General features: G+C 68.5%; 66 protein-coding genes and 2 pseudogenes. 35 read left to right on the forward strand and 33 right to left on the reverse strand.

What is annotated here, in order from left to right:
• The first annotated feature begins 446 nt into the window (after positions 1-446).
• Together QHF85_RS33230 and QHF85_RS33235 are read left to right on the forward strand one after the other, a co-directional pair.
• Entirely contained in the window at positions 447-2,543 is a 2,097-nt protein-coding gene (locus tag QHF85_RS33230) for an AAA family ATPase (RefSeq protein ID WP_281331412.1), read from the forward strand.
• The gene (locus tag QHF85_RS33235) at positions 2,533-3,612 is read left to right on the forward strand and encodes a hypothetical protein (protein ID WP_281331413.1); all 1,080 of its coding nucleotides are present in this window, start codon (positions 2,533-2,535) and stop codon (positions 3,610-3,612) included. Before QHF85_RS33230 ends, QHF85_RS33235 begins: the two co-directional genes overlap by 11 nt.
• A 97-nt stretch (positions 3,613-3,709) precedes the next feature.
• On the opposite strand, the gene QHF85_RS33240 is transcribed toward QHF85_RS33235, so the two are convergent.
• Both QHF85_RS33240 and QHF85_RS33245 read right to left on the reverse strand, forming a co-directional pair.
• The gene (locus tag QHF85_RS33240) at positions 3,710-4,414 is read right to left on the reverse strand and encodes a hypothetical protein (protein WP_281331414.1); all 705 of its coding nucleotides are present in this window, start codon (positions 4,412-4,414) and stop codon (positions 3,710-3,712) included.
• A gap of 596 nt (positions 4,415-5,010) precedes the next feature.
• Positions 5,011-8,031, reverse strand: coding sequence for a DUF4215 domain-containing protein (locus QHF85_RS33245; RefSeq protein WP_281331415.1), 3,021 nt, complete (start codon positions 8,029-8,031; stop codon positions 5,011-5,013).
• Positions 8,032-8,366: 335 nt separating this feature from the next.
• Between QHF85_RS33245 and QHF85_RS33250 the strand changes: the two genes are divergently transcribed.
• Positions 8,367-9,218 (forward strand): 2-dehydropantoate 2-reductase N-terminal domain-containing protein, encoded by an 852-nt coding sequence (locus tag QHF85_RS33250; protein ID WP_281331416.1) that lies wholly within the window; start codon positions 8,367-8,369, stop codon positions 9,216-9,218.
• Positions 9,219-9,365: 147 nt separating this feature from the next.
• A complete protein-coding gene (locus QHF85_RS33255) occupies positions 9,366-9,767 on the forward strand; it encodes a DoxX family protein (RefSeq protein ID WP_281331417.1) in 402 nt (133 codons plus the stop codon).
• Positions 9,768-10,083: 316 nt separating this feature from the next.
• On the opposite strand, the gene QHF85_RS33260 is transcribed toward QHF85_RS33255, so the two are convergent.
• A complete protein-coding gene (locus tag QHF85_RS33260) occupies positions 10,084-10,959 on the reverse strand; it encodes an alpha/beta hydrolase (RefSeq protein ID WP_281331418.1) in 876 nt (291 codons plus the stop codon).
• An 18-nt stretch (positions 10,960-10,977) separates the two neighbouring features.
• Entirely contained in the window at positions 10,978-13,680 is a 2,703-nt protein-coding gene (locus QHF85_RS33265; protein ID WP_348652779.1) for a non-ribosomal peptide synthetase, read from the reverse strand.
• A gap of 438 nt (positions 13,681-14,118) precedes the next feature.
• Between QHF85_RS33265 and QHF85_RS33270 the strand changes: the two genes are divergently transcribed.
• From QHF85_RS33270 to QHF85_RS33290, 5 genes are all read left to right on the forward strand, one after another.
• The gene (locus tag QHF85_RS33270) at positions 14,119-14,574 is read left to right on the forward strand and encodes a hypothetical protein (protein WP_281331420.1); all 456 of its coding nucleotides are present in this window, start codon (positions 14,119-14,121) and stop codon (positions 14,572-14,574) included.
• Between the two features lie 111 nt (positions 14,575-14,685).
• Positions 14,686-18,582, forward strand: a complete 3,897-nt coding sequence (locus QHF85_RS33275; RefSeq protein ID WP_281331421.1) for a serine/threonine-protein kinase — start codon at positions 14,686-14,688, stop codon at positions 18,580-18,582.
• Positions 18,579-20,195 carry an SIR2 family protein gene (locus QHF85_RS33280; RefSeq protein WP_281331422.1) on the forward strand — a complete coding sequence of 539 codons (1,617 nt, stop codon included), beginning with the start codon at positions 18,579-18,581 and terminating at the stop codon, positions 20,193-20,195. The genes QHF85_RS33275 and QHF85_RS33280 overlap by 4 nt, the downstream gene beginning before the upstream one ends.
• 12 nt (positions 20,196-20,207) lie before the next feature.
• Positions 20,208-22,472 (forward strand): patatin-like phospholipase family protein, encoded by a 2,265-nt coding sequence (locus QHF85_RS33285; protein ID WP_281331423.1) that lies wholly within the window; start codon positions 20,208-20,210, stop codon positions 22,470-22,472.
• A gap of 146 nt (positions 22,473-22,618) precedes the next feature.
• Positions 22,619-23,536 (forward strand): hypothetical protein, encoded by a 918-nt coding sequence (locus QHF85_RS33290; protein WP_281331424.1) that lies wholly within the window; start codon positions 22,619-22,621, stop codon positions 23,534-23,536.
• 10 nt (positions 23,537-23,546) lie between these two features.
• Here QHF85_RS33290 and QHF85_RS33295 read toward each other — a convergent pair whose 3' ends face one another.
• The 7 genes from QHF85_RS33295 to QHF85_RS33325 all read right to left on the reverse strand — a co-directional run bounded on the left by QHF85_RS33295 (position 23,547) and on the right by QHF85_RS33325 (position 31,116).
• Positions 23,547-25,367, reverse strand: coding sequence for a hypothetical protein (locus QHF85_RS33295; RefSeq protein WP_281331425.1), 1,821 nt, complete (start codon positions 25,365-25,367; stop codon positions 23,547-23,549).
• Between the two features lie 81 nt (positions 25,368-25,448).
• Positions 25,449-26,891: a cysteine--tRNA ligase gene (cysS, locus tag QHF85_RS33300; RefSeq protein ID WP_281331426.1), complete on the reverse strand. Its 1,443-nt coding sequence runs from the start codon at positions 26,889-26,891 to the stop codon at positions 25,449-25,451.
• Positions 26,892-27,216: 325 nt separating this feature from the next.
• The gene (locus QHF85_RS33305; protein WP_281331427.1) at positions 27,217-28,602 is read right to left on the reverse strand and encodes a cytochrome P450; all 1,386 of its coding nucleotides are present in this window, start codon (positions 28,600-28,602) and stop codon (positions 27,217-27,219) included.
• A gap of 42 nt (positions 28,603-28,644) precedes the next feature.
• Positions 28,645-29,478 carry a nucleotidyltransferase domain-containing protein gene (locus tag QHF85_RS33310; RefSeq protein ID WP_281331428.1) on the reverse strand — a complete coding sequence of 278 codons (834 nt, stop codon included), beginning with the start codon at positions 29,476-29,478 and terminating at the stop codon, positions 28,645-28,647.
• On the reverse strand, positions 29,475-29,843 hold the full coding sequence (locus QHF85_RS33315) for a sigma-70 family RNA polymerase sigma factor (RefSeq protein ID WP_281331429.1): 369 nt from the start codon (positions 29,841-29,843) through the stop codon (positions 29,475-29,477). Before QHF85_RS33315 ends, QHF85_RS33310 begins: the two co-directional genes overlap by 4 nt.
• On the reverse strand, positions 29,818-30,351 hold the full coding sequence (locus QHF85_RS33320) for an HD domain-containing protein (RefSeq protein ID WP_281331430.1): 534 nt from the start codon (positions 30,349-30,351) through the stop codon (positions 29,818-29,820). The genes QHF85_RS33315 and QHF85_RS33320 overlap by 26 nt, the downstream gene beginning before the upstream one ends.
• A gap of 9 nt (positions 30,352-30,360) precedes the next feature.
• Entirely contained in the window at positions 30,361-31,116 is a 756-nt protein-coding gene (locus QHF85_RS33325) for a glutathione S-transferase family protein (protein WP_281331431.1), read from the reverse strand.
• 100 nt (positions 31,117-31,216) lie between these two features.
• On the opposite strand from QHF85_RS33325, the gene QHF85_RS33330 reads away from it, so the two are divergent.
• From QHF85_RS33330 to QHF85_RS33345, 4 genes are all read left to right on the forward strand, one after another.
• A complete protein-coding gene (locus QHF85_RS33330; protein ID WP_281331432.1) occupies positions 31,217-31,726 on the forward strand; it encodes a hypothetical protein in 510 nt (169 codons plus the stop codon).
• 158 nt (positions 31,727-31,884) lie between these two features.
• The gene (locus QHF85_RS33335; protein ID WP_281331433.1) at positions 31,885-32,352 is read left to right on the forward strand and encodes a DUF1579 domain-containing protein; all 468 of its coding nucleotides are present in this window, start codon (positions 31,885-31,887) and stop codon (positions 32,350-32,352) included.
• A 58-nt stretch (positions 32,353-32,410) separates the two neighbouring features.
• Positions 32,411-33,772, forward strand: coding sequence for a hypothetical protein (locus QHF85_RS33340; protein WP_281331434.1), 1,362 nt, complete (start codon positions 32,411-32,413; stop codon positions 33,770-33,772).
• 10 nt (positions 33,773-33,782) lie between these two features.
• Complete coding sequence (locus QHF85_RS33345) at positions 33,783-34,637, forward strand: hypothetical protein (protein ID WP_281331435.1); 855 nt, start codon at positions 33,783-33,785, stop codon at positions 34,635-34,637.
• A 3-nt stretch (positions 34,638-34,640) separates the two neighbouring features.
• Here QHF85_RS33345 and QHF85_RS33350 read toward each other — a convergent pair whose 3' ends face one another.
• Positions 34,641-36,257, reverse strand: coding sequence for a hypothetical protein (locus tag QHF85_RS33350; protein ID WP_281331436.1), 1,617 nt, complete (start codon positions 36,255-36,257; stop codon positions 34,641-34,643).
• 117 nt (positions 36,258-36,374) lie between these two features.
• On the opposite strand from QHF85_RS33350, the gene QHF85_RS33355 reads away from it, so the two are divergent.
• A complete protein-coding gene (locus QHF85_RS33355) occupies positions 36,375-36,974 on the forward strand; it encodes a hypothetical protein (RefSeq protein WP_281331437.1) in 600 nt (199 codons plus the stop codon).
• Between the two features lie 10 nt (positions 36,975-36,984).
• On the opposite strand, the gene QHF85_RS33360 is transcribed toward QHF85_RS33355, so the two are convergent.
• Positions 36,985-40,296 carry a serine/threonine-protein kinase gene (locus QHF85_RS33360; protein WP_281331438.1) on the reverse strand — a complete coding sequence of 1,104 codons (3,312 nt, stop codon included), beginning with the start codon at positions 40,294-40,296 and terminating at the stop codon, positions 36,985-36,987.
• 90 nt (positions 40,297-40,386) lie between these two features.
• Here QHF85_RS33360 and QHF85_RS33365 point away from each other — a divergent pair, with 90 nt between their 5' ends.
• Positions 40,387-41,889 (forward strand): ATPase domain-containing protein, encoded by a 1,503-nt coding sequence (locus QHF85_RS33365; protein WP_281331439.1) that lies wholly within the window; start codon positions 40,387-40,389, stop codon positions 41,887-41,889.
• A 22-nt stretch (positions 41,890-41,911) separates the two neighbouring features.
• Positions 41,912-42,268, forward strand: coding sequence for a response regulator (locus QHF85_RS33370; RefSeq protein ID WP_281331440.1), 357 nt, complete (start codon positions 41,912-41,914; stop codon positions 42,266-42,268).
• Here QHF85_RS33370 and QHF85_RS33375 read toward each other — a convergent pair.
• Complete coding sequence (locus QHF85_RS33375) at positions 42,243-43,157, reverse strand: HAMP domain-containing sensor histidine kinase (protein WP_281331441.1); 915 nt, start codon at positions 43,155-43,157, stop codon at positions 42,243-42,245. The two genes, QHF85_RS33370 and QHF85_RS33375, sit on opposite strands and share 26 nt — an antisense overlap.
• 156 nt (positions 43,158-43,313) lie before the next feature.
• On the opposite strand from QHF85_RS33375, the gene QHF85_RS33380 reads away from it, so the two are divergent.
• Complete coding sequence (locus QHF85_RS33380) at positions 43,314-43,997, forward strand: Coq4 family protein (protein ID WP_281331442.1); 684 nt, start codon at positions 43,314-43,316, stop codon at positions 43,995-43,997.
• A 582-nt stretch (positions 43,998-44,579) separates the two neighbouring features.
• The gene (locus QHF85_RS33385; RefSeq protein ID WP_281331443.1) at positions 44,580-45,941 is read left to right on the forward strand and encodes a hypothetical protein; all 1,362 of its coding nucleotides are present in this window, start codon (positions 44,580-44,582) and stop codon (positions 45,939-45,941) included.
• Positions 45,942-45,944: 3 nt separating this feature from the next.
• Here QHF85_RS33385 and QHF85_RS33390 read toward each other — a convergent pair whose 3' ends face one another.
• Complete coding sequence (locus tag QHF85_RS33390; RefSeq protein ID WP_281331444.1) at positions 45,945-46,628, reverse strand: hypothetical protein; 684 nt, start codon at positions 46,626-46,628, stop codon at positions 45,945-45,947.
• A gap of 161 nt (positions 46,629-46,789) precedes the next feature.
• Here QHF85_RS33390 and QHF85_RS33395 point away from each other — a divergent pair, with 161 nt between their 5' ends.
• Complete coding sequence (locus QHF85_RS33395; RefSeq protein WP_281331445.1) at positions 46,790-47,011, forward strand: hypothetical protein; 222 nt, start codon at positions 46,790-46,792, stop codon at positions 47,009-47,011.
• On the opposite strand, the gene QHF85_RS33400 is transcribed toward QHF85_RS33395, so the two are convergent.
• Both QHF85_RS33400 and QHF85_RS33405 read right to left on the reverse strand, forming a co-directional pair.
• Positions 47,002-47,700: a hypothetical protein gene (locus QHF85_RS33400; protein WP_281331446.1), complete on the reverse strand. Its 699-nt coding sequence runs from the start codon at positions 47,698-47,700 to the stop codon at positions 47,002-47,004. The two genes, QHF85_RS33395 and QHF85_RS33400, sit on opposite strands and share 10 nt — an antisense overlap.
• 44 nt (positions 47,701-47,744) lie before the next feature.
• Entirely contained in the window at positions 47,745-51,959 is a 4,215-nt protein-coding gene (locus QHF85_RS33405; RefSeq protein ID WP_281331447.1) for a DUF2339 domain-containing protein, read from the reverse strand.
• A gap of 111 nt (positions 51,960-52,070) precedes the next feature.
• Between QHF85_RS33405 and QHF85_RS33410 the strand changes: the two genes are divergently transcribed.
• From QHF85_RS33410 to QHF85_RS33440, 7 genes are all read left to right on the forward strand, one after another.
• Positions 52,071-55,937: a serine/threonine-protein kinase gene (locus QHF85_RS33410; protein ID WP_281331448.1), complete on the forward strand. Its 3,867-nt coding sequence runs from the start codon at positions 52,071-52,073 to the stop codon at positions 55,935-55,937.
• A gap of 97 nt (positions 55,938-56,034) precedes the next feature.
• The gene (locus QHF85_RS33415; protein WP_281331449.1) at positions 56,035-56,487 is read left to right on the forward strand and encodes a hypothetical protein; all 453 of its coding nucleotides are present in this window, start codon (positions 56,035-56,037) and stop codon (positions 56,485-56,487) included.
• A 347-nt stretch (positions 56,488-56,834) separates the two neighbouring features.
• Positions 56,835-57,275 carry an STAS/SEC14 domain-containing protein gene (locus QHF85_RS33420; RefSeq protein WP_281331450.1) on the forward strand — a complete coding sequence of 147 codons (441 nt, stop codon included), beginning with the start codon at positions 56,835-56,837 and terminating at the stop codon, positions 57,273-57,275.
• An 18-nt stretch (positions 57,276-57,293) separates the two neighbouring features.
• Positions 57,294-58,397 carry a terpene synthase family protein gene (locus QHF85_RS33425; RefSeq protein ID WP_281331451.1) on the forward strand — a complete coding sequence of 368 codons (1,104 nt, stop codon included), beginning with the start codon at positions 57,294-57,296 and terminating at the stop codon, positions 58,395-58,397.
• A 35-nt stretch (positions 58,398-58,432) separates the two neighbouring features.
• Positions 58,433-60,232, forward strand: a complete 1,800-nt coding sequence (locus QHF85_RS33430) for an acyl-CoA dehydrogenase (RefSeq protein WP_348652780.1) — start codon at positions 58,433-58,435, stop codon at positions 60,230-60,232.
• A gap of 196 nt (positions 60,233-60,428) precedes the next feature.
• Complete coding sequence (gene traA / locus QHF85_RS33435; RefSeq protein ID WP_281331453.1) at positions 60,429-62,405, forward strand: outer membrane exchange protein TraA family protein; 1,977 nt, start codon at positions 60,429-60,431, stop codon at positions 62,403-62,405.
• Positions 62,402-64,387 carry an OmpA family protein gene (locus tag QHF85_RS33440; RefSeq protein ID WP_281331454.1) on the forward strand — a complete coding sequence of 662 codons (1,986 nt, stop codon included), beginning with the start codon at positions 62,402-62,404 and terminating at the stop codon, positions 64,385-64,387. Before traA ends, QHF85_RS33440 begins: the two co-directional genes overlap by 4 nt.
• Positions 64,388-64,573: 186 nt before the next feature.
• Here the strand turns inward: QHF85_RS33440 and QHF85_RS33445 are convergent, their stop codons facing one another.
• A complete protein-coding gene (locus tag QHF85_RS33445; protein ID WP_281331455.1) occupies positions 64,574-65,191 on the reverse strand; it encodes a hypothetical protein in 618 nt (205 codons plus the stop codon).
• Positions 65,192-65,345: 154 nt separating this feature from the next.
• On the opposite strand from QHF85_RS33445, the gene serA reads away from it, so the two are divergent.
• The gene (gene serA, locus QHF85_RS33450; protein WP_281331456.1) at positions 65,346-66,590 is read left to right on the forward strand and encodes a phosphoglycerate dehydrogenase; all 1,245 of its coding nucleotides are present in this window, start codon (positions 65,346-65,348) and stop codon (positions 66,588-66,590) included.
• Positions 66,591-66,920: 330 nt separating this feature from the next.
• Here the strand turns inward: serA and QHF85_RS33455 are convergent, their stop codons facing one another.
• Entirely contained in the window at positions 66,921-68,312 is a 1,392-nt protein-coding gene (locus tag QHF85_RS33455) for an FAD-binding oxidoreductase (protein ID WP_281331457.1), read from the reverse strand.
• An 84-nt stretch (positions 68,313-68,396) separates the two neighbouring features.
• Between QHF85_RS33455 and QHF85_RS33460 the strand changes: the two genes are divergently transcribed.
• On the forward strand, positions 68,397-69,728 hold the full coding sequence (locus tag QHF85_RS33460) for a diaminopimelate decarboxylase (RefSeq protein ID WP_281331458.1): 1,332 nt from the start codon (positions 68,397-68,399) through the stop codon (positions 69,726-69,728).
• Positions 69,729-69,732: 4 nt separating this feature from the next.
• Here QHF85_RS33460 and QHF85_RS33465 read toward each other — a convergent pair whose 3' ends face one another.
• From QHF85_RS33465 to QHF85_RS33475, 3 genes are all read right to left on the reverse strand, one after another.
• Complete coding sequence (locus QHF85_RS33465) at positions 69,733-70,431, reverse strand: class I SAM-dependent methyltransferase (RefSeq protein WP_281331459.1); 699 nt, start codon at positions 70,429-70,431, stop codon at positions 69,733-69,735.
• A 63-nt stretch (positions 70,432-70,494) separates the two neighbouring features.
• Entirely contained in the window at positions 70,495-71,412 is a 918-nt protein-coding gene (locus QHF85_RS33470; protein WP_281331460.1) for a DNA adenine methylase, read from the reverse strand.
• 146 nt (positions 71,413-71,558) lie between these two features.
• A complete protein-coding gene (locus QHF85_RS33475; RefSeq protein ID WP_281331461.1) occupies positions 71,559-72,185 on the reverse strand; it encodes a CDP-alcohol phosphatidyltransferase family protein in 627 nt (208 codons plus the stop codon).
• A 146-nt stretch (positions 72,186-72,331) separates the two neighbouring features.
• On the opposite strand from QHF85_RS33475, the gene QHF85_RS33480 reads away from it, so the two are divergent.
• The gene (locus QHF85_RS33480) at positions 72,332-73,543 is read left to right on the forward strand and encodes a hypothetical protein (RefSeq protein ID WP_281331462.1); all 1,212 of its coding nucleotides are present in this window, start codon (positions 72,332-72,334) and stop codon (positions 73,541-73,543) included.
• 3 nt (positions 73,544-73,546) lie between these two features.
• Here the strand turns inward: QHF85_RS33480 and QHF85_RS33485 are convergent, their stop codons facing one another.
• Together QHF85_RS33485 and ggt are read right to left on the reverse strand one after the other, a co-directional pair.
• Complete coding sequence (locus tag QHF85_RS33485) at positions 73,547-73,969, reverse strand: DUF296 domain-containing protein (RefSeq protein WP_281331463.1); 423 nt, start codon at positions 73,967-73,969, stop codon at positions 73,547-73,549.
• Between the two features lies 1 nt (position 73,970).
• Positions 73,971-75,767, reverse strand: a complete 1,797-nt coding sequence (gene ggt / locus QHF85_RS33490) for a gamma-glutamyltransferase (protein WP_281331464.1) — start codon at positions 75,765-75,767, stop codon at positions 73,971-73,973.
• Between the two features lie 107 nt (positions 75,768-75,874).
• On the opposite strand from ggt, the gene QHF85_RS33495 reads away from it, so the two are divergent.
• Positions 75,875-77,587, forward strand: coding sequence for a choice-of-anchor Q domain-containing protein (locus QHF85_RS33495; RefSeq protein ID WP_281331465.1), 1,713 nt, complete (start codon positions 75,875-75,877; stop codon positions 77,585-77,587).
• 256 nt (positions 77,588-77,843) lie between these two features.
• Entirely contained in the window at positions 77,844-80,132 is a 2,289-nt protein-coding gene (gene ppsA, locus QHF85_RS33500) for a phosphoenolpyruvate synthase (RefSeq protein ID WP_281331466.1), read from the forward strand.
• A gap of 58 nt (positions 80,133-80,190) precedes the next feature.
• Here the strand turns inward: ppsA and QHF85_RS33505 are convergent, their stop codons facing one another.
• From QHF85_RS33505 to QHF85_RS33515, 3 genes are read right to left on the reverse strand one after another with little or no spacing between them, the layout of a single operon-like run.
• On the reverse strand, positions 80,191-80,973 hold the full coding sequence (locus QHF85_RS33505) for an amino acid ABC transporter ATP-binding protein (RefSeq protein WP_348652778.1): 783 nt from the start codon (positions 80,971-80,973) through the stop codon (positions 80,191-80,193).
• Positions 80,970-82,043: an amino acid ABC transporter permease gene (locus QHF85_RS33510; protein ID WP_281331468.1), complete on the reverse strand. Its 1,074-nt coding sequence runs from the start codon at positions 82,041-82,043 to the stop codon at positions 80,970-80,972. The genes QHF85_RS33505 and QHF85_RS33510 overlap by 4 nt, the downstream gene beginning before the upstream one ends.
• 6 nt (positions 82,044-82,049) lie before the next feature.
• On the reverse strand, positions 82,050-82,928 hold the full coding sequence (locus QHF85_RS33515; RefSeq protein ID WP_281331469.1) for a transporter substrate-binding domain-containing protein: 879 nt from the start codon (positions 82,926-82,928) through the stop codon (positions 82,050-82,052).
• An 85-nt stretch (positions 82,929-83,013) separates the two neighbouring features.
• Between QHF85_RS33515 and QHF85_RS33520 the strand changes: the two are divergent.
• Positions 83,014-83,343 (forward strand): annotated as a pseudogene (locus tag QHF85_RS33520) (glycine/sarcosine/betaine reductase component B subunit); the annotation flags it as partial.
• Positions 83,301-83,528 (forward strand): annotated as a pseudogene (locus QHF85_RS49840) (hypothetical protein); the annotation flags it as partial. The pseudogenes QHF85_RS33520 and QHF85_RS49840, both read left to right, overlap by 43 nt.
• Positions 83,529-83,615: 87 nt before the next feature.
• Here the strand turns inward: QHF85_RS49840 and QHF85_RS33525 are convergent.
• Positions 83,616-84,629 (reverse strand): proline racemase family protein, encoded by a 1,014-nt coding sequence (locus QHF85_RS33525; protein WP_281331471.1) that lies wholly within the window; start codon positions 84,627-84,629, stop codon positions 83,616-83,618.
• 93 nt (positions 84,630-84,722) lie between these two features.
• On the opposite strand from QHF85_RS33525, the gene QHF85_RS33530 reads away from it, so the two are divergent.
• Positions 84,723-86,138: an amino acid permease gene (locus tag QHF85_RS33530; RefSeq protein ID WP_281331472.1), complete on the forward strand. Its 1,416-nt coding sequence runs from the start codon at positions 84,723-84,725 to the stop codon at positions 86,136-86,138.
• A gap of 19 nt (positions 86,139-86,157) precedes the next feature.
• Here QHF85_RS33530 and QHF85_RS33535 read toward each other — a convergent pair whose 3' ends face one another.
• From QHF85_RS33535 to QHF85_RS33555, 5 genes are all read right to left on the reverse strand, one after another.
• Positions 86,158-88,281: a heavy metal translocating P-type ATPase gene (locus QHF85_RS33535; RefSeq protein WP_281331473.1), complete on the reverse strand. Its 2,124-nt coding sequence runs from the start codon at positions 88,279-88,281 to the stop codon at positions 86,158-86,160.
• A 227-nt stretch (positions 88,282-88,508) separates the two neighbouring features.
• Complete coding sequence (locus QHF85_RS33540) at positions 88,509-89,849, reverse strand: ATP-binding protein (RefSeq protein ID WP_281331474.1); 1,341 nt, start codon at positions 89,847-89,849, stop codon at positions 88,509-88,511.
• Positions 89,850-90,107: 258 nt separating this feature from the next.
• A complete protein-coding gene (locus tag QHF85_RS33545; RefSeq protein ID WP_281331475.1) occupies positions 90,108-91,706 on the reverse strand; it encodes a L,D-transpeptidase in 1,599 nt (532 codons plus the stop codon).
• Complete coding sequence (locus QHF85_RS33550; protein WP_281331476.1) at positions 91,703-92,644, reverse strand: hypothetical protein; 942 nt, start codon at positions 92,642-92,644, stop codon at positions 91,703-91,705. Before QHF85_RS33550 ends, QHF85_RS33545 begins: the two co-directional genes overlap by 4 nt.
• A gap of 62 nt (positions 92,645-92,706) precedes the next feature.
• Positions 92,707-93,291 carry a hypothetical protein gene (locus tag QHF85_RS33555; protein WP_281331477.1) on the reverse strand — a complete coding sequence of 195 codons (585 nt, stop codon included), beginning with the start codon at positions 93,289-93,291 and terminating at the stop codon, positions 92,707-92,709.
• 241 nt (positions 93,292-93,532) lie between these two features.
• Between QHF85_RS33555 and QHF85_RS33560 the strand changes: the two genes are divergently transcribed.
• Positions 93,533-95,731, forward strand: a complete 2,199-nt coding sequence (locus tag QHF85_RS33560; protein WP_281331478.1) for a prolyl oligopeptidase family serine peptidase — start codon at positions 93,533-93,535, stop codon at positions 95,729-95,731.
• Positions 95,732-95,947 lie beyond the last annotated feature (216 nt).

The following is a 95,947-nucleotide window of genomic DNA, read 5'->3' on the forward strand; positions in this document are numbered from 1 at the left end:
AGCTCGAAGAGGCCATCGTCGCCCACATCGAGGCCCACAACACCGCCGGCAAGGCCTTCGTGTGGACCAAGTCGGCGGATGAGATCCTCGAACGGGTAGCGGCTGCTTGTGAACGTATTTCTAACTCGGGACACTAGATGAGGGCCCTCCCACGAGGGCCCCTCGTTCCTCCCACCGCGGGCCCTCGCCAGGACCCTTTCGGGCCTCGCGTAGGCAACAGGTGGGAACCGGACGAGGTCCGTCAGCCGATCCCTCGTGGCACGGGTCCGGGTGGATGCCGCGCTCGCGGAGCTCGAGCAGCTCGAGTTCGCGGCCTTCGCAGCGCTCTCTCTTCCGGCGCTTCCTGTGGACGAGATTGCCGAGCGCGGGCGTGAGCAGCGCAGTACGCTCGAGCGCCTCGAACACGCGTGGGCTTCTTCCTTGCGGAGTTCTCCGAGGGTGACGGAATGACAAAGCTTTCCAGCAGCGCGCTCGCCGCATGGCGGGGGCATCTCGAGCGGGCGCAGCGTGACGAAGCTTGGGTCCGGAGCGTGGCGGATCTCGAGCTCCATCGAAAGGAGGTCTTGCCGCAAGTACGCGCGCTGCTCACCGGATTCCTGGCCGGGGACGTCGAGCTCGAGCGCTTCCGTAGCGAGTTCGATCGCCGCAGCCGCACCGAGTGGAGCACGTTCGGTCTGGGCGGCTTCGGCGGCGGGATGTTCTTGAACAAGCTCTGCAAGTACATCCCCGATCACGCCACGCTCACGGCACGGCTGCGTGAGGTCCTGACTGCGCCGTCCGACGAGGACGCGGCCAGGCGCAAGCTCCGCGAATTCCTCGACTATCTCGGGGCGCTGGTGACCGCCGGTATGGCAACGGCCGCGCAGGTCGACATGCCGCGCGTCACCTTCTTCGTGCCGTTCTGGTGGCATGCGCAGGAGCAAGCCCCGTGGCCCATTTTTTACAAGTCCACGCGTGATGCTCTTGTTGCCACCAACGTGTTCGATGAGGGAACCGAGGGCGCCGAGCGGTACTTGCGGTTCCGGCAGGTCTTCTTGGCGCTCGGCAAGGGGCTCGATCTCGGGCCGTGGCGCCTCGAGCAACTGTGCAAACGCGTGGCCACGGAGCCGGAGGCGGGCGGGACCGAGGAGGTCGTGGTCGCACTACCCGGCATGGAGGAAGAGGGCGGCGAGCGTCGTGTATGGCTCCTGGCGCCCGGGGAAGGAGCTCGCCTCTGGGAGGATTTCAGGAACAATTCGATTGCTGCCATCGGATGGGACCAGCTCGGGGATCTGCGACGATACGATGGTGTCAATGCGATCCGAGCGAAACTCTCGGAGGGGCGCAGCGACGGCAAGCCCCCCAGAAACGACACGCTCGCCTGCTACCAGTTCGCGCACGAGATGCGCCCCGGGGACATCATCTTCGCGAAGCGCGGGATCCATTACATCGTCGGCTACGGAGTTGTCCAATCGGATTACCGGTTCGACCCCAAGCGGGCCGAGTACAGGCACGTGCGCGCCGTGAAGTGGCTCAAATCCGGCGACTGGCGCGTGCGCGACACCCCGCTCATCACGAAGACCCTCACGAACATCACCAGGTACCCGCAGCTCGTCGCGCAGATCGAGGAGACGCTCGGGATCCGTGGCGGCAATGACCCGCCGCCCCCGCCCCCGAGGAAGTCGTACACCCTCGACGACGCGTGCCGCGATGTCTTCCTCGGGCGCGCCCAGGTCGAGCGAATGCTCGGACTCCTGCACCACAAGAAAAACCTGGTGTTGCAAGGGCCGCCCGGCGTAGGGAAGACGTTCGTCGCGAAGCGGCTCGCATACCTGCTCCTCGGCGAGAAGGCGCCCGATCGCGTCGATATGGTGCAGTTCCATCCGTCCTATTCGTACGAGGACTTCGTCCGCGGTTACCGTCCGACCGGTGAGGGGGGATTCGCCCGAGGCGACGGACCTTTCCTCCGGATCTGCAATCGCGCGCTGCAGGACCTGGACAATCCGTACGTGCTCGTCATCGACGAGATCAACCGCGGCAACCTGAGCAAGATCCTGGGCGATCTGATGATGCTCGTCGAGTCCGACAAGCGAGGCGAGGAGTGGGCCACCGTGCTCTCGTACTCGACCGAGGACGAGAAGCCGTTCTACGTGCCGCCGAACCTGCACATCATCGGCACGATGAACACCGCCGATCGATCCCTCGCCCTGGTGGATTATGCGTTGCGGCGCCGCTTCGCGTTCGTCACGCTCACGCCAGGGTTCGAGGCGGACGCGTTCGGGGCCGAGCTCGCCCGTATGCAGGTCCCCTCGGCTCTCGTGGAGCGGATCCGGCGACGCATGAAGCAGCTCAATGAGGCAATACGCACCGATCGGCAGCTCGGGAATGGGTTCTGCATCGGCCACAGCTACTTCTGCCAGGCTCCTGCCGGGCGCGCGCCGGCCGAGGAATGGTACACGCTGATCGTCGAGACCGAGATCCGGCCGCTCCTCGAGGAGTACTGGTTCGACGCACCCGAGCGCGCCGAGGAAGCGATCGCGCACCTCTACGACGATGAGAGCTGAAGGCCCTGCCATCCCGATCCGGAACGTGTACGCGCTCCTCGCGTACGCGTGGGATTTCCTGGATCTTTCGTCGCCCGGGCACGTCGGTGCCATCGAAGCGGACACACCTGCCGATCTCCTTGCGCGCGTGCTCGCCCATGGGCTCCACGAGCTGCTCCGAAGAGGACCCTATCGCGCGTACATCGAGCACGCGGATGACCTCCGACGACCCCGCGGAGCCATCGATGTCACGCGTACGGTCACGGGCGCATTGCGGGCGCGCGGCCGTGTAGGCTGCCGGTACGACGAACTGTCGTATGACGTCCTCGAAAACCGCGTCCTCAAGGCAGCAGCCCGTACCCTCTTTTCCTGCCGGAACATCGATCGGGGGCTCGCATCATCCCTGCGAGAGGCTTACGTCCGGCTGGACGAAGTCGCGGACGTCGAGCTGACGGCCACGTCGCTCCGAAACGCGCGCGTGCCTCGCGGTCATCGCCTGTACGGTGTGCTCCTCGACGTCTGCAGGCTCGTGGCAGCGAACCTCCTTCCGGAGGAGAGTGGGCAGGGCTTTCGCCTTCGCGACTTCACCCGTGACGACGATCAAATGGCGCACCTCTTCGAGGACTTCGTCCGCGGCTTCCTCCAGTACCACTTGAATGACGCCCGCGTCGGACGTGAGCGCCTGGGCTGGGTCGGAGCGTCCGGCGAGCCCGCGGCGCTTGATCTCCTGCCACGGATGACCACGGATGTATCGGTGCGGACGCCGGAGAGCTGCACCATCCTCGAAACGAAGTTCGTGCGGCGGCCGTTTCGCGAGCTCGAGGGTACCGGCCGCCAGAAGCTCCGGTCGGACCACCTGTATCAGCTCTTCGCCTACCTGAAAAACACGCGCGAGCGGGAGCCGTCGTCGGTCACGGTCGATGGGATCCTGCTTTATGCAAGCGTGGGACGTGGGGTTTCGGAGACGCTCACATTGGGGACGAATCGAATCTCCGTGCGAACGCTGGACCTCACGGCGAGCTGGTCCGAGATCCGTGCCGCGCTGCTCACGCTCCCGGTGCGACGGAGCACGATGCTCGCGTCAATGTGATTCAATACGGCTGGCGCTTCAGGAGATGCGGTCGGCAGTCTGACGGCGCCCGTCGGACGCGGACGCGCGCGCAATACGAGCGCGCGTCGATCCCAGCCTAGAAGGGCCAACGTTGCAGCGCCACCCGCACGGGCTTCGGATGGACCTGCAAAGAAGAAAACCCAGCACACGGCCCCTTCCAAGGCGCATCGAGCACATTGTGCGCGCCGGTCACCTCCCATTCGATCTCGCCGTCCCAAGGCGTTCGGATGGAAAACCTCACGTGCCCCGTGTGAATGAAGCCATGCTCTGCTGTCCAGAGGCCGGAGACGAGCTCCATGAGGCCCTCACGAAGCGAGGGCTCGGAGCGAAGGAGGATATCGACGAGCTTCGCCATCGGGTCCTCCAGATACCGTACCGCGGCCGCTTTCCAGGCGATGCGAGCTTGGCCATACGGATACGTCGTCCGCAGGCAAAGCATGCGCTGCCCGCCGGTGGACACGACATGGCCCTCGTCGCCGAGCTCCTCCACCGCCCGGCGAAAGAGGCGATCGTCTCGGCAGCTTGGAGCGAGGAGGTAGTTGAACCCGGCGACGAATGGGTCGCATGCCTCCCCGGCGATGTAATCGTAGGCCGCGCACATCCCGAAGACGCCCCGCCCTGCGAGCCGCTGGCAGCTCCACGTCTCCATCGTCTGCATCAACTGGATGCCCGGCCCGATGACGCCCACGCGCATGGCCCAGCGTTCACGGTCGTACCATGTCGGCGTGGGAATGGGCGCATCGCCAATGATGAAATGGTCCGCGACGCACCAGTCACCCATGGGCGTACGCGTAGCACGGGCCCGGCCCGAGACACATCACCAGCGATCACATGACGTACCGACGACCGTCACGACCCACCGCGACGACGGCTTCGAGCAGGTCGCGGACCGTTGCAACCCACCGCGACGACGGCTTCGAGCAGGTCGCGGACCGTTACGACCCACCGCGACGATGGCTTCAAGCAGGTCGCAGACCGTTGCAACCCACCGCGACGACGGCTCCAAGCAGGTCGCGCACCGTCACGACCCACCGCGACGACGGCTCCAAGCAGCTCCAGGACCGTTGCAACCCACCGCGACGACGGCTCCAAGCAGGTCCAGGACCGTCACGACCCACCCAGCGAGGGTCGCTCCCCTCTTCCAGGAGGGTAACGACTCACCGCGACGACGGCTTCAAGCATGTCGTGGACCGTCACGACCCGCCCGGCGAGGGTCGCTACCCTCTTCCAGGAGGGTAACGACCCACCGCGACGACGGCTTCGAGCGTCCAGCCATGCCCGCATCCGCGGAACCTCGCGCGCAAGGAACGAAAGCCGCGCAGCGCCTCCAGAATCGAGGCGCCGCGCGGCCTTCTTGATGGCGGATGGCTCAGCGCGTCAGGGCGAAACGCAGAGCGCGATCGACCAGTTGTTCACTGTGCCTGAGATGTACTCCTCGTCGTCGCTGGCGACGAGCTTCCACGCTCCCGCGGACGCTTGCCCGTTGAACGTGGCGAGCGGCGCCTCGGGCGAGAAGCAGTTGGTGAAGGGCGCCGTCCCGGAGGTGATCGGGGTCGCGCAGGTGTCGTCGAGGACCGTGCTCACGTAGTTGTCGGAGTCCCCGCCGTTGTCGCTGGTCAGGTCGATGGCCGGACCCGCTGGCGACGCGAGCGTGACGTCGACGTCCTCGATCCAGGTATGGGAGACGTTGATCCGCACCGCCGTGCGCTGGACCGTCCCCGCGACGCCCACGTGGATCGTGCTCGTCGTGCTGCTCAGGTCCGGGATGCTCACGGGCGTGTCCTTCGAGGTGTAGACCACGAGCTGCTCGCCCGCGGCGCACGGCGTCGCGAGGCCGCAGCCGAACGCGCACTCCGTGTCGGCGCAATCGACGTTGCCGTCGCCGTCGTCGTCGATGCCGTCATTGCAAACCGTCTCCGTGAGCAACGCGCAGGTCGCGGTGCAGCCCGGCGTGCCGTCGCACTCCTCGGCGCCCTCCTTGATGCCATTGCCGCAGAGCGCGGTGATCTTCACCTGGAGCTTGTAGCCGGTGATGACGGTGTTGTCCTGGTAGTCGATCACCTTCACGCGGTACGTCCCCGCGGGGAGATTGCGCGCGTAGGTGTTGATGGCCGGGTCGATCCTCGAGCAGTTGCTGATCGCGCCCTGGTCCTGCTCCGGGCCGAGCGGCGTCCCGCAATCGGAGTAGAGCTGGATCACCGTGTCGACCGACGACGAGCACGTGCCGGGGCCGTTCATGTCGAACGTCTCGATGTGCACGGACGCGGTGGCCGGGAGCGTGAAGGAGAACCAGTCGTCATCGCCGATCGGCGTGATCGCGCCGGTGAGGAGCAGGCCGGTCGCGTCCGTGGGCACCGCGAAAGGACCACTCGCCGCAGCGCAGCTGTCGTTCGGCTCGGCCTCGGGCTTCGCCTCGATCATGCAGCTCGACGTGCAGCCGTCGCCGTTCGCCAGGTTGCCGTCGTCGCACTGCTCCGAGCCCTGCTTCACGCCGTCGCCGCAAAGCGCGTTGAATGCGACATCCAGGAGGTAGTTCGGGATCGTGCCGTTGTTCTGGTAGTCCTCCACGCGCACGTAGTACGTGCCCGGGGCGACGCGCCGGAGCGGGGTGTCGACAGTCGAGTCGAGCTTCGAGCAGCTGCCGATGCCGCTCTCGTCGTCGGAGTCGAGCACCGTGGTGCAGTTCGAGCCGCGGAACTCGATGACCGTGTCGGCGGTGGCGCAGGCGCCCGTCGTGCCCTGGAACGTCTCGATCTTGAGATCCGCCGTCACGGGCACGGTGAAGGCGAAGAAGTCCTGATCGCCGATCGGCGTGATCGAGCCCTTGACGGTCGCCGGGGCCGTGAACGGCGCAGGCGCCGCGGCGCAGGTGTTGTTCGGCTCGAGCTCGCAGCCGGCCTCGACCGTGCAGCCCGTGGCGCAGCAGTCGCCGGCGACGGTGTTGCCGTCATCGCACTGCTCGATGCCCGCCTGCTTGTAGCCGTCACCGCAGGCCGCGACCTTGCAGCCCATGACGCAGCCGTCGGTGTTGTCCTGGTTGCCGTCGTCGCATTGCTCGACGCCCGCTTGCACGAAGGAGTCGCCGCAGATGGCGCTCATGCACGTCGACGGGCACGCGTCGGTGTCGACGTCGTTGGCGTCGTCGCACTGCTCGGAGCCGTTCACCACGCCGTCGCCGCAGTCGGGCGACTGGCAGACGTTGGCATTGCAGACGCCGCTCGTGCAGTCGGCGTTGCCATTGCAACCGAGGCCGTCGCCGCAGGGGCCGCACGCAGGGCCGCCGCAGTCCTTGCCGGTCTCGGTGCCGTTCTGCTTGCCGTCGTTGCAAGCAGGCGCGGCGCAGACGCCGTTCAGGCAGACGTCACTGACGCAGTCCGCGTCGACCGAGCAGCTCTTCGTGGCCGCGCACTTGTTGCAGAGCGGGCCGCCGCAGTCGACGTCGGTCTCGTTCGCGTTCTTCACGGCGTCGGTGCAGGTCGGCACGCAGACCGAGCCCGAGCAGGTGCCGCCCACGCAGTCGCCGTCGACGGCGCAGCCCTTGTCGGGGCCGCAGGGCGAGCAGGTCGGGCCGCCGCAGTCGACGTCCGTCTCTTCGCCGTTCTTCACCGCGTCGCCGCAGGCCGGGGCCGCGCAGACGCCGCCCGTGCACACGCCGCTCTTGCAGTCCGACGCCTCGACGCAGCCGCGCGTGTCATCGCAGGGCGTGCAGTCCTTGCCGCCGCAGTCGATGTCCGTCTCGCTCCCGTTCTTCACCGTGTCCATGCAGCTGGGCGGGACACAAGCATTCGACGTGCAGACGCCGCTGTCGCAGTCGGCCGCCGCGTTGCACTCGACGCACGCGCCCTCGCCGTTGCACACCTTGCCGTTGTCGACGTTGCAAGCCGTGCCCGCCGGGGAGTTTGCGTTCTTGGGCGCGTCGCCGTCGCACGTGTCCTCGGTGCAGGGTTTGCCGTCGTCGAGCACATCGGCCGTGTCCACGATGCTCGCGACCTCTCCCATGCCGTTGCAAATGCTCTGCTTGCAGTCGCCGGACGATTGATCGGTCGTCGCGGTGCCCTCGGCCGCGTACTCGACGCCGCAGACGCCGTCTTTGCAGGTGCGGGTCGCGCAGTCGGTGTCGGCCCCGGGACAGTCCTCGGGCAGCGCGCACTCGTTGGTGCTGCCGCCGCTGCCGCCCTGGCCGCCGCTGCCGCCCTGGCCGCCGCTGCCGCCCTGGCCGCCGCTGCCGCCCTGGTTGTTGCCGCCGCCGCCTTGGTTGTTGCCGCCGCCCTGATCGCCGCCGCCGGCGCCCGCCCGGCCTCCCGTGCCATCGGGATCGCCGTCGGAGCAGCCAGACAGCGACCCGAGGCCTGCGGTGAGCACTGCTGCCGTCGCCAGCGATGCCAGGAACCTCGTCAACGATGAATCGAGCCTACCGTGTCTCCTCACCATTCACCTCTTCGGAAAGAAAGGGGGAATCGTAAATTGCGAGGGTATGAGCACGAAGTTTCACGGCGGCGTCAAGAAGTACCGGACGAACGTCAAGGAAAATGACCGACGCCTGACGCAGGGATCGCCCGATGTCGTCGTCCGCCGGGTGGCAACGGACCAGGCTACCCGGGCAAACAGGGGACCCCGGGAACCTGGATGACAGTTTGTGCAGCTACGGTCGGCCCTCGACGTCACCGCCTGCTCGTACGCGCCGAGCACGGTCGTGCCTCGTCCGGGCGCGAAGCACCTGGTAACGTCGCGGCATGAAGATCGCGGTCCTCGGGCCCGGTGGAATCGGCAGCACGTTCGCATTCGAGCTCGCGCGAGCGGGGCACGACGTGACCGTGATCGCGCGTGGCAAGCGCCTCGAACAGCTCGAGCGAGACCCAGCCATCGTGACCGTGTCGGGCGAGCGCGCCCCGGTCGGCGTCCGCGCCGCGCTCGACACGACGACGCAATGGGATCTGGTGCTCGTGACCGTCCTCGTCTCGCAAGTGGACGCAGTGCTCCCCGCGCTCGCCCAGAGCGCAGCGAGGACGGTGATGTTCATGTTCAATACCTTCGAGCCGCTCGATCGACTCCGCGACGCCGTGGGCGCGTCACGTTTCGCATTCGGCTTCCCCGCGATCCTGGCGAGCCTCGACGACGGCAAGCTCTCGTCGAAGATCGTCACGCGAGGCCTGGTGACGACAGTGACGGATGCAGCCTGGGCCAAGGTATTCACGGACGCCCGCATTCCCGCCGTCGTGCACGGGGACATGGAGAGCTGGCTCCGAAGCCACGCAGCCCTGGTCGCGCCCATGATGATCGCCACCGTCACAGCGCACGCGCGCCACGCAGGCGTGTCGTGGAGCGAAGCGACGACGATGGCGCGCGCCATGGACGAGGGACTTCGGCTGGTACGACGGCTCGGAAACACGATCACGCCAGCCCCCGTGGCGACCGTGAGCCGCTTGCCAATCCCCGTGCTCGCCTCGCTGATCTGGACAGCCACCCGAATCGGTCCCATCCGCAAGGCAGGCGCCGCAGGCTACGGCGAGCCCCGCACGCTGATCGACGCAATGGCCGCCGCAGCCCCCGGCGAGACGCCGACGTTGCTCGCAATCCGCCCCTGAACGCATTGCCGCCCTCAAACGAGCGCCGCGGCGCATGGATCCACGGCCTCGGAGCCAACGTGTTCTAGCACGCCAAACGCCCGGAACTCTCGTGCCTCCGTGCTCCCATCTTGACGCGGGCGCGCGTTCGGTCCTTCCATCCGCGCCATGGTCGAAACCTCCGCAGGTTCACGCAAGCTCACGATCGCTGGATGGGTGCTCTCCGGGCTCATCGCCCTCTTCCTGGTCGGCGTCAGCGCAGCCGGCAAATTCATTCAGCCGCCACCACCAGCCGTCCTCGAAGGAGCGCAGCACCTCGGTCTCCCCATCGAAAAGTACCCGGCCATCGGAATCGTGGAAATCGCCTGTGTGATCCTGTTCCTCATCCCCCGCACAGCCCTCGTCGGCGCCATCCTCGTTGCAGCCTACCTCGGCGGCGCCACAGCCATCCACGTCCGCGTAGGCGATCCATGGTTCATGCCCCCCCTCATGGGCGTCCTCGCATGGGTAGGCTACGGCCTGCGTCGCCCCGACGTCATTCGGAGCGCATTCGCGAAAAAAGCGGATTGAGGAGATTCTCAGCTGAGAGGCGCCGCGCCGGGGCGCTGCCCCGGGCCCCGCGGGGGCTATTCGCCCCTCGACCCGAACCAGGGCCAGCCCTGGACCTCTGGGCATCGACTGCGCGAAGCGCAGTCGATGCGGGGAAGGTATTTTAAGCTGTCCGCCACCTCTTTGCAGCGCCAGCCCTGGACCTCTGGGCATCGACTGCGCAAAGCGCAGTCGATGCGGGGAAGGTTTTTTAGCTGTCCGTCCCCCTCTTGGCTGGGCCAGCCCTGGACCCTTTGGGGAAGAACTGCGCGATGCGCAGTTCTTCCCACAGGCTGGTTCAAGTCGACTGCAAGTGCTGCAGCAAGGGCGCGATCAGCTCAGCAGGGGACGTTTCCAGCATGAAATGACCAACGTTCGGGAGATCGCGCTCTCTATAAACGGCGTGAACGTAGTCTTTCGTTGCCTCCAGAGTCGCACGGGAGAGCGCAGGGCCATCACTCCAAAGCAGGAGTGTCGGTACCGTCACCGGCGGCACCTTCAGGAACTCCTCGAGGGAGATCGAGCGCTCCCAGGAGAGCGCGCCCACGAGCGCTCCGGGTTCCTTCATCCGCTCGACATATCGATCCACAAATGGTTGCGGCAAGCCGATGTCCGCCAGAAACCCATGCAAGCGCGCCGCATTGTCGGCAAGCATCGCAGCTGCGCGTTCGTGGACGTCCGGCGCACCGAACTGGTGCTGAAGACGGCGCCATTTCTCCATCTGCTCGGGCTCCGATTGGATACCTCGCGCAAAGGCGGCCGGGTGCGGATATCGCAGCGCGGTCAATGATCGAACCCGCGCCGGTCGATACGCTGTCAGCATCCACGCCTGCATCCCCCCCATGCCGAACCCGGCGACATCGAAGCTCTTCAGTCCGAGGGCATCGGCGATGCCGATCGCATCCTCGATGAACTGCGTGAACGTGCAATTGGGCGGCCCTTCAGGCCGCGTACTGGCAACGTATCCACGTTGATGAGGTGCGAACGCCTGGAAGCCTACCGCGGCCAGAGCCTCGGCGATCGGAGCCCAGGTAGATGGCTCCTGTGGAAACCCATGAAGGAGCAAGATCGGGCGGCCGCCTTCAGGTCCCCAGCTCAGAACGGGGAACGTCAATCCGTTAGATTGCAAGCTTCTCGTCGTCGGAGAAACGCTCGCATCGAAGGAGTTCGTCATGATGCAATTCCTAGGCTCCTACCTGCCACCCATCGCCCGGTCGACTTCCGCGCGCAGCACGGCCTGGAACTCGCCGACGTGTTGTTTGCCCATGAGCGAGTGGTGCTCGCCGGCCACATCGATGTAGCGGTTGGGTCCACGAGAGAAATGATCCCAACGCTTGACGTCCTCCAGCCAGTGACGTTTCGTGCCGTGCAGCGGATGCGCGTAGAACACGGTCATCGATTCCACGGAGCCCGAAGGGACATACGACTGGCCAAGGACCACCAGGGAGCGCGAAAGCGCGGCCCATGCTTTGAACTTGCGCAAGTCCATGTCGAGCTCGGCAAGCCGCCCGGGTGGGGCAATCTGGATGATAGGGTCGCAGGGGTCCTGGTCCGGTGGCGCTCCACGCAACCGAGCGGGCAATTCGTCCAGTTGCTTTCTGTCGATCAGCCCTAGCAAGAAAGCGACGTGGAGCGGCCCCTCGACGCCCTCGAGCTTGGCGCTGGGCTCCGCGAGGAATGGCGTCTCGTCGATGCAGCCAACGAAAGGAACGCGCTCACCTTGCGACTCGAGCACCTTGGCAATCTCGAACGCAACAGGCCCACCGAACGAGTACCCTGCAATGGCGTAGGGACCATGAGGCTGGCGCCTGCGGATGGCATCAACGTACACGCGAACCATCTCGTCGAGCGTCTCGAAGGGCTGTTCACTCTCATTGAATCCGCGGGCCCGCACTGCATAGAAGGGGCGTTCGTTGACGAAGTAACTCGCGAGGCTGACATAGACGAGAATTTCACCGACGCCCGGGTGAACACAGAACAACGGAGTCTTGTCCCCGGTGAGCTGGAGCGGTACGACGGGGTCATAGTGATCCGTCTCGCGGCGCGCGAGCGCGCGCACGGTCGGGTTCTGAAGAATGTGAACGAGCGGAATGTCTGCGAGATCCAGGCGCTGTTCGAGGTGCTGCTTGAGCTTGATGATGTCGAGCGAGGTACCTCCGAGATCGAAGAAGCTCGCGGTGGCGCTCAGGTGTCGAGGATCGAGACCGAGCACATCGGAAAAGATTTCGGCGATTACCTTCTCCTCGGGCCCCTCGGGGGGCGTGTAGCCACCGCTTTGGCGGCTCCTCACCTCTGCGATGTGCGCCTCATGAGCCTCGAACTCGCCGGCCTCGAGGCGTTTGCGCATCAGCGCGCGCTGAATCTTTCCCAGACTCGTCTTCGGAAAGGCCCCCTTCGGTAGGGGCAGCATCAATGCCGGCTTGAAACCCCACAGCAGAACGACCGTGCTGCGGATGGCCATGGTCAACTGATGGAGCCGGGCCTCATCGGCCCACGGGAAGGTCGTAGCGAAAGCGACGACGAGCTGCTCGGTGTCGGCGCCTTTGGCTCGTGTGGGGAAGGCGGCCACGAACGAGCGCTCGATTCCCGAAAGCTGCTCCAAGGCTGTCTCCAGCTCATGGCTGAAGTAGTTTACGCCGTTGACGATGATGCAGTCCTTGCTGCGTCCGACGAGGTTGAGACGTCCGTCTTCGATGCGCCCCAGGTCTCCGGTGCGAAACCAACCATCGGGGGTGAATGCAGCGCGCGTCGCGTCTTCGTCGTTGTGGTAGCGGGTGAAGACCATCGGACCGCGCACCTGCAATTCGCCAGGCTCGCCGGCGGGCAGCGGGGCCCCGTGGTCGCCCACGATACGCATCTGGAACCCAGTGATGGGCAGGCCGACAGAAGCGAACTCACGCTTGGCATCGCCGACCGGAAAGTCGTGCGAATACACGCTTGCTGCGGATGTCTCGGTCATGCCAAACGCCGGGCGCAGTACGTCGCGTGCAAGCCCATAGGGCGCAAGCAGATCGAGAAAACGGCATCCGGTCTCGACGACATTGGCTTCGCCGCCGGTGATGATGTACCGCAGGCAGGACAGATTGAGCTCGAGAGGGAGCGTTGCGAGCCCGAATTTCGGCGACTGCAACGCGGCATTGATCTGCCCCAGGAGAAAATTCGGCGCGAAAGCCATGGAGACTCTGTAGCGGTCGATGAGCCGCAGGAAGAGGAGCGGGTCGGACAAAATTGCCGAGGGCTCGACATGGACCTGCGCAGCGCCGACGTACTGCGATACCATGTGCACTTCCAGGAGCGCAGCGACATGATCGAAGGCGATCCAGTTGAGTGTGACATCGGCGGCCGTAAGCTGCTGCCGCTCGGCCTTGCCTGCCATGGACGCAAGGAGATTGCCATGCGTGAGCACGACTGCTTTCGAGTTGCCGGTCGAGCCGGACGTCAGCATGAGGACGGCCGGGTCGGTGAGCTTTGCCTCGTGGGTCATGTTCTGTGGCTTGGCGGCGCGCAGATCATCTAGGTCCATGGCCATCACTCCGCCCGGCAGGTCCTTTCGCAACGAACCGGTCGTGATCAGGAGTGGACGGTCGAGCAATGCACCGACATGAGCGAGGTGCTTGGCCCAGCGCTCCGGGTCGTTGCGAATCGGCGCCAGCGGACAAGGGACATAGCCTCCCAGCACGCAAGCCCAGAAGGCTGGGATGATATCGCCCGGGTACTCGAGCAGAAGGACGACGCTTGCGCCGGTTGGATACTCGGAGGCCTGCAGGCCTCCGAGTATCCGCCTCGCTTCGGCGAGCAAGGCGGGATAAGTCACGTGTACAGCCTCGTGCTCACGCTCCGAGGAAATCAGCCGCACGCCCAAGGACGGATGCTCTTGCGCCGACCGCAACAGCATCGCGGCGAGGTTTGCGAGAGGCTGGCCCGGACGCGCGGGTAGATCAAAAGAGATCGGGTCGATCGAAACGGTCACAGTAAGACCTCCATGCGTGGCCGCATACTTTCGGCGACATAAAAAGGAAACCACGGCCACTCGTCAAGAAAAATTGTCTCGTGCCAAACATGTGCCATGGACAGCCGAAATGCTGCCGCCCCCGATCCGGATCGCATCCGCCGATCGAGCGACTCCACGTTTCGATCCACCATTTGCGCGAAAACCCCGCGCCGGATCGCCATTGCGCATGTTTCACGGACATGACTCAGCGAGGTGGAGTGCAAACGAGCATGGAGTCCTCGACGCGAGGCAGCCCCGTCGGGGCCTGGGGCAACGCCCCAGCGCAGCGCCCTACGGCGGAACCCGCTCGACAGCGCCGCGGCTGTGGACGAAGATCTCCACGTGCAACGTGAGATCCCGCCGCCCTGCCGGAAGCCAACCTGGAAACCGTCGCGCCTGTCTCTCCTCGTCCTCCTGGGACTCGCGAGTTGCGCAGCCCCGCCCGGGGAGCCGCCGGTCGATGCGCCTTCGAACCTCGCCTCCGCGTGCCCGACGAACGAGATCACATTCACGCGGGAGACCGGGTGCGTGAACGACGGATCGGTGGAGTTTTGCTTGCCGACGGGCAATGAAGCGCTCCTCGCAGAGGTCCGGGAGATCGCGCCGACGATCGAGGCCGGAGCGTCGCGTGGCCGCGCGGGCTGCAATCTGCCGGCCGAGACGCTGTATTTCTTCCCGACGGGTGAGGCCGAGTGCGTCGCGCACCATGGCGCGCTCGTGGATGCGGCGTGGGACAAGATCTGCCGGATCGCGGCGCTGCCCGAGGTGAAGGCCATCGTGCCGACGTGGTACGAATGAGCTCGGCCGACGGGCCTCCTGCGACGACCTCGCAGGAGGCCGGCTCGATCCATGGACACGACCTCTGCGCGTCGGGTAAGCTCGGGGGCTCGTAGGGTCGGAGATCCCCGGATGGAGCGTGTCCTGTCGGCGGGCGAGGTGGTCGCCGGACGCTTCGAGGTCGAGCGCCTCGTCGTGCGGGGCGGAATGGGCACCGTCTACCGGGCGCTCGATCGTTCGGACGGCGCCTGGGTGGCGCTCAAGCTGAGCACGCTGCCCACCACGGACACGGGCACGCGGTCGCGCTTCGAGCGTGAGGCGGCGCTGCTCGAACGGGCCACGCATCCGCGCGTCGTGCGATATGTGGCGCGCGGCCACCTCGACGCCCGGCGCGCTTACCTCGTGATGCAATGGCTCGACGGCGAGGATCTCCGCTGCGTGCTCCAGCGAGGGCCGCTCGCGGCGGTTGACGCGCAGCGCGTGCTCGCGTGCGCGGCCGAGGCGCTCGCGGCGGTGCACGCCGAGGGGATCGTGCACCGCGACGTGAAACCTGCGAATCTGTTTCTGCGCGGCGGGGCGAGCGCCGACGTGGTGCTGCTCGACTTCGGCCTCGCGCGACCGACGAAGGCGGCGAAGCGGCTGACGGCCACGGGGCATTTCGTTGGGACACCGCAATACATGGCGCCCGAGCAGCTCGTCGACGGGGCGAGTCTCGGGCCGGCTACGGACGTGTTTTCCCTCGGCTGCGTTTTTTATGAATGCCTGACGGGTAGACCCGCATTCGCGGCGGAGCATGTGGCCGGCGTGCTCGCGCGCATTCTTTACGACGATCCTGCCCCGGTGCGCTCGGTTCGCCCCGCCATTCCGCAAGAATGGGAGGACCTCCTCGCGCGCATGCTGAGCCGGAACGCCGAGCGGCGCCCGCGGGACGGCGCGGCGCTCCAGAGCCTCGTCTCCATGCTGCCCGCGGTCACGGCAGAGGAACACCTGCCCGCGACCGTGCGCCCCGCGGCCCGCCTGGAGGCCGGCGAGCAGACGCTCATGACGCTCGTGCGCGTGACGTTCGGCCCCTCCGAGGGCGGCGCTCCGGGGGACGTCTTCGCGGCGGCGTCGGACCGCAGGGAGGCGGCGCGGCGGACGCTCCCGCGCATTGGGTTCGACGTGGAGGAGCTCGCGGAGGGCTCGATTCTCGCGTCCGTCGCGCCGCGCGGGATGGTCACGGATCAGGCGCGGATCGCCGCGCGCGGAGCGCTGGTTCTACGCGAGCTCTGGCCCGACGCGCGGATCGGCGTGACGACGGGTCGCGCCTCGATGGGGCAAACGACGCGCACGGGCGAGGCGGCGACGCGCGCGAGGAAGCTGCTCGAAGACCCGAGCCGCGAGGCGCAGGAGGGCGTGTGGCTCGACGCCGTGACGGCCGCGATGCTCGATACGCGTTTCGTCACGCAGAGCCGGGCGAATGCGACGCTCTTGCTCGCGGAACGCCCGGGCGAGAGCGCGGGGCGGCTGCTCCTCGGCAAACCAACGCCCTGCGTGGGGCGCGAGGTCGAGCTGATGGAGCTCGAAGGCCTGCTCGGGCGAGCCATCGAGGACGGCGAGCCCCAGGGCGTCCTCTTGCTTGGACCGCCGGGGACGGGCAAATCGCGGCTCTTCGGGGAGCTCGCGCAGAGGATTCGCAGGACGCACCCCGAGACGTTGCTCCTCGTCGGCCACGGCGATCCGCTGACCGCGGGCTCGCCGTACGGGGTCTTGCGGGATGCATTGCGACGGCACGCGGGCCTCGACGCGATCGAGGAGCCCGCGCGCGCGCGGGAGCTCTTGATCGAGCGGCTCTGCGAGCACGTCGACGCGGAAAAGCGGCGGCGCGTAGGCGAGTTCCTCGGCGAGCTTTGTGGCGTCCCCTTCCCTGCGGAGGCGAGCCCGCCGCTCTTGGCCGCGCGCAATGACGCGCTCGTCATGGAAGAGCAGATCGGGCAGGCGTTCTCGGAGTGGATCGCCGCGGCCTGCACGGCGCGCCCCGTGACCCTGGTCCTCGAGGATCTGCACTGGGGCGACGCGCTCACGGTCAAACTCCTGCGGAGCGTGCTGCGGAGCGCCGGCGACATGCCGCTCTTCGTGTTGTGCCTGGGGCGGCCCGAGACGCGCGAGCTGCTTCCGAACGTCGCCCCCTCGCGGTTTTACGAGATGAGCTTGCGACCGCTCGGTCGGCGCGCGATGGAGCGGCTCATCGACGCCGTGCTCGGCCATGCCGTCGGCCCGGAGACGGTGGCGCGCATGGTAAAACTCTCCGAGGGCAATGCGTTGTTCCTGGAGGAGCTCATCCGGGCCGCGGCGGAGGGGAACATGAGCGAGGCGCCGGAGACGGTCGTGGCCATGCTCCAGGCGCGTTTGTCGAAGCTCTCGGCGCCGGAGCGGCGGCTCTTGCGCGCCGCGAGCGTCGTGGGCGAGACGTTCTGGGTGGGCGCGGCGCGGCAGCTCGTCGCGGCGTGGGGGGCCCGCGACGACGTCGACGCGTGGCTCGCGCGCCTCATCGAGGAGGAGCTCGTCGAGCGGCACAAGGAGAGCCGATTCTCCCGGGAAATCCAGATGGGTTTCCGGCACGCGCTCGTGAAGGACGCGGCGTACGGGCTCCTCACGGAGGCGGATCGGAGAAGCGCGCATCTCGTGGCGGTCGCATGGCTCGAAGGCGCGGGGGAGGCCGATGCCATGGCGCTCGCGGGGCACGCGGAGGAAGGCGGGGACCTCGCGCGGGCGGCGCGGTTTTACGCGAACGCGGCCGCGGAGTCGCTCGGGCGGAACGATCTCCGGGAGGCTTCACAACGCGCGGCGAAGGGGCTCGGCTGCCGGGCGGAGGGCGTGCTGCGCGGTGAGCTCTTCGCGATCCTCTCCCTGGCGAAATACGGCATCGGGGTGTGGGCGGAGTCGACGTCGCTGGGGCTCGAAGCGCTCTCGACGCTACCGAAAGGGAGCTTCTGGTGGTGCCGCACGGCGGAGCGGATGATCCACGCATTGCCGCAGATCGGGGCCCTCGCTCCTTTCCTGGCGCTTGCGGAGGAGGTTTGCCAGGTGGAACCTCACCCCGAGGCGCTCTCCGCGTTCGTCGCTGCGACGGGCAATTTGCTCTACATTGCCACGGCGCTTTTTCCGGTCACGCTCGTCGACATCCGTCGAAAGACCCTCGCGCGCCTCGCAGAACAAACGGCGCTCGACGAACCCCGGGCGCGCGGACTTTCGCTCATGTGGTCGGCGTGGGCCGCGGCGTACGTGGAGCCCTCCCTCGAGCGGAACCGAGCGCTCGCCGCGCGCGCCGTGGAGGTGCTCGCCGAGGGGAACGTCTTTCACGAGCTCTGCCTGGCGCATGTCCTCTGCGGCCTTGCGGAGCGGGAGATCGGCGACATCGACGCCGCCGAGGTGTCCACGCGAAAGGCGCTTTCGATCGCCGAGCGGATCCAGGACGGGTATCAGATCGCGAACGCGGCGTTTTACCTGAGCGAGACCCTGCTCGAATGGAACGACCCGTCGCGCCTCGAAGAGAGCGAATCGAACGCGCGGAGGGCGCTCGATGCCCACGTGGGGGCGTTCTACGAAGCCGCGAGCTTTCGTGTCCTCGCAGAGATCGCGCTCTCTCGTGGCCAGACGTCGCTCGCCGAAAAGCACGCGCGGCGGGCCGTCGACGCCGTGGGAGATACGGGAGGCATGCTCTTGTACTGGCACGCAGCCACCCACCTGCGCGCGCTGCTCGCGTGCGGGCGCGTGGGCGAGGCGCTCGCGGCCGTGGAAAAACGCCTCCCCTCGTTCCTCGCGCTCGACGGCGCCGGTTATTTCGACGTCCCCTTCCGCCTCGCCGTCGCCGAGACGTTTTTCGCGGCGGGCGCGCGCGCGGCCGGCGAGGACGCCCTTTGCGAGACGCTCCGGCAAATCGAGCTCCGCGCCGAGCACGTCCACGACGCCGCGGCCCGCTCGCTTTACCTCGCCCGAAAGGACAACGTCCGCGCCTTCGCGCTCGCCCGCGAATGGAGGCTCCGATGAGTGGTCATCTCTTCATCGTGCACGGCGATCTCACGCTGCTCTCCTGTGACGCGTGGCTCGTGCCCTGCGACATCGACGCGGTGCCGTCGAGGAGCTGGACGCGCTCGTTCGGCCATCTCCAGGGCCGACTCTTCCGCTGGGCCGATCCGACGGAGGAATGGCGGAGCGGCAAGCAGCGCGTGCTGAAGGTGCTCCCATGGGAAGACCACCTGCCGCGCCCCTGGGTCGGCAACGTCGCGGCGGTCCCGAGCACCGAGGTGTCCTGGTTCGTCGCGGGCGCGGAAGAATTCATCGAGCGCGTGACGGACGACCTGCGCGAGCACGGCACCCCCCCACGAAATGGGCGGGCCAAGCACCTGCTCGCCCTGCCGGTCATCGGCACGCGGTACGGCGGAAAGCGCCACTGGACCGGCGACGTGGTGCGCGCGCTCGTCCCTGCCCTGCAGCGCCTGGCGGCCGCGAAGGACGTGGACATCGCCCTCGTGAGCAACGACGAGCTCACGTATGCGTCGGCGCAGGCGCAACGCGGGACGGACCCCTCGGCCTGGCCCGAGCTCGACGAGCACCTGTGGCGCACGGGGGAGCACCTCGCGCACGTCGCCGCGAATGGGGATCTCGTCCTCTTCGTCGGCGCGGGCGTCAGCAAGAATGCCGGTTTGCCGGACTGGGGTGGCCTGCTCCGGAATCTCGCGCGCAATGCCGGGCTGAGCGAGGACGAGCTCGGCGCCTTGAAGGAGCTCGGCCCGCTGGATCAAGCGCGCGCCATCGAGCTGCGCATGGAAAGCGTGCGGCCGCAGGCGAGCAAGCGCATCCTGGGGGAAAAAATCGCGGATGCATTCTCCCGCGTCCACGGGTATGCCTTGTCGCACGCGCTCCTCGCGGCGCTCCCCGTGCGAGAGGTCATCACGACGAACTACGATACGCTGTTCGAGCGCGCCTCGAAGGCGGCCGGGATGGCGGTGTCGGTGCTCCCGCACGAGCCGCGATCCGGGGCGTCGCGATGGGTGCTCAAGATGCACGGGTGCGTCACGGATCCCGACAACATCGTCCTGACCCGCGAGGATTACATGCGATACGACCTCCGCCGGCAAGCGCTCGCGGGGATCGTGCAGGCGCTGCTCCTGATGCGTCACATGCTGTTCATCGGCTTTTCCTTGCGCGACGACAATTTCCACCGGATCGCGGACGCCGTCCGGCGCGCGCGGGTCCCCGCGAAGCCGAACGCAAGCTCGCCGGTCGACCGCTTCGGTACGGCGCTGTCCTTGTTCTCGTCCCCGCTCGAGCAAAGCCTCTGGGGCAATGATCTCGAGTGGGTGAACATGCAATCGACGCCTCCGCCGACCGGGCGAAGCGAGGAGAGCGACAAGGCGTGGGCCGACGCCGCGCGGCGGCTCGAGCTCTTCCTCGACAGCCTGCTCGCCCGGACGGGGACGACCGCGTACCTCTTGCACCCGCGCTTCGAGGGCGCATTGAGCGATCCCGAGCACGCGCTCGCCGACAAGCTGCAGCGATTCCTCGACGAGGTCGATCGGGACCCGACCGTGAAGACGGCGCCGGCGTGGAAACAGCTGGAGGCGCTCCTGCACCGGCTCGGCTGGCCGCGGACCCCCTGACGAAAAGGATTCATGACGGAAGCCTTCTGCCGATTCCTCGCCGCGCCTCCGTGGGTGCTCCGCGTCGTCTTCGATTTTTCGCGGCACCTGCTCCTCCTCGGGCCCCTGATCGTGGTCCTCGGGATGCTCTTTTACGATCTCGGGCGCGCGTTTGGCCTGCCGTACCTGTTCCGGGGGCAATCACGCAAGGCGCAGTTCGCCATCGGGCTCGCCATGGCCCTCCTCGCGAGCGAGATCTTTTATGTGAGCTACCTCGTCTCGCCCGACGAGCTCCATCGGTGCCGAGGGCAAGGCAACCCGTTCGACGTCCTGAATTACCTCGGCGCGCTCTGGGGCGTGCTGATGGCGGTCGTCGTCGTTTCGCTCGCGCCTCACGTCTTCCGCAAGATGGGCAGCCGCGCGAGCGATTCGAGGCCGATCCTCTCGGATCTCGGGACCTCCGTGTACACGCTCCTCGGAGCGGAGAGCGGCGTCGTCTTGACGCTGGGGTTCATTTTTGGCGGAACGAACGACGCGATCCTGGCGCGCGTCCAGAGCATCGGTGAGCGGATCCGCCCGTACATCCAATGGATCGGGAGCTGCCTTTCGCTGGAATGGAAAGCGGACGCGCCGCCGGAGATGCTCCACGAGCACGTGTACGCGGCGGCGTTTTTCGCGCTGCTGGCCGCGATGTACGGCGTGGCGAGCTGCTTCCGGGCGAGGAAGATCCCAGCGGCGGCCGGGCTTTGTGTGCTGCTCGCGCTCCTCGGCGCGATCGACGGCTTTTTCGTGTACTGGCTCGAAAAGTGGCATTCCTTGCTCCTCATCGGCGCGGCCCTCCTGGCGCTCTACGTGCTCGGCCGGAACAGCTTCCGGGCCAGGTTCGCCGATTTGCTGGACGCCTATCGACACGTCGAGAAGGGACCTTGTCGGGACGGGTGCAAGGAGGCCGGGCACCTCGCGGCCTACGAGACGCGCGGCATGAACGGCTGGGGCCTTTTGCCGCGGCCCCTCGAGGAGTTCCGCTGGACGGCCCCGGACGGTCGGAAGCGGCCCCTCGTGCTGGTTTGCACGAGCGGCGGCGGGATCCGCGCGTCGGTCTGGACCGCGGCCGTCCTGCGCGAGCTCGAAAAACAGCTCGACGAGCCCCTGCGCCGAGAATTCCCTTATCACGTCCGCATGATCAGCGGCGCCTCCGGCGGGATGGTGGGCGCGGCGTACTGGGTGGCGACGCTCGAAGATCGGGAGGCCACGGCAGGTTCGTCCGACTATCACAAAGAAGCGACGGCCGCCGAGGGCGCGACGGCCGCCGAGGGTTCGGATTGGCTCGTGGCGAACGTGGCCAAGGAGTGCTTGTCGCGCGTGGCCGCGGCGCTCGTGTTCAGCGACGTGCCCGCGCGCGTCTGGGCGTGGGCGAAGCCCGCCGCGAACCGGGAGCTCTACGACCGCGGGACGGCGCTGGAGAATGCGTTCGTGGAGAACATGCCGTCCCTCGGCACGAAGCTCTCGCGGCTCGGGCCGGACGAGAGCGCCGGATGGCGCCCCTCGCTCGTATGGAGCCCGATGCTCGTCGAGGACGGCAAACGCCTGCTCGTCTCGAATCTTTGCCTCGACGCGCTGCTCGTCCAGCACGGGCCGTCGATCGGAGAGGAGGACCCGCGTTTCGTCTATTCCCGCTCCGGCTACGAGCTCGGGCGCCTCTTTCCGGTGGAATCGAGAGACACGCTCCGCCTCGTTACGGCGGCCCGGATGAGCGCGTCCTTCCCGTTCGTGTCCCCCGCCGCCGCCCTGCCGACCGTGCCCCGCAGGCGCGTCGTGGACGCCGGGTACTGGGACAACTACGGCGTGAACGTCGCGTGTGGTTGGCTGGACGAACTTCTCCGGACGAGCTGGCTCGAACAGAACGTGAGCGGCATCCTGCTCGTGCAGATCCGCGACGGCATCGAGCGGCCCGAGCCCGCGAATAACCATTTCGGCGACCGGATCGCGCGGGCCCTCGAAGGCCTCACCTCCCCCATTTCCGCCGTGCTCTCGGCGCGGGAGAGCGTGATGCGCTTCCGCAACGACGAGCAGGTGGAGGCCCTCGCCCGGCGGTTCCACCTCGACAAACGGTTCGGCGAGAGCTTCTTCCAGCAGGTGACGTTCGAATTCCCCGGCGACGCGGCCCTGAGCTGGTACCTGACGCCCGAGGAGCAGAAGAGCCTCGAAGACGAGGCGAAGGCGACGGTCGGCGCGAAGGCCCTCGCGCTCGGGGCGTGGTGGGACGAGCGGCGGAATGCGGCGTCACAGGCGGCGTGAGGTCGCAGGCTCCTCGTGAGCCGCACAGGGAGCGCGAGCTGGATCCGTGAAGACCGGTTCGGCTTCACGACGGGAGGCATCTGTTTGCGTGCCTACGTCGATTACCTGCTAGCCACGAAGGTCGCCTTCGGGATACGTTGGGGACGATGGCGACCCTCGATGATCTTCTCGAGCGTCTTCGTATCGTGGCCGGCGCGGAGTTCGCTTTTGCACTGACACGTGAAGGTGCGCTCGTGACGCGGGACGCGCCCCGAGAGATGCCCGAGGTCGGGCGAAACAAGCTCGTGCGCTTGGCGGACGCCGTGGGCGATGCGCGTGGAGTCGCAGCGACGAGGTTGCCCCGCGGCGAGCTCGTTCCTTATGGCGGGCAGCAGCCGATCGATATCTGCCTCGCCGTGGCTGCATCGAGGCTCATCATTTGCCTTGCCATGGCCTCCGCCGAGGGGCGCCCCGTCGCGCGCGCGGCGTTCGAGGCCGAGCTCGGCGTGATTGAAGCGCACCTCGCGCCGCGCGAGGCGCGGGGGGCCGGCCCCTCGATCGAGGTACGTGGGCCCGCTGTGCTCGGGCAGGAGTCGATCGCGGCGATCCGGCGCGATGAGCTCGTGCGCGACGCACCGCAGATCACGATCGGGCCCGCCATGCTCGGGCAGGAATCGATCGCGGCGATCCGGCGCGATGAGCTCGTGCGTGACGCACCGCAGATCACGATCGGGCCCGCCATGCTCGGGCAGGAGTCGATCGCGGCGATCAGGCTCGACGAGCTCGTACGCGACGCGCCGCAGATCACGATCGGGCCCACGCCGACGCTCGGGCGGGAGACGCTCGCGGCGATCGAGATCGAGAGCGGCCGACACGATGCGCCGCACATCACGGTCGAGCCGGCGCGAAAGCTCGGCCGGGAGACCTTGGCTGCGATCGAGAAGGATATCGTGGTATCGGGCCCTCCGGCCGTGCCGCCGCCCATTCCGGCGGCGATCCTGAGGCAAACATTGCCGTGGATCGACCCGGCGATCGCGGAGAAGTCGCGCGACGCGCGATCAGACACCCCCGAAGAGAAGACGTGAGCGCCGCGCTTCATTGAGCACGCGATCGGAGCCGATAGGCGACCAGCTTGAAGGCGTTGGTGGCGAAGATCCGACGGGAATCCTTCGACGCCGCGGCCTCCTCCACCATTCGTTCGAGCGCTGCGGCGATGGCAACGTCTCCGTCCGGTGACTTGCGATCGATCACCTGCACCGCGACGAACACGGCGGCGGCGTTCATCATCCCCGGCAGGAGCTCGACGAGCTTCGCCCGCACCTCGGGCCCGCCCAGCACGCCGACCATGTAGGCGCTCTTGATGGCGACGAACTGGCGAGCCTCCACGTGCGAGCTCGGATCCCTCAGCTTGCCGAACCAGCAATCGAGCGAGTCGCCGCACTCTTTCAACAGATCGGTCGCGATCTTGTATTCCTTCTCGTAGCCCTTGCCGAGCGTGGAACGCTTGCCGTCGGGGCCCGCGATCCAGGATTTGTAGAGCTTGTCGACCTCGGGGACCTGCGAGGCCTTCATGGTCTTCATGGCGGTGAAGAGCGCCGCCGCGCGCACCGGCTCGACGTCGGCGTCCTCTCCCTTCGCGCCGATCGCCGTCTTCACGATCCAGGGTACGAGGCCCGGGTCGAGGACGAAGGTCATGGATTCGAGGAGCGATTCCCGCGCGCTCATGCCGGGCGGGATCGTCATCGAGATCGGGGTCCTCTCGAAGACGCGCTGCACGGCTTCGAGGCTCGCCTTCGAAACGGGCAGCTTGAGGAGCTCGCGGGCGATGACGACCTTGTTCACGTCGTCGGCTTTCGCAAGGGCGTCGATCATGGGCTGCACGGCCTCTCTTCGGCCGATGCTGCCGAGGAGCAGGGCGGCGGGCGCGACGTAGGACGTCTTCGCCTGCTTGTTGGCCGCGTCGGGCACATCGCCCTCGTCGCCGGTGTTCGCCTTCAGATACTCGGTCTTCGCGTATTCCACGAGGTCGGCGCGTCCGCCCTGGAGGAGCTTGATCGTCGGCTCGATCGCGGGCTTGCCAATCTTGACGAGCCCGTAGATCGCGGTCGCCTGCGCGTCGGCTTTCACCGGCGATAGCAGAATTTTGATCAGGGGATCGACGGCGTTCGTGCTCCCGATCCGGCCGAGGATCTCGGAGCAGGTGATCTGCCAGTAGAGCTCGTCCTTCAGGACGTTGATGTCCTTGCGATTGGCGAGCGGCCTGCCGATCATCGTGATGCACGGAGCCTCCCACGAGGGGTCCGTGAACACGAGCAGGGCGTCGTGGACGTCACGCGTGACGAGCGATGCCTTGGCGCTCGAGTGGCGCAGCTTCGTGAAGACCTCGAAGAGCGGCCCCGCCACACCCTTGGGCTTCATCTCCGCGACGGCGCGCGCCGCGGCGCGGACGTCCTCCTCGTTCTCGCTCGGCGTGTAGCCTTTCAGCGCCTCGATGAGGCACGGCGCGCCGCGCGGATCGCGGGCATCGGCGAGGACCCGGACGACCTTCGAGCGCATCGTCCCGTCGAGATCGCCACCCGCGCAAATCCGCGACATCGGCTCGATGATCACGTCGCGCAGCGGCTTGACGTTCGGGCCGTTCGGATCCTTGTCGTCCTTCGACATCGCGTCGTCGAAAAGCTGAACGAGGCGGTGCACGGCGAGGTCGCGCGCGGCCGGATCGGCGAGCTTCTCGGCCTGGACCCGCGGATCATTGGCGCCGCTGTCGGGCGCGGCCGCAGCGGGAGGCGCGGCGACGGGCGGAGACGGGGCCGGAGGGGTGACCGGGGCCGAAGAGGCGCAGCCTGCCGCCGCGGCGAGCGCGCCGAGCAGCAAGGGAACGAACGTAGACGTGAGGCTCGTGGTTCGGCTCGGCATGCCGAGCAGACTAACGTGGGGGGCGCACGATGACAATCGAGCCTGTCCGCCGCGCGCCGACGAGGTGAGCGCCGCACGTTTTCATCCCGATAGGGTCCACCGCGCCCCCTCGGGCCCGTCCTCGATTTCGATCCCCGCGGCCGCGAGCCCCGCGCGCAGCGCGTCGGCGCGCGCATAATCGCGCCCCGCGCGGTGCCGCGCCCGCTCCGCGAGGAGGAGGGCCATCACCCGATCGAAGCGCTCCGCGTCCGGCGCGTCCCGCTCCTCGGGCAAGAGCCCGAGCACGCCCTCGCCGAGCGACGACACGAGCTCGAGCGCGTGGAGAATCGTGCCCTGCGGCACGGGCCCCGCGAGCGCCGCCTGGAGATCACGCGCCAGCACGAAGAGGGTCGCGAGGGCGGTGGGCGTGTCGAAATCGTCGTCCATGGCTGTCTCGAAGGCGGCACGCGCCGATGCAAGCCGCGCTTCGAGCGCCTCGGCATGGCCGGGAGGCCCTCCGCCCGCGCGCCGCGCGAGCTCGCGCCGGAGCTCCCGCAATCGACGGAGCCCCGAGGTCGCCGCGCACAACGTCTCCGGGGAAACCTCCGCCGTCGCCCGGTAATGGCTCTGCACGAAGAGAAACCGCAAGAGGAGCGGATCGTGCTTCGCGTAAAAGTCCTCGAGCGTGATGAAATTGCCCTTCGAGCGGGACATCTTTTCTCCGTTCACGGTCAACATGTTCCCGTGCATCCAGAGCCGCGCGAAGCGCCGGCCCGCGCCCTCGGCCTGGGCGATCTCCGCCTCGTGGTGCGGGAACTGGAGGTCGAGCCCGCCCGCGTGGATGTCGAAGCCCTCGCCGAGGTATTGCAAGCTCATCGCCGAGCATTCGAGGTGCCAGCCTGGAAACCCCTCGCCCCAGGGCGATCTCCAGCGCTGCACGTGGGACGGCTCGGCCTTCTTCCACAAGGCGAAATCCCGCGGGTCCGATTTGCTCCCCCGCACGAGATCCCGTGTCCCGATGGCCAGCTCGTCGATCACCCGCCGCGAGAGCTTTCCATACCCGGGAAACGCCGCGACCCGGAAGTACACCGACCCGTCCGCCACGTAGGCGAGGCCGCGCGCGAGGAGCTCTTCGACGAGCTCGATCTGCTGCGGGATGTGGCCGCTCGCGCGTGGCGTGACGTCCGGCCTCCGCACGTTGAGCCGGCCCATTTCGTCGAAGTACTTCCAGAAATACCGATCCGCGATCTCCATCGGCTCCACGCGCTCGAGCGCCGCGCGCTCGGCGATACGATCACGGCCTTCGTCGAGCGCGTCCTCGGTGATATGTCCGACGTCGGTCACGTTCGACACGAATCGCACGTGGTGTCCGCGGTATTCGAGCCATCGCCGGACCACGTCGAACGCGACGGCGGTCTTCGCATTGCCGAGGTGCGCGTCGCCGTACACGGTGGGGCCGCACAGGTACATGCCGACGCGCTGCTCACCGCCCGGGAACGCTGCCTGTTTCTGTCGTGAGAGCGTATCGAAAATCTGGATCGCCATGGAACATCCTCCTTGGTCGTCGACGTACGAAACCAAAGCGGAAGCGCCCCGCGCGACATACGACGAAATGGCCCGCATGCATGGCGCCTCATCGGCGCGCGTGCCTCGGCGTGCTGTCCTCGCGCGGCGCTCCCGCGGCCACGAAAGCGCAGAGGCGCGCCGGATCAACGGGCGAACGTATGCCCGACGCGGCGGCGCGCGCGTGCCTCTCGCAGGCCTCTTCTTTCAGGAACGCTTCTCAGCGACGACAACAGCGGCCGTCGCAACGGAGCGCGAGGGCAGCGTGGAGGTACGTTCGCCGAGAGGTTCGCATGAGGACTCTACCTTATCGCGGAAACGCGGGCGATGCAAGCCCCTGCTGCGAGCTGGCATTCTCGGCCCGCCGTTCGATCCGGCGTCCTTCCAGGATCATGGGCACACGGCCCCGCGGCCCCATCGTGATGCCCCGCGACACGTGCTCGACCGGGGCCGTGCTCGTGAGCCGCAGCTGATACTCCCGCAAAAGAACGGCGAGCGTGATTTTCATCTCCACCATCGCGAGTGTCGCCCCCAGGCAGCGGCGGGATCCGCCACCGAAAGGAATGAACTCGAACGGGGAGAAGTCCCGCTCCAGAAACCGCGTGGGTCGGAATCGATCGGGCTCGGGATAAAGGTCCTCGCGCGCGTGCACGAGGAGCGGTGTTGCGACGAGAGGCTCCCCCGGCGGAATGGTGTAATCGAGGAACGCGAAGGTTTTTCGTGGAACGCGCCCGACGCTGACCACGGGCGGGACGATGCGCAGCGTCTCCAGGCAGACGGCCTCCAGATAAGGCAAGCCGAGGAGTTTTTCAGGAGGGGCCTCGGGCCCGAGGGCGTCGATCTCGGCGAGCAGCCGCGCGAGCGTGTCGGGCTCGCGGTGGAGCCAATAAAAAGCCCAGGCCAGCGTGACGGCCGTGGTCTCGTGGCCCGCGAAGAGCAAGGCGCGGAGCTGATCGAGGATTTCCTGATCGCCGAGCGGCTCGCCATCTTCGCAACGCGCCTTCAGCATGAGCCCGAGCACGTCGGCGCGCTCCTCGCCCGAGGCGCGCAGGGCGCGAACCTCTCCGGTCAGGAGCGCGTCGAGCGCCGCCGTGGCCCGGAGCATCCGCGCCCAGGGGCCGAATCCGCCGAAGGGGCGCCGGATCGCCGGCATGACCAGAACGAGCGGATGGAGCGCGTGAATGAGATCCAGCACGGCCGCGCGGACGTCACGGATCCGCGCCTCGCCTTTCACCCCGAACACCACGCGAATGACGACGTCGAGCGCGATGGATTGCGTGGTCTCCAGCATCGAGAAGGGCTGGCACGGCATCCACCGCGAGGCCGCCTCGCGCGCGACCTCCGCCACGACGGCCGCATATGCTTTCGCGGCGGCCGGCGCGAACGGGGGCGCGAGCAGCTTGCGATCGCGGCGGTGGCGCGGCCCGGTCGAGACCACCACCGACGTCCGCCCGAAGATGGGCTCGGTCACCTCGACCGCGAACGGCTCGAACGTCTCGGGATCGGCCGTATAAATGGCGCGGATCCCCTCCGGATTGCCGATGAACGTGATCGGACCATTGAAGGTGCGGACGCGGAACGGATCGCCGTGCTGCGCGGCGAGGCGGCGAATGACGGGGGCCGGGGACCCGAACGTGCAGCGGAGGGTGTCGATCCAGCCGAGGTGCTCGGGTCCAGGCGGTAGCATATGCATGCACTCCCCTCGCCCAAGCCATAACCGGGTCGTAGCGCGGTGTCAATCGGAGTACGCTTCGAAACCCGGGAGAGGCTCGTAAGCCTCGTCCGGCTCGTCCTCCGCTCCGCTCGGCCACGCCTCCTCGACGGGGTCCTCGGCGAGGAGGCCGTCGAAAGGCCCCGGCCGCGGCGCGTCGTCGTCGTCTTCCTCGGCGAGGATCTCGTCCAGATGCGCGATGATCCCCTCGGCCTCGTATTGCGCCCACGCCTCGGGGTGCTCCTCGACGAGGAGCGCTTCGAGCGCCGTCACCTTCACCCGCTGGATCGGCTTCCCGTCGGTGCTGCTGCGGGGCCGGAAGCGCAACTCGCGCCGCTCGTAGACCGTGAGCTCCACCGGAAACACCTCCGCGACGTGGTAATGCACGTATTCGCGGATCTGACCGAATTTGAAGATGCTCACCCGCTCCTGGTCGAAGGACCAGCCGAGGCCCACGAGGTGGCGCTCGAGCGCGTCCTCGTCATCGGTGAAGACCTGGATGTCGATATCGCTGCCGCGACGGATGTGCCCCGTGCTCACGGATCCGATGAGGCGCGGCTCGAACGGGCCGAGGGCGCGCATCACGCGGAGGGCGACGACGCGCATGGCAAAGAGGCGGCGCGTGCGCCGTTCACCCTCGGCGAGCTCGGCCATCGCGAGCAAGGCCTCGCGGATCTCGCCGTTCGAGGGCAGATCCTGCGGCCGATATCGCAGATTCTTGCCGCCCGCGCGGCCGAGCAGGCGCCTCGCCGCCATTCGTTTCGCGGTGAAGTATTGCTTGACCCCCTCCTCGTACATGAGGCGCGCGGCTTCCGCGGCGATCCTGCCGCGGAGCCCTCCGGCTCGTTCGCTGCTCATGAGGAAAACGAGGGCGCCACGAGCGGCGCGAGGGCGTCCCGGAGCTTGCGGAGCGCGCCGCCGACGGTGCGACCGTCGCGCCCGGCTCCATAGATGCGTTTTTGCACCACCTGCTGCGTGACGCCGAGGCGGCGCGCGATCTCGCCCTGGGAGAGGCCTTCGAAAAAATAAGCCTCGACGACCTCGCGCTGTTTGTCCGTCAAGACCGTCGCGACGGCGTCGCGCACGGCGTCCTGCAGGCGAAGGCGCGCCTCGGAGGCCTCGTCGTCGTGATAGAGGTGGCGCGACGCGTCGATGTGGTCGAGGTCCGCGACGAGGCGGGCGCGGCGCCTCTTGCCGTCAGAAGAGCTCCTTTCGTGGGTCATGGATGGGGGCGGGCTCGCCGCCGGGGTCGAGGAGGGAGAGGTCTGCGCCCTCGAAAAGAATCGAGAGCGCGTCTTCGGGAGACATCACGGTGGCGTGAGGAGAGCGACCGAGGACGTCCCAGCGGCGCAGGCGCTGGAGGTCGGCGAGCGCGGCGGTCCCGCGCAGGCGGCGCTTGGTGGGCCCAGGGTCGTGCAAAAGGTCGAGGTGGTGGCGCACGAGCCAGACGATGCGGGGCGAGACGAGGCCGTCGAGCAGATCGGCGCCCAGCGCGTCGTGGTCCTGCGAGGATATCGCCTTTCCCACGTCATGCAAGAGCGCCGCGGCCCAGAGCGCGCGGTCGGCGCACGCGGCGCGCGCGAGATCGAAGACCTGGAGGGAATGGTAGAGCGCGCAGCCCTCGGGGTGATACGCGGGGTTCTGGCGTATTCCGTCGAGGGCGAGCAGCAAAGGGAGGAGCTCGTCGTACATCACCGGGGCGCGGCGCAGGTGATCACGCCGCTCACCCACGGGGCACGTTCACACCCACCGGCGGTGTTTTTCGTAGAGCTCGTCGCGCCACGCGACGAGGCGCGCATACCGCGCCGCGAGCTCCGGATTCGTCCAGCCCGCGCGACCGCCGGGGCCCGTCGGCATGAATCGCTTGTCGACTGGGCTCACGCCCTGGAGCGCGAGGGCCATCGCGATGTCGGCATACGAGAACGCGGCGCCGAGCAGATACTTCTGCCCCTCGGGCAGCGCCTTGTCGAGCGCCTCGAGCCCCTCCTCGGCCACAGCGCGGTGGGTCTCTGCGCCCTCGCGCATTCGATACTTCGTGACGAAGAACTGGATGGCGCGACGACCGATCGGCAGGAGCAGCGGCACGATCGCCTTCGGGGTCGTGCGCGGCAGGGCCGCCTTGGCGAACGTCGGATCGTCGACGAGCCTCAACATCAACATGGCCCGGAGCGCCGCGAGCGTCGCCTCGCTGCGACGGTTCCAGGCCTCGATCTCGGCTTCCCGGCCCGCGGGGAAGAGCTTCGGCCCCGCGCCGACGTCGTCCGCGTGGCGGGCGATGTCGAACGAGTCGGTGAAGAGGACGCCGTGATCGGCGAGGATGGGGACGGTGACGCGCCCCGTGGGTTTGCGGAGGAGGATGCGCAGCCGAAGCTCGCCCGCGATCGGGTAGTGCTCGACTTCCTCGTACGCGATGCGGTGATGGTCGAGCGCCCAGCGGGCCTTCTCGGACCAGGGGGAGAACGGGATGCCGTAGAGCCGGGGTTTTTGGGCTTGCATTGCGACCCAAGCATCCTACGGGCCGGGCCGCTCGTCGAGCGAAGGAATTGCGGGGATCGTGCGGATTGACAGTCCCCCCCTCTTCTTGTTTCTTGCCCCCATGCACACGAGTCCCACGACGGAAGGCCCCATCGTCCTCACGGGCCTCACCTCCCGCGGCGGCCTGTCGAACTGGGTCTTTTTCTTTTTCCGTGCGGAGATCGTGCAGTGCGACCTCGGCATGCTCCCCGCCGTGAAGGCCGGCGCCGAGGCGGGGATCCGCGCCAATCTCGACGTCGTCGGCGAGATCGGCGAGCAGGTGGTCGGGCCTCGTCGGCCGAAAGGCGGAACGGCCGAAGCGTGGTATGACGAGCTCGTGGCGAAGGCAAAACGCGTCGAGCGGGTCCCTTGCGACCGCGTCCGCGGCATACGCCTGCACCTCACGGCGATGGCGCACGAGCTCTTGCTCGTGACCGACGAGGGCCAAACCTCCAAATTCAGCCTCATGAACCGCAAGGAAGCCGCGCACGTCGCGGCTCCGCTCCACGCCCTGTTCGGGGAACGATTCACCGTGACGAAGTCGACCGTCTTTGCTTTTTTCGAGCGTCATGCGCCTCTCTTGATGAAATGATCGTCCCCGCGGACACTCCTGGGTCCGTTCGTGAGTCTGCTCTGTCGCGGCTCCGCGCCGTGGAGTTTGGCCGGGATGATGCTCGGCGCATTTCCCCTATTGACGGCCGGGACGTCTCATGGTTTGACCACGAACCATCGTCTCCAAGGGAGGTAGGGATGAAGGTCGAACCGCAGAAAGAGCATCGCTGGCTGCAAAAGCTCGTGGGCGAGTGGACGTACGAGAACAACGCGGAGATGGAGCCCGGCAAGTTCCACAAGTTCACCGGGACCGAGATCGTGCGCCCGATGGGCGACATCTGGGTGCTCTGCGAGGCGCGCGGCGAAATGGGCCACATGATGTGGACGTTCGGCTACGACCCCGCGAAGAAGGCGTTCGTCGGGACGTTCGTCGGCTCGATGATGGAATACCTGTGGGTCTATCACGACGGCTCGCTGGACGCGGACGAGAAGGTGCTGACGCTCCACGCCGAGGGCCCGGACTTCTCCACGCCGGGCAAGATGACGCCGTACAAGGACATCATCGAGATCACGAGCGCCGACGAGCGCGTCCTGCGGTCGGAGATGCAGGGCCAGGACGGGACGTGGACCGAGTTCATGCGGCAGACCTATCGACGGACGAAGTGAGAGAAGGCGCGGTCGTCCCTTACGGGCGACCGCGCCTTCTGGTATCGTCCGCCGCGCCGTGATGTTTCGTTTTTCGTTTGCCGCGCTCATCGGCTTGCCCCTCGTCGCGTGCACGCCCCGAGGCACGAACCATGAAGACCAGGCCGCCCCGCAGGGCTCTGCGGCGGCCCCGACGGCCAGCGCCGCCGCGCCTTCGCCGAGCACCGCCGCCGTCGTCGGCTCGGCGACCCCAGAGCCCACGACGGCCCCGTATTTGCCGCCGCCCGAGTCATCCGCCGCCGCGGCGCCTCCCGAGACGCCGCGCAAGGCGATCGGCACGTTCGACGACTGGGTGAAGGCGTATGAGGGGCTCGGCGCGCCCGAGGCCCACAAGAAGCCGCCGCGGCTCGGGCTCGCCAAGGACCTCGGGCTCTCGTCCGGGCGCATCGCGTTCACGCGCTCGGGGGATATTTTCACGTATGATTTCGCGAAGGGGGCGGAGTCGCAGCTCACGCAGAAGGCGCAGCGCAACATCGCGCCCGTGTTCCTCGGCGACGGGAAGCGCATCGCATTCCTCAGCAACCGCGACGGAATGGTCTGGCGCGTGTTCCTGATGAACGCGGATGGGACGGAGCAGCGGCCGATCACCCGCAAATTCACGGGCGTGTTCGGCATCGTGCCGCCGTTCGTGATCACGCCCGACGGCAGCCGCGTCGCGTACATCGCGAAGAGCGGGTCGTCCGACGAGTCGTCGCAGGAGCTGCACCTCGTCGACGTGGCGAGCGGCGAGGATCATCGCGTGGGCGAGCCGGACTATTTCGATCATCCGGCGTTCTCGCCCAAAGGCGACACGCTCTATCTCGTCGCGGGCTGGTTCGAAGCGGAGCACCTCGCCTCCGTGGACGTCGCCACGCGGCGGATCCGGCATTGGCCCGACGCGGGCAATCACATGTTCAGCGGCGCCCGGTCGCTCGGCGATCGATTGCTGTTCTCGGCGAGCCCGGCGGGTGCGTTCTGCTGCCAGCGCTCCTCGCTCTACACGATGACGCCCGACGGCAGCGGCATTCGCGGGTTCGGCTCGTTCTGGGTCGCAGGCGTCCTGCAGCCGGAGGTCTCTCCGAAAGGAACGAAGGTCGCCGCCGCGTGGTCCGTGCGCGAAGGCGGGTTCGGCGCCGATTATCGGAACGAGATCTCCTTGCTCGACGCGAACGGCAACGGCGAGCGCCCGCTCACCGACGCCTTCCCGCGGCCGTTCTACAGCGCGTTCGAGCCCGCGTGGGCGCCCGACGATCACCACCTCGCCTTCACGCTGTCGTTGTGCCCCTATGTCGGCTGCGAGCCGACGATGCGAAGCGTCGTCGTGGTCGACACCCGAGATACGAAGGCCGTCCCTGCATTCATCGCGTACGGCGGCGGCGCCTCGTGGAGCCCCGTTCCCTGACGAGCGGCGCATGGCCGGCGAGACCCTCACGTTTCCGCGTATCTACATCCTGCGCGCCTCGCAGGCGCCGCGCGCGCTCATTTTCGTCACGCACCGCCAGAAGTGCTGGTCGCTCCACCTCTGGGACCTCGAGGCCCAGCGCGTCGAGCCCGGAGGCATGTTCTTCGGGACGCTCTACCCCCGGCGCTGCGATCTCTCGCCGGACGGGCGGTATCTGCTTTATTTCGCGATGAAGGCGCCGGGGGATCCAGACTGGCCCCATCAATTCAGCGGCCTCTCGCGCGCCCCGTGGCTCGCCTGCGTGCTCGCCTGGCGTGAGGCGGGGACCTGGACGCGTGGCATGTTCTTCTCCTCCCGCGCCTCCGGCCGCCCGGAGATCCACGCCCGCGGGTACCTGCATCGCGGCGCCGATGTCGCGGATCTGTGCCCGTGGAACATCGAGAGCACCCCGTCCATCCAGCTCGCGGCGGAGCGGCGGATCGGGTTTGTCGAAGCTGATGATTCTCCGCCGCGGGATCCGGGCGACATCTGGGACGAGCGTCGGCGCGCGGTGCTCGAAAAACCCCGTCCGGGCGGGGGGCGCGAGGCGCTGCGGGTCATGCAGAGCGCCTTTGATCAGGGCGAAGGACGGGTCGAGCGATATCGAAATTATTATCGTCTCGTCGGGAACGACGGGCGGGAGATCCCGCTCCCGGACCACGTATGGCTCGATTGGCTCGATCGAGACCACGTCTACGGCGCAACCCTGGACGGGCGGCTCGTGGTGTGCGCGCTGCGCGGAGGTGAGCTCGTCGAGACGTGGTCCCACATGTTCGAGCGCATGCCGAGGCGAAAGCCCGCGCCGGAATGGGCGCGGCGCTTCTGACCGTCAATCCCAGCGGTCGAGCTTGTACACGACCCGCATGCCGCCCTTCGAGGTCACGCGGAAGCTCAGGTTCCAGGTCGATCCTTTCACCAGGCTGATCCCACAGGCCTCGGCCGTCTCCTTGCCCTCGACGACCGCGCTCTGCGCGTACGCCTCCATCGTGGCGCGAATCTCGTGGTATTCGCTCCGTAGATAACTCGGGAAAAACCCGGCGCCTTGCTTGTAATCCCGATCCCTCGCGTCCTTCAGGAAGAAGACCACGCCCGCGCCGTGGTGCGTGAGGACCTTCGTCGGGTTCCACATCCACGGCTGCAGCGCGATGGCCGTGACCGGATGGTACACGTTCGGCTTCAGGTTCCAGCGCGAAGGCGGCGAGCCGTTGTGGTACACGTACGAGCTGACGCGATTCCGCCGGTCCTCGAAATCCCATTGCAAAAGCGGAGGCGCGTCCGCGTGCTTGGCCGTGACCATCGCGATGTACGATTGGTTCGTCTCCGGGACGAAAAACTCGATGCTCTCCGCCTCCGGAAGCACGGTCCGCGCGAATTTCTCCCAGGTCATCGTGACAGGCGGGACGTCGACGTCGACGGCGACCTTCGCCGCGGGCTTGAGGTGGTCGAAGACGCCCGGCTTTTGCCCCTTTGGCTTTTCGTCCTTCGGGATCCACAAGCTCTCGATGTCGCCGAGCCGGGCGAAGCGCCGCTCCATCGCGCCGGCGCTCTTCAGCGATTCGACGATCTTTTCGGCGCGCGCGAGGTTGCCAGCCGAGGGCGCCGCCGTCGGGCGCTGGTACTGGAGCGGGTGCATCTTCGCGGCGAACCGGCTCTTGACCTCCTGGAACGGCATGCCCGCCGCGAGGTCTTCGAGCAAGGTGCCGATCATGCTGCTGCGCACGTGGCAAAAGCCGGCCGGGGCGCGGGCGACCGCGAGCCAGGTGAGGTTGTCCCGCGTCCGCGGGTTCTTCGCGGCGCGGCGGGCCTCGTGCAGATCGAGCAGCCATTTCGCGACGCCGAGCACGGCCTCCGAGCGATACAGCGACTCGGTGGAGACGAGCTTGTGCGCCTGCTGGACGACGTCGATGGAGAACGCTTCGAGCCCCCGGAGCAGCGTCTCATGATCGTGGCGCTTCTCCGCCATGAGCTGCGGGTTCGTCTTGAGGACGGAGGGCGCGTGGAGGAGGTCTTTCGAAGGCGTGACGGCGATGTGCTCCCAATCGCCCGTCCGCGGCGCGCCCCAGACCTTCTCGTCCGAGAGGAAGACGCCGTCGATCGGCGCCTCGGCCACGGCCTTCGCGAGCGCCCGGATCGCGCTCGTGTACGGCTCGGGCGCCGTCTCCGGATCCCAGAGCGCAGGCCGCGCCTTGCCGTCGGAATCGACGACCACGAGGCCGCCATATCGATTCACGAAGCGCCTGCAAGTCGAGCAGGTGTTGACGGGCCGCAGCTCGTTCGGCACCGCGTCGAGGAAGACCTGGTAAAGCGCCGGGACATGCGTGGTGAACAGGCTCGGCTTGCCCTTCGTGAGCTTTCCGAACCGCGCGCGGATCGACGCGAGCAGCTCGTCGTAGTGGTCGTCGAGCGGAAGGGCCTGGGCCGTCGGAGGCGAAGGAAGATCGGTCATGGGAGCGCTCTCGATGACACCGCGGCGCTCCGCCGATTGCAAGGGGACAAAGCGGGGCGCGCTCGAAAGCGGCCGTCCGGTTGACGCTCCCTCGAAGGCCGCCTACCGTCGTGATCCATGCGGTGGACGCTGCTCGTTGCGCTCTTCCTCGTCGGCTGCGGGCCCTCCCCCGCCGCCTCCGGCGCCGAATCGTACGCGGGATCGATGCCCGCCGCGGGGCGCGTGATGCTGCACGGCGTGACCGTGGCGCCCTGCCGATTCGGCGGCGATCTCTGGGACGGCGTCGGGCAAATCGACGCGAGCCAGATCGACCTCTTCGGCAATCTCCTGCGCGGCCGCGTGCCCTACATGGAGATCGCCAAGGCCCTCGCCGCGCCCGCAAACGAGGCGCTCGACAAACCCGACGTGAAAGGGCGCGCGAAGATCGTCGGGGCCCTGGAAGGCTCGCCCGTCCCGCTGAAGGGCCAGGCCGATAGCTTCACCCCGCAATTCTCGGGGCCGCCCACGTTCGAGAACGTGGCCTTCGACGGGAGCGCGCGCCTCGCCGTGGAGCTCCTCGACGACGACATGGTCGACGACGATCCGATGGGCTCGTTCCAGCTCGGCCCCGACGAAATGCTGGAGGCATTCCGCGCCGGAAACGTGCATCAGGTCCGCGTCGATTCACAGACGAACGGGCAAGTGCTCTTCGCTGCGATCTCCGTCCTCGCCGATTGAACGTCTCCGCTCAGAGCGCCGCCGCGAACTCGCGGCCGAACTCCAGGGGCGACGGGCGCTCGGCCGGCTCCCGCGTGGTCGCGGCCCGCAAGAGCTTCGCGACGGCCGCGGGGAAGCCGCGGAGGCGCTCGGCGTCGTCGAAAGGATCGAGCCGCATGTGCGCGAGGATGCGGTCGCGGCCCGTGAGCTCGTCGAAGAACGAGCGGCCCGTGGTCACGTTGTAAATGGTGCCGGCGAGCGAATAGACGTCCGAGCGCGGATCGAGCTCCACCGGATCGAGCACCTGCTCGGGCGCGATGTAGCCGGGCGTGCCCGCGACAAACCGGCCTCCGACCTCGGGCGGGACGCGGATCGCCCGCACCATCCCGAAATCGATGACCACGGTCGAGAGCGGAGGCACGCGGCCGGGATCGCGGTGTCTCTCCGGGTCGAACCGCTCGCCGCCGGCGAGCGGCAGGCGCAGCCAGAGGTTCGCCGGCTTGATGTCGCGATGCACGAGGCCCGCGCCGTGCAGCGCCGCGAGCCCGGCGCACGCGTCGAGCACGACCTGCCGCAGCTCGAAGAGCGTCATCAGGCGCGGCGTTGCGTATTGCTTGAGATCCGCGCCGATCAGGTATTCGAGCACCAGGAACGGCGCGCCCTCCGAGACGCCCCGATCGATGATGTTCGCGACGTTCGGATGGTACAGCCCCGCGAGCGCATTGGCCTCTTCCACGAACGACGCGAGGATGCCGGCGCGCTCGGTCTCGTTGGCGCTGGCGAGCGCGTCGGCCTTGGGAATCTTGAGCACGAAGAGGCGGTCGGCGCCCGGCTTGCGCACGAGCCACACCGAGCCGATCCCGCCCTCGCCGAGGGGTTTGACCAGCTCGTAGCCCTCGATGAGCTTCGGCTCCTTTTTCTTCGCCGCGGGCGGCGGCGGCGGCGTCCGCCGGATCGCGCCGCGCACCGCGCCTTCGAGGAGCGCTGATGCGACGGGGCCGAGCGAGGCGAACCACACGTCGAGCATGCCGAGCTCGCGCGCGCGGATCGCGCGGGCGACGAGCGCGGCCACGCGCGGGGCGTTCTGCGTCGTGCGCGGCGGGAGCGCGTCCTCGTCATCGTCGCTCGCCGCGTGCAGCGCCTTCACCGGATCCGCGAGGGCGGCCTGCAAGCGATCCCCCGCGAGGACGAGCTTGATGCACAGGATCTCGAGGTCGCTCTTCGGGCCCGCGGCTTCGGAAAAGTCTTCGAGCGCCATCGCGAGCGTCGAGAGCGCCCGCGAGAGCTCCGTGTCCTCGGCGTGCAGCGCGACGAGCGCCTCCTCGGCCTGGAACGGCCAGCCCGCGTCGGTCTCGGCCGACGAGACGGCCGTGCGCAGCGCCTCGGCCTGCTCGCAGCAACGCGCGAGCGCGCTCGGCGCCATCATCGGCAGCGAGGTCGCGAGCTGGCGGAGCATCGTGGGCCGATCGATGACGAGCGCCCACCACGCGGCGAACGGGCCGAGCCAGCGGACGTCGTCGACCTCGCCGAGCGCCGTGCCGCGCGTCGTGTCCACGAGCCGCCAGAGGAGCGCCGAGAGCGCGTTTTTCAGGGCGGGCGGGAGCTCACGCGAGCCCGTGCCGAGCCCTTCGAGCTTGCGGAGCCAGAGGCAGGTGTCGTGCGCGGTCGGGCCCCGGCCCGGTCCGAGCTCGTCGTCCTCCCCGCAAGCGTCGAGCGCGTACCCGCCGAGACGAACCGCCACGACCTCGAGCGCGAGATCCTCGTGCACGTCCGTCCTCTCCCCGCGCCGCCGCTCCGCCACGAGGTCGAGGATCTCCGCGGGCGAGCGGGCCAAGGTCTTCCACGTCTCCTCGAGCTCGGGCTCGTCCACGGGCACGCCCGCGGGCCGCGTCGCGAGCAGCGGGCGCCAGAGTCGAACCGCGAACGCGCGCGCCGAGGATTCGAGCGCATTCAGCGCCGCCGCCCGCTGCCGGAGCCGCCCCCAGCCGAGCGCGATGCGGCGCGCCTCGTGGAACGTCGACGCGAGCGAGGAGGCGAAGCGCGCGGCGCGAGCGTCCGCCTCCTCGTCGTCGTACTGCGCCGCGAGGCGCATCAGGTTCTCCAGGCCGAGCTCGAGGTCGAGCGGATCACGCTCGGCGCGGTCGATCACGTCCGTCACCGCGATGACCTCGATCCACCGGCGCGTCTCGTCGATCGAGGCGGCGCGCACGTACCGCGCCTTCTCGCGCAGCGCGCGGAGCGTGGCTTCGATCTCCGGATCGTCGACGCCGCGACGGAAGAGCGTCGCGAGCCCACGCGCGAGCGCGCGCGCGGCGATCGCGCCCCCGTCGCCTTCGAGCACCCGCCGGGCGAGGCGATCCCAGAGCGTCTTGCGCTCGAAGAACAGGTACGGCGTCGCAGCGGCGACCGCGGCGAGCACCCACGCCTCCTCCTCGCGCGAGTCGAGGATCGCCACGAGCTGGCTCGCGAGGAACGCGAGCCGCTCGGCGGGCAGCGAAGCGAACGCGGTCGTCGCGCGCTGCCGCAGGACGACCGACTCGCCGAACACCCAGTCGAGCAGCGTGCCCTGGAGCTCTTCCATCACGCCCGTGAGGCGCCCGAGCGCGCGCGCCGCGTGCACCCAAACGAGCGGCTCGGGGTGCAGGAGCAAGGGCTGGAGCACCTGCAACGTGCGGCCGATGAGACCCGGATCGGCCATCCGCGGCATGCCGCGCACGCTGATCTCGAGGCACCGCGCGGCGAGGACGCGGCCGCGGAGCGCGCCGTGCGCGGGGCCGCGGACCATGAGCTCGAACGTCTCGGGCGATCCCCAGAGCCAGGGGCCGAGCTCGGGCACTTCGAGCGCGCTCGCGCCCGCCTCCCAGATCAGGATCTCCAGCCGCGCGCGCGCCTCGGCGTTCGCCGCCGACGCGAGCGCCTCGCCGTCGCCGAGCAGCGGCGCGCACGAGAGCGCGTCGAGCAGCGGCCCTTCGACGACCCGCGCGCGCGCGGCCTCGACGATCCGATCGCGGCCGAGCGTCTCGGCGAACGCCACGAGGAGCGGCGCCATGCGCACGTCGCGCCGGAACGCGCTCGCCGTGCAGAACGAGAGCAGGACCTCGCCAGCCGGCTCGCCGTAGAGCGCGGCGAGCGCGGCGATCTCCTCGGCCGAACGCGCGAGCTCCGGCAGCTCGCGCCGGAGCAGCTGCGCGGCGGCGCGGGCGTCCTGGGGAAGCATGCGCCGATCGGCCTCGCTCTCGCCGCCTGCGCGGAAGTGCGCGCGCACCGCCTCTTCGAGCTCGGGGTTCGTCGCGTGGAGGCGCGAAAGGGTCGAGAGCGCGATCTGGATGTCTTCGGAGAGCATCGGCGGCCGGGAGAATACTGCCTCGCGCCGTCCCGTTCCAAATACCACGGCTTGGCAGGGTGAAACTTTGATGCCACGTTTGGGCTTCCGATGATCGAGCCGAAAAGAACCATCTACTCCACCCGGCTCCGCACCGGTGTCGACGGCCTCGATACGATCCTTCAGGGCGGGCTCTTCCAGGGACACATCTATCTCGTCATGGGGCGGCCAGGCGCGGGCAAGACGATCCTGGGCAACCAGATCTGCTTTCATCACGCGTCGAAAGGCGGACGAGCGCTCTACATCACGCTCCTGTCCGAGGCGCACGAAGCGCTGCTCGCCCAGATGCGCGGCATGCAGTTCTTCGATCCCACGCTCGTCGGCACGGCCGTCGTGTACCTCAATGGCTACACGGCGCTGCGCGACGGGGGCCTCGACGCGCTGCTCAAGATGCTACGCGACGCGATCCGCGCCCAGGGCGCCACGTTGCTCGTCGTCGACGGGATGGTCATGGCCGAGCTCGCCGCGCTCCCGAACGTCACGGCCTACAAGCGATTCATCCAGGACCTGCAGGCCTGGGTCGGCCTGATGGGCGTCACCGTCGTGCTCTTGACGAGCACGGAGCCGAACCACGCGATCCGCGCCGAGCACACGATGGTCGACGGAATCGTGGAGCTGCGCAGCGTGACGGTCGGGCCGAGGTCCTTGCGGGAGCTCGCCGTGGCGAAGCTCCGCGGATCGGGCTTCCTCGAGGGTTGTCACACCTATCTCATCTCGAGCGAGGGCCTCGTCGTGTATCCGCGGTTCGAGGCGCTCTTCGGAGCACGCCGCACGGGGAGCCAGGTCGAGCGGCGCGTGACGATCGGGATCGAGGCGCTCGACGAGCTGCTCGGCGGCGGGGTCCTCGAGGGCTCGACGACGCTGCTGCTCGGCCCCACCGGATCGGGGAAAACCGTGCTCGGGATGCATTTCCTCCACGCCGGTGTGCGCGCGGGCGAACCTGCGCTCTGCTTCGGCTTTTTCGAGAACCCGGCGGCGATCCGCGCCAAAATGGCGCGCTTCGGGATGAACACGGAGGGCAGCCGTGGCCCCGGGCTCCTCGTCGAATGGCAGCCGTCGGCGGAGCTCCTGCTCGACGCGATCGGGCACCGGCTCCTCGACCTCGTGCGGACGCACGGCGTGCGCCGCCTCTTCATCGACGGCCTCGCGGGGCTCCGGCGCGCGACCGCCAATCCGGATCGCGTGCCCCCATTTTTCTCGGTCCTCGTGGAGGAGCTCGGCGCGCTCGGCGTCACCACGGTCCTCACCGGGGAGACTCCGGACATCTTCAGCGGCGACATCACGGTGCCCACCGAGGCCGCCTCGGCGCTCTGCCACAACATCCTCACGCTCCGCCAGGTGCAGGTCGAGGCGCAAATCCTGAGGCTGCTCGCCCTCACGAAGACACGCGACAGCGCCCACGCGCGCGGGCTCTACGAATTCGAGGTATCGTCGGCCGGCGTCGTGATCGGCCGGCCCTTCGAGCTCACGCAGGGCGCCGCGAAGGGCGTCCCTGCGCGCGGGAAGAACGCGCCCCAGGCCCCTCGAGCACGGAAAGGAACCAAGCGCAAGTGACGCCGGGGGGAGCCACTTCGCGATGAAGACGATCCTCCTCGTCGACGACGAGCTCTCGATCGTCGAGACGGTCGGCGAGGTCCTCGCCTGGGAGGGCTATCGCGTCGTCACGGCCGCCAACGGAAAAGAAGGGCTCGCGGCGATCGCGAGCGCGCGGCCCGATCTCGCGCTCGTCGATTTCATGATGCCCGTGATGGACGGGGTGCAGATGCTGCGCGCGCTGCGCGCCGACCCGATTTACGCGTCCCTGCCCGTCGTCCTGATCACGGCCGCGCCCATGGCATTGCCCGGGGACATCCGGGCGAGCACGCCCGTCCTGGCCAAGCCCTTCGACGTTCCAGCGCTCCTGCACGTCATTCGAAGCCAGCTCGGACCGTAGCGGGCCCCCGCGGCAAGGACAGGACGAACGTCGCCCCCTCGCCCGGCCGGCTCGCGACGGTCACTGTGCCGTGCATGGCCGCAGCGACCTGCTTGACGATCCAGAGGCCGAGCCCGAACCCGGCCACGTGCGTCATCGTGTGGGCGCGCTCGAAACGCTGGAAGATCCGCGCGTGATCCTCGATCGGGATCCCCAGGCCGTGGTCCTTCACGGTGATCCGGGCCGAGGTCTCGAACCCCTCGACCTCGACGTGCACGGGCTGGCCGGCGCCATATTTCATGGCATTCGAGAGGAGGTTGTGGATCACGAGCTCGAGGAGCGGTCGATCCCATTGGCCGAAGACCTTGCCATGGCTCGAAAACGTGCACGGGCAGCGGGCCCAGGCGAGCTCGTCGCGAGCGGCGGAGAGGACGTCGGCGACGAGCGAGGAAAGATCGAACCGCTCGGGCCGGATCTCGATTCGACCGGCATGAAGGCGCGAGGCGTCGAGGAGCGCGCGCACGAGCCTGGTCATGCGATTCGAGCTGCGTTTCGCCTTCTCCAGGTGGCTCAGCACCCAGGCCTGCGGGACCTCGTCGGCGGCCCCGCGGATCCGCGCATGCAAGAGCTCGAGGCAGATGTGCAGGGCCTGCAGCGGGGTGCGGAGCTCGTGCGAGACGGTGTTCAGCACGCTCTCGAGGCGCTGCTCGGCCTGAAGCGCGTCCGCCCGCGCAGCTTCGAGCTCACACGCGAGGCGGGCGCGCTCCTCTTCGAGCGCCCTCCGCTCGGCGCGCAAGCGCATGATTTCGTCGGATGCGGACGTCTCCGCGGAGGGCTCTTCTTCTTCTCGAGGTGTGTCGTTCGGGACGAGGGGCGACGACGCGAGCGCGGCGGGTGGAGACGGAATCATGCGTGGGTGAACCAGCGATATCCCGGAGCCCCTGGCGCATCAAACCCGCCCTGAGTCAGTGCATGGATGAATTTCGCGTACGGAATTTCATGCACGCGGGTGTGCGAACAAAAAACCGATGTATCCCTGAAAGAAACATCGAAGAGGGAGACTCTCATGGTGAGCTTGAAGCAAGTCGGTGAGGTCTGGCGGGCGTGGCTCGGAGGCGCGAGCCTGGGAGATGTCGCGGTGATGAAGTTCGACATGCTCGGGGGCTCGCCGCCCGAGATCAACGCGCGGCTGCAAGCGCAGGGACGCGCCGCCCTGGAGGTCGACCTGGACGCATTGCGGGCGCTGCCGGACGGCACGGTGGGCCGCGAGTACGCGAGGCTCCTCGATCGGAACGGCCTGCGCCCGCTCACGATGAGCCCCACGATCAAGCAGCGGTTCGCCAAGAACCCCTACGCACTCCGGTACACGACGACGCACGATCTCTTCCACCTGCTCACCGGCTTCCCCACGACACCAGCGGGCGAAATCGGGCTCTACGCGTTCATGATCGCGCAGGGGTTCGGCGACCAGAGCCTCGCCCGGCTCTGGGGAGGCGCAGCGGTGAACGTGCTGCTCATGCCGCTCCACGCGCGAGGAATCCTGCACAACGTGCGCGTCGGTCTTTCGATGGGGAAGAAGGCAAAGATCCTGATCGAAGCGCCATTCGAGGAGATGCTCGCCGAGCCGATCGAGGGAGTCCGGCAGCGCCTCGGTCTGCCCGATCCCGCGAGCGCAGGCATTGCACCGGGAAAAAGGAGCCTGCTCGCCGATTGGTTGATACCAAAGGACCAGGTCGCCTCGATGAGCTGAGGCGTGGGCTAGCTCGAAGCCGCTTCGCTGGGGCTTTGCCCCAGGCCCCACGGGGGCTATCCGCCCCTCGACCCGGACCAGCGCAAGCGCTGGACTCGTGGTCGATGAACTGCGCGATGCGCAGTTCATCGAACGGGCCAGGTCAAGACCAGCAGCCCCGCGCCGACGGTTCGACCGGCAACGCCCGTTGCAGCGTGAGAGGACCTCCACGGTCTTGCCACCGGCCTGTGGGAAGAACTGCGCATTGCGCAGTTCTTCCCCAAAGGGTCCAGGGCTGGCCCTGGTTCGGGTCGAGGGGCGAACAGCCCCCGCGGGGCCCGGGGCAGCGCCCCGGCGCGACGCCCCCCGATGAACCCCATGCCCAGCCCAAGGCGCGCGGGGGCGAGCGCGTCTCACGCGGAGGCCACGGTCTGGCGCTGTCGCCGCGTGGGCAGGATGGAGGAGCGGCACATGCAGAGGGATGCATCGAAGTTGCGCGCCATGGGCGAGAGACGTGGTCTGACGATCGGAGTGGCGTTGCTCGCGGCGCTCGCGCTCACGGGGTGCGGTGCGGGCGTTGCCACGGCCCCTGCGACTCCCGGTATGAATCCCATCGCCTCGCAAGCTTCGAACGAACCGGCCTCCCCTGCGGCGACCCTGCGGTTTCGGGACGGCCTGCTCGCGCTTGCCCGGCAGGATGCCACGCAGAAGCACGACGAGGCGAGCTGCAGGGCCGCGGCTACGCACTTCATGGCTGTCGCGGACGGCCGTGAAGGTGCCTCGATCCGGGCGCGCGCCCATTACAATGCGGGCGTGGCCTATCAGCGATGCGAGCTCGCTCGCGAGGCGCGGGAGCAATTCACGAAGGCGCTCGCGGCGGAGCCCACGTTCCACCGGGCGCGGGCTGAGCTTGCGCTGCTAGATTTTGCGGCGTCGGGCGGGAAGAACTTCGACGCGGCGATTGCCGAGTTGACGCGGGCTGCTGTGGTCGACGCTCAGTTCAAGGACGCGACCTCGCTCGTGCACCTTGGCGTGCTGCACCTGAAACGCGGGCGCGAGACGCCTGACGCGGACGGGCTCACGGATTCGCAGCGCGCGAAGAAATATGCGCAGAGTGCCCTCGCCGTGGATGATCGCGCCTTGCCCGCGTACAACCTCCTCGCGCTGATTCACCTTGGGACGGCGCAGCGAAAAGCCGAGGCGCCCCGGGCGCGCGGATCGCTCGACAAGAAGAGGCTCGACACGCAGGTGCTCGAGCTCGCGGCGCTCGTTTGCTCGCAGGCGATCCGGAAGGATCCACGATATGCACCGATTCACAACACGGCTGGCATGATCCAGGTCGAGCTCGGGGATTTCACGGCGGCCGCGCGCTCGTTCGACGAGGCGCGCAGGATCGATCCGGCGTTCTTCGAGGCGCACATGAATTTCGCCGCCGTGAACTTGCGCTTCCGAGGGTTTGCGCCGGCGGAGGTCGCGTACCGCGCCGCGCTCGCCCTCCAGCCGAACGATTACGACGCGCGCATCGGGCTGGCGCACGCGCTCCGTGGTCAGATTGACGATAGGAACATGACGCAGAAGGTCGCGGAGGTGCAGCGCGAGCTCACGAAGGCGAAGCAAAGCGCGCCCGAGCGGCCGGAGGCCTATTACAATGAGGGGATCTTGACGCAGGAGTACGCGGCGATCGCGGGCGGGCAGCAACCCGAGCACGCGTCACGCAAGGCCAAGGAGCTCTTCGGCGTCTTCCTCCAGAAGGCCGGGGCCGATCCCACCTACGCCGACGCTGCGCGGCGCGCGCGCGAACGAATCGAGGAGATCGAGCAGATCGAGGGATTCATGGGGCACGCCGAGCCCATGACGGAGGCCCAGCGGAAGGCAGAGGAGGCCGAGCGGAAGAATCGAATGGCCGAGGAGGAGGCGCGCGCCGGTGAGGACGAGCAAGCTCCGAAGCCGGCGACGAACCCCTGAGGATCAGCCGGCACGCCAAAGTACGCGGTCGTAAAGGGGCTCCTCCTCGACGTCCATCCATTCGATGTCGTGCACCACGGCGTGCGCGAGGATGCAGAGCCCGAGCAGCGGCAATCCGTCATCTTCCTCGTCCTGCTCGTGGAAATACATGACGAACCCCGTCCCGTCCTCGCGGGCCGGCTCGTCCTCCTCCGGATCGAAGGCGATCATCGCCTCGACGTCGAAGGTTTGGATTTCCTCCACGCGAAGCGCGCCCTCCTCGGGCAGACGCTCGTTCAAGAACGCCAGCATGGCTTCCCAGTCGTCCTGCATGAGCCGGTAGACGACGTTCGCGTGGACCTCGATCTCGACGGGCGAGCGCGCCTCGAAATGGGAACGGAGCAGGCCCACGTGGCGCTTCGTTTCGGTCGCGAAGAGCCTCTCCAGGAGCTCGTCGGGATCCGCGTCGATGCTGTCCGCCTCGTAAAATCCGCGGTCCGGATCCTCGTCGAGCCCGAGCAGACGCTCGAGGCGCTCGAGGTACACCGTCTCGCTCCCGCCGTCCTGGAAGGTGATCTCGTACCGATCGACGACGAAAAAGAGCGTGCCCGCCCGCGAGACCTTCGCGAGGAGCTCGGGCGGGCGTGACGGCCCCACGGAGCGCCGCGCGAACGCAAAATCCTCCGGCCCGGTGAGCTGTACGGCCATGCAGAAGCCCTCCCGCGCGAAGAGGAGCCGAGGGCGTCCCCGCTGTCAAGCGCGGGGCTTTTTCGGCCGGGTCGATACGAACGGGTCGCCGTTCTTGACGCAGACCGGGATCCAGCGGATGCTCCAGAGGCCGCGCACCACGAGCCAAAGCAAAGGCACCGATGAGCACGACCATTCGCCCCGTTCGCAGCGAAAACCCCGGTGGGGGCTCGGAGCTCTCCGTGGAGGAGCAAAAAGAGCGGCTGCGCGGCGAAAACAGGGTCTGGCACATCGGACGCACGGGCCGCGACGACAATGATCCGATGGCCGGCTTGAACGGCAGTCAGGTCGATCTGACGCGCGTGCTGCGCGGTCGCCGCCTTCGCTCCGGCCGTCAGCGATAACCCCCCTCCTGCGCCGCCGCTGCGGCCTCCGTCAGGCGCAGCGCGAGGACCTCGGCGTCGAGGCCGGCCTCGTGCTCGGTCAGGATGAACGTCTCCCCTTCCCGCGTCGTCGCGACCCACGGGAGCTCGTCGCCGCCCACGATGTCGTCGCGGCTTTTCACGAGCACGAACACGCCACGACCATCGAGGTCCCGCGCGAGCGCCACGCCACGCAGGATCGACGTGGGAATGCCGATCTCGCGACCGCGGACCCGCAGCGAGACGAAATCGGCGCTGATGGTTTCCAGGCGAATGGCCTGTCCGTAGCGGATGTCCGCGAGGACGCCCTTGTCGTGCACGAATCCCGTCGTCGCGCCGGCCGCGCCGATGCCGAAGAGGATGCCCCCGAGGACGACGAGCTCCGAGCCGAGCGCGCCCTCTGCGATGGCCCAGGCACAGGCCACGAGGACCAGCAAGAATGCAAAGACGCGAATGCCCGCGCCGAGCCGGATCCGACGCACCGTGCCGGTCTCCTCGATCGAAAGGCCCAGCATGACGAGCGCGAGGCCCGCGAGGGGCAGGCCGGGCGGCGATACCAGGAACGACCAGAACCCGCCCCGAACCGCGGCAAACGCCGTGGTCGCGAGCCCGAAGCACGAAAACGCGTACGAGAGGGCCCGCCCCTGGGAGATGAGGAAAAATCGACGCACGGCGGCGCGAAGGTACCACGGCAAAGGCGCGCCGCGCGCCGGAATCAGCCTGGTTTGCCCTCGTCCGCGGCCCCCGCGTCGCGCAGCAGCCGGATCGCCCAGAGCGAGAGCGCGAGCAGGACGACCGCGAGGGCCACGCCGAGCGCCGTCCGGTGCCGCTCCGTGAACGGCAGCGGCGCCGCGCGATCCGACTCGCCGAAACGAGGGTTTGGCAGGACAGGCCCCATCTTCGCCTCACGCGGCTCCGCAGCCCGATCGGCGCGGTCGAGGATCGCCGCGAGATCGTAATAGGGCGCGGTCGCGGTCCGATCCCCGACGTAGAGCCGGTGTTCGCCGGGCGCCGACGCGCGAAAGACGATCTCGCGGACGGCCACCTCGCCGCGCGCGCCGCGGATCCCGATCGGCGGCGAGTCCTCGTCGTGGATCACGAGCCGGAAATACCGCTTGCGGGTCTCGTCGATTGGCAGCCGCATCGACTCGAGCACCACGCCCGGCCGCGGCGTGCTCCGATAAAGCACGCCGCCGCCCACGGTCGGCCAAACCTCGCGGAAGCTCGTCGCCGTGACGTCGACGCGCCTGCGGAGCTCGGCCGTCCCGACGTCGAGCGTGATCGCCTGGATCGGCACGCCCTCCGCGCCCGCGTCGAGCGTGACGATCGTGGATCGCTCCGCCTCGTCGCGGCGGATCTCCTCGACGGCGAGCGGCACCTCGGAGACCGTGTTCGTCTCGTCGTTCGCGGACGGGCAGCGGAACAAGCCGCCCCGGATCGAGAGCCGCCCGCCGGCCTCGGCCGCGTCCGATGGCAGCAGCGTCACGCGCACGAGCCGCGCTTCGGATCTCGGGTACGGCACGAGGACGTGCTGGACCGTGCCGTGCTCGTGCGGGATCCGATACACGTACGGCCCTTCCGCGACCAGGCCGAGCGCCTCGCGCGTGTCGCCCGTCTCGACGCGCACGCGCCGGAGGAACGTCTCGCCGGCGACGTCGAGCACGACGCGACAATGCACCGTGGATGCCGGCAGTCGGAACGTCGCGACCGCCGCGCCGCTCTCCAGCGATGCGGGATCCAGAATCTCGCCGGACACGTACGGCGCGTGCAGACGGGCCGGGATCTCCGATACCACCCGCGGCACCTCGCGCCCGGCGGCGTCGACGAGCCGCAGGTCGGCGAAGAGCTCCGCGGACGTGCTCGCCCGGTAGAGCGCGTCGTCCACCACGAGCCGATGATCCCCGGCGGCGTCGATGCCCGTCACGGCGCGCATCGACGCGTACTTGCCGACCGGGAGGAGGCGCGGCGCGAGCTCCTGCCCCTCCGCGCGCGTCGCGACGAGCAGGATCACGAGCGCCGTCCCGCCCGTGCGCATGAGCGCGATCAGGCGATCGCTGAAGCGCGCATAGAGGAAGCCGCCGGCGACGAGCAGCGCGCCGACGCCGGTGAGCAAGAGGATCTGGTAGATGCGCTCGACGCTCCACACGTCCCAGACCGCGAGCTTGGCGACGGCGAGGAAAAACAAGGCGAGCCCCAGGTACCGATGAAGCGCGCTCCGGGCTGCGAAGCCGAGCGCGAGCAGCGCCGCGGCCGCGACCGAGAGCACGAGCGTGGTCGTCATGGCGAGCCTGCCCTCCTGCGACGCGAGGAGCTCCGTGAGGCGCGCGGAGAACGCCTCCCATTCGGGCGCGTCGAGCGGCACGGGCGGAGGCGCGGGGAGCGTGGTCACGAAAGAGCGGACTTCCAGCACGGCGAGCGTGATCCAGAGCGTGTGTCCCCCGATCGCGGCGATCCCCGCGGCGATCTCGAGCGACGCGCGCGCCTCGTCCTTCGCAGCCTCCGCGCGCTTCGCCCCCGCGGCGAGCAAGTACGCCGCGACGAGCAGCGAGACGCTCATGCCCGCGAGGCCCGCGGCGCGCGGGCTGCGTAGCAAGGGCACCGAGAGCACCCCTTCCCTGCCCTGCGTCGCGAGAAACCGCTCCACGAGCGCCTGCGTGCCCCACACGTCGATGGCGACGAGGCGAACGAAGGTCGCCGCGAACAGGAGCGACGCGACCACGAGCCACCCGCGCTCCCGCGAGCGCGCCGCGATCGCCGCCGCCACGCAGCCGAGCGCGGCCCAGAGCACCGTGATCGTGGCGCCTTCGAGGCCGAACGCGAGCGCCGCCGCGAAGAGGCCGAGCGCGAGGCCCGCGAGCACGGACAGGCGCGCGCTCGCCTCGGGCCTCTGGCGCATGACGAGCGCGGCGACCGCGAGATCCGCGGCGCCCGCGGCCGCCGTGACCAGCGCGCGGAACGTCGGGACCTCGTCGCTCGTGGAGGCGAGCGCGGCCGCGACGAACGCGAGCGTGGCGAGCGCTCCTGCGAGCACCGCGCTCCAGCGAACGGGCGCAGGCGTCCGGAGCGCGGCGACCGCGACGGCCGCGAGGTGCACGACCCCGAAGACCACGAGCGCGCCGAAGAACGAAGGCGACAAGGGCAACGCAGGCTCCGCATTCCGCACGAAGCCCGCGGCGATCGCGACCATGAGCGACCCGAAGCCCACGGCGACGAGGTGGAGCACGCCGTGGCGTGCGCGGACGGCGAGCGCGGCGGCGAAGGCGCTCGCGATCGAGGTGAGCGCCACGAAGATCGCCGGCCTCGCTGGCAAGAGCTGCACCGCGGCGAGCACGACGAACAGCGCGGCGGCGACGCTGCCCGCGATCGCGGCGCCGGCCGGCAGCGGGTCCCGGCGGAGGACCGTGCGCACGAAGCCCGCGACATACACGGCCGTCCACCCGCCGAAGAGCGTGACGAGCCAGAGCCGTTGATCCTCGGGGACATCGTGGCTCACGACGAGGAAGACCACGAACGCCGCGGCCATCGGCACGGCGAGCAGCTCCGTCCCCCCGAGCGCGCCGAGCAGACCGATCGCCGCGATCCCCAGCAGGATCGCGAGGGCCGAGAGGACCCACACGTGATCGTGGAGCAACATCGCCGCCCCCGCGTGCGAGAGCGTGAGCGCGGCGAGCGCGAAGAGCTTCGCGTCGACCTTCCGAGGCGTGCGCCGATCGAGGTAGAGCGCAACGGCGGACCACTGCGCCGAGGCGAGGCCGACGAAGAGCAGCGGCGCGAGACGCGCGGCAAGATCGTGGTACGGCCCGATGCGCGCTTCGGGCGGCACGTCGCTCCACGCGGGCGCCTGCCCGTGGATGTCGAAGTACTTTGCGTACCAGCCCACGAAGAGCGCGGCCGATCCCGGCACGACGAGGGCGGGGACGAGGCGGAAGCCGGCGCGAAGCGCGACCCCGAGGGCCATGGAGCCGAGGAGGAGCAGGTAGCCGAAGAGCGCGGCGGGTCGGTCCTGTCCGGTCGAGAGCACGACGGGGTTCGCGAGACCGGCGACGAGGACGAGGACGAGCAGGGACTCGGCGCGGTGGCGGAGCGAGAGCGCGGCGCCGAGCGCGAGCACGAGGGCCACGGCGACGAAGGCCACGGCCGGCGGGGCGAGCTGGTAGAGCGCGACGCTCGCCCAGAGCGAAGCGACGAGCGTGGCGAGGCCGATGCCGGAGAGGGCATGCACGAAGGTCGGGCGTGTCTTCGGCCGCAGGAGCTCCGCGGAGGCGAGGAGCGCCGCGCCGAGGACGGCGCCGAGGACGACGCGGCCCGTGGGTCCGATCCAGGCGTTGTCGACCGCGTACTTGAAGAAAAACAGGGCGCCGAGGAGGAAGGCTGCCGCGCCGATGCGCGTGAGCCATGTGAGGCCGAGTTGTTCTTCGAGGGACGGGGCGGGCTCGGTGACGGGAGCGGAAGCGGGAGCGGGAGCGGGAGCGGGAGCGGCCTCGGAAGCCGGCAACGTGTCCGCCAGAGCTGACGGGGGGGCTGCGGCTTCCCGCGAGGCATCCGTCAGAGCTGACGGGGGGGCTGCGGCTTCCCGCGAGGCGTCCGTCAGAGTTGACGGAGGGGCTGCGGCTTCCCGCGAGGCATCCGTCAGAGCTGACGGGGGGGCTGCGGCTTCCCGCGAGGCATCCGTCAGAGCTGACGGGGGGGCTGCGGCTTCCCGCGAGGCATCCGTCAGAGCTGACGGAGGAGCCGCGGCAGCGTGCTCTGCCCGCTCCACCCGCGCGAGCCGCCGCGAAAGCTCCGCGACGAGCGCCTCCCGCGCGTCGAGGCGCGCTTCGAGGTCCTTCACGCGCGCCTTCGCCTGCATGGCCAGGAGCACCGCGACGATCGGTGTGGCCAGGAACAACCCCACCAAGCCCAGGCCGAGCAGGACGAGGAGCGCCTCCATGAAAAATCCCTACCACGCCAAGAGCGCGCGGGTCCTCGGTCACCTTCACCTGCGCTTAACACGCCGCTGCTTGGCTCCCGGAGGCTCCCGGGTCAGAATCCCGGTTCGCGCATGCGCCCTGGGGACATCATCGGTGAGCGCTTCCGTGTCGAGCGCCTGGCCGGCGTGGGCGGCATGGGTGAGGTGTATCGCGCCGAGGATCTCCAGACCGGGAACGTCGTCGCCGTGAAGCTCCTCCGCGCGTCGGAGAGCTCGAACGCCGAGCGGCTCGCGCAGGAAGCCCGCGTCCTCGAGACGCTCGCCCACCCGCACATCGTGCGGTACGAAGGCCACGGCGTCGCCCCCACGGGCGCCCCCTGGCTCGCCATGGAGTGGCTCGAAGGCGAGAGCCTCGCGGCGCGCCTCGGCCGACAAGGCCTGCGCCTCGAAGAGTGCATCACGCTCGCCCTGCGCGTCGCCGACGCCCTCGCCACGGCCCACGCGCGCGGCATCGTCCACCGCGACATCAAGCCGAGCAACCTCTTCCTGGAGCGCGGTGAGATCGACCGCGTCAAAGTGCTCGATTTCGGCGTCGCGCGGGATCGCGGTCGAGGCCGCTTGACCCTCACGGGCACGATCGTGGGCACGCCGGGGTACATGGCGCCCGAGCAAGCGCGCGCCGACAAGGCAGGCGTCGACGCGCGCGCGGACGTCTTCTCGCTCGGCGCCGTGCTCTTCGAGTGCCTCACCGGGCAGCCCGCCTTCGACGGCGAGCACGCGTTCGCGATCCTCGCGAGCCTCCTGCTCGCCGAGGCGCCGCGCGTGCGCGACCTGCGACCCGACGTGCCCGAGGCCCTCGACGATCTCGTGGCCAGCATGCTCTCGAAGGACGTCGCGAGCCGGCCCGCCGACGCCGGCGCGGCCCTGCGCGCGCTCGTCGCGCTCGGCCCCGTCGAGGGCAACGCCATCCAGGTGCACGTGACCTCCGCGGAGGTCATCACCGACAGCGAACGGCAGCTGCTCAGCATCGTCGCCGCGCTCCCGCCCTCGCTCCCCGACGGCAAGGAGGCGCCGTCGCGCTTCTTGTCGCGCGATCGGATCGTGGCCATCGAGCAGGAGATCGCGCCGCTCGGCGCGCGCGTGGAAGAGATCGAGGGCGGCGCGCTGCTCATCGGCCTCGTCGGTCGCGGCAACCCCACCGATCAGGCCGCTCGCGCGGCCCGCGCCGCGCTCCGCCTGCGCGCCCTCGCCCCCGAGGCCCGCATCGTGCTCGTCACCGGGCGCGAGGAGACGTCGCAGAGCCTCGCGCTCGGCTCCATCTCGAAGCGCGCCTGCGCCCTGCTCGACCTCGGCGAAGAGGCGGGCGCCGTGCGGATCGACGCCTCGACGCAGGCCCTGCTCGACGTGCGCTTCGACGTGAGCGCGGGTGCCGACGGCATCTTCCTGCGCGGCGAGCGCGAGGTCGGCTCGGGCACGCGCACGCTGCTCGGCAAGCCGAGCCCTTACCTCGGCCGCGAGCGCGAGCTGCGCAGCGTGCGCGACTTCCTCGAAGAGGGCCTCGACGAGGGCAAGCCGCGCGTCGCCGTCGTGCTCGGCCTCCCCGGCATGGGCAAGTCACGCCTGCGGCACGAGCTCGTCGAGCAGCTCCGCCGCGGCGCCGTCGAGCCTGCGATCGCCATCGGCCGCGGCGATCCGATCGGCGCGGGCTCGGCCTTCTCCATCCTCGGCTCCGCCATCCGCACGATGGCCCAGATCGGCATCGGCGAGCCCGTCGCCTCGCGCAGGCACAAGCTCGAAGCGCTGGTCGCGACGTACATCGAAGGAGACGACCTCGCCCGCGTCACGGCGTTCCTTGGCGAGATGGTCGGCGCGCCCGCGGGCGACGAGCGCCCCGACCTCCGCGCCGCGCGCCAGAACGCCGCGCTCATGGCCGATCGCATCCGCGAGGCGTGGCTCGACTTCGTCGAGGCGCTCTCGGTCGTGCGCCCGCTCGTCGTCGTGCTCGAGGATCTGCACTGGGGTGACCGCGCCTCGATCAAGCTCGTCGACGCGGCCCTCGCGATGCAAGGCGAGCGCCGCTTCGCCGTGCTCGCGCTCGCCCGGCCGGAGCTGCACGATCTCTTCCCGAAGATCTGGGCCGATCGAGAGTTGCTCGAGGTGCGCCTCGGCGAGCTCGGGCGCCGCGCGGCCGAGCGGCTCGTCCGGCATTTCCTGGGCGAGATCATCACCGAGGAGGAGATCCAGCGCCTCGTCGATCGCGCCGCGGGCAACGCCTTCTACCTCGAAGAGCTCATCCGCGCCGTGGCCGAGGGCCGCGGCAGCGATCTGCCCGAGACCGTGCTCGGCATGGTCGAGGCGCGCCTCCTGTCGCTCGAACCCGAGGCGCGGCGCGTCCTGCGCGCGGCGAGCGTCTTCGGCCAGTCGTTCTGGTGGGGCGGCGTCGCCGCGCTCATCGGCGACGCGTCCTTGCCGAACGGCCGCGTCGGCCTGCTCGATCGCCTCTGCGAGCGCGAGCTCATCGTGCGCCGCCGCGAGAGCCGCTTCCTCGGCGAGGAGGAGTATGCCTTCCGCCACGCGCTCGTGCGCGAGGGCTCGTACGCGATGCTGCCCGAGCGCGATCGCCGGCGCGGACATGCGCTCGCGGCCGAGTGGCTGCTCGCGTCGGGCGAGACGGACCCCACGATCCTCGCCGATCACTTCGAGAGCTCGGGCGACACGGAGCGCTCGGCCGAGTACTTCGCGGCCGCGGCCGAGCTCGCGCTCTCGGCCGGTGATTTCTCGGCCGCCGTGAGCTTCACGGAGCGTGGCCTCGTGGCGAGCCCACGCGCCGACGTCGTGGCGGTTCTCCGCGCGATCCGGGCCGACGCGTGGAACTGGACGAGCTCCTCCACGACGGCCTACGAGGCGGCCCTGGAGGCGCTCGAGAGCGCGCGCCCCGGCAGCAAGGAGCACGGCCGCGCGCTCGGCGCCGCCCTCGGCAGCGCCTTGCTCCTGCGCAAGAAGGACGCCCTCGACGCGGCCATGCGCGAGCTCTACCGCACCGAGCCCGCCGAGGACGCCGTCCCTGCGCTCTCGTTCGCCTACAGCTCCGCCGTCATCTCGCAGCTCGTCATGGGCGAGCGCGCCATGGCCGAGCGCTTCTTGCGGCGCATGGAGCAGGTCGTCGGCCCCTACCTCGCCCACGATCCGTCCGTCGCCGGCCGCTTCGGCTACGCCCGCGGCTACTGGTACAGGAACGCCGAGCAGGAGCCGTACACGGCGCTCGGCATCGAGCGCGAGGCCATCGCGAACTTCATGGTCTCGGGCGACAAACGCTTCCTGCCGCTGCTCCGGGCCCACGTGGGCCTCGACCTCGTGCTGCTCGGCGCGTACGACGACGCCGAGCGCGAGTTCGATCTCGCCCTCACGGCCGCGTCGGCCGACAGCGTCGCCGCGCTCCTCGCGAGCTGCTTCCGCGCCGGGCTCCTCGTCGAACGAGGCTTCTTCGAGGAGGCCATCACGCTCGGCACGACCGTCGCGGACGCGGCCTCCGCGCACAGCGAGGGCGTGATCGGCGTGAGCGCGCAGTACTTCGTCCTCGAAGCGCACCTGCGTCGTGGTGACCTCGACGCGGTTCGACGCCTCCTCACGGCCGTCGCGCCCCTGATCGAGATCCTCCCGCTCGGGCGGATCTGGGCGCTCGCGGGCCACGCCGCGCTCGAACTCGCCGAGGGCCGCCTCGCGAGCGCCGTCGAGCTCACCCAGAGCGCGCTCGCGCGGACGGCCGAGATCGGCATGAGGCACACGAGCGCCCACGCGCGCATCGTCCTCACGCGCGCCGAGGCGCTCTGGGCGCTCGGCATGCACGACGAGGCCCGCGCCGTGCTCGAAGACGCCCGCGCCGATCTCCTCGCCCGCGCGGCGCGCATCGGGGATCCGACCTACGCCCGGACCTTCCTCGAAGCGGTCTCGCTGCACGCGCGGCTCCTCGACCTCTGGAAGGCGTGGTGCGGCGTCTAGAAACGGCCCTCGATTGGCCTCCGCGCCCCCGGCCGGTACGCTTGGCCGTATGCGACGAAATCTCTCGCTTCTTTGCCTTGCTTTGGGCCTTGTCTCCTTGACCGCCCCGCCTGCGCGGGCCGACGAACCGCCGGGCTGGGTGCCCAGCGACGAGCCCGAGTCCCTCCCGCCCCCGCCACCTGCGCCGCCGCCCCCGCGCCCGGGGCCCACGACGTACACCATCGAGCAGCGGGAGTTGTCCGAGGGCCCGACGAAAATGGCGAGCCCGGCGGCATTCTACGTCGGCACCATCCTCGCCGGCGTGGGCCTGCTCGGCGTCGTCACGGGCCTCGTGATCCGGGCGGATCTCCCCGAGACCGAGTGCACCGACTGCCCCGCGGCCGAGAAGCGCTCGGCCTCGCTCGGCTTGATCCTCGGCGGCGGCCTCGGCATGTTGATCGGCATCCCCATCGCCGTGGCCGGCGGGCGGAACGTCCCGGATCAACCGTCGTGGGCGCGCCCCACGGTGTTCGTCTCTCCGCGCGGCGGCGCGCTCACGTGGACGTTCTAGACGTCGCTCGCTGCCCACGATTGACGAATTCGTCCTCACGCCCGTCACCGAACGACGAAATGCGGCATGCATCCGGGACGTGGTTCACGACGACGAACCCCAAATGCCCGAAATGGCGCATCTTCGCCGGACGTCGCGGCTGGATGGGGTGTGCATGCCGTACCCACGCTGCGCGGCGGAATCTTGCGCGCATGCAATGCATGCACGGCGTCAATCGAACAGACGCGAATTTCCCGTCCGTCGCTTGATTCCTCGGTGTCCCGATCGACCACGCTTGCCGGCATGACGCGTGCACCCACGGGGGATGGCGACCTAGACGCTTGGCCTGGTTGTCGAAAGGCTCTCACGTGCTTCAAGTCACGCAGGAACAAGGGATTCGATACGAAATTGGTTCGAGCCGGATGTGCTTCGAGCCGCCGGACACCTGCTTCGTGACGTATGTCGGCGACCTCGATGCCGACGTCGTCGTGCGGATGAACGCGGCGCTCGAAGAGACCGTGCGGCATCGCCAGCCTGTCGACTTGCTCGTGGATCTGTCTCGTACGGGACAGGTATCGGAGCTCGTCCGGCGCCACGGCGTCTTCGGCATGCTGGCCCTGAACCCGCGCGCCACCGCCGTGTTCGGCGCCGATTTCCACCTCCGCGTGGTCGTGTCGATGATCACGAAGGCTATTCGATTGCTCCACGTGGGTCTGCGCGGGCAGATCCGGTTCTTCGAGCGTGAAGCGGACGCGCGCGCCTGGCTCGCCGAGGTCAAGCGAAAAGACAAGTTGCAGCGCAGCGCTTGAGCGCTTTGGGGGGCGATCATGCTTTCTGCCACGGAACGGCCCGACGAGACCATCACGGTTTGTCCTGCCAGGGAAATCACGGCGCCTCGCGCGCCCGACCTCGCGCTCGGGATCCCGCGCCACTGGTGGCCGGATCCGCTCGTGAACGTGCACGCGGCGCGGATCGAGGAAGAGACGCTCGCGTGGTTCCGCGAGCTCGGCTTCGGCGAGCGTTCGATCTGGATCGTGCGCACGTTCGCGCCGGCCGATTACGCGGGCATGCCGTTCCCGCTCACGGAGCCGCGCGAGCTCTTGCTGCTCGCCAAATACCTCTCGCTCTGGCTCCTCTGGGACGACGTCGACGTCGAGGGCCGCGAGCGCACGTTCCCCTTCTGCGGCCCGGCCCTCCTCGAGCCGAGCGCCTCTGGCGTCACCACCCTCTTCGGCGCCACCTGGTCGGCCCTGCTCCGCGAGCTCGCCCAGACCATGAGCCCCGCCTGGATGGACACCCTCTGCGAGGCCATGGATACCTGGAGCACGGCGGCGCTCAAGGAAGCGCGCACCTCGAAGCAGCGGCGGGCGGGGCTCGCCCGCGTCTCGTACGAAGAGGCCCTCAGCTCGCGCATCGACACCATTGGAATGGCGGCGACGGGCTACCTCCTCGAATACGCGCGCGGCATCGAGCTCCCGCCGGACTTCCACGCCCACGAGACCGCGCTCGCCTTGAAGACCCTCTCCGGCAAGATCGTCGGCCTCGGCAACGACATCTGGAGCCTCGGCAAGGACTGGGCTTCGGGCTACGTCAACGTCATCCTCGCGCTGCGCGACGAGCGCGGGCTCTCCATGCTGGAGGCCGTGCGCCGCATCATCCGCGAGCACGACGAAGCCATCGCCGAGTTCGACCGCCTCGCCCGCGCGCTCCCGCGCTTCGGCGCGGCGTGGGACGAGCACATCGCGGCCTGGGTGCAGGACCTCCGGCACGCCTCCCTCGGCTTCACGCTCTGGGAGTCGCGCGCCCCGCGTTACGCCGCGTTCAAGATGCTCGTGAATGGCACGCCGATCGACCCCTCCTTCATCGTGCCCACGTCGCTCGCCCCGCGCGCCGCGACGCCCACCGCGTCCGTGTACGCTCCGCACCCTTGACGCGCCTTCGCGGATGGCATCACGTGCGCCGCGCGATGCCCTCCACGAATCCCCTGGTCAGCGATCGATTCGTCGACTTCCTCCTCTTCGAGGTGCTCGACCTCGAAGGCCTGCTCGCCCTGCCCCATTTCGCCGAGCACACGCGCGAGACCGTGGGGATCTACCTCGGCACCGCGCGCAGGCTCGCGCGGGAGCTTCTCTTTCCAGCCTACAAGCCGATGGACGAGGCCCCGCCGCGCCTCGAAAAGGGCCGCGTGCGGGTCCACCGCGCGATGCACGACATCTATCCGCGGCTCGTCGAGCTCGGCGTCCTCTCGGCCACGCGCCCGCCCGAGGCGTACGGCCAGAGTCTCCCGCTCACCGTCGCCTCCCTCGCCGCGAGTTATCTCATGGCGGCGAACCTCTCGGCGTACGGCTATCTCGGCCTCACCACGGGCGCCGCGCGCCTGCTCGAATCCTTCGGCTCGGACGACCTCAAAGAGCGCTTCATGGGCCCGCTCTATCGTGGCGAGTGGACCGGCACCATGGCCCTCACCGAGCCGCAGGCCGGCAGCAGCCTGAGCGACGTCGAGACCCGCGCCACGCCCACGGAGGGCGGCCATTACCTCGTCAAGGGCTCGAAGATCTTCATCTCGGGCGGCGATCACGACCTCACGGAGAACATCGTCCACTTGACGCTCGCCCGCATCGACGGCGCGCCGCCCGGCATCAAGGGCGTGAGCCTCTTTGCCATCCCGAAGCTCCGCCCCGCGCCGGGCGGTCTCGTCCCGAACGACGTCGAGGTCGCGGGCGTCATCCACAAGATCGGCTGGCGCGGCCTGCCGAGCCTCGCGCTCAATTTCGGCGAAGCCGGCGATTGCCACGGGTATCTCGTCGGCGAGCCGCACCGGGGCATTTCGTACATGTTCCAGATGATGAACGAGGCCCGCCTCATGATCGGCATGAATGGCGCCGCCACGGCCTCGGTCGCGTTCCACGAGTCGCTCGAATACGCCAAGACGCGGCCCCAGGGCCGCCGGCACGGCGACAAGGACCCGCGCGCGCCGCAGATCCCCATCGTCGAGCACGCCGACGTCCGGCGCATGCTCCTGCGCCAGAAGGCCATCGCGTGGGGCAGCATCGCCCTCCTCGGCCTTGCGGCGCGCCTCTCGGACCTCGCCGAGCACGGCCGGGAAGAGGCGTCCCGCGCGCGCGCCGGCATGCTGCTCGACCTGCTCACGCCCATCGCCAAGAGCTTCCCGGCCGAGCGGGGCTTCGAGTCGAACGCGCTCGCCGTGCAGGTCCTCGGCGGCTACGGCTACACGAGCGAGTACCTCCCCGAGGCGTGGTTGCGGGATCAGAAGCTCAACAGCATCCACGAGGGCACGACGGGCATCCAGTCGCTCGACCTGCTCGGCCGCAAGGTCCCGGCCGCGGGCGGCGCGGCGTTCCGCGCGCTGCTCGAAGAGATCGCGGCCAGCTGCGACGGCGCGCGCGACGCGGGGGTCAGCGCGGATCTCGTCCAGCGCGTCGAGGGCGCGGCGATGGCCATGCGCGAGATCACGCTCCACCTCGGCGCCCTTGGCGCGCAGGGGGACGTCCGAGGCATGCTCCTGCACAGCGCCGATTACCTCGACCTCGCCTCCACCATGGTGATCGGCTGGACCTGGCTCCGCCTCGCGGCCACCGCGCAGAAAAACCAGAAGGATCGCCCGCAGGATCACGATTTCTACGAGGGCATCGCCTCGGCGGCCCAGTACTGGATCCGCACGGAGCTGCCGCGCGTCGGCTACCTCGCCCAGCTCTGCCGCTCCGGCGAAGATTCTTACGAACGAGTACGACCGGAGTGGTTCTAACACGAACGAATGCGTGGCGGACGGCGCGAGACCCCGCGCCCGCCGCGGCCGTCCCCGGCGCGCGGTAATCCTGCGATCTTGTTCGGATCGCGCAGTCCGTGGTAGTGTCCGCGGCAGTGCCGCGGAGTGCGGCGCGAAGGCCGACGGTGCCATGGACCTCAGACGAATCCTCCTTGCTTCAGTCGCCCTCCTCGCGATGGCTCCTCGCGTCGCGAGCGCCGCGCCGGTCACGATCCCCGAAGGCGAGGACCCGATCGACGGCCTCGGAACGGGCCTCTGCGCCGCGACGGCGGTCGCGTTGAACGTCGGCGAGTTGGGCGACGTGGTGAATAACTACACGGCCGACGTCAATGCGTTCATCGAAGCGCACGCCGTCGACCGTACGGAGCACGTCATCCGCACGCTGCTCGACCTGTCGAACAACAACGCCAGTATTGACAAGCTGAGCTACGGCGACTTCATCGACGCCGCGCTCGATCAGGGCTGCAAGACCGGCGGCTGCGATTTCCTCGTGAACGACACGGATACGGTCTTCGGCAGCCGCATGCGTGGCTACCTCAACGTCCCCGCGGATTGGGTCAACCAGCCCGTTCACTTCGGGTTTTACGTGGACGACACCGTCAGCCTCACCATCTACGACAAGCAAAAGGGCGTCTACAACGTCGTCACGCGCCCTGCCCAGCTCGGCGCAACCACCTGGCGCTTGACGAATCAGGTCACCTTCCAGAAGGCCGGCCTCTACCCGCTCGAGATCCTCTACACCCAGCTCAACGAACATGCCGCGCTGGAGATGTCCTACTTCGTCGGGGACTTCGTGGACTTCGAGCGTGAAGCGAACAAGCCCCCGATCACCCCGCTCTTTCCGCAGTTCACGGCCTTCCCCTCGACCGCGTTTTTCCAGACGATCGCCGGCACCCCGTCGTACCCCGACCTCGGCGTCTGCAAGCAGTGCAGGCGCGAGTTCGCCGACCAGGGAGGCAACAACGGCTGCGAGCCGGGGCAATACTGTAACTCCGCCGCGCTCTGCGCCCCCTGCGACACGGACAAGCTCTGCGGCCCGACCTGCTCGCCCTGCATCGGCGATACGCCCTTCTGCGTGAACATCAACGGCGAGCTCCAGTGCGGCGCCTGCAAGACCGACGAGGACTGCAACGACGGCTTCGTCTGCAACCCCGACACGAAGACGTGCGACGAGTGCAACAGCGCATCCGACTGCCCCAAGGGCGAGGCTTGCGTCGACCACAAGTGTGATCCGTGTTCGACGAGCGCCGAGTGCGCCGGCGCCTCCTGCAACTGCTGTCCGGACGGCGCGAACGGCCAGCAGATGAAGTGCGCCCCGCTCGAGCCGAACGGCAACCCGAGCTGCGTCGAGTGCACGACCGACGTCGAGTGCGGCGGCGGCATCTGCAACCTCTCCGTCGGCCGCTGCCAGGGCACGCTGCCCGAGAACAACACGCCGACCTGCTGTGGCGAGGGCTGCGTCAACTGCACCGCGCTCGAGACGATCGTCGTCAACGGCACGAGCCAGCCCCGGTATCCGTTCTGCCTGCCCGGCCCCGTCGGCACCGCGTGCGCCGAGTGCCGCCACGACATGGATTGCGGCGACGGCGCCTTCTGCCTCAGCGGCACCTGCACCCCCTGCACCCGCGACAAACGCTGCGGCATGCGCTGCGACAGCTGCGGCGGCGACACGCCCTTCTGCTTCGGCCAGAACGCGGCCGTCGCCGCGTGCGTGCGCTGCGTCGACGACGCGCAATGCGGCGATGGCTCCACCTGCGACACGGCGACCCACACCTGCACGGCCAACGCGACCTGCATGGCCACGTGCGCCGCCGACACGCCTCATTGCAACGGCGATAGCTGCGTCGCTTGTTACGCCGACTCGCACTGCCCCTGCGGCGGCACGTGCAACCTCTCCAGCTACACCTGCACGCCCTCGTGCAAAACGAACGTCGACTGCCTCGGAAACGAGCACTGCCGCTGGAACGAGGCCGAGACCGCGAAGGAGTGCGCGCTCGGCCCCATGCCCGACGGCGTCGATTGCGGTGGCACCCTCGCCACGATATGCTCTGCAAGGCCCGGTCGGCACGGCGGCGGCGCGCCCGGAGCCGCTTTGCTCGTCGTCTCTGTCCTCGCCCTTTTGGGCCGTCGCCGCCTCCGAGGTGAGTCGTGAAGCGATCGATCTCGTTCTTGCTCTCGCTCGCGACGCTCGCCGCGGCGCCCCTCTGCGCGGAAGCCGCCGAGGAAGGGCGCTTCGACGCGCAGACCTTCCGCCCGTCCGCGGCCCCGCGTGATCTCGTGATGATCCAGAAGTCCGAGGTCGTCGGCCATCTCTCGCCGACGTTCGGCATCTACACGGACATCGGCCTCGATCCGCTCGCCGTCGCGGCGATCACGACGGGCCAGGAGATCCGCGCCGTCGGCGCGCGTCTGCAGGTCACGGGCCTCGCGGGCATCGGCTTCTACGACGTCTTCGACATCACGATGGCGATGCCGTTCGTCGCCTGGCAGATGTCCGACAATCTCCGGCCGCTCGGCAGCGAGGGAGAAATCTCGCCGAGCGCGCTCGGCGATCTTCGTTTCAACACCAAGATTGCGATCCCATATCTGAACCGCAAAGCCCAGATCAAAGAGGGCTTCGGCATGGCGCTCACGGGCAACTTGAACCTGCCCACGGGCGATCAGAACGCGTTCGCGAGCGACGGCGCCGTCTCCGGCGGCGTGGGCCTCGTCGCGGATTACCGCTTCAACTTCGGCCTGCTCGTCACGGCAAACACCGGCATCTGGCTCCGGCCCGACCGACAGTTTGCCGGGACGAAGGTCGGCGACATGGCGAACTTCGGCATCGGCGCGGAGATGTACGTCGTGCAGCGCTGGGGTTGGTCCGTGCTCGGCGGCGTGTACGGCAGCGTCTCGATGGTGAAGTTCCCCGACAGCCCCTCGCAGGTCCCGGCCGAGGCGCTCATGGCGATGCGCTGGCAGTGGGCGAGCGGCTTCGGGCTCACGGTCGGCGGCACGTTCGGCGCGAACTGCGGGTTCGGCGCGCCCATCTTCCGCGCGTTCGCGGGCCTCACGTGGCAACCTTCGAAGTCGCGCGAGCAGCAGGAGATCGATCGCCTGAAGCAGGTCGACAGCGAGGATCCCGATCACGACGGCCTCATCGGCGACGCGGATCATTGCCCCGAGCTGCCGGGCGTCCCGCAAAACATGGGCTGCCCCGACTCGGACTCCGACAAGGACGGCGTCCCCGATCGCGACGACAAGTGCCCGATGGTCGCGGGCGGCCGCGGCGGCTGCCCCGGCGCGTACATCAAGAACGACGAGATCGTCATCCTCGATCAGGTCCACTTCGCGACGGACAAGGACATCATCCTCGACGATTCGAAGAAGGTGCTCGAGGCGGTCATCACGGTCCTCAGGGACAACCCCGAGATCCGCTCGATCGAGATCGAGGGCCACACGGACGCGCGCGCGGGCGACGTGTACAACCACAACCTCTCGCAGCGCCGCGTGGAGAGCGTCCGGGAGTACATGATCCAGCGGGGGATCGATCCCTCGCGCGTCACGGCGAAGGGGTACGGTCACACCAAACCCATCTACGACGACTCGGCGTGCCTCGGGAAGGACGAGGAGCTCACGGAAGACTGCAAGTTCATGACGCAGACAAACCGCCGCGTCGTCTTCCGCATCAAGGGCCAGGGCAGCGCGCCCGGCGCGGCCGTGGGCGGCGGCGATACGGTCCTCTCGCCGGGCGACAAGCAGCTCGACGGAGAGGGCGTGATCAACGGGAGCGGCGTGCTGAATGGCGGCAGCACCTTGCCGAGCGGCGGCATCCTGCCGAAGGGCAACGGCGTGCTCGACACACGGAATCCAACCCTGCCGAGCAGCACGCTCCCGCGCTCCGGCGAGCAACTGCAGCCCGATGCGCCGAAGGAAGAGGGCACGGACAAACCGGCCGACGGCAAGGACAAACCCGCGGACAAGCCCGCGGACAAACCGGCCGACGGCAAGGACAAACCCAAGCCCGGCGCCGCGCCCGCGCCCACCACGCAGAAGCCCGGCGTCGCGCCCGCCGCACCGAAGCCCGGCGCCGCCCCTGCACCCGCCGCGCCGAAGCCCGGCGCCGCACCCGCGAAGCCCACGGCGCCGCGCTGATCCCCGAGGCCTCGCTCCGACGAACGGAGCGAGGCCCTCGCCCCTCCCCCACATCCTCACGCATCGCGCGCCCGTCCTCGCGGGCGTCGCGATCTTCTTTGGTGCACAAACGAAACGAGGCCGCGGGCGACCCTCCCCTCGCGGAGGGCTCGCGCGCGACCTCGCCTCGAAACGCCTTCTCGGAGGCTACTTCTTCGTCGTGGTCTTCGTCGTGGTCTTCGTCTTCGTCGTCGACGTCGAAGACGTCGTGGGCGTCGGCGTCGGCGTCGTCGCGGCAGCCGTCGGCGTGGGCGGCGTGGTCGCGGCCGCCGTCGGCGTGGGCGGCGGCGACTTCACCTCGCCCGCGGTGTTCAGCGGCGTCGCCTCCTTCGGCGGGTTCGGATCGGCCGCAGGCACCGGCTCGACGGCCTTGTCGGCATCGGTCCTCGCGCCGAGATCGAGCGGCTTCGACGAGATGCCTTCGCGCCGGATCCAGACGATCGCCGTGCCGGTGGCGACCTTGCCGTACGAAGCATCCGGCAGGCGAATTTCCTCCTCGATCGCCTCGATCACGGCGTCACCGCCCGCCATGCACGCGGCCTTACGGAGCGACCGCAGGCGCTCGGGCTCGGTGCGCGCGCCGGGCTCGCTCTGCACCGGCTCGAGGCGATGGAACTCCCTGTCGGGCTGGGTCTTGCCCGCGAAGATGGGCATGTCCGTGCAGAACTCGCCGGACGGCGTGCGCATGTCCTGGAAACGCGGAGGCGCAGCACAGGCGACAAAGATCGCGGCCGTCGCGGCCGAGAAGAGAACGACACGTTGCATGGCTATTTTCTTACCAGTTTCTACGCACGTCGTGCAAACGTCGCGTCGAGGCAAAGAGACACGGCGTGGACGTCCATCCGGGGCCGGACGGTTTTCCGGCTGGCCTGCGCCCGGCCATGCGGTAGACAAGGCGCCCCCCGAACGAGGACGCGCCATGACCACTGCCCCGGCCGAGCTCCCCCGCGACACGATCCAGGTCCTCCTGCTCGAAAACATCCACCCGAGCGCCACGGAGACCTTCCACGCCTTCAGCGAGGGGCGCACCTACGCCATCACCCGGAAGAGCAGCGCGCTCAAGGAGGACGAGCTCATCGCCGCCCTCCCCGGCGTCCAGCTCCTCGGCATCCGCAGCAAGACCCGCATCACGGCCCGCGTCCTCGAGAACGCCCACGACCTGCTCACCATCGGCTGCTTCTGCATCGGCACGAACCAGGTCGACCTCGTGGCAGCCAACGCCCGGGGCGTCCCGGTCTTCAACGCGCCGTTCAGCAACACACGCAGCGTCGCCGAGCTGATGATCGGCGAAATCATCCTCCTCGCCCGTCAGCTCGGCGATCGCTCGCGCGAGGTGCACACGGGCGTGTGGAAGAAGGTCGCCTCGAATTGCTACGAGGTCCGCGGCAAAGTCCTCGGCATCGTCGGCTACGGGCACATCGGCCGTCAGCTCGGCGTGCTCGCGGAGGCCGTCGGCATGCGCGTGCTCTACCACGACATCGCCGCACGCCTGCCGATGGGCAACAACCGCTCCGTCCCCTCGCTCGCGGCCCTGCTCGCCGAGTCCGACTTCGTCTCGCTGCACGTCCCCGAGACCGCGGAGACGCGCAACATGATCGGCGCAGCCGAGCTCGCAAAGATGCGCAAAGGCAGCTACCTGCTCAACGCGAGCCGCGGCACCGTCGTGGACATCGCAGCGCTCGTCGCGGCCCTCAAGAGCGGCCACCTCGCAGGCGCAGCGATCGACGTCTACCCCGAGGAGCCCGAGTCGAACACGGACCAGTTCAAGACCGAGCTCCAAGGCCTCGCAAACGTCCTGCTCACGCCGCACATCGGCGGCTCGACGGAGGAGGCGCAGGAGGCCATCGGGCGCGAAGTCGCGGCCGTCCTCGGCAAGTTCGCAGCGATGGGCGCGACGACGGGCTCGGTAAACTTCCCGCAGGTCGAGCTCCCGCCCGTGAAGGGCACGCACCGCATCCTGAACGTGCACCGCAACGAGCCCGGCGTGCTCCGCGACGTGAACCGCGTCGTCGCCGACCTCAACGCCAACATCGACAGCCAGTTCCTCGCAACCGAAGGCGCAATCGGTTACCTCATCATGGATCTGGAGCAGGACGTCTCCGCCGAAGTGAGCCGCAGGATCCAGGCATTGCCGTCGAACATCCGGACGCGCGTCGTGTATTAGGAGCGTCGCGCTGGGGCGTTGCCCCAGGCCCCAGCAGGGGCTGTCCGCCCCTGCACCCGGACCAGCGCAAGCGCTGGACTCGGGGTCGCTGAACTGCGCAATGCGCAGTTCAGCGAACGGCCGGGTCAAGACCACAGGCGATCCTGCCCATCAAGACAGCCGCGCTGACGGTTCGACCGGCAACGCCCCCCATGGTCTTGCCACCGGCCTGTGGAAGAACTGCGCGGAGCGCAGTGCTTCCATCAAAGGTCCAGGGCTGGCCCTGGTTCGGGTCGAGGGGCGAATAGCCCCCGCGGGGCCCGGGGCAGCGCCCCGGCTCCACGCCTCCCGCTAGAACACCTTCCCTGGATTCATGATCCCCAGCGGATCGAGCGCTCGCTTGATGGCGCGCATGATCTCGATCTCCGTCGCGGATCGCGAATAGCCGAGGTAATCCTTCTTCAGGAGACCGATGCCGTGCTCTGCCGAGATGGACCCTCGGTATTTTCGGACGAGCTCGAACATCGTGTGATCGGCCTCGTGTGTTTGCGCGAGGAATGCGGACTTCTCCATTGCGTCGGGCTTCATCACGTTCACGTGTAGGTTTCCGTCGCCGATGTGCCCGAACAGTGCGATTTCCCAGCCCGGGTAGCGCGCTTCGAAGATGCTCTCGAGCTCTGCGCAGAAGCCTTCGAGCTCCTGGATGGGCAGGGCGATGTCGTTTTTGTGGGGCATTCCGGTTGCGCTCAGGCTCTCGCTGATTCCCTCGCGCAGTGCCCAGATTGCGGCGGCCTCGCCTGCGTGTTGCGCGAGGGTCCCGTCTGTTACCACGCCTCGCTCGAACAGCGATCCGATCCATGCTTCGAGCGCGTCTGGCTCGGCGCGCTCCACTTCGAGTAGCACGTAATAGTCGCTCGGCGCCGAGAGCGGCTCGCGCACGCTCCGGTGCCGCCGCACGCGCGCCATGCACTTTTCCGTGAAGAACTCGTAGGCTGTGATCACGAATGGACCCGTGCGCGCCTCCTTGAAGAGCGCGAGCACGCCGGCGAGGTTTGGCACGGCGAACAGCAGCACGTCGAGCTTACCGGGCAGCCGCGTCAGCTTCAGGGTCGCTTCCGTGATGATGCCGAGCGTCCCTTCGCTCCCGATGAAGAGCTGCCGCAGATCGATCCCTGTGTTGTTTTTTTCGAGGGCCCCGCCGAGCTCGAGCACCTCACCGCTTGCGAGCACCACTTCCAGACCGAGCACCCACTGCCGCGTCAGCCCGTAGCGGATCACCTTCACGCCGCCTGCGTTCGTCGCGATGTTCCCGCCTACCTGGCTCGATCCCTTCGACGCGAAATCCACGGGCCAGGTCAGGCCGTGCTCGGCCACGTGCCGGTGCACCTCCTCCGTCACTGCGCCGGCTTGCACGCGCACCGTCCCGCCGAGCACGTCCACGGGGTTCATCCGCCGCATCCGCGACAGCGACACCACGACCTCGCCGTGCGCCGCCACGGCGCCTGCTGCGAGCCCCGTCCGCCCGCCCGAGGGCACGATCGGTACTTGAAACGCTGTGCAGAGCTTCAGCAGCCGCGACACCTCGTCCGTCGTGCGAGGCAGCGCAACGGCGGCGGGGCGCGGCTCGTGCACCTTCGTCCAGTCGCGACCGAAGGTGGCCAGGTCGGAAGGGTCGACCGAGAGGAAATCGGCTGGGAAATCGCGGGCGACGGCGGCGAGGAACCCTTCGGGCAGAGCGGTCATGGTCGGTCGATACAGTGCCCGCGTCCTCCCTGCAACCGGCAAGCGCCGCTTGACGTGACGGCCCCCACGGCTACCACGAGCCCGATGAGTCGTTGGCTCGAACGTACTCGCCTGGAAGATGCCTCCGCCGTGCTCCGGCGCGCCCTCAGCGAAGGCTTCCTTCCTCCGCAGGAGCCTTACGACCCCTACGCCGAGTACAACCCGTCCGCCATCTTCCACGACCTCGGCCGCGTCCGCGCGCGCGTCGCCGAGCTCCACGCGCTCTTTCCCGAGGGCACGCTGCACGCCGTCGCCGTCAAGGCGAATCCCCTCGTCGAGGTCCTCCGCGTGCTCGTCGAGGCGGGCGTGGGCCTCGAGGCGGCCTCGCTCGAAGAGGTCCACCTCGCGATCCATGCCGGCTGCCAGCCCTTCCGTATCGTCTTCGACTCGCCTGCGAAGACCTGCAACGACATCGCTGCGAGCCTCGCGCACCGCCTCCGGCTCAACGTCGACAACTTCGACGAGCTTGCTCGGATTGCGGCGATGCTCGGGAGGGTCAACCCGCCGCTCGTCGGCCTCCGCGTCAATCCTCAGGTCGGCGGCGGATCCATCGCGCTCACCAGCGTCGCGACCCGCTCCTCGAAGTTCGGCGTTCCGATCGAGCGGCGGGACGAGATCATCGCTGCGTTCGAGGCATACCCCCTCCTCCGCGCGCTGCACGTGCACGTGGGCTCGCAGGGCATGCCGCTCGAAACGCTCGTCGAGGGGGTTTCCCGGGTCTATGCGCTTCGCGAAGACATCGAGCGCCGCGTCGGCCAAGGCCGCATCCACACGTTCGATATCGGCGGCGGCCTGCCCGTCGCTTACCGGCCCGAGGACGAGGCCATCTCCCTCTCGGCCTACGTCGACGCGCTGAAAAGCAAGGTCCCCGGGCTCTTCTCCGACGACCTCTCCCTCGTGACGGAGTTTGGCCGGGCCATTCACGCGACGGCCGGCTGGGCCGTGAGCCGCGTCGAATACGTCAAGCAAGCCGGCGACGAGCGCCTCGCCGTCATCCACCTCGGCGCCGATCTCCTGACCCGACGCGCCTATCGCCCGGACGAATGGCACCACGAAATCGATGTCCTCGACGCGGAGGGGCGACCGAAGGCCGGGCCGACGGAGCCGGTCACGATCGTCGGCCCCCTTTGCTTCTCGGGCGACGTCCTCGCCCGGAACATCGCCCTGCCCCGCATCGAACCCGAGGATTTCGTCCTGATCCACGACGTCGGCGCCTATACGCTCGGCATGTGGTCCCGCCATTGCAGCCGCCGCATCCCTCTCGTCCTCGGCTACGACGGCGACGACCTCTCCGTGCTCCGGAACCGCGAGACGCTCGACGACGTCGTCGCCTTCTGGAGCCGCTCGCGGGTGCAGCCCGACCGAAACGAATCGTGAAGCGCTACCGCCGCGAGGGCGGTATCCTGTGCGGCCGGTGCTCCTGCTTTACCCACAGCCGGAGGTGCGGCGCGCCTTCGGGGTCCTCCTCGACGATCTCGTAATCGGGCGGCATCTTCCCGCCGAACCCCTGGTACGTCACGACCCGCATTCCGGGCGGCGCGGCTTCGAGCGCGGCTTCGATCCGCGTCACGTCCTCCTGGAACCGCTCCAGCGACAGGGGCACATCCCCGTCCATCTGCCACGACGGCGCGACGAGGTTCTCCTCGAACGGATTGTAAAAATAGAGCGCGTCGAAATACGAAAAATCGATGTCCTCGATCGTCCCGTGCACGAGCCGCGCGTTCCTCGCTCCCACGGCGGCGAGCACCTCGCGGCCCACGTCCACGAGCGCCTGCCTTTGCTCGATCCCGACGAAAATGCTCTCCGTGACGAGCGCGCCGACGAGGCAGAATTTCCCCACGCCCGCGCCCACGTCGAGCACGCGCGCCCGTCCCTCCTCTGCGCAGAGCTTGGCCGCGCGCACTGCCACCGCGACGGGCGTCCAGAATCGCGACGAGAGCTCGCGAATGCCTTGGGGATACAGCGCGTCCAGCGCCTCGTCGGTCACGGGCTCGCCTGCGCGGAGCGCCTCGATCGTTTCCCACTGGGACGCAGAGAGCACGAGGGTGCCTGGACGGTGATGCGGGAGAACGGCGCGCATGTGCGGTTCATCGGACCCGGGCTCCGGGAACGGGAGCCCTTCGGAGGGACGCTCGCGGCCGTTTTACCGGATGATGAGCTCCTGGATCCGTCCGCGCCCCGCGCCCTTGCAGTTGATGGCGCGCGAAGCGCCCACGGCGGCGAGCTCGAAGCCGTCTCCGTAGAGCGAATACACCTCGGGGGCCGACGAGTTCGACAGAAGCACGCGCACGCCGCGCTCCTTGAGCTCGCGCGCCACATCGCGCAGCCTCTGCTGCTCGCGCATCCCGAATCCGCCGCTCGTGTACGACGTGAAGCTCGACGAGGCCGAGAGCGGCACGTAGGGCGGATCGAAATACACGAAATCCCCCGCCCGCGCCCGCGCGGCGACGTCCTCGAACGAAGCGACCCGGATCGAGGCGTGCTTCAGGGCCCGCGAGCAGGCGCGGAGGTTCTCCGCGTCGCAGATCGTGGGGTTCTGGTAATCGCCGAAGGGCACGTTGTACTGGTTCTGCCGGTTCACGCGGTAGAGCCCGTTGAACCCCGTCCGGTTCAGATAGATGAACCAGGCGGCCACCTCCACGTCCGTCTTCGCGTCGATGTCGCTCGCGCGGAGCTTCATGAAGAAATCGCGATCGTGCGGATAGGACGCGAGCAGGTCGATGACGTCCTCGACGGCGTCGCGCACGCCGATGTACGTGCGCACGAGCCTTTCGTTCGTATCGCTGAGCTCGGCGCGCTCGGGCATGAGGTGGAAGAAGAGCGCGCCGCCCCCGACGAAGGGCTCGTGGTACGTATTGAAGCGCGACGGAATGCGCGGCTCGAGCTCGTGGATGAGCTGCCTTTTTCCGCCCACCCACTTGATGAACGGTTTTGCCGTCCCCGGCTCGATTTCGCGAATGTCCGGACGCGGCTTTCCGCGGGCCTTCAGCGGCCCGGGGCGGACGGACGGGAGGGGAACTGCGGTCGGGGTGTGGAGCGGTCGAATCGCGCGCTCGAGCATGTGGATACCCCAGCAACTACAATGGGGGATCGAGCTCGGCAAAACTTTCGATCGAAGAAGTTTCGGACAGATTCTACCGCAGAAAACTTGTCCCGGATTCGTCCGTGAAAAACTTGCCCCTGAACACGCGATCGGGGTTCAGCGGTTCAGGGCTTCGGAATGCGGAGCGTCTTCGATATCATTGCGCTGCCGCTCACCACGAAGAGCAAAACGATCGGGTGCAGCACCCAAGGCCCGAGCTCGATGGCTCCGCCCGGCAGCGCCTCGCCGATGCGCCCGTGCGCCGAGAGCGCGCCGAACAGCGCCACGAGCGCGAGGCTCGTCGGGATCGGCGTCCCCTCGTAATACTTCACCTTCCCCGCCTCGTCGGCGAGCTGGCTCGCCGTCGCGTTGTACCGCGCGAGCCGGCTGATGCCGCAGGCCACGAAATACACGAGCGCGATCGCGTCCCAGCCCCCGCGCATCCCGAGCCCGAACGCGAGCGCGGCCGGGGCCACGCCGAACGACACGAGATCCGCGAGCGAGTCGAGCTCTTGCCCGAGCATCGAGACCTCGTGCCGCGCCCGCGCCACGCGCCCGTCGAGGAAATCGCAGAAGAGCGCGACGGGGAGCAGCCCGAACGCGAGCCGCAGGAACGTGACGTCGCCTGAAGCGATGTACTTCATCGTCGCCAGCATCGACCCGGTGCCGGCAAAACCATTGCCGAGGGTCAAGAAATCCGCGACCTGGAAGTCACGGATCATCGAGAAGCGGCGGCGTCGGGGCTTCTTCATGGCAGCGCCGGCATCCATGGCACAACGTGAGCGCGCGGCCAAGATCCACCGCACGGGACGGCCCCGCGCCTTGACATCCCGCGCCTTTCCATCGGACCCTCGACGCCCTGGACGACGCCCGCCCGCCGAGGCGTTCCCGGTCCGCCATGGCCCCCAAGACCCCGCGCCTGCTCCCCCGCCTCGTCCCGGTCCTCGCCCTCCTCCTCGCCGCCGCGTGCGACCCGCCCAGGAGCGAGCCCACCGCGCCCGCCTCCGCTTCTGCCTCCGCTTCCGCTCGCGCCTCCGCCCCCGCGCCCGCCTCCGCCTCCGCCGCCGCGCCCGCCCCCGCCGCGCCTGCGTATGGCCCCTTTGGCGACCTCGTTCGCTCCCTCTCCGAGCCGGGGGGCGATTTCATCTCGGACAACCTCATCTCGAACGAGACCTCGTACCTCCAGACCGCTGACGCGCTCGCCGCGCGGCCCGCGGGCGGCGTCTACATCGGCGTCGGCCCCGAGCAGAATTTTACGTATCTCGCCCTCACCCGCCCGCGCCTCGCCTTCATCGTCGACATCCGGCGCGATAACCTCCTCCAGCACCTTTATTATCGATTCCTCTTCGAGGAGGCCGAGAGCCGCTCCCATTTCCTCGCCTTGCTCGTCGGCAGGCCTTACGACGCGGCCACGGCGCCTCCTGCGACGGCCGACGTCGACGCCGTCCTGAAGCACGCCGAGACGAAGGCGCCCGATCCGAAGCTCTTCGCCACGACCGTCGATCGTGCGATGAAGCGCATGCAGGAGACGTACGGCGTCACGCTCACGGACAAGGACAAGCGCTCGCTCGCGCAGATGACGCAGGTCTTTTTCGACAAACAGCTCGATCTCCGGTTCGAGCTCAAAGAGAACTCCGGCCGCAAATACCCCTCGCTGCGGGAGCTGCTCGGCGCGCAGGATCCCGCAGGCAAGAAGCGCGGGTTCCTCGCGACCGACGCGGCGTTCCGGTTCGTCCAGGCGATGGAGCGCGAGGGCCGCGTCGTCCCCGTCGTCGGCGATTTCGCGGGCGACGGTGCGTTCCCGGCCATCGCCGCGTTCCTCCAGAAAAACGACCTCCGCGTGAGCACGCTTTACGTGTCGAACGTCGAGCAATACCTGCTCGAGCCGCCCACGTGGTCGAAATGGATCCGGAACGTCGCCGCCCTCCCGCGCACGGACGACGCGCTCTTCGTGCGGTGTTATCTCGACCAGGGCAAGAAGCACCCGAAGCAGATGGAAGGCCACCGCACGGCCACCGTGCTCGCGAAGATCGGCGATTTCGTCACGCGCGAGCAGAAGACTCCCACGCGATCGTGGTTCAAGATCGCGACCGAGGGCAACCTCGACTGAGCGTCATTCCTTCGGATACGCCACGAGCTCGTCGTAGCCGTACGTCGGATCCGGCTCCCGCGAAAACCGCAGAGCGGGGAGCGCGCCGAGCGTGATCTCCGCGGTCGTGTAGACGCGCGACCCTTCCATCAAATGCCCGCCCCGCGCGACGCCGTCGCCGTCGGCGATGCCCACGTGCACGTGCGACCCGCCGCTCGCCGACAGCGTGCCCACGAGCGAGGTGATCTCGTGTTTCCCCGGGATCCACGTCGCGTCCTCGCGGTTCGCGAAGCGGATCGAGGCCCCGTCGAGGCTGCCCACGCACGTCAGGAGGACGGCGGCTTCGAGCCCGTGCGTCGCGACATACGCTTCGAGCGAACGCAAAAGGTCCTCGCCCGGGCGGAGCCTCAGCACATGCGCGACGAGCGGCGACGTCCTCGGCTCCACGTCAAAACCCCAGCGCGAGCCCGCTCTTGTTGCGCGGCTCGGCGGCGCCCGTCCACACGCCGTCGGGCCCCCGCACGATCGACGGCGCATCCGCGATCGCGCCCCACGTCTCGAATTTGTGCCCGAGCGCGCCGAGCGCCCGCAGCACGTCCTCGGGCAGCCCGCCTTCCTCGATGAAAATCTGATCCGGCAAATGCTGGTGATGCACCCGCGGCGCGCTCACGGCCGCGGTCGCGCCCATGCCGTGATCGAGCACGTTCGTGATCACCGCGAGCGCCGCCGAGATGATCGTCGGCCCGCCGGCCGCGCCCGTCACGACCCGCACGGCGCCGTCCGGCCCGACCACGATCGTCGGCGTCATCGACGACAGCATCCGCTTGCCGGGCGCGACGGCGTTCGCCTCACCTTGCACCAGGCCGAACACGTTCGGCTTGCCGGGCTCGGTCGCGAAATCGTCCATCTCGTTGTTCAGGAGAAACCCGCCGCCCCGCACGACCACGGCCGAGCCGAGCGACGTGTTGATCGTCGTGGTCAGCGCCACGGCCGCGCCGCTGCGATCCACGATCGAGAAATGGGTCGTGTGTTTTTTCTCGTTCGCCCCTCCTCGCCCGGGCCCGACCTCGGACGAGGGCGTCGCGCGGGCCGGCTCGATCGAGGCGCGCGCCTCTCGAATGGCCTCCGGCGAGAGGAACTCCCCCGCGGGGATCGGCACGAACGCGGGATCTCCGAGAAAATGGTTTCTCTTGGCGAACGCGCGGCGCGACGTCTCCACCGTGACGTGCAGCGCCTCCGGCGAGAGAAACCCCATCTTCCCGAGATCGTAGCCCCCGAGCACGCCGAGCGTGAACGCGAGCACGAGCCCGCCGGACGAGGGCGGCGGCATCGCGAAGACCTTGTGCCCGCGATACTCCATCTCGACCGGTGCCCGCCAGACCGGCCGATAGGCCGCGAGATCCTCGGCCGTCACGATTCCCCCGCCCGCCTTCATTTCCTCGACGACGAGCTTCGCCGTCTCGCCCTCGTAAAACCCCGGCGCCCCGCGCTCGGCGATGCGGGCGAGCACCCGCGCGAGCTCCGGGTTTTTCAGGACAGCCCCCACGCCGAGCGGTTTTCCCCCGGACAAGAACATCGCGGCCGAGGCCGGGAACCGCGCGAGATCCGCCGCGCGATCCCGGAGGATCTCGGCGAGCCCCTCGTCCACGACGACCCCCTCCTCCGCGAGCCGGATCGCGGGCGCGACCAGATCCTTCCACGGGAGTTTTCCATAGGTCCGATGCGCCTCCCACAGGCCCGCCACCGCGCCGGGCACCCCGGCGGCGAGGTGACCGACGAGCGACGCGTCGTTTTTCCCGAAGAACATCTCCCGCGTCGCCTTTGCGGGCGCGGTCTCACGGAAATCGAGCGCGCGCACCTCGCCTCTTTCCGCGCGCACGACCATGAATCCCCCGCCGCCGACGTTCCCCGCCTGCGGGAACACCACGGCGAGCGCGAACGCCACGCCGACGGCGGCGTCCACCGCGCTCCCGCCCTTGCGGAGGATCTCCACGCCCACGCGCGTCGCGTCGGCCGCGTCGCTCGTGACCATGCCCTCGCGCCCCGACGCGGGTTCGGCGCGTAGATCGAAGCGCCACTTCGCGGGCACGCGCGCAAGCGCGGGCGCGGGCAGCGCGGCGGACGAGGACGCGGCCGCCGGCACCTCCGGGGGCTTTCCGTTCTCGCCGCACGAGGCCGCGAGAAGGGAGGAGACGACGAGCGTGGCGCGGACGAGGAGCCGGCGCGCGGCAGCGTTGGCGTTCACGAGCGCTTCATACCACGCGCGCAGCGTTGTCTCGCATCGATCCTGCGACCATCTTCATGCCGCCACGCGCCTCGCGTAAGGATGGACGGGAACCGCGGAGGTCCTCCATGCGATCTTTCTTTTCGTCCATCGCCCTCGCCACGCTCACCTGCGGCACGCTGCTCGCCGCCTGCGGGAGCAATGGCGGCGAAATCGCGAGCAGCGGCAGCACCGGAAACGGAAGCGGCGGCGGAGGCGGGGGCGGAAGCGGCGGCGGAGGCGGGGGCGGAAGCGGCGGCGGCAGTGGCGGCGCGGGCGGCAGCGGCGGCGGCGGCGACCCGTTCGCCTGCGATCCGCCGAACCAGCTCGCCGACATTTCCCATCCGACCGCCGTCGCCGGCACGGGGACGGCCGAGAGCTGCACCGAAGCCGCGCTCGATGCGGCGCTCGCGAACGGCGGCGTCATCGTCTTCGATTGCGGCCCCGACCCGGTCACCATCACCCTCGGCGCGGCGAAGACCATCACAGTCGACACCGTCATCGACGGCGGCGGCCGGATCACGCTGAGCGGCGGCAAGAAAAACCGCATATTCGAGATGGACACGAAAAACGTCGAGGCCACGAGCCCGACCCTCACCGTGCAGCGCCTCACGCTCCGGGACGGCAAAGCCTCGGGCACGGCGATTCCGCTCGGCACCGACATCGACGGCGGCGGCGGCGCGATCTATCACGTCGGCGGCAACGTCAACGTCGTCGACTGCGTTTTCCTGGACAACGAGGCCGCGCTGGAGGGCCCGGACGTCGCGGGCGGCGCCATTTTCAGCATCGGCCGCGGCACGCTCACCGTGAGCAATAGCCGCTTCGCGGGCAACCGCGCCTCGAACGGCGGGGCCATCGGCGTGCTCGGCGCGGCCCTCTTCATCGTGGACAGCACGATCGTGGGAAACCAGGCCACTGGCGACGGCGCGAACGCCGTCGAACCGTATGGCCAGCCAAACGGCCGCGGCGGCAATGGCGGCGCAATCAGCATGGATGGCAAGGGGCGGACGCTCTCGATCTGCGGCACCCTCGTCCAGGACAACCAGGGTCGCGCCTACGGCGGCGGCCTCTTTCGCACGGGATACGAGACCGAACCCACCATCATCCATCGTTCGACGTTCGACGGGAATTCCATCGTGGATCAGAACGACGCCGTGGGAATGCCGAGCAGCGCCGGCGGCCTCTTCCTCCAGGGCACGCACGTCACGATGACCGCGTCGACGGTCTCGAACAACCAATCCGAGGCCGCCGCGGGCCTCTGGATCGTCGGCCACGGCACGGCGACCGCCATCGCCGATCTCACGAACGTGACGCTCACGGGCAACACCACCTATCCCCGCGCCGACATCACGACCCGTGGCATCGGCGGCGGGCTCTCCATCGGTGACAAGACGACGGGCAAGCTGACGAACTGCACGATCGTCGGGAACGTGGCCCAGTACGCTTCGGGCATTGCGAACGTCACGAACCTCGAGCTCCACAACACGATCCTCAGCAATGAAGCGGAGAACGCGGGCGCGCCGCTCAATTGCACGGGCAGCGCGTACGCAAAACCGCCCGGCGCCGGGCAAAACAACCTCCAGTGGCCCGTCGGGCTCCAGAACGACATGGATTGCACGCCCGGCATCCCACGCATGGATCCGCTGCTCGGCGAGCTCGCCGAGAACGGCGGACCCACCCGGACGATCGCGCCCCAGGCGGCGAGCCCCGCAATCGGCGCGGGCACGGACTGTCCGCCCATCGATCAACGGGGCAAACCCCGGAATCCGGCGCAATGCACGCTCGGCGCGTACGAACCATGACCCATTTCCTGCGGCACCGAGCTCCGCGCAATCGGCGCCCGTGAGGGTCTCGGGGGGTTTCTCCCCGCCACCGTTGACCTCGGCAGCCCTCACCCACGCGCGTAGCGAACCACCTCTGCCTCGAGCTCCGCGCGGAACGCGCCTCCGCTTCCGCCTCGCCATGGGTTTGTCCACGGAGCCGGGGGAGGCTCCGTTCAGCGAGGCGTGGATTTTGCCGGCACGCTGGCATGCGCCGCGAGCCCAGGGGGAGGTGACCATGGTCGCGCATGTGATCTGGTTCGAAAAACTGTCGCGCGGGGACATCGCGTCGGCTGGTGGAAAAGGGGCAAACCTGGGTGAGCTCACGCGCGCGGGTCTGCCTGTGCCCCCCGGCTTCGTCATTACCGCGGACGCGTTCCTCTCCTCGATGGAGGCCGCGGGGGTGCGGCAGCTGCTCGCCGAGCACCTGGCAGGGCTCGACCCGGACGACGCGGCCGATCTGCGCGCGAAGAGCGCCGAGATGAGGCGCCTCGTCCGCGCATCCGCGATCCCGGCCGGCATTGAGGCGGAGATCGACGATGCCTACCAAAAGCTCGGCCCCTCCTCCGCTGTTGCGGTGCGCTCGTCCGCCACCGCGGAGGACACGGCCACGACCTCGTTTGCCGGAATGCACGAGACGTACACGCACGTCGTTGGGCAGCAAGCGCTGCTCGAGCGTGTGCGCGACTGCTGGGCGTCCGCGTACGGCGAGCGCGTGGTTGCTTATCGGAAAACCGAGCAACTCCGAGACGAGCCCGCTTTGGCGGTCGTCGTGCAGCGAATGGTGAGCTCCGATCGCTCGGGCGTGATCTTCACCGCGGACCCGGCGACGGCGGATACCTCGCGCATCGTCATCGAGGCGGCCTTTGGACTCGGAGAAGTCGTGGTCGGTGGTCAGGTCGAGCCGGACACGTACACCGTGTCGAAGCGCGGCCCCCGGCTGCTCGAGGCGCGCGTGGGACACAAGGCGTTCAAGGTGATCCGTGGCCCCGACGGTGCGGAACGACGCGTGGAGCTGACGGAGGAGGAGGGCGGGCGCAGAGTGCTCCGCGACGACGAAATCCTCGCGCTGGTGCGCCTGGCGATACAGGTCGAGGAACATTACGGCGCTCCGCAGGACATCGAATGGGCCGAGGAAGGCGGCGCCTTTTATCTGGTCCAGAGCCGGCCGATCACGACGCTCGGCGCGCCACCGGAGCGAGGAGCGGTCCTCGTCTCCGGCCTCGGCGCCTCGCCGGGCATTGCGTCGGGTCGGGTGCGCGTGTTGCGCTCGCCGGGCGAAGGGCAGAGGCTCGAGGCGGGCGAAGTGCTCGTAGCGCCGATGACTTCGCCCGACTGGGTGCCTACGATCCGGCGCGCAGCGGCGCTCGTGACCGACAGCGGCGGAATGACCTGCCATGCCGCAATCGTCAGCCGCGAGCTGCGCATCCCATGCGTGGTCGGCGCGCGCTCGGCGACCCGCCAGCTTCGAGATGGCGAGCTCGTCACCGTCGACGGGGCGCGCGGCCAGGTGCTCGCGGGCGCCGCCCCCGCGGTCGAAAAGCCCAGGACGGCCCCTCCAGGGCCCGGGACGGCCCCCTCCGCTGGACCGTCGGGCGCGCCTTCGCCTGCCGTTCTCGGCACGCGCCTTTACGTCAACCTGGCGATTGCAGACCGCGCCGAAGAGGTCGCCGCGCTGCCGGTGGACGGCGTGGGGCTGCTCCGGGCCGAGTTCATGCTGCTCGACGCGCTCGCCGGGGTGCACCCGAAAGAGCTGCTCGCGTCCGGCGGCCGCGACGACTTCATCCAGCGCATGTCGGCCTCGCTGCTCCGCATCACCCGCGCCTTTCACCCCCGACCTGTCATCTATCGGACCTACGATTTCCGGACCAACGAGTTCCGCGGGCTGAAAGGGGGCGAGCGATTCGAGCCCATCGAAGAGAATCCGATGATCGGATACCGCGGCTGCTATCGCTACGTGCGAGAGCCCGAGCTGTTCGCCCTGGAGCTCGACGTTCTCGCCCGGGTCCGTGAGGAGACGCCGAACTTGCACCTGATGATCCCGTTCGTGCGGACGCGCTGGGAGCTCGAGGCGTGCCTCGAGATGGTCGATCGAAGCGCGCTCGGCCGCCAGCGAGGTCTTTGGCGATGGGTCATGGCCGAGGTCCCCTCGGTGGCGTACTGGATCCCTACGTATGCGCGCATGGGCATCGACGGAGTATCCATCGGTTCGAACGACCTGACCCAGCTCATGCTGGGCGTGGATCGTGATTCAGGGTTGTGCGCCGAGCTCTTCGACGAAGCGGACGCAGCCGTGCTCGACGCGATCAAGCGGATCGTCCGCGCGTGCCAGAAGGCCGGAATCACCTCCTCGTTATGCGGCCAGGCTCCGTCGAATCGGCCCGCGTTTGCCGAGCACCTGGTGCGGCTCGGCATCACATCGATCTCGGTCAACCCCGACGCGGAGCCGGCTGCACGGCGGGCGATTGCCGGGGCCGAGCGGCGCCTGCTGCTCGAGGCGGCGCGGCGGCCTCGAGCCTCGTCATGACGCTCCGTGCTGGACCTTGGATGGGGTTGCCTTCCGCCGATCGATAGCCGTCGCGGCGTCAGAGCACCGAAGAGAGAAACCGCCGCGTCCGCTCGCGCTCAGGATGGTCGAAGACGGCTCTCGGCTCGCCCTGCTCCACGATCACGCCCTCGTCCATGAACACGAGGTGGGTCCCGACCTCCCGCGCGAACCCCATTTCGTGGGTCACCACGACCATGGTCGTCCCCTCCGATGCGAGCCGCTGCATCACGGCGAGCACCTCGGCCACCAGCTTCGGATCGAGCGCCGAGGTGACCTCGTCGAACAGAATCAGGTCCGGGCGCATGGCCAGAGCTCGTGCAATCGCCACCCGCTGCTGCTCGCCCCCGGAGAGCTGCCCTGGATGCCTCAGGGCCTTCTCGGCCAGCCCCACGTGCTCGAGCTCCGCCATGGCCCGCTCCCTGGCCTGATTCCTGGGCATGTGCAGCACCTTTTCCAGGGCAAGGGTGATGTTCCCCAGCGCGGTCTTGTGAGGAAAGAGGTTGAATGCCTGGAACACGATTCCCATGTGCGTTCGCACCTCATTCAGGTTCACCCGAACGTCGGTGATGTCACGGCCCTTGAACCAGACATGCCCGGACGTCGGCTCTTCGAGCATGTCGATGCAGCGCAGGAGCGTGGATTTGCCCGAGCCCGAGGTGCCAATCACCACCAGGACATGGCCGGACGCAAGATCGAGGTCGATTCCCTTGAGCACGTGCAGGTTGCCAAACCACTTGTGAATGGCCTCCAGCCGGATGAGCGGCGCGCCCGCCGGGACCGGCCCCGCCGGCCACCCGAGCGCATTGGCTTCGCGGCTCATGCCACGGCCCCCAGAAGACCGCTCCGCAGCCGCTTCTCGACCCAGGTCACCAGCCTGATCAGGGGCAGCGTGACGACGAGATAGCCGAGCCCGGAGGCAACATAAAACGTCGCGTTGAAGAACTGCGAGTAGCCCTGCGAGCCGACGGTGAACAGGTCGCGCTGCGCGTACGACAGCCCCAGAAAGGCGATGAGCGAGGTGTCTTTGATCAAGATGACGAACTCGTTCATGAGGGGCGGGATGACCCGCCGCACGGCCTGGGGCACGATGACGTACCGCATCGATTGCATGTAGCCGAGCCCGAGCCCCCGGGCCGCTTCCATCTGGCCGCGCTCCATCGACTGGATACCAGCCCGGAACACCTCCGCGGTGTAGGCCCCGGTGTTCAGGGAAAAGGCCAGGATGGCAGCGGTGTAGGCTGACATGTTCACGCCGAGCCCGAGGGCCAGGCCGAAATAGATCAGAGAGAGCTGGAGCAGGAGCGGCGTCCCTCGAAAGAGGTTGATGTACACGCGCACCGGCGCCCGTACGACCGCTCGTTTTGAAATCGTGAACACCGAGAGGACAAGGCCGAGGATCACCCCGAAGAGCTCACCCGCGCCAGCCAGGACGAGCGTGTTTCTGGCTCCGTTCAGGAAGGCCTCGTATTGCGGCACGATCTGCTCGAAGCTCAGGAAGTTTCTGGCGAACCTCTCCATGTCGCCCTGGATGAACCAGAGCAGGGCGAGGGCGCAGATGGCGGCCTGAAGGCCGAGCACCGCCCCGGCGATCGCCTCCTCCCGTGACACCCGGGTCGGCATGCGCCGGTAGGTCCCGAAGCCGAGCGCCGTGGCGCCCACGCCGAGCAGGCTCCCGGACACGAGGATCGTGAAAAGCTCGCGCGATTGCAGCGCCGCCGCGATCCGGTCCTCGCGGCGGATCCCGTATTCGGCCAGCACCGACGTGGTGCCCCCAAGCACGACCACGAGCGCGAGCCCGCCGACGGCGGCGCTCACCACCCCGAGGGGCCGGCTCCCCTCGCGGAGCGCGGCGAACTTTCGAATCGGACCGGGTGCTGATATCCGATTCATGCGCACTCAACCGCTCGCCTTCACCGTCAGCGACTGCAGGGCCGAATAATAGGGCTTCGTGAACGACACGATCTTCTGCCGGGCCTTCACCGTGGCGTACGAGGGAGACCCCTCCGCGGCGTACGCGGTCACGGCCGCGGCGACCACGTCGAACCTGCCCGCCGAGAGGCTCGTGAAAATGGTGTCGAAGTTCGAGTTGATCCACTTCGGGGTAAGGCATAACTCCTTGGCGATGGCTTCGATGAGCTCGACATCGAATCCCGTCGTTTCGCCGCTCTCGGTGAAGAACTCGAAAGGCGGATAGGGGATGTCCGATCCGACCGTCAGCATCCTCGGCTGGACCGTCGACAGCGAGGGGCAGCCGGAGAAGGGCACGGCCGTCGCCTCCTCCCCAGGAGACGGGAGCTGCTGCGTGGGGAAATACTTGGTGAAGATCGCCTGGTAGGTGCCGTCGGCAAAGAGGTTCTCGAGCGCCTGGTCGATGCCCTGGAGGAGCGCGGGGTTTTCCTTGTTGACGGCGAATGCGTATTTCTCGCCATTGTCGATACGCTCGACGATCTTCAGACCGGGCTTTTTCTCGACCACGTCTTCGGAGATCGGAAGGTCGTTGACGATGGCCTGGATCTGCCCCGCCTCGAGCGCGTTGTACATGTCGGGGGCCTTGATGAAGGTCACGATCTGGACGCCCCTCGGCGCAAGCGTGTCCTCCGCGTAGAACGCGCCGGTCGTGCCCCGCTGCACGCCAACCCTCGTCCCGGGCATGAGGTCGCTCACGCTCGTGATCGGGTGGGTAGGAGGCGAGGGCGGAGCCTTTTTGTCGCACGCGAGAGCGGCCACCACCGTCGCGGCGAGCAGCGCCGGCGTCCAGGCGAATCGCTTCTGCATTCTCGTCCTCTCTCGGCATGAATCCGGGCACGAACCGGACCAGACGCCGGGCTCGCCCAACCCATCCGTTCGTCGGGCTGGCGATTTTCGCGAGCCGCTGCTGCGCCTGATGGCCGAGGACGGGGCGATCGACCTCGTGGGCGTCGTCTTCATCGGCAGCCCGCAGGTCGATGATGAAAAGACGTTCGTCTCGGCGCGCCTCGGCGCGCTCGTGGAGGCGCTCGGCGTGGACGGCGCGATCCTCACGACCGAGGGCTTCGGAAACAACCATATCGATTTCGCCGCAAGCATCGAGCAAATCGGCACGCGCGGAATCAGCTTGGTCGGCGCATCTTTCTCTGCCCATCAGGGCCAGCTCGTCGTCGGCAACCGATACATGGACGCGAGGATCGAGCTCCACAAGAACCCGGAGGGCCGCGAGAGCCTGCGGTCTGGACTCCGTGCACGAAGCCGCTCTCCGCGTGCGTCGTGGCCCTTTGCACGGCGGGCGGCGTCCATCTGAAATCCCAAAAACCGTTCGTCCTGTCCGGCGATCCCACGTTTCGCGAAATCCCGAGAACGACACCATCCTCCGAGCTGATGGTCAGCCATGGCGGCTTCGCGCGCCGTCGAGGAGATGACCCATTTCGGGCAGATGAAGGTGCTACCGTACGAGTACCGGCGCAGCGCGGGAGCCGGCGGATGAACTCATCGCCCGACGACGAACCCATATTTCAGGGGATCGTCCGGATCGACCACGAATTGCTGGATGCCCGTCACGTAGGCCCTTCCGACGAGAATCGGCCGGACCGCGCGGGAGCCGCCCACCTGGAGCTCGCGGGTGAGCCTTCCCCTGAAGCGAGTGCCGATGATGCCTTCGTCGACGAGCTCGACCCCGAGCGGCAGCTCCCCGCGATCATGCAGGGTGGCCATGAGCGCCGAGAGGCCGGTGCCGCACGGGCAACGATCCAGTTGACCTCGTCCGAATACCACCATGCTCCTGGAGAATGGGGTGGTCGGCTCGGGTCGCTCGTAGATCTCGGTCAGCTCGACGCGGTCGATGTCTGGCTTCACGGGGTGCTGGACCTTCACTTTCTCATTGACGGCGTCCTTCACCATCATCCCGAGCTCGAGGAGCCGAGGGATGTGATCGCGGTGGATCGGCACGCCGAGCTTGCTCGCGTCGACCATGGCAAAGAAGTTCCCCCCGAAGGAGACGTCGACGTCGATGACGCCCACGCCGGGCAAGATGAGCTCGACCTGCCTTTCGTAGACGAACGAGGGGACATTGGCGACGGCGACCTCGATCACGCGCCCCGCCTCGACCCTGGCGTGACCTTCGACCACGCCCGCAGGCGTGTCGAAAACGACCACGGTCTCCGGCTCCGTGGCCGCGATCATACCGAGCTCGATGATTACCGTCGCAACGCCGATCACGCCGTGACCACACATGTCGAGGTAGCCCGCGTGGTCCATGAACAGGAGGCCCTGATGGCTGTGCTCGCCCACGGGCGGCGTGAGGATGGCCCCGAACATGTCGTGATGCCCCCTGGGTTCGCGCATGAGCAGCGTGCGAAAGTGGTCCAGGTGCTCCTCCATGTGCCGCTTCTTCGCGGCCATCGTGCCCCCGGGGAGATGCGGCAGGCCGCTCAGGACAATCCGGGTGGGCTCGCCTCCCGTGTGCGAATCGATCGCCGAGATCACGTGTGAAAATCGCGCCATTCGTCGGCCGGCTCCTCGACGCCTCCATTTCTTGCAAGAGCCGGGCGACCCTCCCGAAGATCGCCTCTCCGGCTTGCTCGGAGGTCTCCACGAATGCCGGCGACACAAGGGGCCGAGATCGGGTTCGTGAAGGCGCTCTCGCGGCTCGACGCCGCGGCGCTCGTCGCTGGCTCGATGATTGGCTCGGGCATCTTCATCGTCTCTGCCGACATCCTTCGCCTGGTGCACGCCCCCGGCCTGCTCCTGCTCGTCTGGATCTCCGCCGGCCTCGTCACCATCTTCGGCGCGCTCACGCAAGGCGAGCTCGCGGCCATGTTTCCGCGGGCGGGAGGGCAGTATGTCTATCTGCGCGAAGGGATCTCCCCGCTCTTCGGTTATCTCTATGGGTGGACGCTGTTCACGATCATCCAGACGGGCACGATCGCCGCCGTCGCGGTGGCGTTCGCCCGCTTCGCCGCCGTGTTCGTGCCTGCGCTGTCACCCGACGTATCCTTCGGGCTCACCCTCGGGCTCCCGAGCGGTCCCGTCGAGGTCGGGCTCTCTCCCCAGCGCGCGCTCGCCATCGTCGTCGTGGCGATACTCACCTGGATCAACGTGCGCGGCGTGAAGATCGCGGCGTTCCTTCAAAGCTCGCTCACCCTCCTCAAAATCGCGCTGCTCGTCGGCCTCATCGGGGTGGCGATCGGCATCGGGCGGAATGCCGAGGCCATCGGGGAAAACTTCGGCGAGGCGTTCTGGCCGGAGGGCGGGCTCGCGCTCGCGCATCTGCCGGTATTCGGGGCCGCGATGGTGGGCGCCTTGTTTTCCATGGACGCCTGGAACAACGTGGGCTTCGCGGCCGACGAACTCGAGAACCCGAAGCGCGATCTGCCCTTCGCGATGGCCTCCGGCGTCGTCGTGGTGACGATCCTCTATCTGGCCGCGAACCTGGCTTATCTATCCGTCCTGCCCGCGGAGGCGATCGCCCACGCCCCCCAGGATCGCGTGGGTACGGCGGTGTTCGAGGCGATCCTCGGCGCGGTCGGGGCCTCGGTCATGGCTGTCGGGATCATGATTTCCACCCTCGGCTGCGCCCATGGAATGATCCTCGCGGGGGCGCGGGTCTACTACGCAATGGCCCACGACGGGCTCTTCTTCAAGGCCGTCGGCGTCCTCCACCCGCGTCATCGTACCCCGGCCGTGGCGCTCGTCGTTCAGGCCGTCTGGACCAGCGTGCTCTGCCTGTCGGGCACGTATTCGCAGCTCCTCGATTACGTCATTTTTGCCACGCTGCTCTTTTATATGCTCACCACAGCGGGCCTCTTCGCCCTCCGGATCAAGCGGCCCCACGTCGAGCGGCCCGTGAAGGTCGTGGGGTATCCCTGGCTGCCCGCGCTTCACGTCCTGCTCACGGCCCTGATCTGCGTGGATCTGCTGCTCGAGAAGCCGGGATACACGTGGCCGGGCCTCGTGCTCGTCCTGCTCGGCGTGCCCGTGTACTTCGCCTGGAGGGCCGTCGCGGCGAAATGACGGCTGCACCGAAAGCGCATCAGCCATCAAACAGGCTGTACAGCTCCTCCTCCTGAGCGAAATGCAGCGTGAGGATGGCGTGGAGGCCGTAGAGCACGCGGCGCAGGTCCCGGAGATCCTCCGGCCTGGGGCCCTCTACCGGAAGCCGAGCGACCAGACGACCGAAGAGCCGCGTGAGCCGCCGGATCTCGTGATGCGTCTGGATCAACGGGCCGGTCGGGTCCTCCTCCTTCAGCAGTTTGCCGAGAAGGGGATAGGCCGTCTGCTGCTCCTCCCGCTCGTGGGGCAGCAGCTCCCTCTCGAACATGTCACGGATCTGCTCGAGCTGCGCGCGCGCCTCCCGCGCTGGCAGCGAGTCGAGGCGCGCGGCCAGCGCGGCGAGCTCGCCGACGTGCGGACGCAGCGAGCGGTGCGCCAAGGCAAGCCCCTGCGCGAGGCCCTTGGTGTCACCGCGCCTTGGCATGACGAGCATGCCACCGCCGCCAAGCGCACGAAGCGCATTCAGAATCACGAGGACGTCGATGCCCTCCTGGAGGACGGCTCCGGCGACCGGCGTGATGTATCCCGCGGCGGCGAACACCATCGCAACGAGCGAGAGCCCCATCCCCACGAAGACGCTTTCCAGCGCGATGCGCCGCGTACGCTGCGCGATCCGCGTCGCGAGGAGGAGCCCTCCGAGCCGGTCCGCTGTGAGGACGACATCCGCTGCTTCGGAGGCGGCCGTGGCGCCGCGCGCTCCCATCGCCACGCCAACGTCGGCGAGCGCGAGCGCCGGGGCGTCGTTGATGCCGTCGCCGACCATCACCGCGACGCCCTCGGCACGTACGAGCTTGATGACCTCGACCTTCTCCTCCGGCGTTCGCTCCGCAAAGACGCGGTCCACGCCGAGGGCGTCGCCGACGAGCTCCGCGACGTCGGGATGATCGCCCGTCACCATGTGAATGCGCTGCATGCCGGCGGCGCGAAGCGCGCGGAAGGCACGCGGCGCTTCCGGCCGGATCGGGTCCTGGAGGAGCAACACGCCTGCGAGCGAGCCGTCGATCGAAACGTACACGCTCGACGAACCCTCGACCGCAGTACGCTGCTCGATCGACCGAAGCTCCGGCGTGCGCGGTGCGCTCGGAGCCACGAAACCGAGCTGTCCCACGGCCACGCGCCGGCCGTCGACGTTTCCTCCGATTCCCGTGCCCATCTGCTCGCGCACGTCGACGGGAAAGCTCAGCTCGACGCTCCGGCTCCGCGCCTCCGCAAGAATCGCGGGCGCGTACGGATGTACGGAGACCTGCTCGATGGACGCGGCGTGCCTGACGACATCATCGGAGGAGATGGCCCCGAAGGTTTCCACGGCCACGACCTGCGGACGCGCCGTGGTCACGGTCCCGGTCTTGTCGAGGAGCAGCACCGTGGCACGCGCGAGCGTCTCGAGCGGACCGCCGCCTTTGATGATGATGCCGTGCCTCGCCGCGCACGACACGCCAGCAATGATGGCTGCTGGCGCGGCCAGGATGAGTGGGCACGGCGTTGCGACAACGAGCACGGCGAGTGCGCGGATCGGGCTTCCCCCGGCGATCCACGCGAGGGCCGCGAGCGCGACGGTGAGGCCCAGGAAGGCGAGCGCGTATCGATCCGCGAGTCGAACGAACGGCGCCTTTGATTCCTCCGCCGCCTTGACCAGACGAATGATGCCTGCATAGGTACTTTCGGCCGCGGGCGCAGTGACACGCAGCTCGAACGGGCTGCCCGCATTCGTGCCGCCGCTGCGTGCAGGGGACCCGATGTCGATCTGTACGGGTTTGGATTCACCGGTCAGCGCCGACTCGTCGAGAATCGCGGTTCCCAAGCTGACGATGCCGTCCGCCGGAACGACCTCACCAGGCTTGACGACGAGGACGTCGCCGAGCCTCACCTCGGCGGTGTCGACATCGATGATGTCGGCACCGGCTCGGCGATGTGCCGTATGCGGAGCGCGCTCGAGCAGGGCGCCGAGCTCGCGTCGTGCGCGGGCGACGGCGAACCGCTCGAGTGCGGCGCCGCCCGTGAGCATGACCGCAATGATGGCGCCCGCGAGGTATTCGCCGAGGACGAGCGCGCCTGCCATCGCCAGGACGGCGATGAGATCGACGCCCGTTTCTCGTCGGAGCAATCCCCTCGCGGCGGAGGAAAACGTCCAGAGGAGAACGATACTCGTGACGCCGGCCCATACCCACCGGCCCGCATCGCCGACCCTTCCGAGATGCAGAATGCTACCTGCAGCCAAGCCAACGAGGGCGAGCCCGAGGAGAGCGACCTGCCACCGCGACTGGACGTGCTTGCGCACGTGATCACCGCTCGCGCGTGGCTTGCATGGACTCCCTCCCTAGCGCATCGACGTCACGTCAACAGCACGCCCTGTAGCACGCTCTTTCCCGGAGCGACCGGGAGCTTGAAGCAGAACCGGCTCCCCCGCGGCGTGTTGTCCTCGATCCAGCTCGCGCCGCCGTGCGCCTCGACGGCCATTTTGCAGAATGAGAGCCCGAGCCCCCAGCCGCTGCGGGCATTCTCTTCGAGCCGCACGTACTGGTCAAAAATACGCTCGCGCATCTCGACCGGGACCCCGGGGCCCTCGTCGCATACCGCGATCGTCACCCACGCGGCGTCCGCGCGCGCCTCGAGGCGCACCGTGCTCTGCGCGGGGCTGTATCGAAGGGCGTTGTCGACGAGGTTCTGCAGCGTGCGCCCGAGGAGATCCCGATCGGCCCGAAGCGCGCCCGCGGGCACGTTGCAAGACAGCTCGATGGTCTGCTCGCGTTTTTCGGCGAGCGGCAGGACGACCTCGCGTATCTCGGCGAGCAGGCCGCAGAGCTCGATGTCGGCGTATTGCGGCACGAGCCTGCCGTCCTGGCTCTGGGCGATGTCGAGCACGCTGGCAGCCGTGCGGATGATGCGCTCCGCGGAGGAGAACACGATGCCCCAGCGGCGCCGATCCGCGGGCTTCAGGTCGGCGCTCCGGAGCTGGACCGAGGCCGCGAGCGCGATCGCGGCGGCGGGGCTCTTGAGGTCGTGCACGACGAGCGCGCTCAGCGCCTCCTTCTGCCGCTGCGCCTCGAGGAGCGCCGCGTGCTCCGCAGCGAGCTCGCGGCTCCTCTCCTCGAGCTCTCGTGTCCGGTCGCGGACGCGCTTCTCCAGCTCGGCGTAGACCGCGACGTTCTCCATCGCCACCGAGGTGCTATCGGCGAGCGCCTGGAGGAGCGAGAGCTCGCGCGGCGTCGCTCGGTGCCGGCAGGCCCAGTAATTGCCGATGGCTCCGATGGGCGCCTTCGTCCGGATGGGCACCATGCACAGGCTCTTCACGAATGTCGGCCGATAAGCGTCGACGGGGATCCGAGGATCGTCATAGATGTCCTCGATCGTGACGGCCTCGCCGTGGAGCATCGCCCAGCCGCTGATGCACGCGGACATCGGGAATCGCCGCCCCTTCCAGAGAGGCTCGATGGCGTTCTCCTCCGCGTAGTAGCAGAGGTCGCCGTCACGCAGGACGAAGGTCGCGCCGTCGGCGCCGGTGAGCTCCCTCGCCGCCTTTCGCACGATCTCCATGATGGCCGGCATGTCGCGGGCGAGCGACAGATCCTGGACGACACCGACGAGGGATGGTGGGGAAGGCTCGAGCTCCCCCGTCGGAGGGTATTCCTCGCGGCGCGCGGACTCCACGGCACTGCAAACGGCAGCCGTCATCGGCCATTTGATACGGCACCGTCATGACGTTGACAAGCTCGCTTTCCGGTGCGCCAATCGATTCGAACCGCTCCGCGGTCCATCCAGCCGCGCGGAGCGCGGTCGCGTGCCAGCGTCAACACGGACAATTCCGCATTGTCGCGCCGCGCGCACGGGCGGGCGGAGAGAGGAGGCCTGCCGTGGATTCGCTCGGGGAGCAAGGAACGACGACCCCCCCGCCTGCCGAGCGAACGGCCCCCCTCGCCCTCGGCTGCGTCCTCAGCGCCGAAGGACGACCCACGTCCCCGGCTCGCTCGGGCGCGCGTCCGCGCTCGACCAGCCCTCGGGGACGGGTGGGTCGGTCCAGGCGAACACGATCGCCGCGTCCTCGGGCGAGAGGTTGATGCAGCCGCCGCTCTTCGGGCTCCCGAAGTCTTCGTGCCAGTAGGCCGCGTGAATCGCGAACGGATTGCGGAAATATTGCACCCAGGGCACGTCCGCGATCCAGAACGACGACGGATCCGGCGTCGCCTCGTCCGTGAGCTGCGCCGCCCGGTACTTCACGGCAATCCGATAACTCCCGAGCGGCGTGAACGCCCCGCGGACGAGCTCCTCCGTCGTCGCCTTCGGCGATTCCGTCACGCCGCCCGCGCCCGGCGACATCAACGTCGAATACACGGCGCGGCGCCCCTCGAAGAGCGTCATCGTCCCCCGGGAGAGCGAGACGTCGATCCATTTCTCGTCCGAGCCCACGTTCCGCGGCCACGCCTCCGGCTCGGCGACGATGGAAATGTCCCGCGCCCGCGCATACGTCGGCCCGGGCTCGCGCGTCTCCCAGAAGAGATCCCCGCTGTACGTGATGGATGTCCCCGAGAGCCGCACGAACGTGCGCGGCGCCCACGCCTCGCTCGTCGCGACGAGCGCGCCGCTCTCCTCGCGCTTGTACTTCGTCCGCGCCGTCTTGCGGAACCAGCCGATCGGCAATGCATTTGCGCGGTCGATGGCGACCCCGTGGAAAGCGCTCGGGCGGAAGGGGCGCATGCGATCCGCAGGGACGAGCGTCAGCTCGGGCGAGAGCAGGAACGTGCGTCCCTCGACGTCCACGGCGTGCGAGAACGAGAGCATGGCGCCGTGGGGGATCTCCTTGCGCACGAGGCCGCCGCGCCGGCCCGCGGGCACGGGCGCCTCCTTTCCGCCGAGCAGGAATTCGGGAATGGAATCCCGCGGCGGCGTGGGCGCGAGATCGGCGAGATCCTCGTGCCCGTCCATCGAGCGGCGGACGCGGCCGAGATCCGCCACGGGCCGCAGGCGACGCTCGGTCCGGGCCTGCTCGCTCGGCGTGGGGATCCGGCCGTACATCGGCGCGCGCGTGGAAAATGCGTAGTCGTAGGGCCGCGGGCCTTCCCGCGGGGCAGCGAGCGCGAGCGCGCGGAAGCGCGGATCGTCGAGGTTTCGGGTGATGGTCTCGTCCTCGCAGATGAAGCCACGGGGCGCGACGGGATAAAAGCGGCCGCTCTTGCAGCCGCCGAGCTGCGAAGGCGGCACCTCCACGGGCTCGTCGCTCTGAAGGACGACGCTCGTGCCCGGACGAACCTCGCCGATCCGGCGCTTGCGCGAGCGATCCTGGTAGATGAAGGTGGTGAAGCCGATCGATCCGAGCCGCGGCGGCTCGGCGTCCGGTTCCGGGGCTGTTGCCGCCGCTGCGTCCGCGTCCGCTTCCGCGTCTGCTCCCGCTTCCGCTCCCGCGTCCGCGTCCGCTCCCGCTTCCGCGTCTGCTCCCGCTTCCGCGCCCGCGTCGGGCACGGCCTCGGCCTTCGGGCCGCCGCAGCCGGCCGCGAGCGTGACGAGGAGCGAGAGCGGGAAGCGAGGTCGGGTCAATGCGAGGCGAGGATCTCCGAGATGCTCGCGTAGCGGCTCGGCGCGCGCGTCCCGTAGTGCAGGAGCCCGCCGCCGGCCGTCATCCACGACTCGTCGAAGCGGCCGTCGGGCGACTGGATGCGCACGAGGTGATCGCCGTTGTCGAAGGCCCAGTGCCGGCCACGCGGATCGAAGTGATCGATGAGCCCACCGTGGCGCGTGCGGATGTGGAACTGATCCGACGGGATGTCCCACGTCCGATCCACGACGAACTCGTAGATCTGCCAGACGTTGCCCGAGGGCAAGACGCCCCAGTCGACGTTCAGGCCCGCGTCGTTCGGCAGGCCGAACACCCGGTAGTCGCCGAAGCGACGCGCCGCGTCCCAGAGATCGCCGTTGCGGCTCGAGTCGTGGTGCAGCGTGATCATCGACTTGCGCACCAGGCCAAAGCCCTTCGTGTCCGTGTAGTCGTCGTACGTGCGCCGGAAGATGTGCTCGCAGAGCTGATCGGCGCCCGCCGAGAAGCCCACCGTGAGCAGGCCACGCGCCTTGCGCTCGTGCAGGATCCGCCCGAATTTCCCGGGCTCGCCGTTGAAGCGCGCCCCGAGGTCCTTGTAGCGGTGCAGGCCCGTCACGCTGTGCCCGCCGCCGAGGATCACGACCTCCGACGACCACAGGTAATGCCAGAACGTCTCGACGTCCTCGGCGCGCAGGCCGCTGTTCCAGTAAAACGGCAGGTACTCGAGCCCAAAGCGATCGTAGAAGCTGAAGAAATACCGGAAGTTGCCCCAGGCGAACTCCTGGCGTTCGTACTCGCTCCCGTTCTGCGGGGTCTCGGACATGGGCAGGAACAGGATCCGCCGGTTCTCCTCACCGCGCAGCGCGCGCTGCACGATGAAGTGATCGTGGATCAGGTCGGATCGGTCGTGCGAGCTGTAGACGAGCGCGGTGCCTTTCATGTTCGGGGCAGAGTAGAGTCCCGGAAGGCGCCGTTCGTCAAGGCGATCGTGACGGAACGCGATCAGTCGAGGAAGAGCATCAGGGAGAGCGCGCTCATGCGCTCGGCGTCGCTCCACGAGGCGAAGCCGCGGCCGACCTGGAGCTCCACCTCCTCGGGCTGCCAGCGTCCATCACACTGCCGGCGCCCCACGTACACCTGCCCGCGGCGCCCGAGGTCGAGCTCACACTGCCCGAGCACCACGCGCGCGCGCTCGTCGCTCATCGCGACCTCGACCTTCCTGCCGTAGACGAGCCCGCGCGCCGTGACGACGCGCTCGTCGCGCGCGATCGCGAGCTCGAACGGCAAGGACGACGCGAGGCCGCTCACGCGATCTCCCTCGACGCGCATGTCGACGAGCCGCCCGTAGACGTGCCCGCGAAGCGCGTGATCATCGGCGTCGGTGTAGCGCCCGAGGTTCACGTCGAGCCCGAGCACGCCGCCCGCGTTCACCTGACCGCCGATCACCTCGCGGCCATGACTGAAGACCGCGAAACGGTTGAAATCCCGGGGTTCGTCGTAGAGCTCCTCCTGCGAGGGGAAGTTCGACGGAACCGCACACCCCAGGGGAACAACGAGCGCGAAGAGCGAAAACAGCCACGTTCGCACGAGCACCTCCCTCGGCCGGAAATCAGTCCACGCTCGGGGTTACGCTCGGGCAAGCCGAGCTGCACCCCGAACATCAGTCCACGCTCGGGGTTACGCTCGGGCAAGCCGAGCTGCACCCCGAACATCAGTCCACGCTCGGGGTTACGCTCGGACAAGCCGAGCTGCACCCCGAACCCCGGCGATTCTGCCACGGGATCGGCCCCTTGAAAACCCTCGCGACGCGTGCCCATCATGCGCGCCGATGAAGCTCACGCGCACCTCCTCGCTCACCGTCCTGCCCGTGCTCCTCGCCGCCTGCGCCGGCGCGCCGCCTCCCCCGCCCGACGGCGGTAACTCCGAGGTCGCGACGAAGGTCATGGCCGAGGAAAGACCCGTGATATCCGCGACGACGGCGGCCGCACTCCCCTACCCCGCCACGCGCAAGGTCGACGCGTCGGATACGTTCTTCGGCGTCAACGTCGCCGATCCCTACCGGTGGCTCGAGGACGAACGTTCGCCCGAGGTGCAAGCGTGGGTGAAGGCGCAGGACGAGCTCGCGCGCGCCGAGCTCGCAAAACTGCCGAAGCGCGAGGCGCTCGCCACGAAGCTCCGCGCGCTCTCGTACCTCGAATCCATGAGCCCGCCGCTCCGCCGTGGGAAGCGTTCGTTCTGGTCGCACAAGCCCGCGGACAAGGAGCAACGCACGATCTACTGGCGCGAGGGAGACAAGGGCGAGCAGAAGGTCTTGATCGACGTCGCTTCGCTCAGCGCCGATGGATCGACCTCGCTCGGCGCATGGATCCCTTCGTACGACGGCAAATGGGTCGCGTACATCGCGCACCCGAACAACGCGGACGCGGGCGAGCTCCGCGTGCGCGAGGTCGCGACGGGCAAGGACAGCGTGATCGACACGATCCCGGGCGCCGAGTATGCCCACCCGCTCTGGACGCCGAAGAGCGACGGTTTTTATTACGTCTCGGTCCCGGTCGACGCGAAGATCCCGGCCTCCGAGCTGCCCGGCTACTCCGAGGTGCGCTTCCACGCGCTCGGCAAGAAGGCAGACACGGACACGCTCGTCCTGCCGAAGAACGGCGATCCCGAGACCGAGCTCGAAGCGCACCTCTCGCGCGACGGCCATTTCCTCGTCGTGAACGTCCTGCACGGCGGCAACGTGAGCGGCATCAAGTTCCTCGACCTGCGCAAGAAGGGCGCGGCGTGGATCGATCTCGTGAAGGGCTACGAGGGCTCGATGAACGCCTTCGCCCACAAGGACGTGATTTACCTCCGCACGACGGACGGCTCGCCGCGCGGCCGTATCTTCGCGGTCGACCCGGCCAAACCGGCCCGCGATCAGTGGAAGGAGATCGTGCCCGAGTCGAAGGACGCGGTGCTCGAAGCAGCGGAGATCGTCGGCGGGCACCTCGCGCTCACGTACCTGCGCAAGGCGTCGAGCGAGATCGAGGTGTGGAGCACAGCAGGCAAGAAGGTCCACGCGATCCAGCTGCCCGGCCTCGGCACGACGACCGGCCTCTTCGGCGAGCCCGACGAGGATCGCGCCTACTACGTGTTCACGTCGTTCACGTACCCGACCTCGATCTTCGAGGCGAGCGTGAAGACGGGCGAAAGCAAGCTCTGGTACGCGCTCAAGGCGCCCGTGGATCCGTCGCCGTACATGGTCGAGCAGGTCTTCTACCCGTCGAAGGACGGCACGCAGGTCTCGATGTTCGTGGCCCGCAAGAAGGACGCCCCGAAGAACGGGTCGGTCCCCTACCTGCTCACGGGCTACGGCGGCTTCAACATCAGCAAGACGCCCACGTTCTCGCCGATGCTCTACACGTGGCTGGAGAACGGCGGCGGCGTCGCCATGCCAAACCTGCGAGGCGGCGCGGAATACGGCGAAGAATGGCACCGCGCCGGAATGCTGACGAAGAAGCAAAACGTGTTCGACGATTTCATCGCCGCAGCCGAGTGGCTGGTAAAGGAGAAGCTGACGTCCGCGGATCGGCTCGTCGCGTACGGCGGATCGAACGGCGGCTTGCTCGTCGGCGCAGTAGCAAACCAGCGGCCGGACCTCTTCAGCGCGGTGCTCTGCGCAGTGCCAGTGCTCGACATGATCCGCTATCCGCTGTTCGGAGACGGCAAGACCTGGGTCGCCGAGTACGGCTCGCCCAAGGAAGAGCCCTTGTTCAAAGCGCTGTTCGCGTATTCGCCGTACCACAACGTCAAGCCCGGGACGAAGTACCCGGCGTTCCTGATGCTGTCCGCAGACGCAGACGATCGCGTGCATCCGCTGCACGCATGGAAGACGACGGCGGCGCTGCAAGCGGCGCAGGCGGGGGATCAGCCCGTACTGATGCGCGTGGAGAAGCACGCGGGGCACGGCGGCGCCGATATGGTGAAGAGCAAAGTGGAGCAAGGCGTCGACATGCTCTCGTTCGCGCTCGGGCACGTCGCGCATTGAGGGAGGCGCCTCGCTGGGGCTTTGCCCCAGGCCCCAGCAGGGGCTGTCCGCCCCTGCACCCGGACCAGCGCAAGCGCTGGACTCGGGGTCGATGAACTGCGCGATGCGCAGTTCATCGAACAGCCGGGGTCAAGACCACGAGCGGCGCTGCCCACCAAGACGGCAGCGCTGACGGTTCAACGGGCAACGCGGCCTGTGGGACGAACTGCGCATCGC

This window comes from Polyangium sp. 6x1 (genome assembly GCF_029946515.1).
GTDB lineage: Bacteria > Myxococcota_A > Polyangia > Polyangiales > Polyangiaceae > Polyangium.

Bases quoted from the DNA above. Each gene is read 5' to 3' on its own strand.
- QHF85_RS33390 (WP_281331444.1), bottom strand. From the start codon at position 46,628: ATGGCCGTACAGCTCACCGGGCCGGAGGATTTTGCGTTCGCGCGGCGC.
- QHF85_RS33285 (WP_281331423.1), top strand. From the start codon at position 20,208: ATGACGGAAGCCTTCTGCCGATTCCTCGCCGCGCCTCCGTGGGTGCTC.
- QHF85_RS33235 (WP_281331413.1), top strand. From the start codon at position 2,533: ATGAGAGCTGAAGGCCCTGCCATCCCGATCCGGAACGTGTACGCGCTC.
- QHF85_RS33475 (WP_281331461.1), bottom strand. From the start codon at position 72,185: ATGAAGAAGCCCCGACGCCGCCGCTTCTCGATGATCCGTGACTTCCAG.
- QHF85_RS33495 (WP_281331465.1), top strand. From the start codon at position 75,875: ATGCGATCTTTCTTTTCGTCCATCGCCCTCGCCACGCTCACCTGCGGC.
- QHF85_RS33395 (WP_281331445.1), top strand. From the start codon at position 46,790: ATGAGCACGACCATTCGCCCCGTTCGCAGCGAAAACCCCGGTGGGGGC.
- QHF85_RS33345 (WP_281331435.1), top strand. From the start codon at position 33,783: ATGGCCGGCGAGACCCTCACGTTTCCGCGTATCTACATCCTGCGCGCC.
- QHF85_RS33460 (WP_281331458.1), top strand. From the start codon at position 68,397: ATGAGTCGTTGGCTCGAACGTACTCGCCTGGAAGATGCCTCCGCCGTG.
- cysS (WP_281331426.1), bottom strand. From the start codon at position 26,891: ATGGCGATCCAGATTTTCGATACGCTCTCACGACAGAAACAGGCAGCG.
- QHF85_RS33260 (WP_281331418.1), bottom strand. From the start codon at position 10,959: ATGACGAACTCCTTCGATGCGAGCGTTTCTCCGACGACGAGAAGCTTG.
- ppsA (WP_281331466.1), top strand. From the start codon at position 77,844: ATGGTCGCGCATGTGATCTGGTTCGAAAAACTGTCGCGCGGGGACATC.
- QHF85_RS33560 (WP_281331478.1), top strand. From the start codon at position 93,533: ATGAAGCTCACGCGCACCTCCTCGCTCACCGTCCTGCCCGTGCTCCTC.
- QHF85_RS33480 (WP_281331462.1), top strand. From the start codon at position 72,332: ATGGCCCCCAAGACCCCGCGCCTGCTCCCCCGCCTCGTCCCGGTCCTC.
- QHF85_RS33530 (WP_281331472.1), top strand. From the start codon at position 84,723: ATGCCGGCGACACAAGGGGCCGAGATCGGGTTCGTGAAGGCGCTCTCG.
- QHF85_RS33250 (WP_281331416.1), top strand. From the start codon at position 8,367: ATGAAGATCGCGGTCCTCGGGCCCGGTGGAATCGGCAGCACGTTCGCA.
- QHF85_RS33445 (WP_281331455.1), bottom strand. From the start codon at position 65,191: ATGCAACGTGTCGTTCTCTTCTCGGCCGCGACGGCCGCGATCTTTGTC.
- QHF85_RS33305 (WP_281331427.1), bottom strand. From the start codon at position 28,602: ATGCATATGCTACCGCCTGGACCCGAGCACCTCGGCTGGATCGACACC.
- QHF85_RS33290 (WP_281331424.1), top strand. From the start codon at position 22,619: ATGGCGACCCTCGATGATCTTCTCGAGCGTCTTCGTATCGTGGCCGGC.
- QHF85_RS33330 (WP_281331432.1), top strand. From the start codon at position 31,217: ATGCACACGAGTCCCACGACGGAAGGCCCCATCGTCCTCACGGGCCTC.
- QHF85_RS33315 (WP_281331429.1), bottom strand. From the start codon at position 29,843: ATGACCCACGAAAGGAGCTCTTCTGACGGCAAGAGGCGCCGCGCCCGC.
- QHF85_RS33360 (WP_281331438.1), bottom strand. From the start codon at position 40,296: ATGCTCTCCGAAGACATCCAGATCGCGCTCTCGACCCTTTCGCGCCTC.
- QHF85_RS33465 (WP_281331459.1), bottom strand. From the start codon at position 70,431: ATGCGCGCCGTTCTCCCGCATCACCGTCCAGGCACCCTCGTGCTCTCT.
- QHF85_RS33240 (WP_281331414.1), bottom strand. From the start codon at position 4,414: ATGGGTGACTGGTGCGTCGCGGACCATTTCATCATTGGCGATGCGCCC.
- QHF85_RS33325 (WP_281331431.1), bottom strand. From the start codon at position 31,116: ATGCAAGCCCAAAAACCCCGGCTCTACGGCATCCCGTTCTCCCCCTGG.
- QHF85_RS33350 (WP_281331436.1), bottom strand. From the start codon at position 36,257: ATGACCGATCTTCCTTCGCCTCCGACGGCCCAGGCCCTTCCGCTCGAC.
- traA (WP_281331453.1), top strand. From the start codon at position 60,429: ATGGCTCCTCGCGTCGCGAGCGCCGCGCCGGTCACGATCCCCGAAGGC.
- QHF85_RS33280 (WP_281331422.1), top strand. From the start codon at position 18,579: ATGAGTGGTCATCTCTTCATCGTGCACGGCGATCTCACGCTGCTCTCC.
- QHF85_RS33455 (WP_281331457.1), bottom strand. From the start codon at position 68,312: ATGACCGCTCTGCCCGAAGGGTTCCTCGCCGCCGTCGCCCGCGATTTC.
- QHF85_RS33525 (WP_281331471.1), bottom strand. From the start codon at position 84,629: ATGGCGCGATTTTCACACGTGATCTCGGCGATCGATTCGCACACGGGA.
- QHF85_RS33470 (WP_281331460.1), bottom strand. From the start codon at position 71,412: ATGCTCGAGCGCGCGATTCGACCGCTCCACACCCCGACCGCAGTTCCC.
- QHF85_RS33510 (WP_281331468.1), bottom strand. From the start codon at position 82,043: ATGAATCGGATATCAGCACCCGGTCCGATTCGAAAGTTCGCCGCGCTC.
- QHF85_RS33365 (WP_281331439.1), top strand. From the start codon at position 40,387: ATGATCGAGCCGAAAAGAACCATCTACTCCACCCGGCTCCGCACCGGT.
- QHF85_RS33375 (WP_281331441.1), bottom strand. From the start codon at position 43,157: ATGATTCCGTCTCCACCCGCCGCGCTCGCGTCGTCGCCCCTCGTCCCG.
- QHF85_RS33540 (WP_281331474.1), bottom strand. From the start codon at position 89,849: ATGACGGCTGCCGTTTGCAGTGCCGTGGAGTCCGCGCGCCGCGAGGAA.
- QHF85_RS33355 (WP_281331437.1), top strand. From the start codon at position 36,375: ATGCGGTGGACGCTGCTCGTTGCGCTCTTCCTCGTCGGCTGCGGGCCC.
- QHF85_RS33380 (WP_281331442.1), top strand. From the start codon at position 43,314: ATGGTGAGCTTGAAGCAAGTCGGTGAGGTCTGGCGGGCGTGGCTCGGA.
- QHF85_RS33515 (WP_281331469.1), bottom strand. From the start codon at position 82,928: ATGCAGAAGCGATTCGCCTGGACGCCGGCGCTGCTCGCCGCGACGGTG.
- QHF85_RS33265 (WP_348652779.1), bottom strand. From the start codon at position 13,680: ATGCTGTTGCGGTCGGCGCAAGAGCATCCGTCCTTGGGCGTGCGGCTG.
- QHF85_RS33550 (WP_281331476.1), bottom strand. From the start codon at position 92,644: ATGAAAGGCACCGCGCTCGTCTACAGCTCGCACGACCGATCCGACCTG.
- QHF85_RS33410 (WP_281331448.1), top strand. From the start codon at position 52,071: ATGCGCCCTGGGGACATCATCGGTGAGCGCTTCCGTGTCGAGCGCCTG.
- QHF85_RS33255 (WP_281331417.1), top strand. From the start codon at position 9,366: ATGGTCGAAACCTCCGCAGGTTCACGCAAGCTCACGATCGCTGGATGG.
- QHF85_RS33335 (WP_281331433.1), top strand. From the start codon at position 31,885: ATGAAGGTCGAACCGCAGAAAGAGCATCGCTGGCTGCAAAAGCTCGTG.
- QHF85_RS33230 (WP_281331412.1), top strand. From the start codon at position 447: ATGACAAAGCTTTCCAGCAGCGCGCTCGCCGCATGGCGGGGGCATCTC.
- QHF85_RS33370 (WP_281331440.1), top strand. From the start codon at position 41,912: ATGAAGACGATCCTCCTCGTCGACGACGAGCTCTCGATCGTCGAGACG.
- QHF85_RS33310 (WP_281331428.1), bottom strand. From the start codon at position 29,478: ATGAGCAGCGAACGAGCCGGAGGGCTCCGCGGCAGGATCGCCGCGGAA.
- QHF85_RS33295 (WP_281331425.1), bottom strand. From the start codon at position 25,367: ATGCCGAGCCGAACCACGAGCCTCACGTCTACGTTCGTTCCCTTGCTG.
- QHF85_RS33405 (WP_281331447.1), bottom strand. From the start codon at position 51,959: ATGGAGGCGCTCCTCGTCCTGCTCGGCCTGGGCTTGGTGGGGTTGTTC.
- QHF85_RS33275 (WP_281331421.1), top strand. From the start codon at position 14,686: ATGGAGCGTGTCCTGTCGGCGGGCGAGGTGGTCGCCGGACGCTTCGAG.
- QHF85_RS33430 (WP_348652780.1), top strand. From the start codon at position 58,433: ATGCCCTCCACGAATCCCCTGGTCAGCGATCGATTCGTCGACTTCCTC.
- serA (WP_281331456.1), top strand. From the start codon at position 65,346: ATGACCACTGCCCCGGCCGAGCTCCCCCGCGACACGATCCAGGTCCTC.
- QHF85_RS33505 (WP_348652778.1), bottom strand. From the start codon at position 80,973: ATGAGCCGCGAAGCCAATGCGCTCGGGTGGCCGGCGGGGCCGGTCCCG.
- QHF85_RS33425 (WP_281331451.1), top strand. From the start codon at position 57,294: ATGCTTTCTGCCACGGAACGGCCCGACGAGACCATCACGGTTTGTCCT.
- QHF85_RS33385 (WP_281331443.1), top strand. From the start codon at position 44,580: ATGAATCCCATCGCCTCGCAAGCTTCGAACGAACCGGCCTCCCCTGCG.